The organism is Streptomyces sp. NPDC048623 (genome assembly GCF_040650755.1).
Taxonomy (GTDB): domain Bacteria; phylum Actinomycetota; class Actinomycetes; order Streptomycetales; family Streptomycetaceae; genus Streptomyces.
Window position 1 is genome coordinate 1 of sequence record NZ_JBEZHV010000030.1, and the last position, 90894, is coordinate 90894.

Below are 90894 nucleotides of genomic sequence, written 5' to 3' on the forward strand. Positions count from 1 at the left end.
ACAACCCCCGCGCTCGTCTTCTTTTTTCTGTTAGGCGGCCTCATCCCCCCCCCGCCCTACCCCCAGCCAGCCCCCCCCCCCCGCCCCCCGGGGCCCCCGGGCCTCTGCCGTTTCCACGTTTTCGTACTTGTGGTCGAGTCCCGCCGCCATTTATAGTCAGGGTGACTCTTAAATCTTGGGGGAGGCGGGATGAGTCTCGCGAACGTTCTGGAACCCTTGCAGCAGCCGCTGTTCACGCTGCTCGACACCCCGGTCAGCTGGACCGAGGTGCTCGGCTTCGGCAGCGGCGCGCTGTGCGTCTGGCTCGTCGCCCGCCAGCACGTCGCGAACTGGCCGATCGGCATCGCCAACAACCTCTTCTTCGTCCTGCTCTTCACCCAGAGCGGGCTCTACGCCGATGCCGGCCTCCAGTTCGTCTTCATCGCCCTCGCCGCGTACGGCTGGTGGACCTGGACCCACGGGGGTGGCCCGGGCTCCGACACCCTGCCGGTACGGCGCACCAGCCGCACCGAATGGGCCTGGCTGCTCGCGGCGGGGGTGGTGGGGACCCTCTCCCTCACCCTGCTCCTGGACCGGGTCACCGACTCGACCGTCCCGTTCTGGGACGCGCTGACCACGGCCCTGTCCCTGATGGCCACGTACGGGCAGTGCCGCAAGCGCCTGGAGTCCTGGTGGCTCTGGATCGCCGCGGATGTGGTCTACGTGCCGCTGTACGCGTACAAGGAGCTCTATCTGACCTCGCTGCTGTACGTCGGCTTCATGACCCTGTGTGTCATCGGGCTGCGCGGCTGGACCCGAGACCTGGCCGCCGGGCACCGCCCGCTGGAGGCCACGGCATGACCACCGACGGCGCGGCCACCCACGGCATGACCGCCGACCGCCGCTACGGCCACGGCCTGGTCCTCGGCAAGTTCTATCCGCCGCACGCCGGCCACCACCATCTCGTCCGCACCGCGCGCGAGCGCTGCGACCGTCTCACCGTCCTCGTCTGCGCCTCCTCCGTCGAGTCCGTGCCGCTCGCCGACCGGGTCGCCTGGATGCGCGAGGTCCACCCCGACGCGCTCGTCGTCGGCGCCGTCGACGACGTCCCCGTCGACCTGCACGACCCCGACGTGTGGGACGCCCACATGAAGATCTTCCGGGCCGCCGTGCCCGAACCCGTCGACGCCGTCTTCACCTCGGAGCCGTACGGCGAGGAGCTCGGCCGCCGCTTCGGCGCCGCGTCCGTCTGTGTCGACCCCGACCGCCGGACCCATCCCGTCTCCGGCACCGCCGTCCGCGCCGATCCGGCCGGCTGCTGGGACCACCTGGCCGCGCCCGTACGGGCCGCGCTCACCCGCCGTGTCGTCGTCCTCGGCGCCGAGTCCACCGGCACCACCACCATGGCGCGCGCCCTCGCCGACCACTACCGGCGGCGCGGCGGGGTCTGGGCCCGCACCCGCTGGGTGCCCGAGTACGGGCGCGAGTACAGCGAGCTCAAGCTGGCCGAACTCCGCGCCGAGCGCCCCGGCGCCACCTGGTCCGACGTCGCCTTCCACTCCGCCGACTTCCCCGTCATCGCGCTGCGCCAGGCGGAACTGGAGGAAGCCGCCGCCCGCGACGGCTCGCCCGTCCTCTTCTGCGACACCGACGCCTTCGCCACCACCATCTGGCACGAGCGCTACCTGGGCACCGCCAGCCCCGGCACCGGCGAGATAGCCGCCCGCGGCCGCCAGCACCTGTGGCTGCTCACCGACCACCGCGGGGTCGCCTTCGAGGACGACGGCCTGCGCGACGGCGAGCACCTGCGCCCCTGGATGACCGCGCGCTTCCTCGCCCAGCTCGCCCACACGGGCCGCCGCACCGTCGTCCTCACTGGCCCGCACGAGGAACGCCTCGCGACCGCCGTCGCCGCCGTCGACGCGCTGCTCGCCGAGGGCTGGCACTTCACCGACCCCCTGCCGGAGCGCCGATGACGACCGCGCACGAGGGCGCTCCCGGAGGTCTCGGCGACCCCGGTGACGCCGGCCGCCCAGGCCACCCGGGCGGCGTGGCGGGCTACGACAAGTACGCCTTCGAGCCGTTCGCCCTCACCGCCGACCTCGCCGTCCTCACCGTCCGCGAGGGCCGGCTGCACGTCCTGCTCGTCGAACGCGGCCAGGACCCCTACGCGGGCGCCTGGGCGCTGCCCGGCGGCTTCGTCCTGCCCGACGAGTCCGCCGAACAGGCCGCGCGCCGCGAACTCGCCGAGGAGACCGGCCTGTCCGGCGACACCGCCGCCCGGCTCCACCTCGAACAGCTCCGCACGTACAGCGACCCGGACCGCGACCCCCGGATGCGGGTGGTCTCCGTCGCGTACACCGCGCTCGTGCCCGACCTGCCCGAGCCGCGCGGCGGCGGCGACGCGGCCCAGGCCCGCTGGCTGCCGTACGACACCGCGCGCGGCCTCGCCTTCGACCACGACCGGATCCTCGCCGACGCCCGCGAACGGGTCGGCGCCAAGCTCGAATACACGTGTCTCGCCACCGCCTTCTGCCCGCCCGAGTTCACCCTCGGCGAGCTGCGGCAGGTGTACGAGACGGTCTGGGGCGTCGCGCTCGACCGCCCCAACTTCCGGCGCAAGGTCCTCGCCACCCCCGGCTTCGTCCGGCCGGTGGAGGGCCCTCCGCGCCTCACCGGCGGCCGAGGGAAACCGGCTGCTCTGTATCGGGCGGGCGAGGCGACGGCCTTGCACCCGCCGCTGCTGCGACCTGAAAGAGGACGGACGGAATGACGACGACGCGGGGGACGAAGAAGGCGGCGACGGGGGCGCTGGTGGGGCTGGCGCTGGGCGATGCGCTCGGTTTTCCCACCGAGTTCAACGACGTCCCGCAGATCCTCGGGAAGTTCGGCCCCTGGCGGGGCATGGAGCTGCCGGTGAAGCACGGCGTCGCGTACATCACGGACGACACCCAGATGACCCTCGCCTTCGCGCGCGGCATCCGTACCGCGATGGAGCGGGGGCCTCTCGCTCCGCTGCGGCTGCTGAGGCCGCTGCGGGAGGAGTACGTCGACTGGTACCACTCGCCGGAGAACAACCGGGCCCCTGGCCGCACCTGCATGGTGGCCTGTCACCTCCTGGACAGCGACCGGCTCTGGCAGGACGCCAGCCAGATCGGCTCCAAGGGCTGCGGCGCCAACATGCGGGTCGTACCCATCGGGCTCGTGCCCGGCCTCACCGACGAGGAGCGGTCCGGCGCCGCCCAGCTCCAGGCCGCGCTCACGCACGGGCACCCCACCGGGCTCGCCGCCTCCGACCTCACCGCCCGCGCGGTGCGGCTGCTCGCCGAGGGCACGGACCCGACCGGACTCGTCGGGCAGCTCCGCTCGTACGCGTACGAGAACCGCTCCCGTTACGACGAGCACTGGCTGGGCGACCTGTGGACCCGTTCCCAGGACCCCGGCCCCGTGCACTTCATCCGGCGCGGCTGGGACGAGTGCCTGGCCGTCCTGGAACGCCTCGACGCCGTCCAGCGGACCGCCGACCCCGAGATCGACCCCTGCGAGTACACCGGCGACGGCTGGATCGCCGAGGAGGCCCTCGCCACCGCCCTCCTCTCCTTCCTCCTCTTCCCCGACGAGCCGCTGACCGCCCTCCGCCGCGCCGCCTGCACCCGCGGCGACTCCGACTCGATCGCGGCCCTCGCCGGCGCCTTCGCGGGCGCGCACCTGGGCGCGGACGCGTGGCCGGCGGAGTGGGTGCGGGCGGTGGAGCACCGGGACGAGCTGCTGGCGTTCGGCGCGGCCTGGGACGCGTGAGCCATGACGACGACCTCTGCCCCTGACATCGACCTGACCGCCGTCGTCGCCGAGCAGCCGGACCCGCTGCTGTTCGCCACCGTCTCCGGCGCCCACCTCTACGGCTTCCCGTCCCGCGACTCCGACGTGGACCTGCGCGGTGTGCACCTGCTGCCCGCCGCAGCCCTGCTCGGGCTGCGGGAGCCGGAGGAGACCCGGACCCGCATGTGGGACCGCGACGGGACCGAGATGGACCTCGTGACCCACGACCTGCGGAAGTTCGTGCGCCTCATGCTGCGGCGCAACGGCTACGTGCTCGAACAGCTCACCTCGCCGCTGGTCGTCCACACGACGGACGCGCACGCCGAGCTCCGCTCCCTCGTCCCGGACGTGCTCACCTCACACCACGCGCACCACTACCGGGGATTCGCGGGCACCCAGTGGCGCCTGTACGAGAAGACCGGCGAGTTGAAGCCGCTGCTCTACACCTACCGGGCCCTGCTCACCGGCATCCACCTCATGCGGACCGGCGAGCTCCAGGCCCACCTCCCCACCCTCGCCGCCGCCGTCCCCGAGGCACCCGCCCGCCTCGCCGCGCTCATCACCGCCAAGGCGACCGCCGAACACGGCGCCGCCGACGTCCCGGCCTCCGAGGTCCGAGCCGAGATGGAACGGCTGCACGCCGTACTGGACGCGGCGCAGGAGGAGTCAGGGCTGGCCGACGAGCCGGTCGCCTTCGCGGCGCTCGACGACTTCGTCGTACGGGTGCGGCAGGACCTCGCGCGGGGCTGATGCGCTCGAATGGGTTGCGGGGCACCCCGCTGTTCCCCGTTGTGGGCATAGGTTCCGCAGGGGGCGCGGGGGTCCCCCGGGGCGAAGCCCTGCTGCCGAGCGCTGCATTGAAAAGGCGTGGCCGGCGGGCAGTCGTGATGTGAAGATCGGTCCGCAACGCGATCCACATCCGCGTCCCGGAGGTCTGCATGGACGTCGCCTCGCTGCTGCCGTTGACCACGGCCCGGTTGTCGTTGCGTCTGTTCACTCCGGGCGATGCCGACGATCTGCATGCGTACCAGAGCCTGCCGAGTGTGGTGCGCTACTTGTACCGGCCGGCGTACACGCGTGAGCGCAGCGAGCAGGTTGCCGCCGAGCGCGCGGCGTGGACGGCCTGGCGCGCCGACGGGGACAAGCTGGCGCTCGCCGTCTGCCGACGCGATGAGCCCGGCGTCCTTGGCGAGGTGAGCCTCCTCCTGGCCGATGCCCGCGCCGCTCAGGCCGAGATCGGCTGGACTGTCGACCCAGGTCACCAGGGGCGCGGCTACGCGACCGAGGCGGCTGCAGCGCTCACCGGGTTCGCCTTCGACACGTTGGGCGTGCACCGGCTCTATGCACGGCTGGATGTGGAGAACACCGCGTCTGTGCGGGTCTGTGAGCGCCTCGGGATGCGCCGGGAGGCGCACCTGGTCGAGAACGACCTCGATGGGGATCGCTGGGGCAGCGAGTACATCTACGCGGCGCTGTCCGCGGATCTCGGCAGTCGATCAGGAGCTTGAGCCCCGACGCCCGCAGGTGCGGGACGCCGCGCGGGCCGGGTCAGGGCCGGTCGGCGAGCCCGTGGTTCGCCTCCCACAGAGCCGACGCGCGGCGCGCGCGGGTCAGGAAGTCCTCCACCCGGGCTCGGTCCGGGGCGGCCGGGAGGGGGCTGGTGGCGTGCGCGGTGTCGGCCTCGTCCTGGAGGCGGTTCATCCAGGACTCGACCTCCGCCCAGGACACCTCCCCGCGCTTGACCGCGAGCAGCCGCTCCCGCTCCCCGCTCACGTCGATCCGCAGCTCGCCGCTGCGCAGCAGGTCACGGCAGCTCGTGAGCAGCCGCAGCAGATGCATCGCGTGCTTCCAGCGCGGCGCGCCGTACTGCCGTACGTCCGCCTCCAGCTTGCGGCGCTGCCCGGCCGCGTAACGGACGAAGGTCTCGTGCGCGCGGCGGGACAGGAACGCGTCGCGCAGTTCGAGCAGTTCGCGGCCGGTGGCGTCGGCGTGCTCGACGAGCGGGGAGTGGAGGCACTCCAGGACGTTCGGGTTGTTGCGCAGCGCGAGCTCGCAGAAGCGTTCCAGCTCCCAGCTGAACTGTTCCTCCGCCGGGCCCTCCACATGCGCCGGCGGCTTGTCGAAGCGCCAGAACAGCGGCGTCGGGGCGAGATACACACCGCGCCGGTCGATGTCGCTGTCCTCGGTCGCCAGACCGAACGCGCGCGACCCCATGACACAGGAGTAGATCGTGTGGTCGCGCACCAGTTCCTCGGGACTCATGCGCGCAGGCTAAGCGAGGGTGATGGTCCCCGCCGACACATTAATCGTCTCCGCCGGGAGCGGACGCGGCGCCGGACCGTCCGCCACGGAGCCGTCCGCGATCCGGTACTTCGAGCCGTGGCAGGGGCAGTCGATCGTGCCGTTCTCGACCTTGGCGACGGTGCACCCCTGGTGCGTGCAGATCGCCGAGAAGGCCTTGAACTCGCCGGCGACGGGCTGGGTGACCACGACCTTCTCGTCCTTGAAGACCGTGCCGCCCCCGACCGGGATGTCGGCGGTCCGGGCCAGTGCCTTCGGGGCCGCCGTGCTCGCCCCCGTACCGCCCGAGTCGCCCGTACCGCCGGAGTCCCCCGCACCGCCCGAGTCGTCCGAGCCGCAGCCGGAGACCAGCACCGCGGCGGCGGAGCCCGCGCCGGTGGCGCGCAGGACGGTACGGCGGCGGGGCATGGCGTCAGGAGTCATGCCGCCCAGCTTGGCCGGGGAGCGCGCCGGGCGGTCCGCAACGCGCCTACGCCCAGGGCGTCAGTTCCCTCGCCCGGCCGTCCGCGTCCCGCCGCACCTCCAGGACCGCCGTGACCGCGGCCCGCTCGATCGGCCCGTACACATGCGGGAAGAGCAGGTCCTCGGAGCCCTCCCAGCGCACCTCCCCGCCGAGCCGGGACTCGTCGATCACGAGCACCAGCAGCGGACCGGGCACGTCCCGGTAGTGGCCGTCGGCGATCGCGAGGGCGGCCTGCTCGTCCGGCGAGCAGTGCACGAAGCCCTCGGCGGCGAGGGACGGCGGGGCGTAGGGGAGACCGGGGGCGGCGGACCATTCGTCCAGGGGTACGACGTGCAGCAGCATGCCGACAGTTGTACTCCGTGCACCGCTCACCCCGGGTGGCGATACAGGTCGGTACGGGTGACATTGACCGTGTTCCGCACCAGATTTTGCACCGGAAGAAAGGCATGGTCATGGCGGGAAACGATCTCGGCAGTCTGCTCGGCGGCCTCCTCGGCGGAGGCGGCGGTCGGCAAGGGGCCGGCGGCGCCGGCGGCAACATCCTCGGCGCCCTGCTCGGCGCACTCATGAGCAAGGGCGGCGGAGGCACCAATCCGCTGGGCGGGCTGCTCGACGGCCTCACCGAGGCCGGTCTCGCCGACCAGGCACAGTCCTGGATCGGCACCGGCGACAACCAGCCCGTCAGCGGCGCCCAGATCGCCGAGGCCCTCCCCGACGAGACCCTGCAGAAGGTCGCCGCCGAGGCCGGCGTGAGCCCGGACCAGGCCGCCGACGAGATCGCCCGGTCCCTGCCGCAGGTCGTCGACAGACTGTCCCCGCAGGGACAGATCCCCAGCGGCTCCCTGGAGGACCTCATCCGTCAGCAGAACCTCTGACGCCGTCTCGGAGGGCGGGCGCCGCCGCGTTCGCTCCGGCCCGCTGACTAGGCTGGCGGGAGCACTGACGCAGGTGGCAGCAGGCGATGGAGGAGTGGCGAGGTGGCGGTACGAGCGGTCCGCGGCGCGGTCCAGCTGGAGCGGGACGAGGCCGGGCACATGCACGAGCAGGTCGAGGAGCTGCTCACCGCCGTGCTCGAACGCAACGGACTGACCGCCGACGACCTCATCAGCATCTGGTTCACGGCCACGCCCGATCTCCACAGCGACTTCCCGGCCGCGGCCGCCCGCCGCATCGGGATCGTGGACGTTCCGCTGATCTGCGCCCAGGAGCTCGACATCGAGGGTGCGATGCCGAGGGTCGTACGGCTCCTCGCGCACGTCGAGTCGGAACTGCCCAAGTCCCGGATCGCGCACGTCTACCTCGGTGCCGCGGCCGCCCTGCGCAAGGACATCGCCCAGTGAGAACCGCGCTCGTCATCGGAACCGGCCTGATCGGCACCTCGGCCGCCCTCGCGCTCGCCGGGCGCGGGGTCACCGTGCATCTGCGCGACCACGACCCGGCCCGGGCCCGTACCGCCGCCGCGCTCGGCGCGGGCACCGACGAGACGCCCGAGGGGCCGGTGGACCTCGTGATCGTCGCCGTACCGCCCGCGCATGTCGCCGGCACCCTCGCCGCGGCCATGCGGGACGGGCTCGGGCGCGGCTACCTCGACGTGGCCAGCGTCAAGGGCGGGCCCAAGCGCGAGCTCCAGGACCTGGGCCTCGACCTCACCGCGTACATCGGCACCCACCCCATGTCCGGCAAGGAGCGCTCCGGCCCGCTCGCCGCCACCGCCGACCTCTTCGAGGGCCGGCCCTGGGTGCTCACCCCGACCCGCGACACCGACACCGAGGTGCTCAACCTCGCCCTGGAGCTGGTCGCGCTGTGCCGGGCCGTGCCCGTCGTCATGGACGCCGACGCCCACGACCGCGCCGTCGCGCTCGTCTCGCACACCCCGCAGCTCGTCTCGTCGATGGTCGCGGCCCGCCTGGAGCGCGCGGACGAGACGGCGGTACGGCTCTGCGGGCAGGGCATCCGCGACGTCACCCGGATCGCCGCCTCCGACCCGCGCATGTGGGTCGAGATCCTCTCCGCCAACCCCGGGCCGGTCGCCGACGTCCTCGCGGGCGTGGCCGCCGACCTGGACGAGACGGTACGGGCGCTGCGCTCGCTCGAGTCCGAGGACGACGCCAAGCGCCGGGCCGGTGCCTCCGGCGTCGAGGACGTCCTGCGCCGCGGCAACGCCGGCCGCGCCCGCGTCCCCGGCAAGCACGGCGCCGCCCCCGCCACGTACGAGATCGTCGCCGTCCTCATCAGCGACCAGCCCGGCGAGCTGGCCCGCATCTTCGCCGACGCGGGCCGCGCGGGCGTCAACATCGAGGACGTCCGCATCGAGCACGCGACCGGCCAGCAGGCGGGCCTGGTCCAGCTGATGGTGGAGCCCGCCTCGGCCCCCCTGCTGAGCGAGGCCCTGCGGGAGCGTGGCTGGGCCCTGCGCACGGGCTGACGGGCGGGCCGGCGGGTGGGCTGACGCACGGGAGGCGCCCGGTACGCCGGGCCTCCCGCGGCACGCTGGGCCGAACGGGTGCGGGGACTCGGTAACCTTGTGGAGTCCCCCGTACATCCGCCGGGGGCTCCCGCTCACCCAGGAAGGCGTTCCCCACCGTGGAAACCGTGATCGTCGCCATCGACGGCCCCTCCGGCACGGGCAAGTCGAGCACCTCGAAGGCGGTGGCCGCCAAGCTGGGGCTGAGCTACCTCGACACCGGGGCCCAGTACCGGGCCATCACCTGGTGGATGATCAGCAACGGCGTCGACGTGAACGACGCCGACGCGGTCGCCAACGCCGCCGCCAAGCCCGTCATCGTCTCCGGCACCGACCCGGCCCGCCCCACCATCACCGTGGACGGCGTCGACGCCGCCGGGCCCATCCGTACCGAGGAGGTCACCTCCAAGGTCAGCGCCGTCAGCGCCGTCCCCGAGGTGCGCGCCCTGATCACGGAGCTCCAGCGGAGCATCGCCCGCAACGCCGAGCAGGGCATCGTCGTCGAGGGCCGGGACATCGGCACCACCGTCCTGCCCGACGCCGACCTCAAGATCTTCCTCACCGCCTCCCCCGAGGCCCGCGCCGCCCGCCGCTCCGGCGAGCTCAAGGGCGCCGACGTGGCCGCCACCCGGCAGGCCCTGATCAAGCGGGACGCGGCGGACTCCAGCCGTAAGACCTCCCCGCTCGCCAAGGCCGGCGACGCCGTCGAGGTCGACACCACCGAGCTCACCCTCGACCAGGTCATCGAGTGCGTCGTCACCCTCGTGGAGGAGAAGCGGACGGGCGCCAAGTGACCCAGCCCACCGAGCGGGGTGCCGCCGTCGGCCGGCGCATCGGCATCAGCCTGATGTACGGCTTCTGGAAGCCGCGCGTACTCGGCGCCTGGCGGGTCCCGGCCTCCGGCCCCGTCATCCTCGCCGTCAACCACGCGCACAACCTCGACGGCCCCATGCTCATGGGCACCGCCCCGCGCCCCGTCCACTTCCTCATCAAGAAGGAAGCGTTCGTCGGACCGCTGGGCAGCTTCCTGGAAGGCATCGGGCAGCTCAAGGTGGACCGCGACTCCACCGACCGCAACGCGATCGGCAACGCCCTCGCGGTCCTGGAGCACGGCGGCGTCCTCGGGATCTTCCCCGAGGGCACCCGCGGCGAGGGCGACTTCGCCTCGCTCCGGGCCGGCCTCGCGTACTTCGCGGTGCGCAGCGGCGCGCCGATCGTCCCGGTCGCCGTCCTGGGAAGCACGGACACGCCCGGACGGTTGGTCAAGGCGCTGCCGCGCCTGCGCAGCCGCGTCGACGTCGTCTTCGGCGACCCGTTCGAGGCGGGCGACGGCAGCGGCCGGCGCACCCGCAAGGCGCTGGACGAGGCGACCTTCCGTATCCAGGAACGGCTCACCGACCACCTGAAAAACGCCAGGCGCCTCACCGGGCGCTGAGCCACACTCTCAGTAGTGGGCCCCGCGGCTCAGGCCTGCGGGAACCCACCGACCACGAATGATCAAGGAACGGACTTCATGAACGACCAGCACGACCACGGGGCACTTGGCGACGCCGAGTACGCGGAGTTCATGGAGCTCGCCGCGGAAGAGGGATTCGACGCCGAGGACGTCGAGGGCGCGATCGAGGAGGCCGGGCACGGCCCGCTGCCCGTTCTCGCCGTCGTCGGCCGCCCCAATGTCGGCAAGTCGACCCTGGTGAACCGGATCATCGGCCGCCGCGAGGCCGTCGTCGAGGACCGCCCGGGCGTCACCCGCGACCGCGTCACCTACGAGGCCGAGTGGGCCGGCCGCCGCTTCAAGATCGTCGACACCGGCGGCTGGGAGCAGGACGTCCTCGGCATCGACGCCTCCGTCGCCGCCCAGGCCGAGTTCGCCATCGAGGCCGCCGACGCCTGCCTGTTCGTCGTGGACGCCACGGTCGGCGCCACCGACACCGACGAGGCCGTCGTCCGGCTGCTCCGCCGCGCGGGCAAGCCGGTCGTCCTCGCCGCCAACAAGGTCGACGGCCAGTCCGGCGAGGCCGACGCCGCCATGCTGTGGTCCCTGGGCCTCGGCGAGCCGTTCCCCGTCTCCTCGCTGCACGGCCGCGGCACCGGCGACCTCCTCGACGAGGTCCTCAAGGCCCTGCCCGAGGCCCCCGAGCAGCGTTTCGGCAGCCCGGTCGGAGGCCCGCGCCGCATCGCGCTCATCGGGCGTCCGAACGTCGGCAAGTCCTCCCTCCTCAACAAGGTCGCCGGCGAGGAGCGGGTCGTCGTCAACGAGCTGGCCGGCACCACCCGTGACCCGGTCGACGAGCTCATCGAGCTCGGCGGCGTGACCTGGAAGTTCGTCGACACCGCCGGCATCCGCAAGAAGGTGCACCTCCAGGAGGGCGCGGACTACTACGCCTCCCTGCGCACCGCCGCCGCCGTCGAGAAGGCGGAGGTGGCCGTCATCCTCATCGACACCACCGACCACATCTCGGTCCAGGACCAGCGCATCATCACGATGGCGGTCGAGTCCGGCCGCGCCATCGTCATCGCCTACAACAAGTGGGACGAGCTGGACGAGGAGCGCCGCTACTACCTGGAGCGCGAGATCGAGACCGAGATGCAGCAGGTCTCCTGGGCGCCCCGGGTCAACGTCTCCGCGAAGACCGGCCGCCACATGGAGAAGCTGGTCCCGGCCATCGAGACCGCGCTCGCCGGCTGGGAGACCCGTGTCCCCACCGGGCGCCTGAACGCCTTCCTCGGCGAGCTGGTCGCGGCCCACCCGCACCCGATCCGCGGCGGCAAGCAGCCCCGCATCCTTTTCGGCACGCAGGCCGGCACCAAGCCGCCGCGCTTCGTGCTCTTCGCCTCGGGCTTCCTGGAGGCGGGCTACCGGCGCTTCGTCGAGCGCCGGCTGCGCGAGGAGTTCGGCTTCGAGGGCACGCCGATCCACATCTCGGTGCGGGTGCGCGAGAAGCGCGGCAAGAAGAAGTAGGACCCGTACGGATACGGCCGGGGGCCGGGGCGACGATCGCCCCGGCCCCCGGCCGTATCGCTGTGCTCCGCCTGTTACGGACCCGTCCGCCGACCCGGCGGCAGCGCGTACGCGGACCAGCCGCCGGCCTGAGGGCCCTGTCGGGCGTACTGGCCGCTCTGGCCCGGCAGCCGGTGCGTACCGAGTGTGCCCAGCATGCCGAGCGGGCCGAAGCCCCGGAAGGCCAGCTCCTCCTCGCCGCTGCGGTCGCCCGGCAGCGTACGGAACGACCGGCGGTACTCGGCGTACAGGGCGTCGTAGATCGGAGTCGCCGAGAAGCCCACCGAGCCCGCCGCACCGTCCTGCGCCGGGCGCATCGACGGGATCGGACTCGGGACCGGGCTCGGCATCGAGCCGGTCATCGGGCTCGGGACCGGGCTCGGGTACTGCTGGCGGAAAGGGTCGTATGCGTGCACGTATGTGCCAACGACCCCGCCGTCCGTGAGATGCGGTCGGCGCGCCTCGGAAAGCGGCGCCCGGGGGCGCGGCACGGTCGGTGCCCCCGGAGCGCGGCCCGCCCCGGCCGGATCCACCGGCTCTATGGCGGGCCGCGGCTCCTCGGTCACGTGCCGGCCAGCGGCATCGAGGCGGCCACCAGACGCCCGTTCGCCGCGGCCTTCTCCAGGGCGTCGCGCAGCAGGTCCTCGCGCGGTTGCTGCCCGATCGAACCGACCGGCGCGGCGAACACGAGCACCGTGTGCGACTTGTTCGCCGCGGCCCGCCAGCCCTCGGTGACCTGGAGCGGCTGGTGTGCCTGCCACCACGCCGCCTGGCCGACGCCGCCGACGCCCGGCTGGAGCACCGAGTGCAGCTGGCCCATGGCCACCAGGACCGACCAGCCCGGCAGCGGGGCCGGCTTCTGGTTGACGTCGGCGACCGGCTGGAAGCCCTGCTCGACCAGGAGCGTCAGGAACTCGTCGGTCAGCCCGTCCGAACCGGGCCGGGCGACCGGAGCGGTCGGCTCCACCACGAGGGCCGGGTGCAGCTCGCCCTCGATGAGCACCAGACCGCTGGTGACCCCGAGCACCGCCTGCTCGGGGTGGGCGGCGGCGAGCGAGTCGGCGGCGTCGGCCGCCGTGATGGAGGCGACGGCGCCCTGCAGCTGCTCCTCGGCGACCCGGACGACCTGGGACGGGATGCAGCTGGCGTGGGCGAAGGCGAGGACCGCGGTCTCCTCGCCGACGAACAGCACGGTGCTGGTGCGCTCCTGGTCCGAGTCGCCCGGGGTCCGGCAGGAGGTGCAGTCGTAGCTGCCCGGGGCGTTCTCGCCGGCCAGCAGCCGGTCGGCTTCTTCGTCGCCGATCTCGGCGCGTACGTCCTCGCTGACGTCGAGCATGCGCGGCACGGGGGGCTCCCTGGACTCTTCGCGTGCGACGCCGGGCGGTTCCCGGTCGTCTCATGCCGAGTTCAACGGGTCAGACTCGCCGGGGGTCACGCGCGGAGAGCCGACAACTTGTTTGAGTTGGGGGAGGGGTGGGGTGGCGCGGAGTGGCGCTCCGGCCCCGACGCCAGGCGCGCGGCAGGCCCACGGCAGGCGGCATGGCAGGCGGCGCGTGGCGTGCCGCCGACCGGGTGGCATGTGAACGGTGTTCCGCGCGGCACGGGCCGGGCGTTCGAAACGGCTGCCTAGCCTGCCCCGATGTCGAAGATCCGATATTGGACGGCCGGCGCCGTACTGGCGGCCGCCGCGCTGCTGTCCCCGGTGTCCCCAGTGGTCCCGGCGGCCCCGGCGCAGGCGGCCCAGGCGTCCGCCGCCACGCCCGGCGCCCCCACGCCCGTCGAGGCGTGCGTCAAGGACCAGTGGCCGTGGGGCTGTGTCGCCCAGTGCGAGAGCAGCGGGGACTGGCACGCCAACACCGGCAACGGCTTCTACGGCGGGCTGCAGTTCTGGCAGCCCACCTGGGACGAGTTCGGCGGCCGCCGCTACGCCCGGCGCGCCGACCTCGCGACCCGCGCGCAGCAGATCACGGTCGCCGAGGCCGTGCTGCGGGTGCAGGGCTGGGGCGCGTGGCCGGTCTGCTCGAAGCGGTACGGGCTGAGCGGCCGCGCCCATGTCGTACAGCGTGGTGACACCCTCAGCTCGATCGCCCGCCGCTTCGGCGTCAAGGGCGGCTGGCAGGCGCTGTACGCGGCGAACCGCGCGGTGATCGGGGCGGACCCGAACCGGCTGATGGTGGGCGCGATGCTGCGCCTCCCCTGAGCGCACGATCATGTGATCTCCCGGGCGTCGGCGAGGGAGCCGCGGCGCAGCTCGTACGCGAGGGAGCCCGGCGGCAGACCGGCCGGGACGCGCTGCTCGGCGAGCACGACCGCCGAGCGGCGGGGCGGCGCGGCGAGGGCGGCGAGGAGCCCGTACGTACGGGAGGCCACGGCCGCCGAAAGGCCGAGGGACGGCTCGTCGACGAGGACGACCCGGGCGGTCGAGCAGACCGCGCGGGTCAGCGCGAGCATGCGGCGCTCGCCGCCGGACAGCGTCGCGGCGCGGTGGCCGAGCAGCGGCGCCAGCTCCGGGTACGCGGCGAGCGCCTCGCCCCGGCGGCCGGGCGCGGCCAGGTCCAGGTTCTCGGCGACCGTGAGCGTCGCGTACACCGCCCGCAGATCCGGTACGAAGCAGAGCCCGCGGCGCGCCCGCGCGTGCGCCGGCACCCGCGTGACGTCCGCGCCCCGCCACACCACCAGCCCGCCGCTCAGCGGCACGGTCCCGGCGAGCGCGCGCAGGGCGGTGCTGCGGCCGGAGCCGTTGCGGCCGAGGAGCACGGTGACGGTGCCGGCGGGCAGCGCGAGGTCGAGGCCGTGGAGGGCTTCGAGCGGCCCGTAGCGGACCCGGGCGGCGCGCAGGCCGATCTCGACGCTCATGGGTCGCCTCCGGAGACGATGCGGCCGGCTTCCATGGTGTGGACGGTACGGGCGATGCCGGCGACGAGGTCCGGGTCGTGCTCGACCACCAGGACGGCGAGGCCGTCGGCGGCGAGCGCGGCGAGGATCCGGGCGAGTGCCTCCGCCTCCTTCGTGTCGAGACCGGCGGCGGGCTCGTCCAGGAGCAGCGTGTGCGGCCGCCCCGCGAGCGCCCGGGCCAGTTCGACCCGCCGCAGCGTCCCGGTGGGCAGCCCGGCCGCGGCCCGGTGCCGTACCGCCCCGGCGAGCCCCGTCAGCCGCAGCGCCTGCTCGGCCCCCGGCCCCCCTACCCGGACGTTCTCCTCTACGGACAGCGACGGAAACACGGCGAGCTGCTGGAACGTCCGCCCGACCCCGAGCCGCTGCCGCACATGCGCCGCCTTCCGCGTGACGTCGACCCCGTCCAGGAGCACCCGCCCCGCCGTGGGCCTCGCGGCCCCCGCCAGACAGTCGAACAACGTGCTCTTCCCGGCCCCGTTGGCCCCCACGACGGCGGTGACGCAGCCGCCGCGCACGACGAGATCGATCCCGTCCAGCGCGACGGTCCCCCCGGGATGAACGAGCCGGACGTGCTGCGCGACGAGCCGCGCGGGCGGGGCCTCTTGGCCTCCGGCCATGGTGCCCTTGGGTGGCGTGCCGCCGTCGGCGGCCGCGGGCCGTTGGGCGGTGCGCGCAGGCGTCGCCGGGCCGGGCGGCGTCGGCGAGAGGTGGCCGGTCGGCCCACCCGCCGCCGCGGGCCGCCGCCCCGGCCTCGACGGCAGGCCGCCGGCCGGCTCCGCCGTTGGCGCGGTCGCGGGGCGCGGAGTGGGTGGGTGCGTCGTGGCGTCCGCAGGCAGGACCGGGGCTGGGCTGACAGGGCCCGATGGCGCACCGCGACCGGGTGTTGGGGTGGGTGGTGGGGTGTCCGCCGGTTCCGCCCTCGGCGTGGGCCGTTCGGCCCCCGGCTTCGGCCCGCCGCCGGGCGTCGGGGACTCGGCCGGGAGGTCCGGGGTCGGGTCGGTGTCGGGGTGGGTCGGCGGCGTCTGCTGTTCCGGTGGTGCTGTGGGCGCCGGGGTGGCCCGTGTCGTCGGCGACGCGTCAGCGGGCGTGGACCGGCGAGGGGTGTGGGCGGCGGAGGCGGTGCTGCCGCCGGTCGCCGGGTGGGGCGGAGCCCCAGTGGCCAGGGCCGTCGACCCGTCGGCGCCGACCGGCGGCGCCTGGCCCGCCGGTTCGGCAGGCTCCACCGGCGGTGGCCGCGACCAGCTCCCGGCTGTGCCCGGGGTGCCCCGCACGGCCGCCGGTCCCGGCCCCCGGCCCCCGGCCGTACCGGGGGCGGCCCGCACGTCCGGTCCCCGCCCCGGCGCCGTCCGTCCCGGCCGTGCGAGCCGGCGCGCCCCCGGACCTCGCCCAGGTCCAGGCGCGGCCCCGCGAGAAGCCGGGGCGCCCGGGCCGCGCAGCAGCCAGGGCAGCAGGGGCGGCACCCGGCCCGTCAGGGCTGCGAGGAGGCCGATCAGGGCGACCGCCACACCCGCGTGGGTGCCCGCGTCGAGGGAGACCAAGAGGGTGGCGGCGGCCAGGGGGGTGAGGAGGGTGTCGGCGCCGAGGGTGAGGACGGCGGCGAACCAGAGGAGGCCGCGGACCGGGTCGAAGGCGTCGGGGTCGAAGGCGCGGACGGACATGGACAGGAGGGCGCCGCCGAGGGCGGCGAGGGCGGCGCCGAGGGTGAAGGCGAGGAGTTTGAGGGCGGCGACCGGGACGCCGGCGGCCTCCGCGCCGGGCTCGTGGTCGCGGAGGGCCGCCAGGGCGCGGCCGGTGCGGCCGCGGCGGAGGGCGGCGACCAGGAGGAGGCACGCGGCGAGGACGAGCAGCTCCAGGGCGTAATAGGCGCGGTCGTCGGAGAAGCCGGCCGGGCGGTCGACGGTGACGCCCGCCGTGGCGTACGGCTGGGCGAAGACGAAGCGGCTCACCGCCACCCCGACGGCGAGCGTCGCCAGGGCGAGCGCAAGGCCGTGGCGGCGGATCGCGGGCCAGCCGGTCAGCAGCCCGAGCGGCGCCACGCACAGCACGGCCGCACCGAGCGCGACCGGCACCGGCAGGCCCGCCGCCGAGAGCAGGGCCGTGAACAGGGCGCCGAGCCCCGCGTACGCCGCCTGCCCGAGGGCGATCTGGCCGCCCCGCCCGGCGACCACGACCAGCGAAAGCAGGATCACCGCGAGCGCCGGCACCTGCACCGCCGTCGACAGGTCCTCGCCCGCGAAGCCCAGCGGCAGCAGGAGCAGCACCGCGGTCACCAGCCACACCGGTACGGGCACGCGTGGCGCGGCCCGCGGCGGCGGCAGCGCGTCCGTGTCGCCGACCCCCGGCAGGACCAGCGCGGCGACGAGCAGCGCCACCACGAACAGGTTCGCCCCGACCGCCTGGAGCAGTTCGCCCGCCCAGCCGGCCGGGTGCAGCCGGGTGAGCTGCGCCTGCGCCACGCCGAGCGCCAGCGCGGTCAGCACCGCCACCGGCAGGCTCCGCATCCGCGCCACCACCGCGACCGCGATGACCTCGACGACCAGGAGCGGCATCCCGTACGGGTCGAGGCGCACGTACGGCGCGAGCAGCACGCCCGTGAGCCCGGCCGTGAACGAGCCGAAGGCCCAGCCCACCGCCGACACCCGGTCCGCGGGGATGCCGGAGAGGACGGCGAGCGGACGGTTGTCGACCACGGCCCGCAGCTCCCGCCCGAACCGGGTCCACCGGGTCACCGCCCCCACCATGCAGGCAAGCGCCACGGCCGCCGCGAGCTGCGCCCACGGGTCGTCGCCGAGCAGCACCGGCGCGTCGTCCCGCGCGCCGCCGCCCCACACCAGCGCCGCCGCGCCGACGAGCAGCACGAACACACCGATCGACGCCACCAGCGTCTGCGCCGGCCCCGCGCCGGCGAGCGCCAGCGGGCGGAACACCAGCCGGTCGAGGACCAGGCCGATGCCGGGCGCCACCACGAGCAGCGTCACGAGCGCCCCGGCCGGCAGCGGCCAGCCCCACTCCACCACCAGCTGGCGCAGCACGTACGCGCAGACCATCGCGATCGCGCCGTGCGCCAGGTTGAGCACGCCGGTGGCCCGGTAGGTGACGATCAGGCCGATGCCGGTGAGCGCCGCCGCGCTGCCGACCGCGAGGCCGGCGAGGACGAGGTCGTACGTCAGCGAGGCCACGGCTCACACACCGGGCAGGGGTCGAGGTCCGCGTCCCCCACCGGGACCGCCTCGGGGCGGCCCGCCACCAGCGGGCAGTCCGGACGGTGGGCCAGGGTCCCGCCGGGGACCCGCAGCGGCGGGTCCTCGGACGAGGGCGCCGCCACGGGCGCATCCCCGGCCCCTTCCGGCTCCGCCTCCGCCATCGGGCTCTCCTCCGCGGCCGGCGGGCCGAGCAGCACCGCCCCCACGACAAGCACCGCGCCGGCCACGATCAGCGCCGCCCCCGGTACCGTGCAGGACGCCAGGTAGGGCAGCTGGCGTTCGGCGAAGCGCTCGCCGGAGATCCCGTACCAGCCGACGACGCACAGCACCGCCCCGCCGGTGGCCGCCACGAGCCCGCCCCACAGCAGCAGCCGCGCAGCGGACGTCGGGCGTGCCGCGGACGTCGGGCGCCGGATCGACGCCACGGGAGCCTCCCTCCTCGCAGACCACTTCACCCTTTATGTTCTCTTTAATTCTCTTCCTTGCGCTATGCCCGGGATCGGCCCACCCTGGAATCGACAGGTGGTGAGCCAGATGGTTATCAAGCGACGCGCGGCCGCCTTCGCCGCCGCGGCGGTCCTCGTCCTCACGCCGGTCGCCGCCTGCTCGGACGACGGCGGCTCCGGCTCCCAGCAGGTCACCCCGACCACCTCGCCCGCGATGACGGACCAGCCGCTGGACCCGTCGGCCGCCAAGGCGGAGATCACCAAGAACTGGACCGCCTTCTTCGACCCGAAGACGCCGACCGCCGAGCGGATCAAGCTCCTGGAGAACGGTGAGCAGATGGCTCCGGTCCTCGCCGCCTTCGCCGGCGACAAGACCGCCGGCCAGACCTCCGTCAAGGTCAAGAGCATCGACTTCACCTCGCCCACCGGCGCGAACGTCACCTACGACCTGCTCGTTGCCGGCAACACCGCGCTGCCGGACGCCAAGGGCACCTCCGTCCTCCAGAACGACACCTGGAAGGTCTCCGTGCAGACGCTCTGCGGCCTCGTCCAGGCCAGCGGTGCGACCGTCCCGGGCTGCTGAGAAGGCCCTGGCGCTGCTCGTCGCCGGGCTCACCGGGCTCGCCGCGCTCACCGCGGCGGGCTGCGGCAGCCGGCTCCCCGAGCGCGCCTTCGAGACGCGGCCCACCGCCAACCCCTCCGGCGGTGAGCCGCTCCGCGTCGGCATCATCACCAGCGCCACCAGCCCGGTCGGCGGCGACACCTTCACCGGCCCGCGCGACGGCGCCCTCGCCTACTTCGCCGCCCTGAACGCCCGCGGCGGCCTCGACGGGCGCCGGATCGAGGTGCTCACCTGCGACGACGGCGGCAGCGGCGTCGGCAACAACGCGTGCGTGCACCGGCTCGTCGACGAGCGCAAGGTCTTCGCCCTGGTCGCCACCACCGCCCTCGACTACGCGGGCGCGCCACGGGTCTCCGCGGCCGGCGTCCCCGACATCGGCGGCCAGCCGCTCACCCCCGCGTACGACACCTACCCCCACCTCTACGGGATCTACGGCAGCTCCGCCCCGCGCACCGGCAAGGCGCCGGGCTGGAACGGCGTCCTGTACGGCGGGACCGAGGTCTACCGCTGGTTCAGGTCCCATCTCGGCGCCCGCACCGCCGCCGTCGTCTCCTACAACCAGGCCGCCTCCGCCGGGTACGCCCGTCTGATCGCCGACGGGCTGCGCGCCGAGGGGTACCGGGTGGTCGACGAGCAGGTCGACTTCGTGCTGCCCAACTTCCGTGCCGTGGCGGCCGATCTGCGCGCGCAGAAGGTCGACGTCGTCTTCGACGCGATGGACACCCACGGCAACGCGAGGCTCTGCGAGGCGATGCAGGCCTCGGGCGTACGGGTCGCGGCCAAGGTGACGAACGTGCAGAACTGGTCCTCGACGGTGCCGCGCGACTACGCCGGTTCGCCCGCCTGCCGGGCCGCGCTCTATGTGACCGGCTCCAGCCGCAACTACGACGACCAGGACTTCCCGGCGGTCCGCGAGTTCCGCGACGCCATGCGGCAGCGGGGGCAACGGACGCTCTCCCAGTGGCAGTTGGAGGGCTGGGCGGCGGCCATGTGGTTCACCGACGCGGCCAGGTCCTGCCTCGGCGAGCCCGGCGGGCCGACCAGGGCCTGCGTCGAGAGGTACGTCAACCGGGCGGAGCCGTACACCGCCCGGGGGCTGCTCCTGCCCGTCCGCTTCGAACATCTCGCCGAGCCGCCGAAGTTCCACGACAACTGTCTGTCCGTGGCCCGTTGGCACGACGGCAGCGGCTGGATCGCGCAGGGGGACATGAACAAGAACTGCGCCAGCGTCCCCCAGTTGGGGTACCGCCCGTGAACAGCTGTGCGCCTGGCAGTACAGTCACCCCGACCATCCACCACCTGACCAGGGGGGATCCGGCGGCACGATGCGCATCTCTTTCCTGCTCCACAACGGCTACCACATCGGCGGCACGATCAGGACGACCTTCACGCTCGCCGCGGAGCTGGCGGACCGTCACGAGGTGGAGATCGTCTCGGTGTTCCGCCACCGCGACGAACCCATCCTCGGGGTCCCGGACGGGGTGACGCTGCGTCATCTCGTCGACATCCGGAAGAACAGCCCGGGGTACGACGGGGAGCATCCCGACTTCCACCGCCCCGCCCGGGTCTTCCCGCGCGGCGACGGGCGCTGGAAGCAGTACAGCGCGCTCACCGACGCCCGGATCGGCGCGCATCTCGCCTCCGTCGAGGCGGACGTGGTGATCGCCACCCGCCCGGGGCTCAACGTCCAGCTCGCCCGGCAGGCCCCGCGCGGCCCCGTCCTCGTCGGCCAGGAGCATCTGACCCTGGACGGGCACGGCTTCCGGCTGCGGCGCGACATCCGGCACGCGTACGCGCTCCTGGACGCCGTCACCACGGTCACCGAGGCCGACGCCCGCGCCTATCGCGCGCTCGCGCTGCCCGGCGTACGGATCGACGCCGTGCCCAACAGCGTGCCCGCGCCCGCCGTGCCGCCCGCCGATCCCGCCGCGAAGGTCGTCGTCGCGGCCGGCCGGCTCACCGCGGTCAAGCGCTACGACCTGCTGATCGACGCCTTCGCGGACGTGGCCGCCGCCCGGCCCGACTGGAAGCTGCGGATCTACGGCACCGGCGACGCCGTCGACGACCTGAAGAAGACCCTGGCCCGGCAGATCGAGCGGCTCGGGCTCGGCGGGCACGTCTTCCTCATGGGCACCGCCCACCCCATGGAGCCGGAGTGGGCCAAGGGCTCGCTCGCCGCGGTCACCTCGCGGCGCGAGTCCTTCGGGATGACCATCGTCGAGGCGATGCGCTGCGGACTGCCGGTGGTCTCCACCGACTGCCCGCACGGCCCCGGCGAGATCATCGAGGACGGGGTGGACGGACGGCTCGTCCCGGTCGACGACACCGCGGCGGTGGCCGCCGCGCTGCTCGCCCTGATCAACGACGACGAAGGCCGCGCCCGCGCGGCGAAGGCGGCCCTCGTCGCGTCCGAGCGCTTCGACCCGGCCCGTACCGCCGTGAGGCACGAGTCGATCTGGTCCGACCTGGCCGCGTCCGGCACCGCCGGACGCCCGCGCACCCACGGCGCCCTGCGGGCCGGCGTGCACCGCGGGGTGGGCGCGGCGATCGACGCGGTGTACACGGCGAAGGCGAAGGCGGGAACCCTGGTCCGCCGCTTCCGCTGAGCGGGCCCGGCCGGTACGCCCCGGGCGCGGGCGCTCAGGGGCCTTCCGGCCCGGGCCCTCGGCGGCCGGCCGGGCGGCGCTCCGGCGGCGGACTCGTGATCCGCATCCGCTCGTAGACGGCGAACTCGGGGTGGTGCAGGTCGAAGGCGGGCGACTCGGAGCGGATCCGGGGCACCGACGTGAAGTTGTGCCGGGGCGGTGGGCAGGAGGTCGCCCACTCCAGGGACCGCCCATACCCCCAGGGGTCGTCCACCTCGACCTTCTCGCCGTACCGCCAGGTGTGCCACACGTTGTAGAGGAAGGGGAGGGTGGAGAGGCCGAGCAGGAAGGCGCCGATCGTCGACACCGTGTTGAGCGCGGTGAAGCCGTCGGCGGCCAGATAGTCGGCGTACCGTCGCGGCATGCCCTCCGCGCCCAGCCAGTGCTGGACCAGGAAGGTGGTGTGGAAGCCCACGAAGAGGGTCCAGAAGTGCACCCTGCCGAGCCGCTCGTCGAGCATCCGCCCGGTGATCTTGGGCCACCAGAAATAGAAGCCGGCGAAGGTCGCGAAGGCGACCGTGCCGAAGACCGTGTAGTGGAAGTGCGCCACCACGAAGTACGAGTCGGTCACCTGGAAGTCCAGTGGCGGCGAGGCCAGGATCACCCCGGTCAGACCGCCGAACAGGAACGTCACCAGGAAGCCGGTGGACCACAGCATCGGCGTCTCGAAGGACAGCGAGCCGCGCAGCATGGTGCCGGTCCAGTTGAAGAACTTCACCCCGGTCGGCACGGCGATGAGGAAGGAGAGGAGCGAGAAGAAGGGCAGCAGCACCGCGCCGGTCACGAACATGTGGTGCGCCCACACCACGATGGACAGACCGGTGATGGCCATGGTGGCGCCGACCAGGGTCACATAGCCGAAGACCGGCTTGCGCGCGAAGACCGGGATGATCTCGCTGACGATGCCGAAGAACGGCAGGGCGATGATGTAGACCTCGGGGTGCCCGAAGAACCAGAACAGGTGCTGCCACAGCAGCGCCCCGCCGTGCTGCGGCTGGAAGACCACCGAGCCGAGCCGCCGGTCGGACTCCAGGACGAGCAGCGTCGCCGCGAGCACCGGAAAGGCCATCAGGACCAGGATCGTGGTGAAGAGGATGTTCCAGGTGAAGATCGGCATCCGGAACATCGTCATGCCCGGGGCCCGCATCCCGATGATCGTCGCCAGGAAGTTCACCGAGGCGAGGATGGTGCCGAAGCCGGAGAAGGCGAGCCCGACGATCCACAGGTCGACGCCCATGCCCGGCGCCCGCAGCAGGCTGTTGAGCGGCGCGTACGCGGTCCAGCCGAAGGCGGGGGGACCGTCCGGGGTGAGGAAGGAGCCGACCACCAGCAGGCCGCCGAAGAGGAACAGCCAGTACGAGAACATGTTGAGCCGCGGGAAGGCGACGTCGGGGGCGCCGATCTGGAGCGGCACCAGCTCGTTCGCGAAACCGGCGAAGGTGGGTGTCGCGAAGAGCAGCAGCATGATCGTGCCGTGCAGCGTGAAGGCCTGGTTGTACCCCAGGTTCGACAGCACCTGGAGTCCCGGCCTGGCCAGCTCGGCGCGCATCAGCATCGCGAGCACCCCGGCGATCAGGAAGAAGACGAACGAGGTCGCCAGATAGAGGTGGCCGATCTTCTTGTGGTCGGTGGTGGTGACCCAGTCGATCAGCACCCGGCCATGCCGCTGCCGCGGCGCTTCGGCGGCCGCGGTCTCGGTCTCGGTACCCATCCCCGGATGATGACCCGGTCCGGGCGGGCAGCGGGGGAGGCGGCCCGGCGGGTCGTCAGGTCGGCGGACGGCGTGGACGGGATGCGGGGAAATCGTGAATGCCGGGGGCACAGCGGCTCGGAGGGCCCCGGCCGCGGCCCGGCCCGACCGCGGCCGAATTACCGGTCGGGGCAAGCGGGTACGGAATTCGGGAAGCGCTTTCCGGATGTCGGCGGGGGAGTTGGGCGAGAGCGGTGGAACAGGCCGTGAATTACCCGCGAAACGGCCGGAAACCGCTGTTGCCGCACGGCTCGTTTACATCGAACTCATGTCGAGAACCTGTGACACAAGTGTGACCGGCAGGGTACTAACGTGAGCTGTATGACACCCGAACGCGCACGCGATCACGCCGCCGAAACGTATCTGGGGCTTGCCGAGGAGGCCGCCGAACGGCTGGCCAGGAGCCGGGGCTGGCGCGTCGTCCGCGCCCTTCCGCCGGGCTCGATCATCACCATGGAGTACCTGGAGGGGCGCATCAACTTCGAGGTCACGGACGGCGTCGTGACGCGCGTCTGGCTCGGCTGAGCAGCACGGCCGGGAGCGGTCCGGCGGGGCGGGCTCGGGGGCGGGCTCCGGGGGCGGGCTCCGGGGGTATGCGGGAGGGCCCCGGCCGGTCATCGGCCGGGGCCCTCCCGCGTACGTACGGTGCTTCCGGCGGCTCAGCCGCCCGTCACGGGCCGCGAGTGCGGCGGCCGGCGGCTGCCGGCCGGACCGACCGGGCTGCGCTCCGCCCGTACCGCGTGATGCGTGCCGTGGGCCGCGTGGGTCCGGGGCGCCGCCAGCGGCTGCCCGGCCCGCGCCGTACCGCTCCGGGCGGCCGGACCGCGGCCGGAGCCGGCGCCGACGGCCTCGCGGACCGGCTCCTCCGCCCCGGCCGGGCGCTGCGGGAACAGGCCCGGCAGCGGGCCTCCGCTCGCCACCGGCAGCGACGGCACCAGGCGCCGGCGGGACCGCAGCTGCTCGCGCAGCCGGTCGCGCACGCCCAGGATCCAGGCCTCCGCCACCGCGAGCACCGGCTCGCACCAGGGCAGCGCGAGCAGGACCACCAGGCCGGCGGCCCAGCCGAGCAGCACATCGCTCAGCCAGTGCGTCCCCAGATACACCGTGGTGAGGCCGACGCCGAGCGCGACCACCGCCGACAGCGCGGACAGATAGCGGCGGGCCCTCGGCGTGGTCGCCAGATAGGCCAGGATGCCCCAGGTCACGACCGCGTTCGCGGTGTGCCCGGACGGGAATATGTCGCCGCCCGCGAACAGCTCGGCGGAGCCGACCTGCGTCGCGTAGTGGGGGCCGAGCCGGCCGAGTCCGAGTTTGACCGCGCCGACGGTCGCGTTGAGGAGCAGCAGCGCGGCGCCGAGGCACAGCAGCGGTCGCAGCGTGTGCTGGCGCCAGGAGCGCCAGCCCAGCCACGCCGCCACCATGACGGCCGTCGGACCGCGCTGGCCGAGGACGACGTAGTAGTCGAGGAAGGCGTGCAGCCTCTGCCACTGCTGGTAGGGGCGGAAGAGCATGATCTTCCAGTCGAGGGTGACCAGCCAGGTCGACAGTAGTACGGCGACGACGATGGCCAGATAGAACGCCAGCGTCCCGCCGAAGAGGGCGAGACGCGTGCGGGTCATCCGCGGGACCTCTATCTTCGGCGGTTCCGGCTCCCGGTCCAGCCGGGCAAAGATGTCGGTACGCACCCAATCGACGTTACAGGGAGTGAGTAGCGACCTTGGTCGTTCCCGTGCCTTCGTGATGACGATGTGATGTGGAGTCGCTCTCGTCCGGGCGTTTGTTCGTGTCACCCGTCGGAAAATCCGATGACCTCCCTCACTTTTTCCGGACCGGTGTTTCCGTAAGCCTGTCCGAGGGCACGGCGGAATTCCCCGAACGCCCCCGAGTGCCGAATTACCCCCGGAAACCGCCCGTCCGCCGGCCCTTCTCCGGCCGGCGCGCGGTCCGTCCGGAGTGGCGTACGCCACACCCCCGCGGTCGCCGGGGTGAGAGCTGCACCACGTGATCGGGCCTTGAACTCGCGTACGCTGGCGATTCACTCGCCCGTCGATGCCGGGCCGTCCCGGGACCGCTCCCCGGCCGGTGCCCGCCGAGCGCGAGGGCTTCACTGGGAGGTACGTACATGGCGCGGACGAACACGGCCGGAGCACGTCTCCGCACCGCCGGCGGTGGTGCCAACCGCTGGGTCGTCCTCGTCGTCCTCTGCGTCAGCCTGCTGCTCGTCGCGCTCGACTCGACCGTGCTGCACGTCGCCGTCCCCTCCCTCACCGAGGACCTGCGCCCCAGCTCCACCGCGCTGCTGTGGATCGTCGACGCCTATCCGCTGATCTGCGCCTCGCTGCTCATCCTCTTCGGCACCCTGGGCGACCGGGTCGGCCGCAGACGGGTGCTGCTGCTCGGTTACGCGCTGTTCGGCCTCGCCTCCGCGGTCGCCGCGCTCGCCACCGTGCCCGAGGTGCTGATCGGCGCCCGCGCGCTGCTCGGCGTCGGCGGCGCGATGATCATGCCCGCGACGCTCTCGCTGCTCCGCGCCGTCTTCCCCGACCGGCGCGAGCGGGCCACCGCCATCGGCATCTGGACGGCCACCGCCGCGATCGGCGCCGCCACCGGACCGGTGCTCGGCGGCTTCCTCGTCGAGCACTACTGGTGGGGCTCGGTCTTCCTGATCAACATTCCGCTGATGGTGCTGATGCTGCCGCTCGGCCGGCTGCTGCTGCCCGAGTCGAAGGGCGACGCCGACGGGCCCTGGGACGTGCTCGGCGCGCTGATGGCCGCGGCCGGTGTGCTCGGCGTCGTCCTCGGCGTGAAGCGGCTCGGCGCAGGCGACCCGCCGCTCGCCCTCGGCACCCTCGGCCCGCTGCTGCTCGGCGCCGCACTGCTCGTCCTCTTCGTACGGCGTCAGAAGCGGCGCCCGTACCCGCTGATAGACATCCGGCTGTTCGCCCGCCCGGCCTTCACCACCTCGGTGGGCTGCGTGGTGCTCGCGATGCTGGCCCTGGTCGGTCTCCAGCTGATCGCCGTCCAGTACCTCCAGCTGGTCCTCGGCCTCAGCCCTGTCGAGACCGGCCTGCGGCTGCTGCCGCTGACCTTCGCCGCGATGGCGGCCGGCGCCACCGGCTCGTACACCCTGCGCCGGCTCGGCCCGCGCCGGATGGTCAGCTGGGGCTTCCTGCTGACCGCCGCCGCGGTGCTGCTGCTCGTCCTCATGGGCCAGCACGACCGGCCGCTGCTGCTCACCATCGGCTTCGTGCTGCTCGGCTTCGGCCTGCAGACCACGCTCTTCTCGGCGTACGAGTCGATGCTCAGCGAGGCCCCGCCGGAGAGCGCGGGCGGGGCCGCGGCGATCGGCGAGACCTCGTACCAGCTCGGCGCCGGCATGGGCACCGCGCTGCTCGGCAGCGTGATGAACGCGGCGTACGCACCCGGGCTCAGCGGGCTGCCGGGGGTGCCGGCGAACGCGGCGAAGGCCGCCACCAACTCGCTCGGCGAGGCCTACCAGGTCGCCGCCCGGCTCGGCGGCACGGCCGGCGAGGCCCTGCACCGCGCGGCCCGGCACGCCTTCGTGAACGGACTGCACGTGACGCTGTTCGTGAGCGCGGGGCTGCTGCTCGTCGGCGCGCTGATGGCGCTGCGCCTGCCGCGGGTGATGGAGTGCCCGCCGGTGGACCCGAAGCTCGCGGACGCGGTGGACAGGGCGGACACCCTGGACGGCGGGGGGCCGGCCCGGGCGTTGCCGGGACCTGCCGGTGAGCCGCGGACGGGGGGCGGGGCCGCGGATGCCGTACGGGTCCCCGCGACGCGGGGCCGGGCCGAACCGGCCGGCTCGGGAACGCCGGGCCACTGACGGTCGGAGTCGCTGACGGACCGAGTCGCTGACGGTCGGAACGGGCCGGGGGCCGGACCGGACCGAACCGGCTCAGGACTGGTTCGGGACTTCGGACTTCGGGACTGCTTCAGGACTGGTTGAAGAACCCGGTCTGCGAGCGGCCGCCGGTGACGATCTCCGTGTCGGCCGGGGTCAGCAGGAAGACCCGGGTCGCCACGCGCTCGATCGAGCCGCGCAGGCCGAAGGCCAGACCGGCGGCGAAGTCGACCACGCGCTTGGCGTCGTTCGGCTCCATCGCGGTCAGGTTCACGATCACCGGGACGCCGTCCCGGAACAGCTCGCCGATGCCCCGGGCGTCCCGGAACCCGTCGGGTGAGACGGTCGCGATCCGACGGCCGTGGTCCTGCGCCGTGTCGGACGCCACCCGCACCCGCGGGTCCGTCACCCAGGCGTCGTTGCCCTCGGCACCGTCGGCGTACTCGTCGTCGTAGTAACGCTCGTCGTTGTCCTCGACGAGTCCCAGCCAGGCACTGGCCTTGCGCACCGATCCCATGGACGCCTCCTTTCGCGCGGTCAGTGGTTCCGCAATCCCTATCGTCGTCCATGATGCGGATCGCGCGCCAAGTGGATAGTCGGCGCGCAGGGGATTCGTGACGGTACTGGTGCAGAACGTGAGGGTCGAAATCTGGCGATTCGTCAGGGATCTTGCGGTATGCGGGGGCTGACAGGGGGTCGGACGGGGGCGTGCAACTTAAAATATGAAAGTCGGGCCAGAAGGGTGACGACCGGGGCGTACGGGTGAACGCGCCGGCTGGGTACGATGCCCGACGCAGTCGCGCGGAGCCCACGCGCCGGTCCACGGGGGAGTGTCTTGTTCGGAATCGTCAGACCCTGCGCGCATCGTCTCACCGAACATCTGAAGACCGAGTGGATGGCCCATCTCTGCGGCCTCTGCCTGGCACTTCGCGCCGACCACGGGCAGTTCGCCCGGGTCGTCACCAACTACGACGGTCTGATCGTCTCGGTTCTGACGGAGGCTCAGACCGGCCGGACCGAGACCGGCCGGCGCACCGCGGGTCCCTGCCCGCTGCGCGCCATGCGGACCGCGCCCGTCGCGCGCGGCGAGGGCGCGCGGCTCGCCGCCGCCGTCTCCCTGGTGCTCGCCTCCGCGAAGATCCGCGACCATGTCGCCGACCGGGACGGGCTGCTCGCCCGCCGGCCGGTCGCCGCCGCGGCCCGCCGGGTCGCCCGCTCCTGGGACCGGGCCGGCGCCCGCACCGGCCGGGAACTCGGCTTCGACACCGCCGTCCTGGTCGACGCCGTCGACCGGCAGACCGGCCTGGAGGCCCTGGCCGGTCCCGGCACCTCGCTGCTCACCGTCACCGAGCCGACCGAGACCGCGACCGCGGCCGCCTTCGCGCACACCGCGGTCCTCGCCGGCCGCCCCGGCAACGCGGAACCGCTCGCCGAGGCCGGCAGGCTCTTCGGCCGGCTCGCCCATCTCCTGGACGCCGTCGAGGACCAGACCGCCGACGACGCGAGCGGCGCCTGGAACCCGCTCACCGCGACCGGCACCTCCCGCGAGGAGGCCCGCCGGCTCGCCGACGACGCCCTGCACGGCATACGCCTCGCCCTGAAGGACGCCGAGTTCACCGACGGGCATCTGGCCCATGTGCTGCTCGCGCACGAGCTGCGGGTCTCCGTCGACCGGGCCTTCGCCACCACGGGGGCCGGCTGCGCGACGCATGGCGCGACGCACAGTGCTCAGGGCGGGGGGCAGCCGCCGCATGTGCCCGTGCCCGGCAACCCGTACGCCGACCCCGCTTCGGGTCCCTGGCACCCCGGCCCCGGCGGGCCCGGCGGCGGCCCGCTGCCGCCGGAGCCGCCGAACCGCCGCGGCACGCTGGCCGGCTGCGCCGTCTGGCTCGGCCTGGCCTGCACCTGCCAGATGTGCTGCGGCACCTACGAGGACCCGTGGAGCCGTCAGCGTCGCGAGGCGCTGTGCAACGACCCCGGCAGCTGCTGCGACTGCTGTGACTGCTGCAGCAACTGCTCGGACGGCTGCGGCTGCTGCGGTGACGGGTGCTGCTGCGACGGATGCGACTGCGGCTGCGACTGCTGAGGGGGCGCGTGCCTTCCTCGGCCCGCCCCTCCGGGCTGTGGAATGGTGACTGACCATGAGCACGGATGCATCACAGGACTGGCAGCACTGGCACGAACAGCGCACGGCCGCCGTCGCCTCGTCGTACGGACCGCTCTCGCTGACTGGCACCTACTGGCTCTCGGACTTTCCCGAGGGGCGAATTCCGGCCGTTCCGGGGGAGTGGCGGGCGGACGGCGACGAGGTCGTCCTCACCGCGGGCGCCGAGGACGCGATCACGGTCGACGGGGCGCCGCTGATCGGCACGGTCCGGCTGACCGCCGACCACGCCCCGATCCACGAGTCCCGGGCCGAGTCCGACGGGCGGCGCCTGGTGGTGCTACGCCGCGAGGGCGAATGGGCGGTACGGGACTTCGACCCGGAGTCGGCGGCGCGGCGCGCCTTCCGGGGCATCGAGGCCACGCCGTACGACGAGAAATGGGTACGGCCGGGGGTCTTCCGCCCGTACGCCGAGGCCCGCAGCGTCCGGGTGGAGAACGCGGACGGCCGGGAACGCGGCCTCGGGCTCGCCGGCGAGCTGGTCTTCGACCTCGACGGCACCGACCACAGCCTCCAGGTCGCGGTCGAGGCCGACGGCACGCTGTGGGCGGTCTTCGCCGACGCCACCAGCGGCAAGGACAGCTACCGCTTCCGCTTCCTCCGCCCGCCCGCCCCGGCGGCGGACGGCTCGGTGACGGTGGACTTCAACCGCACCCTGCTGCCACCGTGCGCGTTCGCGCCGCACTTCATCTGCCCCTTCCCGCCCCCGGGCAACACGCTCGCCACGGAGATCGCGGCGGGCGAGCGGCGGGTAGCGGGGAGCTGACGCCGGGTCGGGGGTCCGATCCGCCCGCGATCCCGCAGGGGGCGGTGGGCCGGGCGGCCGGACGCACCGCCCGCCGCTTGCCGCCTGCGGCTCGGCAGCTCCGTGCGTCGCCGGTCGGCCGCGACTCGGTCCCGGCGCGTCGCCGGTCACCTGCAGCCCGCCGCCCGGCGGCCGGGCGCCGACGGGTGGCGCGGGCCGCACCCCGCCCGCCGCCCCGCCACCCCGCGCCGCCCACGCGCGTAGACCGGGCGCGCGGGCGGTCTTGTGCGTTCCGGATCGGTGGGTCAGTATCGCTCGCGGTGCATGTCAGGAACACGTCACCTGACGGTGCCTCATGGACCCGCCACCCACGGGTCCCTCCGCTCGTGACCCGAAGGAGAACAGTGAGGACCACGCGCATCCGGCTGCTCGCCGTCGTCGCCGCCGCAACGGCGGCCACCGCCCTCGGCCTTCCCGGCGCCCAGGCCGCCCCCACGCCCGGACCCGCGAGCGCCCAGGCGCTCGCCCGTGCCGACGCCGCCGTTCTGAAGGCGGACGTCGGCGGCACCGCCTGGTACGTCGACAAGGCCGCAGGCCGGGTCGTCGTCACCGCCGACTCCACGGTCTCCGAGGCGCAGATCGCCAAGATCAAGCACCAGGCCGGGGCCGACGCCACCGCGCTGCGCGTCGAGAGAACCTCCGGCGTGTTCAAGCCCCTGCTCGCCGCCGGCGACGCCATCTACGGCAACGGCTACCGCTGTTCCCTCGGCTTCAACGTCCGCAGCGGCAGCACCTACTACTTCCTCACCGCCGGTCACTGCGGCAACGTCGTGAACACCTGGTACGCCAACTCGGCCCAGTCCACGCTGATCGGTCCGACCACCGGCTCCAGCTTCCCCGGCAACGACTACGCCCTGGTGCGCTACGACAACACCTCGCTGAGCCACACCGGCGGCTTCACCGCGGCCGACGCGTACGTGGGCGAGTCCGTCAAGCGCTCCGGCTCCACCACGGGCACCCGCAGCGGCACCGTCACCGGCCTCGACGCCACCGTCCACTACTCCGGCGGCGGCACCGTGCGGGGCATGATCCAGACCAATGTCTGCGCCGAGCCCGGCGACTCGGGCGGTGCCCTCTACGACGGCACCAAGGCGCTCGGCATCACCTCCGGCGGCAGCGGCAACTGCTCGACCGGCGGCACCACGTTCTTCCAGCCGGTGCCCGAGGCGCTCGCCAAGTACAAGGTCAGCCTGTACTGAGCCACCCGGCCCCGTACCGAGCCACCTGGCCCTGTATCGAGCAACTCCCTTGCCCGGCTGGTTGGTTGAAAGTCGCACGGCCGAAAGCCGCCCTTGCGGCCGAAATCCGTGCGGCTTGAGACTCCCCCACAGCGCAGGCCCCCCAAGGCCGCGCCTCACGGGCCCGTCACCCCACGGCGGACCCCCGATATTCCCCTCTGGAGGAATGAGAAGTGAGGACCACGCGCACCACCCCCACGAGAACGGTCCGGATGCTCGCCATCGCGACCGGTCTGGTCGCCGCGGCGGCGATCGCCGTCCCCACCGCCAGCGCCGACTCCGCCGCGTCGGCCGGCACCTTCAGCGCCACCCAGCTGTCCGCCGCCGGTGACGCCGTCCTGGCCGCCGACGTCGCCGGCACCGCCTGGCGCACCGACGCCGCCACCGGGAAGGTGGTCGTCACCGTCGACTCCACCGTGTCCCAGGCGGAGATCGCCAAGATCAAGCGCCAGGCCGGTGACAACGCCGGCGCCCTGCGCATCGAGCGCACCGCCGGGAAGTTCAACAAGCTGATCTCCGGCGGCGACGCCATCTACGCGAGCAGCTGGCGCTGCTCGCTCGGCTTCAATGTCAAGGACAGCGCCGGCAACTACTACTTCCTGACCGCCGGTCACTGCACCGACGGCGCCGGCACCTGGTGGTCCAACTCCTCCCACAGCACCGTCCTCGGCAGCACGGCGGGGTCGAGCTTCCCGACCAACGACTACGGGATCGTGCGCTACACCAACACCTCGATCACCAAGTCCGGCACGGTCGGCAGCGTCGACATCACCAGCGCCGCCAACGCCACCGTCGGCATGTCCGTCACCCGCCGCGGCTCCACCACCGGCATCCACAGCGGTACGGTCACCGGCCTCAACGCCACGGTGAACTACGGCGGCGGCGACATCGTCTACGGCATGATCCAGACCAACGTCTGCGCCGAGCCCGGCGACTCCGGCGGCCCGCTCTACTCCGGCAGCCGCGCCATCGGCCTCACCTCCGGCGGCAGCGGCAACTGCACCTCGGGCGGCACCACGTTCTTCCAGCCCGTGACGGAGGCGCTGAGCGCGTACGGCGTGAACGTCTACTGATCCCGTAGCCGTCCATCCCGTAGCCTCCGCAGGTCTTACGGCCCTCCGGCCACCGCTTCCGCGGTGACCGGAGGGCCGGTCGTTTCCAGGACCTTCGCCCCTCGTCCTCAGGTCTTTCCCCGGCGCCGCCCCACCACCCCCGGGTGTCGAATGGAAGTGCGAGACAACGGGGAAGGGATCCGGAAGGAGACGCCGTCATGGACGCGGCACGGATGGTGGACGGACTCGTCGAACGGGCGCTCACGGCGCTCGCGGAGTTCGGGACGTTCGACCAGGAACAGGTCGACCACGTCGTGAAGAAGGCCTCGCTCGCCGCCCTCGCGGCGCACGGGGAACTCGCGCGCCTTGCCGTCGAGGAGACCGGCCGCGGCCTCTTCGAGGACAAGGCGGTCAAGAACCTCTTCGCCTGCGAGCACGTCACCCACTCGATGGCCGGGCTGCGGACGGCCGGTGTGATCCGCCGCGACGAGCTGAACGGCATCACCGAGATCGCCGAACCCGTCGGCGTCGTCTGCGCGATGACCCCCGTCACCAACCCCACCTCGACCACCGTCTTCAAGGCGCTGATCGCCCTGAAGACCCGTAACCCCATCGTCTTCGCCTTCCACCCCTCCGCCCAGCGCTGTTCCGCCGAGGCCGCCCGGATCGTGCGCGACGCCGCCGTCGCGGCCGGCGCGCCCGCCGACTGCGTGCAGTGGATCGAGGAGCCGTCGATGGCGGCCACCGGGCTCCTCATGCGCCACGAGGGCGTCTCCACCATCCTCGCCACCGGCGGCAACGCGATGGTCCGCGCCGCCTATTCGTGCGGCAAGCCCGCCCTCGGCGTCGGCGCCGGAAACGTCCCCGCCTATGTCGCCAAGGACGCCAGGCTGCGCCGCGCGATCCACGACATCACCCTCTCCAAGGCCTTCGACCACGGCATGATCTGCGCCTCCGAGCAGGCCGTGATCCTCGACACGGAGGTGTACGAGGAGGGCATCGCCGAGTTCCGGCGGCTCGGCGCCCATGTCGTCACCGCCGCCGAGAAGACCAAGCTGGAGGAGTACCTCTTCGGCGCCACCGCCCACGGCGCGGACTGCGCCGGCGCGAAGCTCAACGCGGACGTCGTCGGCAGGTCCCCGGTGTGGATCGCGGAACAGGCCGGCTTCGAGGTCCCCGAGGGCACCTCGGTGCTGATCGCCGAGTGCGCCGAGGTCGGCGAGAACGAGCCGCTCACCCGAGAGAAGCTCTCCCCGGTGCTCGCCGCCCTCAGGGCGGGATCCACCGAGGAGGGCCTCGAACTGGCCGCACGGATGGTCGAGTTCCACGGTCTGGGGCACAGCGCCGCCATCCACACCGAGGACGAGGCGCTCGCCGAGGAGTTCGGCCGGCGGGTCCGGGCGATCCGGGTCATCGTCAACGCCCCGTCCACCTTCGGCGGCATCGGCGACGTCTACAACGCCTTCCTGCCCTCGCTGACCCTCGGCTGCGGCTCGTACGGACACAACTCCGTCAGCGACAACGTCTCCGCGGTCAACCTGATCAACATCAAGCGGATCGGACGGCGCAACACCAACATGCAGTGGTACAAGATCCCGCCGAAGATCTACTTCGAGCGCCACGCCATCCGCTACCTCGGCGACATGGAGGGCCTGAAGCGGGTCACGATCGTCACCGACAAGACCATGGGCGCCCTCGGCTTCGTACGGAAGATCACCGACATCCTGGGCGGGCGCCCCGAGCCGGTCGCGATCCAGATCATCGACAACGTCGAGCCCAACCCGGAGCTCGCCACCGTCCGGGCCGGTGCCGCCGCCATGCGGGACTTCGGGCCGGACACCATCGTGGCCCTCGGCGGCGGCTCGCCGATGGACGCGGCGAAGATCATGTGGCTGATGTACGAGCGGCCCGAGGTCGAGTTCGCGGACACCAAGGAGAAGTTCTTCGACATCCGCAAGCGCGCCTACGCCTTCCCCAAGCTCGGCGAGAAGGCGAGGCTGGTCGCGATCCCGACGACCTCCGGCACCGGCAGCGAGGTCACCCCCTTCGCCGTCATCTCCGACCCGGCGGCCGCCCAGAAGTACCCGCTCGCCGACTACGCGCTCACCCCGGACGTCGCCATCGTCGACCCGCTGCTGCCGCTGCACCTGCCGCCGACGGTCACCGCCGACTCCGGCTTCGACGCCCTGACCCACGCCACCGAGGCGTATGTCTCCGCCTACGCCAACGACTTCACCGACGGCCAGTGCCTCCAGGCCATCCGGCTGATCTTCGAGAACCTGGAGACCTGTGTGACGGAGGGCGCGAAGGCGCCCGAGGCCCGCGAGCGGATGCACAACGCGTCCACCATCGCCGGCATGGCCTTCGCCAACGCCTTCCTCGGCCTGGTGCACGCCATGGCCCACACCCTCGGCAACACCTTCCACGTCGCCCACGGACGCACCAACGCCCTGCTCCTGCCGCATGTGATCCGGCACAACGGCACCGTCACCCACAAGGCCGTGCCGTGGCCCAAGGCCGAGGTCTACCGGGCCCCCGAGCGCTACCAGGAGATCGCCCGGATGCTCGGCCTGCCGGCCGCGACCCCGGCCGAGGGCGTGGAGTCCTACGCCCGGGCGGTGGAGGAGCTGCGCGACCGGTGCGGCATCCCCGCCTCCTTCCGGGCGGCGGGCGTCGACGAGGAGGCCTTCCTGGCCGCCCTGCCGCAGCAGGCGATGAACGCGTACGCCGACCAGTGCGCGCCCGCCAACCCGCGGATGCCGATGATCGACGAGATGAAGGAGCTGATGACCCGGGCGTACTACGGGAAGTAGGCCGTCCCGGACGGTTCCGGACATACAACGAGGCCCCCACCGCCGGTGGGGGCCTCGCCGTACGTCCGGTGCGGAGTCACGCCTCCGCCTCCGGCTGTCGCTTCAGCGAGGACATCACCAGGGTGACCGCCGTGCCCACGACCGCCCAGGCGGACAGGACCAGCATCGCCCCGGTCATGTCGTTGCCCTTGAAGTACGCGATCGAGCGCGCCGCCCAGGTGCCCGCGCCCGGTGGCAGGGCCGGGCCGATCGCCTTCCAGAACGGCGGCAGCATCGGCAGCGGGAAGGCGCCGCCCGCGCTGGGATTGCCCGCGACGACGATCAGCAGGATCGCCAGGCCGATGCCGACGATCCCGAAGACGGACTGGAGGGCGAGGGTGGCGGCGCCGACCGCGAAGACCACCAGGGTGCCCAGGCCCCACAGCGCGGCCACGCTGCCGGGCAGCGCGCCGAGGATCGGGCCGACGATGATCGCGCCGCCGAGGCCGCCGAGGGCCGCGTAGAGCGCGAGCGTCCCGAGCCGGATGACCGCCCGGTGCGGGTTGGCGGGCCGGGCGCCCGTGCTGATGGCCAGGATCGCGGCGCAGATGTAGCCGCCGACGCACCAGCCGACCACCAGGTAGAAGGCGGACAGCCCGTCGAAGTCCTGCGGGGAGGCCGGGGCCACGTCGACGGTCCGGATGGTGCGCCGGTTGGCCGCCTCCACCTGGGTGAACATCTTCTCCAGGGCGGCGGAGAGCACCGTGCCGCCGCCGGAGGCGACGAGCAGGGTGTCGGTGCGGCCCCGCGGGTCGACGATCAGGGCCCCGTCGATGTCCCGGTTCATGATCTGGTCCCGGGCCGCGTCCGCGTCCGCGACCGTCCGCGGGTCGAGCGGGTCGCCGGGCAGCTGCTCCAGGCGTCCCATGAGGACGGTGGAGACCTGCTGCGGGGCGACCACGCCGAAGGGCACGTCCGTCGGCTTGGGGTTGTGCAGGGCCCCGACGTACGAGGCGATGAACAGGAGCTGGAGGGCGAAGACGCCGACGACCAGCAGGGCTGCTCGGGGAGTGACGGCGCTCTTCAGTTCGTCGACGAGGCTCATGCCCCCACGCTCGGGTGACACCGGTGTTTCCGCAGGTGGGACGGGCCCGAACGGATGACGGGCAGGGAGTGCGGAGAGGTCGGGCAGGTACGGGGAGAACGCCGAACCCGATTATCGCACGCGCGTTCGAAAATGGGTTAGGGTGAGAGTGAGGGGGTGGGAACGTACGTACGATTTTGCTGCGGGAGGTGAGGCGGCGCATGCCGGGGTTCACGCATCTGCACACCGCGTCGGGCTTCTCCCTGCGCTACGGCGCCTCGCACCCCGCCCGCCTCGCCGGGCGCGCCGCCGAGCGCGGCATGGACGCCCTCGCCCTGACCGACCGCGACACCGTCGCGGGCGTGGTCCGCTTCGCCAAGGCCTGCGAGCAGGAGGGGATCCGTCCGCTCTTCGGCGTGGACCTCGGGTACGAGCCCTTCCTGGCCCCGGTCGCGCATGACGCCCCCCGGGCCGGGGCCCGGCCCGCGGGCCGGACCGGGTTCGCGAGCGCCGGAGCGGTCGGTGGCGGGGCCGCGGTCGGCGGCGGGGTCAGTTCCGCGCGGCGGGTGCCCGTGCGCGGCGGTGCCTTCGTCGACGAGTCCGCGCCCCGCGCCGTCTTCCTCGCCCGCTCCCGGACCGGCTGGGCCGAGCTCTGCGCGCTCGTCACCGCCGCCCACGCCCGCGCGGGGGAGGGACAGCCCGTGCTGCCCCGGTCCGCGCACCACGGCGACGGGCTCTTCGTCCTGCTCGGCCCCGGCTCCGACGTCGGCCGCGCCCTCGCCGCGGGCCGCCCCGACCGGGCCGAACGGCTCCTCGCGCCCTGGCGCGAGCGGTACGGCGACGCCCTGTGCCTGGAGGTCGTGCACCACGGGCGCACCGGCACCGGGCCCGGCTCGCTGCGGCACGCCGCCCGCACCGTCGGCTTCGCCGCCGAGCAGGGCGTGCGGCCCGTGCTCGGCAACGAGGTGCGGTACGCCGACCCCGGCCAGGGCCCGGTCGCCGACGTGCTCGACGCCGCCCGCCGCCTCGTGCCCGTCGACCCCCGCGCCGGACTCGACAGCGGCGAGGCCTGGCTCAAGGACGCGGACGCCATGCTGGGCGCCGCCGAGCGGGTCGTGGAGGCCGCCGGCTTCCGTCGGGACGCCGCCCACCGGCTCCTGGAGCGCACCGAGAGCGTCGCCGCGGCCTGCCGGGTCGACCCCGAGGACGACCTCGGCATGGGCTCGGCGCACTTCCCGGAGCCGTACCTGGTCGGCGCCGCCCACCGCACCGCCCAGCGGGTGCTCGCCTCCCGGGCCGCCGCCGGCATGGTCCGCAAGGGCTACGACCGGCGCCCCGGCCGGCACGCCTACTGGGACCGGATGCACCGCGAGCTCGACGTCATCGCCCACCACGGCTTCGCCACCTACTTCCTGACGGTCGCGCAGGTCGTCGAGGACGTACGGGGCATGGGCATCCGGGTGGCCGCCCGCGGCTCCGGCGCCGGCTCCCTCGTCAACCACCTCCTCGGCATCGCCCACGCCGACCCCGTCGAGCACGGCCTGCTGATGGAGCGCTTCCTGTCCAAGCGCCGCACCGCGCTGCCCGACATCGACATCGACGTGGAGTCCGCCCGCCGCCTGGAGGTCTACCGGGCCATCCTCGACCGCTTCGGCGCCGAGCGGGTCGCCGCCGTCGCCATGCCCGAGACCTACCGGGTCCGCCACGCGGTACGGGACGTGGGCGCCGCCCTGTCCATGGACCCGGCCGAGATCGACCGGATCGCCAAGGCCTTCCCGCACATCCGTGCCCGGGACGCCCGCGCCGCCCTCGACGAACTGCCCGAACTGCGCGGCCTCAAAGGGGAGCTGGAGCGGACGGCGGGACACGAGCGCTTCTGGGAACTGGTCGAGGCGCTCGACGCGCTGCCCCGCGGGATCGCCATGCACCCGTGCGGGGTGCTCCTCTCCGACGCCTCGCTGCTTGCCCGTACCCCCGTCGTCCCCACCGCCGGAGAGATCCCCGCGGGACCCGGAGGCGCGGGACCCTCGCCCATGCCCATGGCGCAGTTCGACAAGGAGGACGTGGAGGACCTCGGGCTGCTCAAGCTCGACGTCCTCGGGGTGCGGATGCAGTCCGCGATGGCGCACGCCGTCGCCGAGGTCGAGCGTGCCACCGGCACCCGGCCGGACGTCGACGCCATCCCGCCGGGCGACCCCGACACGTACCGGCTCATCCGCTCCACCGAGACCCTCGGCTGCTTCCAGATCGAGTCCCCGGGCCAGCGCGACCTGGTCGGCCGGCTCCAGCCCGAGAACTTCCACGACCTCGTCGTCGACATCTCGCTCTTCCGGCCCGGACCGGTCGCCGCCGACATGGTCCGCCCGTTCATCGAGGCCCGGCACGGCCGCGCCCCGGTCCGCTACCCGCACCCCGACCTGGCGGACGCGCTGAAGGAGACCTACGGCGTCGTCGTCTTCCACGAACAGATCATCAAGATCGTGAGCATCATGACCGGCTGCGGCCGCGACGAGGCCGACCAGGTGCGCCGCGGGCTCTCCCATCCCGAGTCGCAGGGCCGCATCAAGGCCTGGTTCGCCGAACGGGCGCGGCGGCAGGGGTACGAGGACGAGGTCGTCGCCCGCACCTGGGAGATCGTCGAGGCCTTCGGCTCGTACGGCTTCTGCAAGGCGCACGCGGTGGCCTTCGCCGTACCGACCTACCAGTCGGCCTGGCTCAAGGCGCACCACCCGGCCGCCTTCTACGCCGGGCTGCTCACCCACGACCCCGGCATGTACCCGAAGCGGCTGCTGCTCGCGGACGCCCGGCGGCGCGGGGTGCCCGTGCTGCCGCTGGACGTGAACCGGTCGGCGGCCGCCCACCGTATCGAACTGGTGTCCGGTAAAGCGGATATGGCTCCGGTGTGGGGGCTCCGGCTCGGCCTCGCCGACGTCCACGGCATCAGCGAGGCCGAGAGCGGCCGGATCGAGGCCGGACAGCCCTACGCCTCCCTGCTCGACTTCTGGGAACGGGCCCGCCCGCGCAAGCCGGTCGCCGAACGGCTCGCCCAGGTCGGCGCGCTCGACGCCTTCGGCGCCAACCGCCGCGACCTGCTGCTGCATCTGACCGAACTCCACCGCGTCCAGCGCGGCGCCGCCTCCTACGGCGGGCAGCTCCCGCTCGCCCGGGGCCGCAGGACCGCCCCCGTCGGCCTGCCCGACCTCGACGAGACCGAACGGCTCAGCGCCGAACTCGGCATCCTCGGCATGGACGCCTCCCGCCATCTCATGGGCGACCACCAGGCCTTCCTGCGCGAACTCGGTGTGGTCTCCGCGCAGCGGCTGCGCTCCGCCCGGCACGGCCAGACCGTCCTGGTCGCCGGCGCCAAGGCGGCCACCCAGACCCCGCCCATCCGCTCCGGCAAGCGGGTCATCTTCACCACCCTCGACGACGGCACCGGACTGGTCGACCTCGCCTTCTTCGACGACTCGCACGAGCGCTGCGCCCACACCGTCTTCCACTCCTGGCTGCTGCTCGTCCGGGGCGTGGTGCAGCGGCGCGGTCCGCGCAGCCTCAGCGTGGTCGGCGCCGCCGCGTGGAACCTGGCCGAGCTGGCCGAACTGCGGGCGAGCGGGGGCCTGGAGGCGGTGGGGGAGCGGCTCTCGGAAGAGCCCGTTCCGGTGGCGGGCGAGGCCGACACCGGCCGCCGGATCACGATGTCCACCGGTTACGCGATGAACCCCTGGGCCGACCTCCGGCCGGCCGGGGAAGGCGCCGCGACGCCGTCGCGGAAGCTGTGGCACAGCAGTCCGGGGAGCGCGGGATGATCCTCTGCGTACGGTTCCGGCTTGAGCCGGCGGGGGAGGTGATGCTTCCCCGGCTGCTCGACCTGCTCGGGGAGTTCACCCCGCTCGTCGAGGCCGCCCCGCCCGACGGGGCGCTCGCCGACGTGCGCGGCGCGCTGCGCTACTTCGGCTGGAGCGCGGCCCGACTCGGCTCGGTGATCCGGGTGAGAGCACTCGCCCTGTACGGCGTCGACTGCGTCATCGGCGCGGGACCCAACCCGATGCTGGCCCGGATGGCGGCCCGCGAGGCCCGGCACGGCGTCACCCTGGTCGTCGAGGACCCGGCGGCCTTCCTGCGGGACCGGCCGGTGGCCGCCCTCGACGGAGTGGGCCGCGCCACCGCCCGTACCCTCTGCGGCTACGGGCTCGACTCCGCCGGCCGGGTCGCCGACGCGCCGCTCGCCGTGCTCCAGCGGCTGATCGGCGCGAAGGCCGGCCGCGAGGTGTGGGAACGGGCCCGCGGCGTCGACCGCACCCCGGTCGTCCCCGGCGAGATCTCACGCTCCATGGCCGCCGAACGCTCCTTCCCGTACGACGAGTTGGACCCCGGCGAGCACCGCAGGGCACTGCTCTCGCTCACCGAGGAACTGGGCGCCCGGATGCGCACCGAGCAGCAGGTGTGCCGCTCCCTGACGGTCACCGTCCGCTACGCCGACCGCACCACGTCGACCCGCACCCGCACCCTGCGCGAACCCACCGCCCACTCGGCGGACCTCAGCGCGCTCGCGTACGCGATCCACGCCTCGTTCGGCCTCCAGCGCGCCCGCGTCCGGGCCGTCGCCCTGCGCGCCGAGGGCCTGTCCCCGGCCGAGTCCGCCGCCCACCAGCTCACCTTCGACCCGGCCGACGACAAGGCCCGCCGCATCGAGGCGGTCGCGGACCGGGCCCGCGCGAAGTACGGCCCGAGGGCGGTGCTGCCGGGGTCGCTCGCGGCATGAGCCCGCGTCAGTACGACCGTGTCAGCACGAGGGTGTAGGCGACACGGGACTTTTTACCGACGCGTAACTTCCCACCACGGCTACCCGTCCGTAACTTGGCGGAAAGCGCACATCCCCACTTGTGGTCCGGACCGCAGGGCGTAGCACCCCCCATTCCCCTTGAGCCGCAAGGAGATCGCCCGATGCTGCCCTGGAAGCCGTCCCGGAGACCGTCCTGGAAGCACATCGCAAGAGCGCTGTCCGTCCTGCTCCTCACCGCCGCCGCCATCCTCGTCCCCGGCGCCACCGCTCAGGCCGACGCCCCCAGCCGGGGCTGGAACGACTTCACCTGCAAGCCGTCCGCCGCCCACCCCCGCCCCGTCGTCCTGGTGCACGGCACCTTCGGCAACTCCATCGACAACTGGCTGGGACTCGCCCCCTATCTGGTCGACCGGGGCTACTGCGTCTTCTCGCTCGACTACGGGCAGCTGCCCGGCGTGCCGCTGTTCTTCGGCCTCGGCCCCATCGACCAGTCCGCCGGCCAGCTCGACGCGTACGTCGACCGGGTCCTCGCCGCCACCAGCGCCGCCGAGGCCGACCTCGTCGGGCACTCGCAGGGCGGCATGATGCCGCGCTACTACCTCAAGTTCCTCGGCGGCGCCGACAAGGTGAACGCCCTCGTCGGCATCGCCCCGGACAACCACGGCACCACCCTCGGCGGGCTCACCCAGCTCCTGCCGTACTTCCCCGGCGCCCAGGACCTGCTGACCACCGCGACCCCGGGCCTCGCCGACCAGATCGCCGGCTCGGCGTTCATGACCAAGCTCAACGCGGGCGGCGACACCGTGCCCGGCGTGCGGTACACGGTGATCGCCACCAAGTACGACGAGGTCGTCACCCCGTACCAGTCGGGCTGGCTGTCCGGCCCGAACGTCAGCAACGTGCTGCTCCAGGACCGGTGCGCGCTCGACCTGTCCGAGCACGTGGCCATCGGCACGGTGGACCGGATCGTCTTCCACGAGGTGAACAACGCCCTCGACCCGGCCCACGCGACCGCGACGACCTGCGCCTCGGTCTTCTCGTAGCCGCGCACTCTCACCCGGGGACCGGCGGGCGCCGCCCGCCGGTCCCCCGCAACTCGCCCCCAAAGGGGTGAGTTTCGGACATCTGGCAACGCGATCCGGTATCCCTGGCGGGCAGCCTCACCACCCCGAAGGGACCCCCCACCCATGCGCCTCCGCCTCACCGCCCTCACCGCGCTCGCCGCCGGCGCCCTCCTCGCCCTCGGCGCCGCGACCGCCACCGCCACCGCCGCCGGCCCGGCCCACGCCGCGCCCGTCGACGCCCTCGCCGTCGACGCGTACGGCACGGCCGCCGAGGACGGCACCGTCACCCTGACCGGCAGCTACCGCTGCGCCGACGACAGCGCGGGCCCGGTCTTCGTCAGCTCCACGCTGGTCCAGGCGAACCGTTCCACCGGCATCGGCGGCACCCGCGCCGTCTGCGACGGCCTGGTGCACCGATGGACCAACAGCGCCGTGGTGAAGGACCCCGGCTACCGGACCGGTTCGGCGCACGTGGAGGCCACGCTGATGCAGCTCACCGCCACCGGCCCGCTCGGCCTGCCGATGCCCGCCTTCCTGGCGCAGACCGGCCAGGACGTCACCCTGCGCTGAGCCCCGGCGGGACATCGCCCTCCAGCAGTCCGCGCAGCCCGTCGCGCCCCAGGGCGGCCAGTTCGTCCAGGGCGCGTACGGCCCGGCCGGCCGCCTCCGGGTCGGACGCGGCCAGGCCGCTCGCCGCGAACTCGTCCTCGTCGAGCCGCAGCACCTCGCGCCCGTCGCCCGACACCCACAGATCGAGGTCCAGGTCCTCGACGACCACGGAGGCCCCGTCCGCGGCCACCACGGCGGGCCGGGTCACATCGCAGTACCAGCCCTTGAGCGTGCCGTCGCCCGCCCGGACCTCCTTCACCGCGTACCACCTGTCCCGCCAGTAGTGCTCGGTGAAGACGTCGCCCGGCTCGAAGCGCACGAAGCCGAAGTCCCGTACGCCCGGCGCGGCCCAGGGCGCGCGCACGGTCAGCCGGACCCCGTCGTCGGCGAGCAGCACCGCCGGATACCGGATCTTGGTCCGGCCCCCCTTCACCAGGGCGATCTCAACCTCGGCCGAGCCGGCGGACATGACGGGTCTCCTTCGCGCAGATCTCGTAGCCGAACCATCGGTTGACGGCCAGCATGGGGGCGTTCCCGGTGTCGTTGCCGGTGAAGGCCTCGGTGCAGCCGGCCGCCCGGGCGCGGTGCAGCGCCGCGTTCTTCACCAGCTTGGCGAGGCCCCGGCCGCGGTGGTCCGGCGCGGTGCCGGTCATGCCGGAGCCGTAGCGCCCGGTGCCGTCGGTGAGGGCCGCGCTGAACGCGACCGGCCGCCCGTCGGCCACGGCGACCGTGGTCAGCGCGTGGTTCTGCAGCGGGTGCTCCCAGGTGGTGGCCAGCCAGTGCGCGTAGTCGTCGAGTTCGGCGGGCACGTCGCCCGGCTCGTCGGCCGTGGTGAGCGCGTCGAGCTCGAACAGCGGGCGCGGATCGGCGGCGTAGTCGGCCGCCGTGCGCAGCTCCACCCCCGGCGGCGCCTCCTGGAGCGGCGGCAGCTCGGCCGTCGTCAGGTTGAGCCGCAGGAAGAAGGCGGAGCGGCTCCCGGCGTAGCCGTGCCGCTCGGCGAAGGCGCGGTTCACCGGCTCGTCGAGCACCCAGCTGTAGAGGGTGGTCGCCCCGGCCCGCGCGAGATGCTCCTCGGCGGCGCGCAGCAGCAGCGTCCCGGCGCCGAGCCGGCGGTGCTCGGGGTGGACGTAGACGTTGACGTCGCCGACGCCGGGCTCGGGCGACTCGTGGGCCAGCGACACCTGCGCGGTGCCCACGACCTGTCCGTCGACCTCGGCGATCAGCGGCCGGGCGTGCGCGTCGGGATGGGCGTGCGCCCAGTCGTGGGCGACCTGCCGACCGGTCGCGAGCAGGAAGGGCAGCGCGGCGCGCCGGACCCGGGCGAAGGCCTCGGCGTCCTCGGGGACCGAGGGCCGTACATCGCGGACGATCACAGTCATGTCACCGCACGCTATGCGGCGTGCGGTTCCGGCCGCCTCCCATTTTCCGGCGGGCGGGGTGCAGAATCAGGCGGGTGACGCTTCGAATCAGCGTGGACACCCGTGCCACCACCGCTCCGTACGAACAACTGCGCGCCCAGATCTCGGAGAGCGCCCGCTCGGGCGAACTGCCCGTCGGTTACAAGCTCCCGACGGTGCGCGGTCTCGCGGAGGACCTGGGCCTCGCGGCGAACACGGTCGCCAAGGCGTACAAGGCGCTTGAGGCGGACGGTGTGATCGAGACCCGCGGCCGCAACGGCACCTTCGTGGCCGCCGCCTCGGACGCGGCCTCCAGACTCGCCGCCACGGCCGCCGCGGCCTATGCGACGGAGGCCCACCGTCTTGGCCTCAGCCACGAGGCGGCGGGTGCGGCGGTGCGGGACGCGCTGCGGGCCGCGTACGACGAGTAGACGTCCTACAGGCGTCCTACAGGTACAGGCCCGCGTTCGCCGTCCGCGGCTCCGGCAGGCCCGGCGCGTTCGTGCCGCGCCGCAGTGCGAACAGCTCGGCCAGGGTGGCGCCGTCGCGCCCGACGCCGTCCTCGCGGCCGAGCCAGCGCACCGCCTCGGACCGGGTGAGCGGGCCGACCTCGACCCGGGCGAGGCAGCGGCCCGGCCGCACCACGGCGGGGTGGAGGCGCTCCAGGTCCTCGTTGGTGGTGACGGCGACGAGGACGTTGCGCCCCTGGCCGAGCAGTCCGTCGGTGAGGTTGAGCAGCCGGGAGAGGGCCTGCCCCGCGGTGTGCTTGGCCTCGCCGCGGATCAGCTCGTCGCAGTCCTCCAGGAGCAGCAGCCGCCAGCGGCCCTTGGCGGTGCCCTCGTCCTCGCCGATGGCGATGTCCATGAGATAGCCGACGTCGCTGAACAGGCGCTCGGGGTCGAGCACGCAGTCGACCTGGCACCAGTCGCGCCAGGACCGGGCGAGGGTGCGCAGCGCGGAGGTCTTGCCGGTGCCGGGCGGGCCGTGCAGGAGCAGCAGCCGGCCCGCGATGTCCTCGGGCCTGACGGCCATCAGCCGGTCCATCGACTCGGCGACCGGCGCGGTGTAGTTGGGGCGGATCTCCTCCCAGGTCCCGGCGTCGATCTGCCGGGTGGTGCGGTGCGGGCCGCGCCGGGGCGACACGTACCAGAAGCCCATCGGGACGTTCTCCGGCTGCGGCTCCGGCTCGTCCTTCGCGCCGTCCGTGGCCTCCTTGAGCACCCGTTCGGCGAGCTCGGGGTCGGTCGCGGTGACCGTGACGTCCGCGCCGCGGCTCCAGCGGGAGACGAGCACGGTCCAGCCCTCGCCCTCGGCGAGCACGGCGCTGCGGTCGTCGTCCTTGGCGGCCCGCACCACCCGTGCGCCGGCGGGCAGCAGGGTCGCGGCCGGCTTCACGCGGTCCAGGCTGGTGCTGTGCGAGTGGGGCTGCTCCCCGGTGGTGAAGCGGCCGAGGAACAGCGCGTCGATGACATCGATCGGTGAGTCGTCGTCATCGACGTGCAGCCGGAGGGGAAGTGCCCGTTCGGGCGGGGCGGGCGGTGCGGACGGGGAGGACGGGGACGGCGCAGACATGGCGCCCATGATCCGGCAACCGGGCATTCCGTGCACGGGGTTTTGAACAGGACGAACGGCAGGGTGAACGGCAGGGCGGACGACGGGACGAAGGGCGGGACGAACGGCCGGGTGGGTCCACTCCGTCAGTTGGCTTGATCTGATGGGTTTCTGGAGTGTTTCCGAGGGGTTTCAACGCGCGTTCATCACCAGTTTTGACATGAACACTTCCGGTCGGCCGGATCCGCTGCTACTACCTGGTAACGCAGAGATCCTGCTACAGGGAGGTTCCATGAAACTGTCCCGTTTTACGGCCTTCTCGTCCTCGCTGCTCCTCGGCGCCGTCCTCGCCCTCACCGGGGCCGGGGTCGCACAGGCCGCCGAGACCGCCGCGGTGGACTACGTGGCCCTGGGCGACTCGTACTCCTCCGGTGTCGGAGCCGGGAGTTACGACAGCGCCAGCGGCGACTGCAAGCGCTCGACCAAGGCCTATCCGGTCCTCTGGAAGAACGCCAACGCGCCGTCGTCCTTCGCTTTCACGGCCTGCTCGGGCGCCCGAACGGGTGATGTCACGGCGAATCAGCTCGGACCGCTCAACACCGGTACCGACCTGGTCTCGATCACGATCGGCGGCAACGACGCCGGTTTCGCCGACGTCATGACCACCTGTGTCCTGCAGTCCGAGGCGACCTGTATCAACCGAGTGAATCAAGCCAAGAGCTACGTCGACACGACCCTGCCGGGCAAGCTCGACTCGGTCTACAACGCCATCAGGAACAAGGCGCCCAACGCCCGCGTGGTGGTGCTCGGGTACCCGCGCTTCTACCAGCTCAACGGCACCTGCATCGCCGGCCTGAGCGAGAACGAGCGCCGTGCCATCAACGACGCCTCCGACTACCTCAACGCCGCCACCGCGAAGCGCGCCGCGAACCACGGCTTCCCCTTCGCCAGCGTCGTCCCCGCCTTCACCGGACACGAGATCTGCTCCGGCTCGGCCTGGCTCCACAGCGTCAACTGGCTGAACATCGGCGAGTCGTACCACCCGACCGCCGCCGGCCAGTCGGGCGGCTACCTGCCGACCTTCAACGGCGCTGCGTAACCGTACCCGTACCCGCACCAGCAGCCGTATCCCCGCCCGGCGTACCGCCGGGACCGGGAGCACCGCCCGGGGAGGCGGTCCCGCCCGAAGGCGTCGCCGTGCCCGTCGACGCCGACGGCGAGGCCGTCTCCTCACAGCTCACCGTGAACGCCACCCAGTTCGACTGCCGTGCGACCGGCTCCCGCACCTCCAGCCGGATCCGGTCGCTCACCTGCGCCCCCGCCGGATAGTCCGCCTGCGTCCGGTCCAGCTGCCGCTCCGTCGGCCCGCCCTCGGGGAAGTCCAGGGTCCGCCAGGCCGCGTCCTGCTTCTCGCCGCTCTCCGTCGCCCAGCGGTACGACACGGTCGCCGGCGTCCGGTCCACCGTCACCACCCCCGTGAACGCGGGCGCCGCGTCCGCCGCCGGCGGACACGCCCCCGTATACGCGTCGCGCACCGCCCGTACGCTCACGATCACGGACACCGGGGGAGTGGTCGTCGCGCTCGGCGAGGTGGTGCTCGGCTCCGCCGACGTCGAGGGCGAGGCCGTGGCCGGCTCCGTCGTCGCGCTCGTGGTCACCGTCGGCACCGGAGGCGTCCCGTCCGTGCCCGTGTCCGAGTCGCGCAGCACCGCGTACGTGAGGCCGCCCGCCACCAGGAGCAGCGCGGCGATCCCGGCCACCAGGCCCCACCGCCGGCGCGGCCCCGGCTCCGGTTCGGGCTCCGGTTCCGGCCCCACCGGCATCGGGGTGGTCGGCCCGGTCCCGCCCGGACCACCCGCTCCGCCCGTTCCGCCCGGGCCCTCCTGGACTCCGGCCGGGAACGGCGCGTACGCCCCCGCCGGCGGCGGCTCCGTGCGCGGCGCGCCGCCCGCGCCGACGATCCGCAGCTGGTCCTCCGCCGCCTCGGCGGAGAGCCGCCGCGCAGGGTCCTTGCGCAGCAGCCCCTCGATCACCGGCGCCAGCGGGCCCGCGTGCACGGGCGGCGCGGGCTCCTCGTCCACCACCGTGCGCAGGGTGTCGAGCGGCGTCTCGCGGCGGAACGGCGACACACCCTCCACCGCCGCGTAGAGCAGCACACCGAGCGACCACATGTCGGCCGCGGTCCCCGGTGTGCGCCCCAGCGCCCGCTCGGGCGCGAGGTACTCGGGCGAGCCGATCAGCTCGCCGGTCATGGTCAGCGGCGAGACGCCCTCCACGGCGGCGATCCCGAAGTCGGTGAGCACCACCCGCCCGTCGTTGGCGAGCAGCACGTTCGCCGGCTTCACGTCCCGGTGCAGCACCCCCGCCGCGTGCGCCGCCCGCAGCGCCGCGCACACCTCGGCGCCCACATGCGCCGCCCGGCGCGGCGGCAGCGGCCCCTCGGCCTCCAGGGTCTCGGCGAGCGTCAGCCCGCGGACCAGCTCCATCACGATCCACGGACGGTCGTCGTCGAGCGCCACGTCATAGACGGTGACGACATTGCGGTGGGTGATCCGCGCGGCGGACCGGGCCTCGCGCTCCAGACGCGCGAACAGCCGCTCGCGGTCCTCGGCCGGCAGACCGGCCGGGGCGCGCACCTCCTTGACCGCCACCTCGCGCCCCAGGACCTCGTCCCGGGCGCGCCAGACGGTGCCCATCCCGCCCTCGCCGAGCACGTCGAGCAGCCGGTAACGACCCGCGATGACCGTCATCACTCCACGGTAGCGGAGGGCCGGGGGATTTGGTGGCGGAGATCACACGGGGTTGACGGGCTGCAGGTGGGGGCCGGGCGTGCAGGATGGTTCGTGACGGTTCGACAGGTGTTCGATCCCAGTCCAACTCGCCCTGGAACCAGACGGATTCGGACAGTGATCGTCAACCCCCGTACATGAGCGGTGAATCCTGCGGCCGGAATACACGGGTGTCGTAGCGGGGCGATAGGGTTAACCTGCCCGGGCCGGGTGCCCTCGTACGGGTGGGGAGTGACATGGAACAGATAGCAATGCGCAGCAGGCCGCGTGTGCCTGCCATCACCTGCGGGAGCAGCGCGACGAGTTCGCGCCTCGACCGCCATCTCGCGGTGCTCGGCGGTCCCGCCATACCGCAGCGTGAGGCGGCCGAGGCGACGCTGCTCATGCGGGAGCTGACGACACGTACGCGTGAGGTGCCGGTGCAGGGCCACCGCAGCCGCAGCGCGCGGGTCTCGCTCTTCGCCCCGCTGCGCCGACTGCGCCGCTCGCTCTTCGGCAACCACCACTGACCGCCCGCCACCACTGACAGGCCGGCCGGGCCGGGCTCCCGCGTACCCCGACGCATCGCTCCCGCCCGCACCCGCTCGGCCCACGGCCCGACTCCGACCCGTCGCCGGACGTGTCCCCGCCCGTCCGGCGCCTCTCCCTACCCGCCCGCTGACCGCTGAACGCCGACTGTTGTCCGTACGGCCGTCCCGGCTCGGCCGCCCGGTCGCTCAGCCGCGCGTGTAGCGCCTGACCGCCGCCGGTGCGCACAGCGCGATCAGGGCCAGCGACCAGATCAGCGCTCCGGCCACGGGGTGCGTCACCGGCCAGGCCGCGCCGTCGTGCGCGGGTACCGGTGTGTTGCCGGACAACTCACGGACCGCGGTCGTCACCGCCGAGATCGGGTTCCACTCCGCGATCGTGCGCAGCCAGCCCGGCATGCCCTCGGTCGGTAGATACGCGTTGGAGAGCAGCGGCAGCATGAAGGTCGCGCTGCCCAGCTGGCCGGCCGCCTCCTCGCTCTTCGAGGCGAGGCCGAGCAGGATGCCCACCCAGGTGGCCGCGAACCGGAAGAGCAGCAGCAGCCCGAGCGCGCCGAGCGCCGCGCCGGCCGTGCCCTCGATCCGCCAGCCCATCGCGAGCCCGACGAGCAGCAGCGGCACCGTGCCCACCGCGGTGGTGACCAGATCGGCGAGGGCCTGCCCCAACGGCACCGCCGCCCGGCTCACCGGCAGGGTGCGCAGCCGGTCCGTCACGCCCCGGTGGGTGTCCTGGGCGGCCTGGAACATGCCGGTCATCACGCCGTTCGCGGCCGTCGCCACCAACATCCCCGGCACCAGGAACGCCCGGTAGTCGGCGCCCGGCATGGCGAGCGCGCTGCCGAACACGTAACCGAAGAAGAGCAGGAAGACGATCGGCATGGTCTGTGTCATGACCGTGATCGCCGGGGCGTGCCGGATGCGCAGCAGATGGCGGCCGAGCATCGCGCTGCCGTCGTGGACGAGGGCGCTGGTGCTCATGCGGCGAACTCCTTGCGGTCGGTGAGGCGCAGGAACACCTCGTCGAGGGTGGGCGGGCGCAGTGAGGCGTCGAGGAGGGGGATGCCGGCCGCGTCGATCTCCCGGACGAGCCGGGGGAGGGTCAGGGTGGGGTCGGTGGTGACCACGCCGACCGTGCGGCGCTCGGCGTCGAGGTCCGGCAGCGAGCCGGTGAGCCGGTCGAGCACGGCCGCGGCGGCTTCGAGCGGGGCCGGTTCGGCGACCACGACCTCGGCGTGACTGCCGATCAGCGCCTTGAGTCCGGCCGGGCTGCCGCGGTGGGCGGCCCGGCCGCCGTCGACCAGGACGACCTCGTCGGCGAGCCGATCGGCCTCCTCCAGGTACTGGGTGGTGAGCAGCACGGTGGTGCCCTGGGCCGCCAACTCCCGTACGGCGTCCCAGATCCCGTTGCGGCTGTGCGGGTCGAGACCGGTGGTCGGCTCGTCGAGGAAGAGCACCTTCGGCGGCACGATCAGGCTCGCGGCCAGGTCGAGCCGGCGGCGCATGCCGCCGGAGTAGGTGCGGGCCGGCCGGCCGGCGGCTGCCGTGAGGCCGAAGCGCTCCAGGAGTTCGTCGGCGCGCGAGCGCGGGGCGCGCAGGAGACGGGCGAAGAGCCGCAGGTTCTCGGCGCCGGTGAGGTCGCCGTCGACGGAGGCGTACTGCCCGGTGACCGCGATCCGCTTCCGCACCCCGGCCGGGTCGCGGACCACGTCGCACCCGGCCACCCGGGCGCTGCCGCCGTCCGGCCGCACCAGCGTGGTGAGCACCCGGACCGCCGTGGTCTTCCCGGCCCCGTTCGGCCCGAGCACCCCGCAGACGGTGCCCTCGGGGACGGCGAGGTCGAGCCCGCGCAGGGCGTGGACCTCGCCGAACCGCTTCCGCAGACCCTCACTAAGTACAGCGTACGTAGTTGTTGTCATGGAGGGACCGTAGCGCATTACGTACGGTGTACGTAACCGGGTGGCGCGGTGCGGGCGGGCACGGGCAGCGCGCGGTGGCGGCGTCGTCGCGGTCGTTACGATGGGGCGACGAGGTGATGAGCGATGGCGGGCCGAGCGGCCGAACCCGAAGTGATCTGGGCGCGCCCCGAGCGCACCGGCCGCGGCCCCCGACCGGCCCACAGCCGGGGCGACGTCGTCGCCGCCGCCGTCCGGATCGCCGACGCCGAGGGCATCGACGCCGTCTCCATGCGCCGCATCGCCGCCGACCTGGGCTGCGGCACCATGTCGCTCTACAACTACGTGCCGCGCAAGGAAGACCTCTACGAGCTGATGGTCGACGCGGCGAGCGCCGAGTACGAGCTCCCCGAGACCCCCAGTGGCGACTGGCGCGCCGACATGACCGGACTCGCCCGGCAGACCCGCGCCATCATGGAACGGCATCCCTGGCTCGCCCGGGTGATGACCACCGCGTACGGATTCAGCCCCAACGCCCTGCGCTACCTGGAGTGGTGTCTCGGCGCCCTGGTCCCCCTCGACGTGGACCCCGGTCTGAAGATGCAGCTCATCGCCATGATCAACGGCACGGTCATGGCCACCGTCCGCAACGAGCAGGCCATCGCCGAACGGGCCCGTGGCCTGCCCTGGTCGGAGGCGGAGGAACAGGCCGTGCGCGGCGCCTATCTGATGCGGCAGGTCATGACCGGCGCGTATCCGCACCTCGCCGCGCTGCTCGCGGCGTCCCCGGGCCCCGCCGACCCCGACGAGATCTTCGAGCAGACGATCGCCCGCCTGCTCGACTCCTTCACGCCGAGAGAAGCGTGATCAGGGGGTGTTCTCGGCCGGTCAGAGGAGCATGAACTGCCCCTCCGGCCCCTCCTCCTGATGGTCGAGCACGGACGCGGGGCGGCGGGCCCGCCCGGGTACGGGCAGGACGCCCGCCTCCCGCAGGGTGCCCGCGCCGAGTCCGGCGGCACCGGCGCGCGCCACCAGCTCCGTTCGCTCCTCCTCACGCCCCGCGAGCAGAGCGAGGACCGTGATCAGCTCAAGCAGCTCGGAGGTCCACTCCTGCGGCCAGGCCGCCGGGCCGATCGCCTCCAGCGTGCCCGGCTCGGCGGCCGCGGTCCGGTGCGCGAACCACTGCTCCAGCATGCGCACGCCGCCGACCTCGTACGCCCAGGCGGCGGCCGGCACCGGCGAGATCCTGCCGTCGTCCAGGCTCAGCACCTCGTCCACCGGGTCGTACGCGAGGGCCGTGGGCCGGGCGGGGATCGCGGCCCGTACGTACGGCCTGCGGCCCCCGGGCAGCCGCGGCCGGGCCCCGCCGCGCGCCCCGCGCAACTGCACCTCGGTCAGCTCCCGGCCCAGCGCCACACCCGCCGCCCACACCCCCGGCTCCGCCGGCAGCGGCACCCGGCACCCGGCGGGGGAGGGCCGCGCCACCGCGACCGCCCACGCCGCCAGGTCCGCCGCGGCCACCTCGTGCCCGTACCGCGTGCTCAGCAGTCCGAGCAGCCCCGGCGCCAGATTCGGCTCCTGCCCGCCCGGGCGCCGGAACAGCGGCCGGATCCGTCCCGGCCGCCCCGCCGGGGACCGCCCGTCGGGCAGCGCCGCCGTCACCAGAAGCGCGGGACCGGCCGCGCCCGGCACGTACCCCTGCTCGACGACGAACAGCTGGTGCGCGTCCGCCACCCGCCACAACTCCGGCCGCGCGGCGTCGATCAGTCGGTGATCCGGCAGCAACCACTGCTCGTCGAACGGCCCGTGCGCGAGCCGCACCGGCTCCGGACACGGCCCCGCCTCCCGCGCCAGCCGCCCGGTCCCCGTCCGCTGGCCCGGCAGCGCCGCCACCGAACTCCCCGTCGTCCGCGCCCTGCTCCCCCGGAACAGCCCCTCCCGCTCGGCCCCTTCCGCCGCCACGAGGCGTGCCCACCGCTCGCGCAGCGTCCGGGCATCCGGCGCGACGATCCACGAGCGCCCGAGCCGCAGCGGCGCCACGGACCAGGGCATGAGGTCGTCGAGCAGGGGCGCGTCACCGGTCAGCGGCAGGTCCTCCGTCACGCCCCGCATGCTAACGAGGGCGGGGAGTGGGCATCCAGGGCGCGGGGCCACAGGGCACGGCTCGCGGCCCGCGGCCGCCCGGGCCCGGTGACCGGCCCGGCGGGTCAGGGGTTCACTGCGCCTCGACCGTCACCGTGAACGAGAACCGGTCCCCCCGGTAGCGGATCCGGGCCACGTCCACGACCCGCCCGTCCTCGTCGTACGTCACACCCGTGTAGTGGAGGATCGGGGAGAGCAGCGGCACCCGCAGCAACTGCGCCGTCTCCGGGTCGGCGAGCCGCGCCTCCACCGTGTCGGTGATCCGGCTGATCCGGACCCCGACCACGTCACGGAGCACCTTCGTCATCGGCCAGCGCTCCAGATCGGCCGGGTCGATGCCCGCCGCGAGCTCCGGCAGCACCGCGTTCTCCGCCCAGTTGGTGGGCTCTCCGCTCTCCCCGTCGGCGCGCAGCCGCCGGAAGACCGCGACCTCCGCGGCCCCCGGGAAGTACTCGGCGAGCTCGCCGGGCACCGGCTCGGTGCCGTGGCCCAGCACGGTGGTCCGCTCGCCGGACTGCTGGGCCACGATCGCGTCGATCGAGCCGAGCAGCCGGCGCGGAGTGGACCGCCGGGCGCCCGGCTCGATGAAGGTGCCGCGCCGCCGGTGCCTGCTGATCAGGCCCTCCTGCTCCAGTTCCTTGAGGGCCTGGCGCATGGTCAGCACGCTCACGCCGTAATGCGCGGCGAGCTGCTCCTCGGTGGGCAGCCGCAGCGAGGCGTCGGGGGTGCGGCCCAGTATGGAGGCGCGCAACGACTGCGAGACCTGGTACCAGAGCGGAAGCTTCCGGTTCAGGACCAGCGAGTCGGGAGCGAAGGCGGTCACGGTCTACTCCGTACGACGACTACGGGACACCCGGCCGGATGTTACGGGTGTTCCCGGTGTTCCGGGTGTTTCACGGCCGGAAGTGGCGCTCAAGACCCTGCCATACGTCGTCGTAGCCGCGCTGCAGGTGGTCCGCCTCAGCGGCCTGCGCGGTCGCCGTGACCGGCCAACGGGTCTCGAACATGAAGGCCAGACCGTCGTCGATCTTCTGCGGCTTCAGCTCCGCGGCGCTCGCCTTGTCGAAGATCTCCCGGTCCGGGCCGTGCGCCGACATCATGTTGTGCAGCGAACCGCCGCCCGGCACGAAACCCTCCGCCTTCGCGTCGTACGCGCCCTCGATCAGGCCCATGTACTCGCTCATCACGTTGCGGTGGAAGTACGGCGGCCGGAACGTGTCCTCGCCCACCAGCCAGCGCGGCGCGAAGACCACGAAGTCGCAACCCGCGAGACCCGGGGTGTCGGACGGCGAGGTCAGCACCGTGAAGATCGAGGGGTCGGGGTGGTCGTACGAGATCGTCCCGATGACATTGAAACGGCGCAGGTCGTAGACGTACGGGGTGTGGTTGCCGTGCCAGGCGACCACGTCGAGCGGGGAGTGGGCGTAGGTCGCGGACCACAGGTTGCCGCAGTACTTGTTGACCACCTCCACCGGGCCCTCGACATCCTCGTACGCGGCGACGGGCGCCCGGAAGTCACGGGCGTTGGCCAGGCCGTTCGCACCGATCGGGCCCAGGTCGGGCAGCTGGAACGGGGCGCCGTAGTTCTCGCAGACGTAACCGCGGGCCGTCGCGTCGAGCAGCTCGACGCGGAAGCGGACACCGCGCGGGATCAGCGCGACCTCGCCGGGGCCCGCCGCCAGGTTGCCGAGCTCGGTGCGCAGCAGCAGCCCGCCGTGCTCGGGGACGATGAGCAGCTCGCCGTCGGCGTCGCTGAACACCCGCTCCATGGGCGCGTTCGCGTGGTAGAGGTGCACCGCGATGCCGGCCCGCTGCGTCGCGTCGCCGTTGCCGCCGAGGGTCCACAGACCGGCCAGCCAGTCGGTGCCGGCCGGCGGCTCCGGCAGCGGGTTCCAGCGCAGCCGGTTGGGGTCGGGCACGGTCTCGGTGAAAGGCGCGCTGCGCAGCGCGCCGTTGTCGATCCGGGTGAACGGCGGGTGCGTGGCCGAGGGGCGGATCCGGTACAGCCACGAGCGCCGGTTGTGCGCCCGCGGCTCCGTGAACGCGCTGCCGCTCAGCTGCTCCGCGTACAGGCCGAGCGGTGCCCGCTGCGGCGAGTTCCGCCCGTCCGGCAGGGCGCCGGGGACGGCCTCGGAGCTGTGCTCGTTGCCGAACCCCGTGCTGTAGGTCAGCGCTTCGGCCGTCTTTCTGGCCTGTTCCGCGCGGGTCTCCGCGTTCATCGCGTGCTCCTGTCCTGACGCTCACAACAATCCTATGCATGACCGTAGGATTCCGCTCCCGGTCACGTCAACGGGGTGTTTCGCCGCGCCTTTCGCCGCTGGGGGCCGGGCGGCTTGGACGTGGTGCGCGCACGGGGGGTTCCAGGGAGGAACCCGTCGCGGCGGGAACGGCATGATGGTCCCCGTGCCCCAGCCCACCCCGAAGCCGTCCGGCGCCGAGCCGTCCGTCCCCGCGCAGGCCGCCCCGAAGCCGCCCGGCTCCGGCTCAGGCCCCGGACCCGCCCTGCGCCGTACGCCCGTCCAGCAGCGCAGCGCCGAGCGCCTCGCCCGGATCCTCGACGCCTGCGCCGAACTCCTCGACGAGACCGGCTACGAGCAGCTGAGCACCCGGGCCGTCGCCACCCGCGCGGGCGTGCCCATCGGCTCCGTCTACCGCTTCTTCGGCAACAAGCGGGCCATGGCCGCCGCCCTCGCCCACCGCAACCTCGACAGCTACGCCGACCGCATCACCGCCGGACTCGCCGCGCTCCCGGCCGTGGACGGGCCCGCCGTCATCGACACCGTCCTTGACGCGTACATCGCGATGAAGCGGACCGTCCCGGGCTTCGGCCTGGTCGACTTCGGGATCCCCGCCGGTGCGCCCGGCGAGCCCGGCGCCGACGAGGACCCCAACCACCTGGTCGCCGACCGCATCTGCGGTCTGCTCGCCGCCCCCCTCGGCCGCCCCGCCGACGCGGTCCTGCTGCGCAAGGTCCTGGTCGGCGTCGAGGCCACCGACGCCCTGCTCCGGCTCGCCTTCCGCGCCGACCCGGCCGGAGACCCCGCGCTCATCGCCGAGACCCGCGCGCTCCTGCACGCCTACCTGGCGCCCTCGCTGGGCTGACCGCGGCACCGGCCGGTCGGTGCCGGTCGGTGCTGGTCGCCGTCAAGGTCTGTCGGACCTCCCTACCGGTCGGTATGCTCGCGCGCAGCCGTCCTCGCCGCCGCTGCCCGCCCGCCCAGGGAGACCGCCATGACCGCCCTGTCCACCGCCCTGCGCATCTGCCCCCTGTGCGAAGCGACCTGCGGGCTGACCCTCACGATCGACGGCGGCCGGGTCACCGGCGCGCGCGGCGACCGCGACGACGTCTTCAGCCGCGGCTTCGTCTGCCCCAAGGGCGCCGCGTTCCCCGAGGTCGACGCCGACCCCGACCGGCTCACCCGCCCGCTGGTCCGCGAGAACGGCGCCCTGCGCGAGGCGGACTGGGACGAGGCATTCGACCTGATCGCCGCCCGCCTCCGCCCGCTGATCGAGGAGCACGGCCCGGACGCCGTCGCCCTCGTCCTCGGCAACCCCAACGTCCACACCGTCGCCGGCGCCCTCTACCCGCCGCTCCTCATCGGCGCCCTGCGCAGCCGCAACCTCTTCACCGCCTCCACGCTCGACCAGATGCCCAAGCACGTCGCCGCCGGACTGCTCTTCGGCGACGCCTTCGCCATCCCCGTGCCCGACCTCGACCGCACCGACCACCTCCTGATGCTCGGCGCGAACCCCCTCGACTCCAACGGCAGTCTCTGCACCGCCCCCGACTTCCCCGGCCGCCTCAAGGCCCTGCGCCGGCGCGGCGGCACCCTCACCGTCGTCGACCCGCGGCGCACCCGCACCGCGCGCCTCGCCGACCGGCACCTCGCCATCCGCCCCGGCACCGACGCCCTCTTCCTCGCCGCCCTCGCCCACACCCTCTTCGCCGAGGGGCTGGTGGACCTCGGCCCGCTCGCCGCGCACGTCGAGGGAGTCGAGGAAGTGAAGGACGCGGTACGGGACTTCGGCCCCGAGGTCGTCGCCACCGCCTGCGACCTGGACGCGGACACCATCCGTGCCACCGCTCGCGAACTCGCCGCCGCCCCGACCGCCGCCGTGTACGGCCGGATGGGTGCCTCCACCGTCGCGTACGGCACCCTCGGCAACTGGCTCGTCGACGTCCTCAACGTCCTCACCGGCAACCTCGACCGCCCCGGCGGCGCCCTCTTCCCGCTCTCCGCGACCGCCCCCGCGCCCCGCCCGGCCGGCCCCGGCAAGGGCTTCGCCCTCGGCCGCTGGACCAGCCGGGTCTCCGGCCACCCCGAGGCCAAGGGAGAACTGCCCCTCGCCGCGCTCGCCGAGGAGATCGACACACCGGGGGAGGGGCGGGTCCGGGCGGTCGTCACCGTCGCCGCCAACCCGGTCCTCTCCGCCCCCGACGGCCGGCGCCTCGACGCCGCCCTGGGCTCCCTCGACTTCATGGTGTCCGTCGACCCGTACCTCAACGAGACCACCCGGCACGCCGACGTCGTGCTGCCCCCGCCGCCGCCCTCGCGGAGCGCGCACTTCGACTTCGCCTTCAACGGCTTCGCCGTCCGCAACCAGGCGCGCTACTCGCCGCCCGCCCTCCCGCTCCAGGAAGGCCGGATGGACGAGTGCGAGATCCACGCCCGGCTGATCCTCGCCGTCTCCGGCATGCACGGCGCCCCGCCGTCCGCCGTCGACGACCTCGCGATCGACACCACCCTGGCCAAGGCCGTGACGCAGGAACACTCGCCGCTGTACGGGGCCGACCCGAAGGAGCAGGCGCGGCTGCTCACGGGCGGCACCGGCGCCGAACGGCGGCTCGACCTGATGCTCCGGCTCGGCCCGTACGACCTGGTCCTCGACGACCTCCGCCAGGCCCCGCACGGCATCGACCTCGGTCCGCTGAGGCCCCGGCTGCCCGGACTCCTCAAGACCCGCAGCGGACGCGTCGAGCTGCTGCCCGCGCCGATCGCCGCCGATCTGCCCCGGCTGCGCGCCGCGCTGGAGGCCGTACCGGAGCCGGACTCCGTCCGGCTCGTCGGACGGCGCCACCTGCGCTCCAACAACAGCTGGCTGCACAACATTCCGTCCCTCACCGGCGGTTCGAACCGCTGCACCCTCCAGGTGCACCCGGACGACGCCGAGCGGCTCGGACTCACCGCCGGCGCGCCCGCCCGGATCAAGGGGGCGGGCGGCGAGCTGACGGCCGAGGTGGAGGTCACCGAGGCGGTCCGTCCGGGTGTGGTGAGCCTGCCGCACGGCTGGGGCCACGACCGCCCCGGCACCCGGCTCGGCGTGGCCGCCGGGCATCCCGGCGTCAACGTCAACCAGCTGCTCGACGGCTCCCTGCTCGACCCGCTGTCGGGCACCGCCGTCCTCAACGGTTTCCCCGTCGAGGTGGGCCCCGCTGTGGCGCCCTCCTAGCACCTGGCCTGTGACCTGGGGTTTTGCTCGTATTGCTCACACGTCAACGTCTTGTTAACGCCGGAAGGCCGCACCTACCGTCATCCGCACCGCCGCTCTGGCGGGAGTTCAAGGGTGAACGTGAGGTGTCCCTCCCATGCTGACCGTCCTCGGCTTCGCCATGATCGCGACCTTCCTGGTGCTGATCATGCTGAAGAAGATGTCGCCGATCGCGGCGCTCGTGCTCATTCCCGCGTTGTTCTGTGTCGCCGTCGGACAGGGGGCCCAGCTGGGCGACTACGTCATCGAAGGCGTCGGCAAACTGGCGCCCACGGCCGCGATGCTGATGTTCGCGATCGTCTACTTCGGCGTCATGATCGACGTCGGCCTGTTCGACCCGATCGTCCGCGGCATCCTGCGCTTCTGCAAGGCCGATCCCGTGCGCGTGGTGGTCGGTACGGCGGTGCTCGCCGCGATCGTCTCGCTGGACGGCGACGGCTCGACCACCTTCATGATCACGGTCTCGGCGATGTACCCGCTCTACAAGCGGCTCGGCATGAGCCTGGTCGTCATGACCGGTGTCGCCGCCACCGCCAACGGCGTCATGAACACGCTTCCCTGGGGCGGCCCGACCGCCCGCGCCGCCACCGCGCTCAAGCTGGACGCCGGCGACATCTTCGTCCCGATGATCCCGGCGCTCGGCGTCGGACTGCTCGGCGTCTTCGTCCTCGCGTACGTCCTCGGGCGCCGTGAGCGCAAGCGCATCGGCTACCTCCGTATGGACGAGGTCCTGGTCCGGGACTCCGAGACGGTCCTGGTCGCGGCCGGCGGCGGCAGCGCCGACGACGGCGTCACGGTGGGTACGAAGACGGGCGCGGAGACGGGTGCGAAGGCCGGTTCCGGTGCCGGTACGGGCGAGGACGCCCCGGCCGAGGGCGGCTTCCGCGGGCTCGACCCGAAGCGCCCGACGCTGCGGCCCGGGCTGTACTGGTTCAACGCCGGGCTGACCGTCGCCCTGCTGGCCGCGATGATCATGGAGCTGCTGCCGATCCCGGTGCTCTTCCTGCTCGGTGCCGCGCTCGCGCTCACGGTCAACTTCCCGCACATGGGCGACCAGAAGGCCCGTATCGCCGCCCACGCCGACAACGTCCTCAACGTCACCGGCATGGTCTTCGCCGCCGCCGTGTTCACCGGAGTGCTCACCGGTACGGGCATGGTCAAGCACATGGCGGACTGGCTGGTCGGCGCCATCCCCGAGGGCATGGGCCCGCACATGGCCCTGGTCACCGGCGTGCTGAGCATCCCGCTCACCTACTTCATGTCCAACGACGGCTTCTACTTCGGCGTGGTGCCGGTGCTCGCCGAGGCGGGCGCGGCGCACGGTGTGTCCCCGCTGGAGATCGCCCGCGCCTCCCTGGTCGGCCAGGCGCTGCACATGTCCAGCCCGCTGGTCCCGGCCGTGTACGTGCTGGTCGGCATGGCGAAGGTGGAGTTCGGTGACCACACGCGCTTCACGGTGAAGTGGGCCGCGCTGACCTCGCTGGTGGTGCTCGCCGCGGGCATCCTCTTCGGGATCATCTAGGCCGATGCGGTCCGGCGGGGGGCCGGACGGGTGGAAGTCGGAGGGTGGCACGGCACGGTGCCACCCTCCGTGGTGTGTTGGTGACCAATAGTCAGATTATCGCAGCAGCCATTCGACGTGCTCACGACTGGAGGAGTTCCACCATGGCGACACCCCCCACCCGCACCCTGCTCCGCGCGACGCTCGCCTCCCTGGCGCTCGGCGCCGTGACCCTCGCGGGTGCCCCGCAGGCCTTCGCCGCGCCGGGCGACAACGGCGACGTCAAGGTCCACCGCCAGGGCACCCCCGACACCAGCCGGGCCAACGAGCCCCTGGTCGGTTGCATCTTCCGCTTCGCCGCCTTCGACTTCGACGGTCTGCAGAGCATCCAGTGGAGCATCCACGCGCAGCCGGGCCTGCCAGGCAACCAGGATCCCTCGTTGAAGAACGGCAGCATCGCCGTCGACAGCAACGGTGACGGGCACACGGACGACATCACCGGCCTGCCGAGCGGCATGTACAAGGTCGAGTGGACCTGGGTGGGCCAGAACGGCGCCGCCAAGTCGAAGGTCTTCCGCGTCGACTGCCCGAACGGTGGCGGCAACGGTGGACCCGGGGGCGGGGGCAACGGCGGACCCGGCGGTGGCGGCAACGGCCACGGCCACAAGCCGCACGGCCCGGTCGGCGCGGGCGGCGGCGGTGCGGCCGACGGCATCACCACCGCTGACGACAGCTCGGGCTTCGGTGTCGCATCGGCCGTGGCGGCCGGACTCGCCGGCACCGCGGGCCTGATCCTCATCCGCCGTTCCCGCCGCCGCACCGATGGCGCCGCGTAGGTCCGTCACCCCGCGTGCGGCGGCCCCCGCCGGCCGGGCCCCGGCCCCGTCCCCGTACGAGCGGGGCCCTGGCCGGTCCCGCCCGGCCGGGGGCGCCCGGCGCGGGCGCACCACCCGCCGGCAGCGCAGGCTCCTCCGCCTCGCCCGTACGGTCGCCGTCACGCTGACCCTGGTCGCCGGCGCCGTCTGGTGGGCCGGTGACGACGAGCCGGCCGGGCCCGCTCTCGCCGCCGGAACCGCCGCGCACGGCGCCCCGGCGGCGGTGGGCAAGGCGGCGGCCGACGGAGCGAACGGAGCGAACGGAGCCGAGGGGGCATCAGGGGCGGCCGGGGGGGCCGGGCACAAGGGCGCGGCCAAGGCGGCGGCCGGCGCCGCGGTTCCGAAGCCCCAGCCGCCGCCGGCGCCCCTGGCCCGCTCCCGCCCCACCACCCTCGCCGTCCCCGCGATCACCATCGAGGCGCCCGTCGTCGGCCTCGGCCTCGAACCCACCGGGAGCCTCGCCACCCCGCCCGTCGACAACCCCCGGGTCGTCGGCTGGTACGCCAACGGCGTCACCCCGGGCGAACGCGGCACCGCCGTCGTCGTCGGCCACCGCGACACCCGCACCGGCCCGGCGATCTTCCTCAATCTCAACTCGCTCGACCCCGGCAACACCGTCCGGATCGCGCGCGCCGACGGCCGGGTCGCCGTCTTCACGGTCGACCGGGTGCGGACGTACGCCAAGTCGGCCTTCCCGGACGAGGAGGTGTACGGCGCGGCCAAGCGTCCCGAACTGCGCCTGATCACCTGTGGCGGTGCCTTCGACCACAAACAGGGCTACGCGTCCAACATCGTGGTCTTCGCCCATCTCACGGGCATCGACCGCCAGATCTGACCCGCAGACGGGCACGGTCCCGGCGACCGCCCCGCCTCCTCCGCCTCCGTCCCCCGCCCCCGGCCCCTTCCGTCCCGCCGCCCCCGCCGCTCCCGGCCGCCCGCCGGGGGCGGCGGAGGCGTGTGTGGCGAGAAGCCAGGGCGCTCCGGCGGGCCGGGCAAGGCGGAACCCGCCAGTTCGGGGGTGTACGGGCTGTGCGGGCGGGCCGTGGACAGGGCGGGCGGCGGGGCGCGACGATCGGTGCGTACCGGAGGGAAGGGGCCTGGCGCCCGAAAACTAACAGCGCTAGTTTGGGGTACCGGCGCACGGCCGGGACGGACCCGAGGGGGCCGCCCGGACCACCCGCAGCGCCCGGCCGCAAGGCCACGCACCGCCCGGCGCACCGCCGCCCGTTCGCACGGGACCGGCCGGCCGGCGGCCGCGCACCCGTGCCCGACATGCGAGGAGAGACAGCGGATGAAGGCCCACGACGCGATGTACATCGGCGGGGAGTGGCGTCCCGCCGCCTCCACGGAGACCATCCCCGTGACCGACCCGGCGACCGAGCAGGTCGTCGCCCACGTCCCGGCCGGCACCGCCGAGGACATCGACGCCGCCGTGCGCGCCGCCCGCGCCGCCCTCCCCGGCTGGGCCGCCACCCCGCCCGCCGAGCGGGCCGCCCGGCTCGCCGCGCTGCGCGACGAGCTCGCCGCCCGCGCCGAGGAGATCGCCGCCACCGTCACCACCGAGCTCGGTGCCCCGCCGCAGCTCGCCGCCGCCGTGCACACCGGGCTGCCGATCGCCGTCGCCGGCTCCTACGCCGAACTCGCCGCCACCCACCCCTTCGAGGAGAAGGTCGGCAACTCCACCGTCTACTCCGAGCCGGTCGGCGTGGTCGCCGCGATCACGCCCTGGAACTATCCGCTGCACCAGATCGTCGCCAAGGTCGCCCCGGCCCTCGCCGCCGGCTGCGCGATCGTCCTCAAGCCGGCCGAGGACACCCCGCTCACCGCCCAGCTGTTCGCCGAGGCCGTGCACGCGGCGGGGATCCCGGCCGGAGTGTTCAACCTGGTCACCGGCCTGGGTACGGTCGCCGGGCAGGCCCTCGCCGAGCACCCCGGCGTGGACCTGGTCTCCTTCACCGGCTCCACCGCGGTCGGCCGGCGGATCGGCGCGCTCGCCGGCGGCGCCGTGAAGCGGGTCGCCCTCGAACTCGGCGGCAAGTCCGCCAACGTGATCCTGCCGAGCGCCGACCTCGGCAAGGCCGTCGCCGTCGGCATCGCCAACGTCATGTCCAACTCCGGCCAGACATGCAGCGCCTGGACCCGGATGCTCGTCCACACCGAGCAGTACGACGAGGCGGTCGCCCTCGCCGCCGCGGCCGTCGCCAAGTACGTGCCCGGCGAGCGGGTCGGCCCGCTGGTGAACGCCAGGCAGCGCGACCGGGTGCGCGGTTACATCGAGCAGGGCCTCGCCGAGGGCGCCCGGCTCGTCGCCGGCGGCCCCGAGGCCCCGTACGAGACCGGCTACTACGTCGCCCCGACCGTCTTCGCCGATGTCACCCCGGACATGACCATCGCCCAGGAGGAGATCTTCGGCCCGGTCGTCTCGATCATCCGCTACGAGGACGAGGCGGACGCCCTCGCCATCGCCAACGGCACCGTCTACGGGCTCGCCGGCGCCGTCTGGGGCGAGGAGAGCGAGGCGGTCGCCTTCGCCCGCCGCATGGAGACCGGCCAGGTCGACATCAACGGTGGCCGCTTCAACCCGCTCGCCCCCTTCGGCGGCTGGAAGCAGTCCGGCGTGGGCCGCGAACTCGGCGCGCACGGCCTCGCCGAGTACCTCCAGACCAAGTCCCTGCAGTTCTAGGCCCCCCAAGCCCCCAAGCCCCCCAGCCGCCCCACGTACCGGGAAACCGAGGAGACACCAGCGTGATCCGCGCCGCCGTCCTGCCCGCCGTCGGCTCCGCCCTGGAGATCACCGGCATCGAACTGCCCGAGCCCGGCCCCGGCCAGGTCCGGGTCCGGCTCGCCGCCGCCGGGGTGTGCCACTCCGACCTGTCGCTGTCCAACGGCACCATGACGGTGCCCGTCCCGGCCGTCCTCGGCCACGAGGGCGCCGGCACCGTCGTCTCCGTCGGCGAGGGCGTCACCCATGTCGCCCCCGGCGACGGCGTCGTGCTCAACTGGGCGCCGTCCTGCGGCGAATGCCACCCCTGCTCGCTCGGCGAGGTGTGGCTCTGCGTCAACGCGCTCAACGGCACCGCGAACGTGTACGCCCGCACCGAGGACGGCACCGAGCTCCACCCCGGGCTCAATGTCGCCGCCTTCGCCGAGGAGACCGTCGTCGCGGGCAACTGCGTGCTGCCCGCGCCCGACGGCGTGCCGCTCACCGACGCCGCGCTGCTCGGCTGCGCCGTCCTCACCGGCTGGGGCGCGATCCACCACTCCGCCCGGGTCCGGGCCGGCGAGACCGTCGCCGTCTTCGGCGTCGGGGGCGTCGGCCTCGCCACCCTCCAGGCCGCCCGGATCGCCGGCGCCTCGACGATCGTCGCCGTCGACGTGTCACCCGAGAAGGAGGAGCTGGCCCGCGCCGCCGGCGCCACCGAGTACGTCGTCGCCTCCGACACCACCGCCAAGGACATCCGCCGGCTCACCGGCGGCCACGGCGCCGACGTGGCCGTCGAGTGCGTCGGGCGCGCCGCCACCATCCGCACCGCCTGGGAGTCCACCCGGCGCGGCGGCCGCACCACGGTCGTCGGCATCGGCGGCAGGGACCAGAAGGTCACCTTCAACGCCCTGGAGATCTTCCACTGGGGCCGCACCCTGGCCGGCTGCGTCTACGGCAACTCCAACCCCGCCGAGGACCTGCCCGTGCTCGCCGGGCACATCCGGGCCGGCCGCCTCGACCTGAGCACCCTGGTCACCGAACGGATCACCCTGGACGGCATCCCCGGCGCCTTCGACAACATGCTCGCGGGCAAGGGCGGCCGCGCCCTCGTCGTGTTCTAGTCCTGTACGGGTGCGGGCGCGGGCTGTTCGACGGCCCGCGCCCGTACCCGCGGGCGGGACCGGGACACCGCCACGCCCGCCAGGCACAGCGCGCCGCCGCCGAGCGTGAGCAGCCCCGGCAGCTCGCCGAGGAACACCCAGGCCATCAGCACCACCAGGGCCGGCACGGCGTAGGTCGTCGCGCCCATCCGGCCCGCCGTCGTGCGCGCAAGGGCGTAGGCCCAGGTGGTGAAGGCGAGGGCGGTCGGGAACACCCCCAGGTAGACCATGTTGAGGGTCGCCGGGAGCGGCGCCCGGCCCGCCTCCTCGACCAGCTGCCCCGCGAACGGCAGACAGGCCACCGCGCCCACCAGACACCCGAAGGTCGTCACCTGGAGCGCGCTGCCGTACGCGAGGGCCGGCTTCTGGGACACCACCCCGCCCGCGTACGCCACCGCCGCCAGCAGGCACAGCACCACGCCGAGCACCGACGCGTGCCCGCCGCCCGAACCGGCGGACATCGACAGACCCACCGCCACCGCGCCCGCGAAGGACACCGCCATGCCCGCGAGCAGCCGCGGCGGCAGCGCCTCGCCGAGCACCTTCGAACCGAGCAGCGCGATCAGGATCGGGCCGATGTTCACGACCATCGCCGCCGTGCCCGCGTCGACCTCCTGCTCGCCCCAGTTGAGCACCACCATGTACGCCCCGAACCACAGCAGCCCCGACACCGCGATCCCGCGCCAGGCCGCCCGCGGCGGCAGCCCCTCCCGCCGGACGAGCAGCACGGTGCCCAGGACCAGCGCGCCGGCGAGCAGCCGGCCGAGGGCCAGGGCGCCGGGGGAGTAGGCGGCCCCCGCGCTGCGGATGGAGACGAAGGCGGAGGCCCACAGGACGACGGTGACGCCGGCGGCGGCGAGCGCGAGCCGCGAGGTGCGGCCGGGCGTGGTGGGTGAGTTCGGCATGGGAGGACCGTAGGCCGCGGACCCTTCGGCGCTCACCGCAATATCTCGCGGACCGGGACGCCCGGCCCCTGGCGGACGCCCGGCCTCCCGGCGTTCGGCCTCCCGATGCGCGGACCCCGGCGCCCGGGCCTCCGGCGTGCGGCCCCCCGGGCCCCCGGGACCCCCGGACCTCCGGACCTCCGGACCTCCGGACCTCCGGACCTCCGGACCTCCGGGCCCCCGGGACCCCCGGACCTCCGGGCCCCCGGGCCCTGGACCCCCGGGCCTCACCGCAGCTCCGCCGCTTCGATGCCGAGCGCCGTGTGCAGCGCCCGCTCCCCGGCCGCGGTCACCTTCACCGCCCGCTCCGACCCGATCCGTACGCACCAGCCCGCGTCCAGCGCGTGCCGGCACAGCGCCGCGCCCGCGAGCCCCGCCAGATGCGGCTTGCGCTCGGTCCAGTCGAGACAGCCGCGGGCGACCGGCCGCCGGCCCCGGGCCGGTACGAGGGAGAGGCCCAGGTCCGCGAACCAGGCCAGGCCGGCGTCGGTGAGCGCGAACCCGGTGTCCTGGCGCAGCAGCCCCCGTGCCGTCATCGCCTCCGTGATCGCGATCCCCAGCCGCCCGGCCAGATGGTCGTAGCAGGTGCGCCCGCGCGCCATCGCCTGCCCGGCGCTCACCGCCCGCAGCCCGCGCGGCGCGGCGGGCACGGCCGGTTCGGCACGGGCCGCCAGGTCCTCGACGAGGTGCGCGATCCCCGGATCGGCGAGCCGCACATAACGGTGCCGCCCCTGCCGCTCCTCCGCGAGCACCCCGCCCGCGACCAGCTTCCCGAGATGCTCACTGGCCGTGGACGGCGCCACGCGCGCGTGCCGGGCCAGCTCCCCGGCGGTCCAGGCCCGCCCGTCGAGCAGGGCGAGCAGAATGGCGGCGCGGGTCTCGTCGGCGAAGAGGGCGGCCAGGGCGGCGAGGTGGTGGGGGGCCATGCGCCCAGGATCCCGCACTCACTCTTCGGCGCCGGCCGAACCGTCCCGGACGCGCCACCGGCGAGGGAGCGGCTGGGTGGTCAGGTCCCACAGCGCCGTCACGACCGACGGCGCACTACGAGCTGCGGCCCGAGCTCCCTTTCGCGCCCGGTCCCGCGCTCCGCTCCGTCCCCCATGATTCCCGTACCCCCGCCTCGTACTGCATCGCCAGCCCGTCGAGCAGCGCCCGCAGCCCCGTCTCGAACGCCGCCTCGTCGACCTGTTCGCGCCGCTCCGCCAGCAGATGGGCCTGGCCGAGGTGCGGGTAGTCGGCCGGGTCGTAGGCGGTCTCGTCGTCGACGAAGCCGCGGGCGAAGGAACCCAGGGCCGAGCCGGTGATGAAGTAGCGCATCAGGGCGCCGATGCGGGTGGCCTGGGCGGGCGGCCAGCCGGCCCGCACCATCGCGCCGAAGACCGCGTCCGCGACCTTGAGGCCGGCCGGGCGGCGGCCCGGGCCCTGGGCGAGCAGCGGGACCAGGTTCGGGTGGTCGGCCAGGGCGGCGCGATAGGAGACCGCCCAGTCGTGCAGGGCCGTGCGCCAGTCGCGGAGGTCGTCCGCCGCGAACATCGACAGATCGATCTTCGCGCTGACCGCGTCCGCGACGGCGTCCAGGATCTCGTCCTTGGTGCGGAAGTGGTTGTAGAGCGAGGGGCCGCTGACGCCGAGTTCCGCCGCGAGCCGCCGGGTGGACAGGGCGGCCAGGCCCTCGGCGTCCACCAGTGTGCCCGCCGTCGCGACGATGCGGTCTCGGCTGAGCAGGGGCTTGCGCGGTCGGGCCATGGCGCACATAGTAGGCGGGGCCAAGAAAACTAGCAGTGGTAATTAAACGGAGCGGGACGGGGCGGCGCCATGAATCTGGAGCTCAGTGAGGAGCAGGAGGCCGTACGGCGGCTCGCCGAGGACTTCGTCGCCCGCGAGGTCGCCCCGCACGTCGTCGCCTGGGACCGCGCCGAGGCCGTCGACCGGGCGATCGTGAAGAAGCTCGGCGCCGTCGGCTTCCTCGGCCTGACCATCCCCGAGGAGTACGGCGGCTCCGGCGGCGACCACCTCTCCTACTGCCTGGTCACCGAGGAGCTGGGCCGCGGCGACTCCTCCGTCCGCGGCATCGTCTCCGTCTCGCTCGGCCTGGTCGCCAAGACCCTCGCCTCCTGGGGCGACGAGGAGCAGAAGCGCGCCTGGCTGCCCCGGCTCGCCTCCGGCGAGGCCGTCGGCTGCTTCGGTCTCACCGAGCCCGGCACCGGCTCCGACGCCGGGAACCTCGCCACCCGGGCGGTCCGTGACGGCGACACGTACGTCATCGACGGCACCAAGATGTTCATCACCAACGGCACCTGGGCGGACGTCGTGCTGCTCTTCGCCCGCACCGGCGGCCCCGGCCACCGCGGCGTCTCCGCCTTCCTCGTCCCCGCCGACACCCCCGGCCTCACCCGCCGCGCCATCCACGGCAAGCTCGGCCTGCGCGGCCAGGCCACCGCCGAACTGGTCCTGGAGGGCGTCCGCGTCCCGGCGAGCGCACTGCTCGGCCCCGAGGGCAAGGGCTTCTCCGTCGCCATGTCCGCCCTCGCCAAGGGCCGGATGTCGGTCGCCGCCGGCTGTGTCGGCATCGCCCAGGCCGCCCTCGACGCGGCCGTGCGCTACGCGGGGGAGCGCGAGCAGTTCGGCAAGCCCATCGCCTCGTACCAGCTCGTCCAGGAACTCATCAGCGACATCGCCGTGGACGTCGACGCCGCCCGGCTGCTGACCTGGCGGGTCGCGGATCTCGTCGACCGCGGCCGGGACTTCGCCACCGCCGCCTCGAAGGCCAAGCTGTACGCCTCCGAGGCCGCCGTCCGCTCGGCGAACAACGCCCTCCAGGTCTTCGGCGGCTACGGCTACATCGACGAGTACCCGGTCGGCAAGCTGCTGCGCGACGCCCGCGTGATGACCCTCTACGAGGGCACCAGCCAGATCCAGAAGCTCATCATCGGGCGGGCGCTGACGGGCGTGTCGGCGTTCTGAGCCGCCGATCGCTAAGCGCTTGCTCAGCTTCGTTGTATGGTGGGCGTCCCTGACGGCCCGAGGAGGAGTACGCGATGAGCGTGGCTGAGGAGACGCCCGGCGGCGAGGACGTGCCGTGGGGCGAGGTCACGCCCGAGGCCGCCCGGCGGCTGCTGGTCGCGGCCGTGGAGGCGTTCGCCGAGCGCGGCTACCACGCCACCACGACCCGGGACATCGCGGGCCGGGCCGGCATGAGCCCGGCCGCGCTCTACATCCACTACAAGACCAAGGAAGAGCTGCTCCACCGGATCAGCCGGATCGGCCACGACAGGGCCCTGGAGATCCTCACGGCCGCCGCCGACGGCCCCGGCACCGCCGCCGAGCGGCTCGCCGACGCCGTACGGTCCTTCGTCCGCTGGCACGCCGAGCGGCACACCACCGCCCGGGTCGTGCAGTACGAGCTCGACGCCCTCGGCCCCGAGCACCGCACCGAGATCGTGGCGCTGCGCCGCGAGTCGGAGGCCACCGTGCGGCGGATCATCAACGAGGGCGTGGCCGCCGGGGAGTTCGACGTCCCCGACGTGGCCGGTACCGCGGTCGCGATCCTGTCGCTCTGCATCGACGTCTCGCGCTGGTTCAACACCCAGGGCCGGCACACGGCCGACGAGGTCGGCGCGCTCTACGCCGGCCTCGTGCTCCGGATGGTCGGCGCCCAGGCGCCGGCGGGTCAGAAGTAGTAGCGGGAGACCGACTCCGCGACGCAGACCGGCTTGTCGCCGCCCTCGCGCTCCACGGTCACCTTCGCCGTCACCTGCACACCGCCGCCCGCCTCGGTCACCTCGGTCAGCACCGCCGTGGCGCGCAGCCGCGAGCCCACCGGCACCGGGGCGGGGAAACGCACCTTCTCGGTGCCGTAGTTGAGGCCCATCTTCATGCCCTCGACCCGCATGATCTGCGGCACCAGGAGCGGCAGCAGCGAGAGCGTCAGATAGCCGTGCGCGATCGTGCGCCCGAACGGGCCGGAGGCCGCGCGCTCCGGGTCGACGTGGATCCACTGGTGGTCACCGGTCGCATCGGCGAACTGGTCGATCCGCTTCTGCTCGATCTCCAGCCAGTCGCTGTGTCCCAGCTGCTCGCCGACGGCGGCGCGCAGTTCCTCGGCGGAGGTGAAGATCCTCGGCTCGGCCATGTTCCGCTCCCTCTCAGACAACGTATCTAAGCGACTGCTTAGCATGTTGTGGGGGAGAGCACGCACTTGTCAACGGACCGTCCGTGCGAACGCCCTCAATCCGGCGAACGGGGGCCCGCCACCCCCGTGGGCGGGCCCCCGCTCGGTCTGTGTGGCCGTCTTACCGTGAGGCCGGTCGGCCGGTCGGCCGGCGTCACTCGTACTCGGTGCCGCCCTTGCGGGTCAGATACGCCGGGCTGACCGCCTTGGCGATCGCCCGGCCGCCGACCACCGGGCTGTACCGCTCGGTCACCGGGCGGATCACGACCCCCTCGCGCAGATGCAGCTCACGCCCCGAGACCGTCTCCCGGCCGCTCGCGAGCGCGAGGACGGTGTCCAGGTCGTACGGGCCGGTGTAGAGCCGCGGTACGAGCGGGAGCTCGCCCGGCTCCAGGACCTCGGCCGGGTCCAGCCAGCGCACCTGCCCGTCGATCTCGGCCGCCAGGTCGAACAGCGCGTACCCGACCCCGTCGGCGGCGCGGGCGTCCGCCCCGTACGGCAGGTCCTGCACCCCCGCCCCGTACACCTCGCCGAACAGTCCGACGCGGCTCGCCCCGAGGCGCGCGGCGAGCCGGGCCGCGACGGCGGTCAGGCCGTGGCCGTGGACGGCGCGCCAGTAGAGATTGCGCGGGTCCTCCGTGAGCGCCAGGCCCTTCGCTCCGAAGCCCTTGGAGGAGACCAGGGTGCGGTCCTCCGCGGCGAGATAGGTGACCAGGCAGGCCGTGCCGTGCAGCTTCTCGGTGAGGGCCACCGGCTCGCCCGGCGCGAAGATGTCCGGAAAGCGGTGCAGGTTCTCGATGTCCACCCACGGCAGCAGATCCGGAGCCGCCTCCACGTCTCCGCTCATCGTCGGCGGGACCGGCGGCGTCCACTTGACGATCCCGAGCAGCTCCGCGAAGTCCGTGCCGTCCTCCGCGGCCTGCTTCAGATCCAGTCCGCCGAGCGCCGCCGGCCGGCAGACGATCCCCTGCGACAGCTCGCCGCGCAGCCGTACCGCCTTCACCCGGTCCGAGGCCTTACCCGCCAGCCGCCCGGTCAGCCCCAGCTCCTCCACCAACGGCGCGGGCAGCACCGCCTGTTCGGGGATGTACACCGCCACGTCACCGGTCCGGTAGTGGCCCTTCGCGACGACCGCCCGGTAGAGGCCGACCTGCGCGAGTTCGAGCGCGTCGGCGTTCGGGTGCGGATGGACGGTCAGGGTCTCGGCGGTGACGCGCAGGGTGGACATCTCAGAACTCCGGTCGGTCGGGGAGATCGGCTCGTGTGGTCATCGCCGCACACTCTGCCGGGTCGAAATTCCCCTGGGCGACCGGGTTTTCCGCTGGTAGCCTCCGCCCCGTCCCGCCCCGTCCCGGTGCGTCAGGCCACCGAGGCCAGCCGGCCCGCGCCCGCGCCACGGGTCCGGGCGAGGGCCCGGGGCGTCAGGACCGCCCGCGGTATCAGCACTCCGCAGTCCTCGCACACCGGCCCGAAACCCGGTCCACCGGCCGCTGCACCGGCCGGCTCGCCGCGCCACTCGATGCGCGGCCCCGCGCACACCGGGCAGTGCTCGCCGGGACCCCGCCGCAGCGCGGCCACCAGCCGGCCCACCACCTCGGGCAGCGGCTCGGAGGGGTGGTGCGCCGGGTCGTCGCAGCGGGCCACCCCGTTGCCGCCCCAGATCCGGCGGTGCCACTCGTCGAGTCCGCCCGGCCGGCGCAGTCCGCCGTGCTTCTCGCGCCGCCGGCGCTCGGCGAACTCCCGCTCGTACGCGAGCCACACCGCCCGCGCCGCCTCCAGCTCGTCGAGCGCGGCCACCAGCCGGCCCGGATCGGCCTCCCGGTCCTCGGGACCGAAGCCGTGCCGGTGGCACAGATGGTCCCAGGTCGCCCGGTGACCGTAGGGCGCGAACCGCTCCAGGCACTTGCGCAGCGAATACCGTCGCAAGGCCGTGTCGCACCCTGGGTCGCGTACCTGTCTCGCGAGACTCCGGAACCCGGCCATCGTCTCCACCTCCGTCGCTAGCACTCCGGCGATATGAGAGGGACGAACGGGAGACGCTTCCTGTTCCATCGAAGACCGGAGCGTGGCGGTCGGACGGCGCCCGGATGGCCGGAAACGGTGCCGAGAAACGCACCGGGACCGCCCCGGAGGCGGGTCGGGAACCGCGCGGCGCGAGCCGGGCCGGGGCGAACCGGGCGCGAGTCAGGCCGGGGCCGCGAACCGGGCGCGAGCCGGGGCGGGGGCCGCGAACCGGGCGCGAGCCGGGGCCGGGCCTGGCGGGCGGAAGCCGGGCCACGGAAACACGCCCGGGGCTCGGACCGCGACCGGGCCGGGACGGATACCGGAACCGGCCCGCGCCCGGGCCAGTGCCCGCGCCCGGGCCGGCGCCCGCGTCCGATCCCGCGTCCGCGTCCGGGCCGGCGCCCGCGTCCGCGTCCGGGCCGGCGCCCGCGTCCGGGCCCGCGTCCGGGCCAGTGCCCGGGGCCCGGAACTCCGCCCCGACGCGCCCGCGGGCCCCGCCCCGTTCAGCCGAAGCGGCTCGCCCGGGCCAGCGCCCGGGGCAGTGCCCGGGCCAGCGCCCGGGCCAGCGCCCGTGCCCACGCCTGTGCCCGGGCCAGTGCCCGTGCCCGCGCCCGGGCCAGCGCCCGCGCCCACGCCCGTGCCCGGGGCCCGGAACCCCGCCCCGAAGCGCCCGCGGCCGCGCCCCGCCCCGCTCAGCCGAAGCGGCCCGCTCCGGCCACCACCCGGGCCAGTTCGGTGTGGCAGATGTCGCTGTGCCCGGACACCACCTGCGCCGCGTCCACGCTCACGCACCCCGCCGCCGGCAGCCCTTCGCTCAGCGCCGCCGCCAGGGTGCGGGCGGCCGTGCCCGGGACGGCCTGGACACCGTCGTAACCGATCGCCCACCAGCGCCGCTCGTCGCCGAACACCGACTCGTCGTCCCGGGCGAGCCGGGAGGCCAGCGGGTAGAAGACGCCCAGCGCCGTGTCGTGGCGCGAGTGGCAGGCCACCAGCGGGCCGTCGATCCGGGCCTGGAGGCCGTTCAGGGAACCGCCGTGGCCCTGGTCGTGCGGCAGCCGGGCCGCGAAGGCGTAGTGGGAGAGGGCGCCCTGGAGCAGCGTCACCGACTTCACGTTCCGCGCGGCGCCTGGCAGCCCGCGCAGGGCGTAGGAGACCACGCGCGCGCCGAAGCTGTGGCCGATCAGATGCACCCGCAGCCCCGGCGCCGCCCGGTCGAGCTCGCCGAGCAGCGGCCCGAGACCGCGCTCGCCGACCACGCCCGCCCGGCGCTTCATCGTGTAGTACGTGGCCTGCCGCAGCGCCTCCTTGGCGCCCTTCCACAGCCGCGCCGCCGGGTTCCCGCCGAACAACGCCTCGGCGCCCTCGGCACCCTCGACGCTCTCCCGGGCGTCGGCGAACATCCCGTACACCGTCGCCGGATCGGCGACCAGGAACTCCGGCACCGACGCCGCGGCGCCGACCGCCGCCGGGCTCTCCGTGTCGATCCCGGTCAGCTCCCGCAGCAGCCCGGCGAACTCGGCGAGCGCCGCCTCGCCGGGCGGCTGCTCGTCGAGCAGCTCGGCGATCCGGTCCACCGCCGCCGCCCGCTCGGGGAGGACGGCCCGCAGCGCCGGGTAGTCCGGCACCCGTTCGTCGGAGAACATGATCGAGGGCCACACCAGGCCCGCGTACCCGAGCTTGGCGCCGGGGCCGGTCACCCCGGGGAACGGCTCGAAGAAGCGGTCGAAGAGGCCGGTCGCCGTGGACGGCGAGTTGTTCCAGCCGTGCGTGAAGAGGACCAGGTCCGTGCAGCCCTGCCGGGCCAGGGCCGCGAGCCCGCCCGCCTGGCCGGCCGGCCCGTCACCGTCCTTGTCGAGCACCACCTCGCGGTACGGCTCGACACTCGTCACCGTCATGGGCCCGTCCCTCCGCGTCGAGGAGCGCCGTCGTCCGTCGCCTGGGCGTTCCGGGGCATTCTTCCCGCGCGGAGGGACGGGCAGTCGTCAGGCGCGCGGGCGGAACGCCGACACCACCGGAAAATGCACCGGTGTGCCGTACGGCGTCGTACCGGGCGGCGAGCCGGCTCCCCGGTCCCTCAGCGGTCCCTCAGCGGTCCCCGCGTGGTCCCTCAGTGGTACATCAGGTACTCCCGCCGCATCTCCCGGAACGCCGCCAGGTCCGCCTCCCACGCGCCCACCACCTCCTCCGTGGACGCCCCCGCGTCGATCATCGTGCGCACCCGCGCCGAACCCGTCAGCTTGTCGATCCAGTTGTCCGGCCGCCAGGCGAAGCCGCTCCACACCTGCCGCGCCGTCACGAGCAGCGCGATGCCCGTCCGTACCGGGTCGAAGGCCTCGCGGTCGTGGACCAGCAGCTGCACGCCGCCGACCGTCCTGCCCTGGAACTTGGAGAAGGTGGGCGCGAAGTACGCCTCGCGGAAGCGCACGCCCGGCAGGGCGAGGGCGTTCGCCGCGTCCGCCCACCGCCCGTCGACGCCCTCCGCGCCGAGCAGTTCGAAGGGGCGCGTGGTGCCGCGGCCCTCGGAGAGGTTGGTGCCCTCGAAGAGGCAGGTGCCGGAGTAGACGAGGGCCGTGTCGGGCGTCGGCATGTTGGGGCTCGGCGGCACCCACGGCAGCCCGGTCGCGTCGAAGAAGTCGGCGCGCCGCCAGCCGCTCACCGCGACCGTCTCCAGGGGCACCGGTTTCGCCAGGAACTCCGCGTTGAACAGGCGCGCCAGCTCGGCCACCGTCATCCCGTGCGCCTGCGCGATCGGCTCCCGGCCGACGAAGGTCGCGAACGCCCGGTCCAGGACGGGACCGAGCGCGGCCCGCCCGGTCACCGGGTTCGGCCGGTCCAGGACCACGAAGCGCTTGCCCGCGAGCGCGGCGGCGCCCATGCAGTCGTACAGGGTCCAGATGTACGTGTAGAAGCGGGCGCCGGCGTCCTGGATGTCGAAGACGACGGTGTCGACGCCGGAGGCGGTGAAGACGTCGGCGAGCGGCTGACCGCTCTTCAGATACGTGTCGTAGACCGGCAGTCCGGTCGCCGGGTCGTCGTAGCGGCCCTCCGAGCCGCCGGCCTGGGCGGTGCCGCGGAAGCCGTGCTCGGGGCCGAAGACGGCGACCAGGCCGACGCGCTCGTCGGCGTGCATGACGTCCACGATGTGCCGGGCGTCGGCGGTGATGCCGGTCGGATTGGTGACGATGCCGACGCGCTGTCCGGCGAGCGGCGCGTAGGCGTCCGCGACGAGCCGGTCGAAGCCGGTGCGCACCTGGCGGCCCTGGCGGCCCCGGCCGTTCGCCTGGCCGTTCCCCTGGCCGTTCGCCTCGCCGGGCGGCGTGTCGGCGGCCGCCGGGCGGGCCCCGGCCCCCACCGCACCCGCGGCCACCACGGCGCCGCTCGCGGCCAGCAGCCCGCGCCTGGACGGTCCGGACAGGTTCGTACGGCTCATGAGGATTCCTCCCTGATCGCCTTCCCTGACATGGCCCCGCACGCTAGCGCCGGACCGGCCCGCGCGGAACGAGGCGTACCGTCCCGCCTCGGTCCGGTCTCTTCCCCCATCCATACCGACCGGTTAGTCTGCCCGCACAGCCGAACGGAGAGGTGGGCCGGATGAGTACGGTGCGGGGCGCGGGAGTGGTCGTCACGGGTGCGGCGGGCGGCATCGGTGCCGCACTGGCCCGGCGGTTCGCGGCCGAGGGCGCCCGGGTCGTCGTCAACGACCTCGACCCGGACCGCACCAAGGCGGCCGCCGAGGAGATCGGCGCGCTCGCCGTGCCCGGCGACGCCTCCGCCGTCGTCGAGGAGGCCCGCGCCGCCCTCGGCGGCCGGATCGACGTGTGGTGCGCCAACGCGGGACTCGCCTCGCCCGGCGACGCCTTCGCCGCCGAGGACGTCTGGGCCGCCGCCTGGGACGTCAACGTCATGGCCCATGTCCGCGCCGCCCGCGCCCTGCTGCCCGACTGGCTGGAGCGCGGCAGCGGCCGCTTCGTCTCCACCGTCTCCGCCGCCGGACTGCTCACCATGGTCGGCGCCGCTCCCTACAGCGTTTCCAAGCACGGCGCGTACGCCTTCGCCGAATGGCTCTCGCTCACCTACCGCCACCGCGGCCTCAAGGTCCACGCGATCTGCCCGCAGGGCGTGCGTACGGACATGCTGACCGCGGCGGGCTCGGCCGGCGAACTCGTGCTCGCCCCCACCGCCATCGAGCCCGAGGACGTCGCCGACGCGCTCTTCCAGGCCATGGCCGAGGACCGCTTCCTGGTCCTGCCGCATCCCGAGGTCGGCGCCTACTACCAGGCCCGGGCCGGCGACCCCGAGCGCTGGCTCGGCACCATGAACCACATCCAGCAGAAGTGGGAGGGAGCGGGCGCATGACCGCACAGACCACCGCCGGCGACGGTTCGGCCGCCGACCGTTCGGCCGCCGAGGGCTCGATCGCCGAAAGTTCCATCTACGCCGCCAGGCCCTGGCTCGGCCGGCTCACCGAGGCCCAGCGGGCCCCGATCGACCCGCCGCCCACCGTGCTGCACGCATTCCGGGCCGCAGTCGCCCGCACCCCCGGCCACCCGGCGCTCGTCTACTTCGACGCCACCCTCTCGTACGCCGAGGCCGACGCCCTCTCCGACTCCGTGGCCGGCCACCTCGCCGCCCGCGGCGTCGGGCGCGGCGACCGGGTCGCGGTCATGCTGCAGAACAGCCCGCACTTCGTGCTCGCCCTGCTCGGCGCCTGGAAGGCCGGCGCCGCCGTCGTACCGCTCAACCCCATGTACAAGGCGGCCGAGGTCGGCCACGCCCTGCGCGACTCCGGCGCCCGCGCCGTCGTCTGCTCCGACCGCGCCTGGGCCGGCCATGTCCGCGCCACCGCCGCCGAGGCCGGGGTCACGGTCGCCCTCACCGCCGACGAGCGGCAGCTGCAGACCCGCGACGACCCTCGGGTCCTCGGCTTCGACCCCGTGCCCACGGCGCCCGTACCCACGCAGCCCGTGCCCACGGCGCCCGTACCCACGCAGCCCGTGCCCACAGAGCCCGTGCCCGCCCACGCCGACGACCTGCTCGCCGTGGCCCGCGCCGGGCACCCGGCGCCGGAGGGCCGCGAGCCCGGCACCGACGACATCGCCCTGATCAGCTACACCTCCGGCACCAGCGGCACCCCCAAGGGCGCCCTCAATCTGCACCGGGGCATCGTCCACAACGCCGAACGCCAGCGCACCGGCCACCCGGTCCCGCCCGGCGCCGGCTACTTCGTCCTCGCCCCGCTCTTCCACATCACCGGCCTGGTCTGCCAGCTCGGCGCCTGCTTCGCCAACGGCGGCACCCTCGTCCTCTCGTACCGCTTCGAGGCCGGGGTCGTCCTCGACGCCTTCCTGGAGCACCGCCCGGCCTACACGGTCGGCCCCTCCACCGCCTTCATGGCGCTCGCCGCCCACCCGGCCGCCACCCCCGACCACTTCTCGTCCTTCCTGGTCATCTCCTCCGGCGGCGCGCCCGTGCCGCCCGCCCTGGTCGAGAAGTTCCGGGCCGGCTTCGGCCCCTATCTGCGCAACGGCTACGGCCTCACCGAGTGCACTGCGCCCTGCGCCTCCGTACCGCCGGAGCACGAGGCGCCCGTCGACCCGGCCTCCGGCACCCTCTCGGTCGGCGTGCCGGGCCCCGACACCATCGTCCGCATCGTCGACGAGACCGGCGCCGACGTGCCCTTCGGCACCCACGGCGAGATCGCCGTCCGCGGCCCCCAGGTCGTCCCCGGCTACTGGCGGCTGCCCGAGGCCACCGCCGCCGCCTTCCCCGACGGCGAGCTGCGCACCGGCGACATCGGGTTCATGGACGCGGACGGCTGGCTCTATGTCGTCGACCGCAAGAAGGACATGATCAACGCCTCCGGCTTCAAGGTCTGGCCGCGTGAGGTCGAGGACGTCCTCTACACCCACCCGGCGGTGCGCGAGGCGGCCGTCGTCGGGGTCCCCGACGCCTACCGCGGCGAGACCGTGAAGGCGTACGTGAGCCTGCGCCCGGGCGCCGTCGCGGAGCCCGCCGAACTGTCCGCGTACTGCGCGGAGCGGCTCGCCGCGTACAAATACCCGCGCGAGGTCGAGATCCTGCCGGAGCTGCCCAAGACGACAAGTGGGAAGATCCTCAGGCGGGACCTGCGGTCCCCGAAGTGAGCAAGTGAGCACGTGAGCAAGTGAGCGGACGCATGGACGAAAGGCGGCGCAGCATGGCCAGGACGACGGAGGGGAACGGGGTGCCCGTCCCCCAGAGGCTCCTCGCCGCCGCCACCCGGCTCTTCGCCGAGCAGGGCTACGACCGGACCTCCGTGCAGGAGATCGTGGAGGCGGCGGGTGTCACCAAGGGCGCCCTCTACCACTACTTCGGCTCCAAGGAGGACCTGCTCCAGGAGGTGTACTCCCGGGTCCTGCGGCTCCAGCAGGAGCGGCTCGACGCCTTCGCGGGCGCGGACGCCCCGGTGGAGCAGCGGCTGCGGGACGCCGCCGCGGACGTCGTCGTCACCACCATCGACAACCTGGACGACGCCTCGATCTTCTTCCGCTCGATGCACCATCTGAGCCCGGAGAAGAACAAGCAGGTGCGGACCGAGCGGCGGCACTACCACGAGCGCTTCCGCGCCCTGATCGAGGAGGGGCAGCGGGCCGGGGTGTTCTCCACCGCGACCCCCGCCGACCTGGTGGTGGACTACCACTTCGGCTCGGTCCACCACCTGTCGACCTGGTACCGCCCGGACGGGCCGCTGACCCCGCAGCAGGTCGCCGACCACCTGGCCGACCTCCTGCTGCGGGCCCTGCGCCCGTAAGGACGCAGGGCCCGTCCGGCCCTACAGGTAGCGCTTGATCTCGCGGCGGGCGAGCGAGCGCTGGTGCACCTCGTCCGGGCCGTCGGCGAGCTTGAGGGTGCGGGCCGCGGCCCACAGCTCGGCGAGCGGGAAGTCCTGCGAGACGCCACCGGCGCCGTGCAGCTGGACCGCCTTGTCGATGATGTCGACGACCGTCCGCGGGGTGGCGATCTTGATCGCCTGGATCTCGGTGTGCGCGCCCCGGTTGCCGACGGTGTCCATCAGCCAGGCCGTCTTCAGGACCAGCAGCCGCAGCTGCTCGATGCTCACCCGGGCGTCGGCGATCCAGCCCTGCACCACGCCCTGCTGGGCGAGGGGCTTGCCGAAGGCGGTACGGGACACGGCACGCCGGCACATCAGCTCCACCGCCCGCTCGGCCATGCCGATCAGCCGCATGCAGTGGTGGATGCGGCCCGGGCCGAGCCGGGCCTGGGCGATGGCGAAGCCGCTGCCCTCCTCGCCGATCAGGTTCGCGGCCGGGACCCGGACCCCGTCGAAGACCACCTCGGCGTGACCGCCGTGGTAGTGGTCCTCGTAGCCGTACACCCGCATGGCGCGGCGCACCTCGACCCCGGGGGTGTCGCGGGGGACCAGGATCATCGACTGCTGGCGGCGGATGTCCGGGCCGTCGGGGTCGGTCTTGCCCATCACGATGAAGATCTGGCAGTGGGGGTCCATCGCCCCGGAGATGTACCACTTGCGCCCGTCGATGACGTACGAGTCGCCGTCCCGCCGGATCCGGGTCTCGATGTTGGTGGCGTCGGAGGAGGCCACCTCGGGCTCCGTCATGGCGAAGGCCGAGCGGATGTCGCCGGAGAGCAGCGGCTCCAGCCACTGCTTCTTCTGCGCCTCGTCGCCGAACTGGGCGAGCACCTCCATGTTCCCGGTGTCGGGGGCCGAGCAGTTGAGGGCCGTGGGGGCGAGCTGGGGGCTGCGGCCGGTGATCTCGGCGAGCGGCGCGTACTGGAGGTTGGTGAGCCCGGCGCCGTACTCCTCGTCGGGCAGGAAGAGGTTCCACAGGCCCTGGCTCTTGGCCTCGGCCTTGAGTTCCTCGACGATCGCGGGGGTGTCCCACGGGGAGGCGAGCCGGGCCCGCTGCTCCTCGGCCACGGCCTCGGCCGGGTAGACGTGCTCGTCCATGAAGGCGAGCAGTTTCGCCCGCAGTTCCTCGGTGCGGGCGTCGAACGCGAAGTCCATGGCGGATCAGCCTTCCTGAAGGGTGGTGAGGCCGTGCTCGATGAAGACGGGGACGAGTTCGCCGATCCGGTCGAAGCCGGCGCCGACGGTCTGTCCGAGGGTGTAGCGGTAGTGGATGCCCTCCAGGATCACGGCGAGCTTGAACCAGGCGAAGGCCGTGTACCAGGAGAGGGCGCCGACGTCGCGGCCGGAGCGGGCGGCGTAGCGCTCGACCAGCTCGGCGACGGTGGGGTGGCCGGCGGCGCTCGCCGTGGTGGAGACGGGCGAGTCCGGCACGTCGAGGGGCGTGCTGTACATCGCGAGCAGGCCGAGGTCGGTGAGCGGGTCGCCGAGGGTGGACATCTCCCAGTCCAGGACCGCCTTGATCCGGTCGTCCGCCCCGATCAGGACGTTGTCGAGCCGGTAGTCGCCGTGGACCACGGTCGGTGCGGGGGACTGGGGAAGCCCGCGGCCGAGGGCCGCGTGCAGCTCGTCGATGCCGGCCAGTTCGCGGCCCCGCGAGGCGTCCAGCTGCTTGCCCCAGCGGCGCAGCTGCCGGTCCAGGAAGCCCTCGGGGCGCCCGAAGTCCGCGAGCCCGACCGCGGCGGGGTCGACGGCGTGCAGATCGACCAGGGTGTCGACGAGCCCGAGGACGGCGGCGCGGGTGCGCTCCGGGCCGAGCGGGGCGAGTTCGGCGGCCGAGCGGTACGGGGTGCCCGCCACGAACTCCATGACGTAGAACGGCGCGCCGAGCACCGACTCGTCCTCGCACAGCAGCACCACTTCGGGCACCGGCACGGCGGTGGGGTGCAGGGCGCTGATCACCCGGTGCTCGCGCTTCATGTCGTGCGCGGTGGCCAGCACATGGCCGAGCGGCGGACGGCGTACGACCCACTGGGCGCTGCCGTCGGTCACGACGTACGTGAGGTTCGAGCGCCCGCCCTCGATCAGCCGGCCCGTGAGGGGGCCGGCCACGAGGCCGGGCCGCTCGCGGTCGAGGAAGCGGCGCAGCGCCTCGGGGTCGAGACCGGGTGGGGAAGTGGGACTCATGCGGGCGTACCTCCGGATTCGGCGTCGTCGCTCATGATGACCGACCAGTCGGTATGTCGTCCAGAGTGATCCGCGTCAACCCCGGAAACCTGCCGCACGCCTCTGGTGTGCCGTGCGAGGCCGTGAATATGGTTCACATATGAATCCGGCGCTGTGCATCGATCACGTCCGCCTGACCCCCGTCCTCATCAAGGACCCGCCGCTGCTCAACACCCAGGGCGTCCACCAGCCGTACACCCCGCGCCTCGTGGTGGAGGTGGTCACCGCGGGCGGGGTCACCGGACTCGGCGAGACCTACGGTGACACGAGGTACCTGGACCTGGCGCGCCCGCTGGCCGAGGCCCTGCCCGGCCGCTCGGTCACGGATGTGAACGGACTGTTCGCGCTGGCCGCCGAGGTGTGCGGCGCGGCGGCCGAGAAGGACACGGACGGGCGGGTCGACGCCGGCGGACTGCGCGGCGTCCAGACCGCCGGCAAACTGCGCCTCTCCGTCGTCTCCGCCGTCGAGACCGCCTGCCTCGACGCCCTCGGCAAGAGCCTCGGACTGCCCGTCCACGCCCTGCTCGGCGGCCGGATCCGCGCCGAGGTCGAGTACAGCGCGTACCTCTTCTACAAGTGGGGTGCCCACCCCGGCGCCGGGCCCGACCCGGCCGACCCCTGGGGCGAGGCGCTCGACCCGGCCGGCCTCGTCGAGCAGGCCCGCCGCTTCGAGCAGCTCCACGGCTTCGGCTCCTTCAAGCTCAAGGGCGGGGTCTTCGCACCGGACCGGGAGATCGCCGCGATCCGCGCGCTCGCCGCGGCCTTCCCCGGCCGCCCGCTGCGCCTCGACCCCAACGGCGCCTGGTCCGTGCCCACCTCGCTCGCCGTCGCCCGCGAGCTCGGCGACGTCCTCGAATACCTGGAGGACCCGGCCACCGGCACCGCCGCGATGGCCGAGGTCGCCGCCGGCACGGACGTGCCGCTCGCCACCAACATGTGCGTGACCACCGTCGAGGAGGTACCCGAGGCCCTCGCGCGCGGGGCGATACGCATCCTGCTCTGCGACCACCACTACTGGGGCGGGCTGCACCGCACCCGCGAAGTCGCCGCGCTCTGCCGCACGTACGGCATCGGGCTCTCCATGCACTCCAACACCCACCTGGGCATCAGTCTCGCCGCCATGACCCAGGTCGCCGCGACCCTCCCGGCGCTCCACCACGCGTGCGACACCCACTACCCGTGGCAGTCCGAGGACGTCGTCACCACCGCCCCCGTCTTCCGCTCGGGCCGGCTCGCCGTCACCGACACCCCGGGCCTCGGCGTGGAGCTCGACCGGGACCGGCTCGCCGACCTCCACCGCCGCTGGGCGGAGGACGACGGCCGGTACCGCGACCGCGACGACGCGGCGGCGATGCGGGCGGCGGACCCGGAGTGGCGCCCGGCCCGCTGGTGACGCCGCCGTACGAGGCCGGGTTACGCGTGGCAGGCGACCGGCATGCCGCCGTTCATCGCGGCCATGTCGCCGAACACCGCGGCCGGGTCGAGCGGATGCCCGTCGGGCAGCCCGTCCAGCTCCGCGTACGCCCGGTGTAGATTGGCGACGAGCCGGTAGTTCTCCTGCCAGGCCGCGAACTCGCCGAGCTCCGCCGCCCGCGCCGTCTCCAGCGGCGGGTCCCCCTTCGCGTACCCCTCGGCCGCCAGCTCCTGCACCCAGCGCAGATAGCGCTCGGTCGCCTCGTACGCGGAGGGGTCGGTGACCCGCCCGTGCCCGGGCACCACCGTGGCCGCGCCGAGCGAGCGCAGCACCTCCAGGGCGCGCAGCGAACCGGCGAGCGAACCCATCGGCAGGAACGGCGTGCCGCCGTTGAACACCAGGTCACCGGTGAACACCACGCCCTGCGCGGGGAGATGGACGACCGAGTCGCCGGTGGTGTGCGCCGGGCCCGGGTGGATCACCCGTACCTCGGTCTCGCCGACGTACAGCGTCAGCTCGTCCGTGTACGTGAGCTCCGGCGGCAGGATCTCCACCGCGCCGAAGTCGGTCTGCGGCCACAGCAGATGGAGCTGGTGCCCGGCGGCCAGCTGCTCGGCCCGGCAGTTGGCGTGCCCGACGATCCGGGCCTCGGGGCGGAACACCCCGTTGCCGTAGGTGTGATCGCCGTGGTGGTGGGTGGAGACGATGGTGCGCGGCAGTGCGAGCCCCGCGTCGAGCACGGCCGCGCGCAGCAGCCGGGCCCGGCGCTCGGTGGCGGCGGTGTCGACGAGCAGCGTCTCGCCGCCGCCGGGATCGCCGACGAACCCGGCGTTGTTCAGGCACCAGCCCCCGTCGGGCTGGACGAAGGCGTGGACGTGCGGCGCGAGAGCGACCACGTAAGGATCGGTGGCAGACAAAGGGAATCCCCCGGATGAGAGCCCGAATCGGACAGGGGAAGAGTGCCATTCGGCGGGGATCCGGGGGAAGTTGGGGTCCCGGTCAGTGGTCGTCCCAGTGGTTCCCGTGCGCCGCGTGCCGGTGCCCGTCGTGCAGGTAGTCGACGTGGTCGCCGTGCACCACGCCCTGGTGCCCGCAGTCCGGCCCGTGGATGTGGGCGGGGTGGGTGTGCGGGACGTGCGAGGTGGGCTCGCACTCGTCCCAGTGCCCGGCGTGCTCGCGGTGCAGATGCCCGTCGTGGGCGTAGTCGACATGGTCACGGTGCGGGACGGCGGTGTGGCCGCACGAGGGGCCGTGGGAGTGCGCGTGGGTGGTGGGGTGCTCATGATGGGGAAGGCTCATGACTCCGCCTCCGCGAGAGGTCGAATCCCCCACCTCCTCAGGGTAGGCCCTGATCCGCCGCACAGGCCCTGGTCCCGGGCGCTGCGTGAAGCCCCGGGTCAGAGCACCATGGCGACCGCGAACCCTGCGAAGGCCACCGTGCACACCACCGCGAGCAGCGCGCCCCGGTGCGAGAGCACGCGCGGCCGGGCCGCGCCGAGCGACTGGATCCGGCGGTGCGCGACCGCCAGGAAGCCGACCCACACCAGGGCCGAGAGGCCCGCCGCCACCACACCGGTGGCCGTCACCTCGTCGCGGATCGCCTGCTTGCCCGCGAGGATCGCCACCACGGTGGCCGAGAGCGTGGTGCGCCGCCAGGCGAGGCGCGTCCGCTCGGGCTGCAGCCCCGGGTCCCGGTCCGCGGCGGGCCTCGCGGATCCGGTCCCCGCTCCGGTCACCGCCCGGCCCAGCCGAACAGCACGACCACCACCATCGCGAGCGCGACCACCGCCACCAACAGGCTCAGCACCGTCGGGAACCGGGAGACCGGCAGGTCCTCGCCGCGTCGCATCGCCCGCTCGCAGCGCACCCAGTGGTTCACGGCCCGCAGCGCGCACAGCACACCCGCCGCGAGCAACGAGAGCGCGAGTCCGACCCGGACGCCCCAGCGCAGGTCCGGCAGGAACTGGTCCACGGCGAAACCGCCGCCGATGAGCGCCAGTGCGGTCCGGAGCCAGGCGAGGAAGGTCCGCTCGTTGGCCAGGGAGAAGCGGTAGTCGGGGGTCTCGCCCTCCTCCCGGAGGCGCCGCGGCGCGAACCACAGCCGCAGACTCTGTACGAAGTCGCTCACCAGGGCACTCTAACGGCCCCGCTGCGCGAGGAGCCGCTGGTGGGCCGCGAGGCCGTCCGGCACCCACTCCCACTCGCCGAGCCGCGCGGTCAGCTCCTCGTCGGTGAGGAAGGCGTGCCAGGCCACCTCCTCGGCCTGAGGCCGCACCGGCAGGTCGCAGCGCACCTCGTAGACCGCCGACCACCACTTGCCGGCCACGCCCCCGGAGTCGTACAGGAACGTGAATACGGGCACGGGCTGCGCGAGCCCGGACACGCCCAGCTCCTCCTCGGCCTCGCGCAGCGCGGCGGCGTCGTACGACTCGCCGGCGCCGACGACCCCGCCGACGAACATGTCGTACAGGGAGGGGAAGACCAGCTTGGTGGGGGTCCTGCGGTGGACGAAGATCCGCCCCTGGGCGTCCCGCACCTGGATGAAGGCGCAGCGGTGGATCAGCCCCCGCGCGTACACCTCGCCGCGCGGTGCCTGCCCGATCACCCGGTCCTGCTCGTCGACGACGTCGAGTACCTCGTCCTCAGCGCTCATGCGCCCATCAAAGCACCGTCGCCGAAAGATCCGGACGGGAACGAAACCTCTGCCAGACGTTGACTGGATACATCGGTGTATCCAAGATGCGGTGCATGCCTCATGAGCCGTACGACGCCGATGTGATCGTCATCGGGGCCGGCCTCGCCGGTCTCGCCGCCACCGCCGAACTGGCCGCCGCCGGCCGCTCGGTCCTGCTGATCGACCAGGAACCCGAGCAGTCGATCGGCGGCCAGGCGCACTGGTCCTTCGGCGGCCTCTTCCTCGTGGACTCGCCCGAGCAGCGCCGGATGCGGATCCGCGACAGCCACGAGCTGGCCCTCCAGGACTGGATGGGCACGGCCGGATTCGACCGGCCCGAGGAGGACGCCTGGGCGCGGCGCTGGGCCGAGGCGTACGTGGACTTCGCCGCCGGCGAGAAGCGCGCCTGGCTGCACGGGCTCGGCGTGCGCTTCTTCCCGGTGGTCGGCTGGGCCGAGCGCGGCGGCTACGACGCGAACGGGCACGGCAACTCGGTGCCCCGCTTCCACATCACCTGGGGCACCGGGCCCGGCCTGGTCGCCCCCTTCGAGCGCCTGGTCCGCGAGGGCGTCGCCCGCGGCCTGGTCCGCTTCCGCTTCCGGCACCGGGTGACCGGCCTGGCCCGCACGGCGGGCGCCGTCGACACCGTCACCGGCGAGGTCCTCGCCCCCTCCGGTGCCCCGCGCGGCACCGCCAGCAGCCGCGAGGTCGCCGGGGAGTTCTCGTACCGCGCCCAGGCGGTGATCGTCACCACCGGCGGCATCGGCGGCAACCACGACCTGGTGCGCAAGCAGTGGCCCGAGCGGCTCGGCACCCCGCCCGCCAGGATGCTCTCGGGCGTCCCCGCGCACGTCGACGGCCTGATGCTCGGCATCGCGGAGGACGCCGGCGCCCACCACGTCAACCGCGACCGGATGTGGCACTACACCGAGGGCGTCGAGAACTGGAACCCCATCTGGGCCAAGCACGGCATCCGCATCCTTCCCGGCCCGTCCTCGATCTGGCTGGACGCGACCGGCAGACGGCTGCCCGTGCCGCTCTTCCCCGGCTTCGACACCCTCGGCACCCTCGAACACATCATGCGCACCGGCCACGACCACACCTGGTTCGTGCTCGACCAGAAGATCATCGGCAAGGAGTTCGCGCTCTCCGGCTCCGAGCAGAACCCCGACCTCACCGGCAAGTCGGTCCGCGACGTCATCGGCCGCGCCCGCGCCGACGTCCCCGGCCCGGTCAGGGCCTTCATGGACAAGGGCGCCGACTTCGTCGTCGAGCGCGACCTCGGCGCCCTCGTGCGCGGCATGAACCGGATCACCGGCGAGGACCTGATCGACGAGGCCGCGCTGCGCCACGAGATCACCGCCCGCGACCGGGAGATCGCCAACCCCTTCACCAAGGACCTCCAGGTCATGGCGATCCGCGGGGCCCGCCGCTATCTGGGCGACAAGCTGATCCGTACGGCCGCGCCGCACCGCATCCTCGACCCCAAGGCCGGCCCGCTGATCGCCGTACGTCTCAACATCCTGACCCGCAAGTCCCTCGGCGGCCTCCAGACCGACCTCTCCTCGCGGGTCCTCACGGCGAGCGGCGAGCCGCTGCCCGGTGTGTACGCGGCGGGCGAGGCGGCCGGCTTCGGCGGCGGGGGCGTGCACGGCTACCGGTCCCTGGAGGGGACCTTCCTCGGCGGCTGCCTGTTCTCGGGCCGGGCGGCGGGCCGGGCGGCGGCCGAGGCGGTCGGCTGACGGGGGCGGTGGTCCGGCGGGGCGGGGAACAAAGGAACGCGGGCCGGTCGTGGGGGGAACGACCGGCCCGCGTGACTGAGGGGGTGCGGGCTACAACACCAGGGACAGCAGCAGCACGAACCCGATGCCGACCACCGAGATGATCGTCTCCATCACCGACCAGGTCTTGATCGTCTGGCCGACGTTCATCCCGAAGTACTCCTTCACCAGCCAGAAACCGGCGTCGTTGACGTGGCTGAAGAAGAGCGAACCGGCGCCGATCGCGAGGACGAGCAGCGAGACCTCACCGGTCGACATGCCCTCGGCGAGCGGGGCCACCAGGCCGGCCGCCGAGATCGTCGCCACCGTCGCCGAGCCGGTCGCGAGCCGGATCGCGACCGCGATCAGCCAGGCGAGCAGCAGGGCCGGGACGGACCAGTCCTTGGAGAAGTCCAGGATCATCTGGCCGACGCCGAGGTCGATCAGGGTCTGCTTGAAGCCGCCGCCGGCGCCGACGATCAGCAGGATGCCCGCGATCGGGGCGAGCGACTTGTCGACGGTGGACGACAGGCGCTCCTTGGTGAAGCCGGCCGCGCGGCCCAGCGTGAACATGGCGACTATGACGGCCGCGAGCAGGGCGATCAGCGGCGAGCCGATGACGTCGGTGACCTTCTGCACGCCGTTCTCGGGGTCGTCGATCACGATGTCGACGAGCGCCTTGACCAGCATCAGGACGACGGGCAGCAGGATGGTCGCGACGGTGATGCCGAAGCCGGGGCGCTTCTCCAGGTCGTCGGAGTTACGGGCCGGGATCATCCGGTCCGGGGCCTGGATGTCCACCCAGCGGGCGGCGTACTTCGAGAAGACCGGACCGGCGATGATCACGGTCGGGATCGCGACGAGCAGGCCGAGGGCCAGGGTGACGCCCAGGTTGGCGCCGACCGCGTCGATCGCGACCAGCGGGCCGGGGTGCGGCGGGATCAGGCCGTGCATCACGGACAGACCGGCGAGGGCCGGGATGCCGATCCGCATCAGCGAGTAGTTGCCGCGCTTGGCGACCATCAGCACCACCGGGATCAGCAGCACGATGCCGACCTCGAAGAACAGCGGCAGTCCGATCACGGAGGCGATCAGGACCATCGCCCACGGCATGGCCCGGCCGCTCGCCTTCGCGAGGATCGTGTCGACGATCTGGTCCGCGCCGCCGGAGTCGGCGAGCAGCTTGCCGAGGATCGCGCCGAGGGCGATCAGCACGCCGACACCGGCCACGGTGCTGCCGAGTCCGGTGGTGAAGGACTTGATGGTGTCCGCGAGCGGGGCACCCGCGAACGCGCCGAGCGCCAGCGACCCGATGGTCAGGGCCAGGAAGGCGTGCAGCTTGAACTTGGTGATGAGCACGACGATGACGGCGATGCCGGCGAGTACGGCGATACCGAGCTGGGCGTTGCCCGCCGAGGTGATCGGTTCGACGGCATCCGCTGCCAGGATCTCGACGCTGAGACTGGTCACGGTGGGTCCCTTGGGGGTCAGGGGGGGGCAGGGGGACGGTCGGGCCCGGCGCGGCGGGGGGCCGCGCGGGTCCGGGGCCTTGAGGGTCCGGGGCCTTCAGGAGCCGTGGGGGAGGCCCGGGGCCGTACGGGACAGGGCCGTAGGGGACGGGGGTCCGTCAGGTGGCGGACGGGGGTCCGTCAGGCGGAGGTGGGGCAGGTGGTGAGCCGGTGCAGCGCGGCGACGGCCCGGGCGGTGATCTCCTCGGGGGTGCCCGAGACGTCGACGGCGACGCCGGCCTCGTCCTCACCCAGCGGCTGCAGGGTGGCGAACTGGGAGTCGAGGAGCGCGGTCGGCATGAAGTGGCCCTTGCGGGCCGCCATCCGCCGCTCGATCAGCTCCCGGTCCCCGGTCAGATGCAGGAAGACCACGCCCGGGGCGGCCGCACGCAGCCGGTCCCGGTAGACCCGCTTGAGCGCGGAACTGGACACCACCCCGCCGAGCCCGGCCCGGCCGTGCGCCCACTCACCGATCGCGTCGAGCCAGGGCTCGCGGTCCCGGTCGTCGAGCGGGATTCCGGCCGACATCTTGGCCACGTTGGCCGCCGGGTGGAAGTCGTCGCCCTCCGCGTAGGGGAGGCCGAGCGCCTCGGCGACCAGCGGACCGATGGTCGTCTTGCCGGTCCCGGCGACGCCCATCACGACGACGACCGGGGGGCGGCCGGTGACCGGCGGACGGCCGGTCGCCGCCGCGGTGTGGGGGGTGGTGCTCATGGGTGGTGCCTCGCTGTCTTCTTCGACATCGATCCGTCGCGCTCATGAAACCCATTGAGTACGACGTATTCAAGAGTCTGTGACATAAAAGTCGTACTTTTTGTTCCCGGCGTGGTTCGCGGGTGGCGCCGCGAGCGGTCCGCGGGTGCTCCTAGGTGTGATCATCGGGCCCGGCACGCATAGGCTCACCTGTTTCCTTTGGGATCTTCAGTGATGTGCTGTTTGTCTGTCGGATGCCGTGTACGCATGGGGGCGTCGGTGTCGTTCGTGGGTTCGCGGGCCGAATGTGTGACCTTTCCGTGGTGCTGTCGTTGATCGGGTGACGGCACCAGGGGCCTGGGGAGGGGGTGCGGGTGGGCCGGAAGCTGCCGCTGGGTGACGGGGAGACGGCCCGTACCGCCTGCGCTCGTCTCCTGCTCCGGTCGGGCGTGGACGAGAAGACCGGTGTTGTCCTCACCGCCGCCGCTTTGGCGGAACGGGTGGGCTGGTGCGCCGATCTGGTGGCGGGCATGGCCGGGGCGTTGCTGTCCGGGCACTGGAACTCTGCCGACGTCGATGCGCTCGCCTCCGGGGTGGACGCGGGCGGGAAGAGACTGCCGTCGAATGCGTGGATGGCTTTGCGTCGCCTGGGCTGGGCCGTCACCCCGGCCGAGGGTGTGCGGGTGAACGACCGGATCGTGCGCATGGCCCAGGAGCAGGCGGGCCGTGCACTGCGGTCGGTGAAGTGGCGTGCCGATCTGGTGGCCGGGGTGCTGGCCGCCTGGCCCGCCGACCCGGACAAGCGCACCCCCGAGGAGTGGGACACGACGCGGGAGGCGATTCCCGGCGGGGAGCATCTGCCGTCGAGCGTGATCCGTTCCCGTACCCGGCAGATCGTCTCCTTCAGGCGTGAGCACGGGTGCCTTCCGGCGGACGCGTTTGAGCTGGAACCGTCGCCGCGTACGGCGCGGATGCTGCTGCTCGCCGCGTGCGACGGCCAGCAGGCCACCATCGAACGATCCGCGACCGAGCCGACAAGGGCTCTGCTGCGGTTGCAGTTGCCCGCGCGTCCAGACCCGCATAAGTATGCGGACTGGACCTGGGTGGCCTGCCCGATCACGCTCCCGCCGACCGTTCCGGCGAACGCGGTGCTCCACCTGCCCATCCTCCGTATCGCGGGTGGAAGTGTCCGGGCCGACCTGGCCTTCACGCATCCCGTCCCGAAGCTGAAGCGCGGCGGTCACACGGTGGCTCTGGGGGTGGACTGGGGTCTGAACACGCTTCTGTCCGCCGGTGCCGCCCGGCACCACGGCGACGGGCGGATCACCGCCCTCGGTTCGGGCGCACAGTTCCGGGCTGCCGGTGTGCTGGCCAAGCAGTACCGACTCCGCCGCATCTCCGAGCACCTCAACGCGAAGACCGACCACTACACCCGCCTCGCCGCCCCCGCCCTGGACAGCAAGCACGCGGTGCTGGCGGAGGAGATCCGGCGGGTGTCGGAGCGGCGCTCGAACCTCAACGACGCCCTCGCCTGGAGTGCGGCCCGCTGGGCCGTGGACCAGG

Annotated in this window: 83 protein-coding genes and 1 pseudogene; 46 read left to right on the forward strand and 38 right to left on the reverse strand. The window is 73.6% G+C overall.

Annotated elements, in window-relative coordinates:
* The first annotated feature begins 189 nt into the window (after positions 1–189).
* The 6 genes from pnuC (at position 190) to AB0C73_RS31520 (ending at position 5306) form a co-directional block, all read left to right on the forward strand.
* Positions 190–840: a nicotinamide riboside transporter PnuC gene (gene pnuC / locus AB0C73_RS31495; RefSeq protein WP_362536790.1), complete on the forward strand. Its 651-nt coding sequence runs from the start codon at positions 190–192 to the stop codon at positions 838–840.
* Positions 837–1955, forward strand: coding sequence for an AAA family ATPase (locus AB0C73_RS31500; RefSeq protein ID WP_362536791.1), 1119 nt, complete (start codon positions 837–839; stop codon positions 1953–1955). The genes pnuC and AB0C73_RS31500 overlap by 4 nt, the downstream gene beginning before the upstream one ends.
* Positions 1952–2752 (forward strand): NUDIX domain-containing protein, encoded by an 801-nt coding sequence (locus AB0C73_RS31505; RefSeq protein ID WP_362536792.1) that lies wholly within the window; start codon positions 1952–1954, stop codon positions 2750–2752. The genes AB0C73_RS31500 and AB0C73_RS31505 overlap by 4 nt, the downstream gene beginning before the upstream one ends.
* Positions 2749–3777 carry an ADP-ribosylglycohydrolase family protein gene (locus AB0C73_RS31510; protein WP_362536793.1) on the forward strand — a complete coding sequence of 343 codons (1029 nt, stop codon included), beginning with the start codon at positions 2749–2751 and terminating at the stop codon, positions 3775–3777. Before AB0C73_RS31505 ends, AB0C73_RS31510 begins: the two co-directional genes overlap by 4 nt.
* Positions 3778–3780: 3 nt before the next feature.
* Complete coding sequence (locus AB0C73_RS31515; RefSeq protein WP_362536794.1) at positions 3781–4548, forward strand: nucleotidyltransferase domain-containing protein; 768 nt, start codon at positions 3781–3783, stop codon at positions 4546–4548.
* Between the two features lie 188 nt (positions 4549–4736).
* Positions 4737–5306: a GNAT family N-acetyltransferase gene (locus tag AB0C73_RS31520; protein ID WP_362536795.1), complete on the forward strand. Its 570-nt coding sequence runs from the start codon at positions 4737–4739 to the stop codon at positions 5304–5306.
* Positions 5307–5346: 40 nt separating this feature from the next.
* Here AB0C73_RS31520 and AB0C73_RS31525 read toward each other — a convergent pair whose 3' ends face one another.
* The 3 genes from AB0C73_RS31525 to AB0C73_RS31535 are packed head-to-tail and all read right to left on the reverse strand — an operon-like array spanning position 5347 to position 6904.
* Entirely contained in the window at positions 5347–6060 is a 714-nt protein-coding gene (locus AB0C73_RS31525; protein WP_362536796.1) for a nucleotidyltransferase domain-containing protein, read from the reverse strand.
* A 9-nt stretch (positions 6061–6069) separates the two neighbouring features.
* On the reverse strand, positions 6070–6522 hold the full coding sequence (locus AB0C73_RS31530) for a Rieske (2Fe-2S) protein (RefSeq protein WP_362536797.1): 453 nt from the start codon (positions 6520–6522) through the stop codon (positions 6070–6072).
* Positions 6523–6568: 46 nt separating this feature from the next.
* Positions 6569–6904 (reverse strand): DUF952 domain-containing protein, encoded by a 336-nt coding sequence (locus AB0C73_RS31535; protein WP_362536798.1) that lies wholly within the window; start codon positions 6902–6904, stop codon positions 6569–6571.
* A gap of 110 nt (positions 6905–7014) precedes the next feature.
* Between AB0C73_RS31535 and AB0C73_RS31540 the strand changes: the two genes are divergently transcribed.
* The 6 genes from AB0C73_RS31540 (at position 7015) to der (ending at position 11988) form a co-directional block, all read left to right on the forward strand.
* Positions 7015–7437, forward strand: coding sequence for a YidB family protein (locus tag AB0C73_RS31540; protein ID WP_362536799.1), 423 nt, complete (start codon positions 7015–7017; stop codon positions 7435–7437).
* A gap of 102 nt (positions 7438–7539) precedes the next feature.
* Positions 7540–7902 (forward strand): chorismate mutase, encoded by a 363-nt coding sequence (aroH, locus tag AB0C73_RS31545; protein WP_362536800.1) that lies wholly within the window; start codon positions 7540–7542, stop codon positions 7900–7902.
* The gene (locus AB0C73_RS31550) at positions 7899–8987 is read left to right on the forward strand and encodes a prephenate dehydrogenase (RefSeq protein WP_362536801.1); all 1089 of its coding nucleotides are present in this window, start codon (positions 7899–7901) and stop codon (positions 8985–8987) included. The genes aroH and AB0C73_RS31550 overlap by 4 nt, the downstream gene beginning before the upstream one ends.
* Before the next feature lie 158 nt (positions 8988–9145).
* Complete coding sequence (gene cmk, locus AB0C73_RS31555) at positions 9146–9820, forward strand: (d)CMP kinase (RefSeq protein ID WP_362536802.1); 675 nt, start codon at positions 9146–9148, stop codon at positions 9818–9820.
* Complete coding sequence (locus AB0C73_RS31560; RefSeq protein WP_362536803.1) at positions 9817–10461, forward strand: lysophospholipid acyltransferase family protein; 645 nt, start codon at positions 9817–9819, stop codon at positions 10459–10461. The genes cmk and AB0C73_RS31560 overlap by 4 nt, the downstream gene beginning before the upstream one ends.
* Positions 10462–10539: 78 nt before the next feature.
* Entirely contained in the window at positions 10540–11988 is a 1449-nt protein-coding gene (gene der, locus AB0C73_RS31565; protein WP_362536804.1) for a ribosome biogenesis GTPase Der, read from the forward strand.
* A gap of 206 nt (positions 11989–12194) precedes the next feature.
* Here the strand turns inward: der and AB0C73_RS31570 are convergent.
* Both AB0C73_RS31570 and AB0C73_RS31575 read right to left on the reverse strand, forming a co-directional pair.
* Positions 12195–12389: pseudogene (locus tag AB0C73_RS31570) on the reverse strand (hypothetical protein); the annotation flags it as partial.
* 200 nt (positions 12390–12589) lie between these two features.
* Positions 12590–13372 (reverse strand): hypothetical protein, encoded by a 783-nt coding sequence (locus AB0C73_RS31575; RefSeq protein WP_362536805.1) that lies wholly within the window; start codon positions 13370–13372, stop codon positions 12590–12592.
* 294 nt (positions 13373–13666) lie between these two features.
* Here AB0C73_RS31575 and AB0C73_RS31580 point away from each other — a divergent pair, with 294 nt between their 5' ends.
* On the forward strand, positions 13667–14227 hold the full coding sequence (locus AB0C73_RS31580) for a transglycosylase family protein (protein ID WP_362536806.1): 561 nt from the start codon (positions 13667–13669) through the stop codon (positions 14225–14227).
* An 8-nt stretch (positions 14228–14235) separates the two neighbouring features.
* Here AB0C73_RS31580 and AB0C73_RS31585 read toward each other — a convergent pair whose 3' ends face one another.
* Genes AB0C73_RS31585 through AB0C73_RS31595 form a run of 3 tightly spaced genes read right to left on the reverse strand, consistent with a single transcriptional unit; the run spans position 14236 to position 18550 of the window.
* Positions 14236–14883, reverse strand: a complete 648-nt coding sequence (locus AB0C73_RS31585; RefSeq protein WP_362536807.1) for an ATP-binding cassette domain-containing protein — start codon at positions 14881–14883, stop codon at positions 14236–14238.
* Positions 14880–18101 (reverse strand): ATP-binding cassette domain-containing protein, encoded by a 3222-nt coding sequence (locus tag AB0C73_RS31590; RefSeq protein WP_362536808.1) that lies wholly within the window; start codon positions 18099–18101, stop codon positions 14880–14882. Before AB0C73_RS31590 ends, AB0C73_RS31585 begins: the two co-directional genes overlap by 4 nt.
* The gene (locus AB0C73_RS31595; RefSeq protein WP_362536809.1) at positions 18089–18550 is read right to left on the reverse strand and encodes a hypothetical protein; all 462 of its coding nucleotides are present in this window, start codon (positions 18548–18550) and stop codon (positions 18089–18091) included. Before AB0C73_RS31595 ends, AB0C73_RS31590 begins: the two co-directional genes overlap by 13 nt.
* A gap of 109 nt (positions 18551–18659) precedes the next feature.
* Between AB0C73_RS31595 and AB0C73_RS31600 the strand changes: the two genes are divergently transcribed.
* The 3 genes from AB0C73_RS31600 to AB0C73_RS31610 all read left to right on the forward strand — a co-directional run bounded on the left by AB0C73_RS31600 (position 18660) and on the right by AB0C73_RS31610 (position 21799).
* The gene (locus tag AB0C73_RS31600; RefSeq protein ID WP_362536810.1) at positions 18660–19154 is read left to right on the forward strand and encodes a hypothetical protein; all 495 of its coding nucleotides are present in this window, start codon (positions 18660–18662) and stop codon (positions 19152–19154) included.
* Positions 19155–19161: 7 nt separating this feature from the next.
* Positions 19162–20448: an ABC transporter substrate-binding protein gene (locus AB0C73_RS31605; RefSeq protein WP_362536870.1), complete on the forward strand. Its 1287-nt coding sequence runs from the start codon at positions 19162–19164 to the stop codon at positions 20446–20448.
* Between the two features lie 70 nt (positions 20449–20518).
* Entirely contained in the window at positions 20519–21799 is a 1281-nt protein-coding gene (locus AB0C73_RS31610) for a glycosyltransferase (RefSeq protein WP_362536811.1), read from the forward strand.
* A 34-nt stretch (positions 21800–21833) separates the two neighbouring features.
* Here AB0C73_RS31610 and ctaD read toward each other — a convergent pair whose 3' ends face one another.
* The gene (ctaD, locus tag AB0C73_RS31615) at positions 21834–23549 is read right to left on the reverse strand and encodes a cytochrome c oxidase subunit I (protein ID WP_362536812.1); all 1716 of its coding nucleotides are present in this window, start codon (positions 23547–23549) and stop codon (positions 21834–21836) included.
* A 360-nt stretch (positions 23550–23909) separates the two neighbouring features.
* On the opposite strand from ctaD, the gene AB0C73_RS31620 reads away from it, so the two are divergent.
* Positions 23910–24113 carry an I78 family peptidase inhibitor gene (locus tag AB0C73_RS31620; RefSeq protein WP_362536813.1) on the forward strand — a complete coding sequence of 68 codons (204 nt, stop codon included), beginning with the start codon at positions 23910–23912 and terminating at the stop codon, positions 24111–24113.
* 134 nt (positions 24114–24247) lie between these two features.
* On the opposite strand, the gene AB0C73_RS31625 is transcribed toward AB0C73_RS31620, so the two are convergent.
* Complete coding sequence (locus tag AB0C73_RS31625; protein ID WP_362536814.1) at positions 24248–25273, reverse strand: phosphatase PAP2 family protein; 1026 nt, start codon at positions 25271–25273, stop codon at positions 24248–24250.
* A gap of 437 nt (positions 25274–25710) precedes the next feature.
* On the opposite strand from AB0C73_RS31625, the gene AB0C73_RS31630 reads away from it, so the two are divergent.
* Positions 25711–27432 (forward strand): MFS transporter, encoded by a 1722-nt coding sequence (locus AB0C73_RS31630; protein WP_362536815.1) that lies wholly within the window; start codon positions 25711–25713, stop codon positions 27430–27432.
* Between the two features lie 109 nt (positions 27433–27541).
* Here the strand turns inward: AB0C73_RS31630 and sepF are convergent, their stop codons facing one another.
* On the reverse strand, positions 27542–27967 hold the full coding sequence (sepF, locus tag AB0C73_RS31635; RefSeq protein WP_362536816.1) for a cell division protein SepF: 426 nt from the start codon (positions 27965–27967) through the stop codon (positions 27542–27544).
* A 318-nt stretch (positions 27968–28285) separates the two neighbouring features.
* On the opposite strand from sepF, the gene AB0C73_RS31640 reads away from it, so the two are divergent.
* The 5 genes from AB0C73_RS31640 (at position 28286) to adhE (ending at position 35522) form a co-directional block, all read left to right on the forward strand.
* Complete coding sequence (locus tag AB0C73_RS31640; RefSeq protein WP_362536817.1) at positions 28286–29536, forward strand: DUF5685 family protein; 1251 nt, start codon at positions 28286–28288, stop codon at positions 29534–29536.
* A 55-nt stretch (positions 29537–29591) separates the two neighbouring features.
* Positions 29592–30380: a DUF1684 domain-containing protein gene (locus AB0C73_RS31645; RefSeq protein ID WP_362536818.1), complete on the forward strand. Its 789-nt coding sequence runs from the start codon at positions 29592–29594 to the stop codon at positions 30378–30380.
* Positions 30381–30763: 383 nt separating this feature from the next.
* On the forward strand, positions 30764–31618 hold the full coding sequence (locus tag AB0C73_RS31650) for a S1 family peptidase (RefSeq protein WP_362536819.1): 855 nt from the start codon (positions 30764–30766) through the stop codon (positions 31616–31618).
* Between the two features lie 212 nt (positions 31619–31830).
* Positions 31831–32730 (forward strand): S1 family peptidase, encoded by a 900-nt coding sequence (locus AB0C73_RS31655; protein WP_362536820.1) that lies wholly within the window; start codon positions 31831–31833, stop codon positions 32728–32730.
* 197 nt (positions 32731–32927) lie between these two features.
* Positions 32928–35522 (forward strand): bifunctional acetaldehyde-CoA/alcohol dehydrogenase, encoded by a 2595-nt coding sequence (gene adhE, locus AB0C73_RS31660; protein WP_362536821.1) that lies wholly within the window; start codon positions 32928–32930, stop codon positions 35520–35522.
* Between the two features lie 76 nt (positions 35523–35598).
* Here the strand turns inward: adhE and AB0C73_RS31665 are convergent, their stop codons facing one another.
* A complete protein-coding gene (locus tag AB0C73_RS31665; protein WP_362536822.1) occupies positions 35599–36606 on the reverse strand; it encodes a DUF3533 domain-containing protein in 1008 nt (335 codons plus the stop codon).
* 200 nt (positions 36607–36806) lie between these two features.
* Between AB0C73_RS31665 and AB0C73_RS31670 the strand changes: the two genes are divergently transcribed.
* From AB0C73_RS31670 to AB0C73_RS31685, 4 genes are all read left to right on the forward strand, one after another.
* Positions 36807–40391: a DNA polymerase III subunit alpha gene (locus AB0C73_RS31670; RefSeq protein ID WP_362536823.1), complete on the forward strand. Its 3585-nt coding sequence runs from the start codon at positions 36807–36809 to the stop codon at positions 40389–40391.
* On the forward strand, positions 40388–41347 hold the full coding sequence (locus AB0C73_RS31675) for a hypothetical protein (protein ID WP_362536824.1): 960 nt from the start codon (positions 40388–40390) through the stop codon (positions 41345–41347). The genes AB0C73_RS31670 and AB0C73_RS31675 overlap by 4 nt, the downstream gene beginning before the upstream one ends.
* Before the next feature lie 182 nt (positions 41348–41529).
* The gene (locus AB0C73_RS31680; RefSeq protein ID WP_362536825.1) at positions 41530–42411 is read left to right on the forward strand and encodes an alpha/beta fold hydrolase; all 882 of its coding nucleotides are present in this window, start codon (positions 41530–41532) and stop codon (positions 42409–42411) included.
* Between the two features lie 144 nt (positions 42412–42555).
* The gene (locus tag AB0C73_RS31685; protein ID WP_362536826.1) at positions 42556–43002 is read left to right on the forward strand and encodes a DUF6299 family protein; all 447 of its coding nucleotides are present in this window, start codon (positions 42556–42558) and stop codon (positions 43000–43002) included.
* Here AB0C73_RS31685 and AB0C73_RS31690 read toward each other — a convergent pair.
* The gene (locus AB0C73_RS31690; protein WP_362536827.1) at positions 42989–43510 is read right to left on the reverse strand and encodes a DUF402 domain-containing protein; all 522 of its coding nucleotides are present in this window, start codon (positions 43508–43510) and stop codon (positions 42989–42991) included. The genes AB0C73_RS31685 and AB0C73_RS31690 overlap by 14 nt on opposite strands.
* A complete protein-coding gene (locus AB0C73_RS31695) occupies positions 43485–44420 on the reverse strand; it encodes a GNAT family N-acetyltransferase (RefSeq protein WP_362536828.1) in 936 nt (311 codons plus the stop codon). Before AB0C73_RS31695 ends, AB0C73_RS31690 begins: the two co-directional genes overlap by 26 nt.
* Positions 44421–44494: 74 nt before the next feature.
* On the opposite strand from AB0C73_RS31695, the gene AB0C73_RS31700 reads away from it, so the two are divergent.
* A complete protein-coding gene (locus AB0C73_RS31700; protein WP_362536829.1) occupies positions 44495–44869 on the forward strand; it encodes a GntR family transcriptional regulator in 375 nt (124 codons plus the stop codon).
* Positions 44870–44885: 16 nt separating this feature from the next.
* On the opposite strand, the gene AB0C73_RS31705 is transcribed toward AB0C73_RS31700, so the two are convergent.
* Entirely contained in the window at positions 44886–46010 is a 1125-nt protein-coding gene (locus AB0C73_RS31705) for a DUF5925 domain-containing protein (protein ID WP_362536830.1), read from the reverse strand.
* 271 nt (positions 46011–46281) lie between these two features.
* Here AB0C73_RS31705 and AB0C73_RS31710 point away from each other — a divergent pair, with 271 nt between their 5' ends.
* Positions 46282–47088, forward strand: coding sequence for an SGNH/GDSL hydrolase family protein (locus tag AB0C73_RS31710; RefSeq protein WP_362536831.1), 807 nt, complete (start codon positions 46282–46284; stop codon positions 47086–47088).
* Here AB0C73_RS31710 and AB0C73_RS31715 read toward each other — a convergent pair.
* The gene (locus AB0C73_RS31715; protein ID WP_362536832.1) at positions 47072–48739 is read right to left on the reverse strand and encodes a serine/threonine-protein kinase; all 1668 of its coding nucleotides are present in this window, start codon (positions 48737–48739) and stop codon (positions 47072–47074) included. The genes AB0C73_RS31710 and AB0C73_RS31715 overlap by 17 nt on opposite strands.
* A gap of 275 nt (positions 48740–49014) precedes the next feature.
* Between AB0C73_RS31715 and AB0C73_RS31720 the strand changes: the two genes are divergently transcribed.
* Positions 49015–49287, forward strand: a complete 273-nt coding sequence (locus AB0C73_RS31720; protein WP_362536833.1) for a hypothetical protein — start codon at positions 49015–49017, stop codon at positions 49285–49287.
* Positions 49288–49494: 207 nt separating this feature from the next.
* On the opposite strand, the gene AB0C73_RS31725 is transcribed toward AB0C73_RS31720, so the two are convergent.
* Complete coding sequence (locus AB0C73_RS31725) at positions 49495–50283, reverse strand: ABC transporter permease (protein ID WP_362536834.1); 789 nt, start codon at positions 50281–50283, stop codon at positions 49495–49497.
* Positions 50280–51239 (reverse strand): ATP-binding cassette domain-containing protein, encoded by a 960-nt coding sequence (locus AB0C73_RS31730; protein WP_362536835.1) that lies wholly within the window; start codon positions 51237–51239, stop codon positions 50280–50282. The genes AB0C73_RS31725 and AB0C73_RS31730 overlap by 4 nt, the downstream gene beginning before the upstream one ends.
* Positions 51240–51344: 105 nt before the next feature.
* On the opposite strand from AB0C73_RS31730, the gene AB0C73_RS31735 reads away from it, so the two are divergent.
* Positions 51345–52064 carry a TetR/AcrR family transcriptional regulator gene (locus AB0C73_RS31735; RefSeq protein WP_362536836.1) on the forward strand — a complete coding sequence of 240 codons (720 nt, stop codon included), beginning with the start codon at positions 51345–51347 and terminating at the stop codon, positions 52062–52064.
* A gap of 21 nt (positions 52065–52085) precedes the next feature.
* Here AB0C73_RS31735 and AB0C73_RS31740 read toward each other — a convergent pair whose 3' ends face one another.
* The 3 genes from AB0C73_RS31740 to hmgA form a co-directional block, all read right to left on the reverse strand.
* Complete coding sequence (locus AB0C73_RS31740; RefSeq protein WP_362536837.1) at positions 52086–53309, reverse strand: type ISP restriction/modification enzyme; 1224 nt, start codon at positions 53307–53309, stop codon at positions 52086–52088.
* A 103-nt stretch (positions 53310–53412) separates the two neighbouring features.
* Positions 53413–54162: a GntR family transcriptional regulator gene (locus AB0C73_RS31745; RefSeq protein ID WP_362536838.1), complete on the reverse strand. Its 750-nt coding sequence runs from the start codon at positions 54160–54162 to the stop codon at positions 53413–53415.
* 70 nt (positions 54163–54232) lie between these two features.
* Entirely contained in the window at positions 54233–55558 is a 1326-nt protein-coding gene (hmgA, locus tag AB0C73_RS31750) for a homogentisate 1,2-dioxygenase (RefSeq protein ID WP_362536839.1), read from the reverse strand.
* Between the two features lie 283 nt (positions 55559–55841).
* Between hmgA and AB0C73_RS31755 the strand changes: the two genes are divergently transcribed.
* The 7 genes from AB0C73_RS31755 (at position 55842) to AB0C73_RS31785 (ending at position 65030) form a co-directional block, all read left to right on the forward strand.
* A complete protein-coding gene (locus AB0C73_RS31755; RefSeq protein WP_362536871.1) occupies positions 55842–56441 on the forward strand; it encodes a TetR/AcrR family transcriptional regulator in 600 nt (199 codons plus the stop codon).
* 129 nt (positions 56442–56570) lie between these two features.
* Complete coding sequence (locus tag AB0C73_RS31760; protein ID WP_362536840.1) at positions 56571–58790, forward strand: molybdopterin oxidoreductase family protein; 2220 nt, start codon at positions 56571–56573, stop codon at positions 58788–58790.
* A gap of 136 nt (positions 58791–58926) precedes the next feature.
* On the forward strand, positions 58927–60351 hold the full coding sequence (locus tag AB0C73_RS31765) for a citrate:proton symporter (protein ID WP_362536841.1): 1425 nt from the start codon (positions 58927–58929) through the stop codon (positions 60349–60351).
* A gap of 143 nt (positions 60352–60494) precedes the next feature.
* On the forward strand, positions 60495–61166 hold the full coding sequence (locus AB0C73_RS31770; RefSeq protein WP_362536842.1) for a hypothetical protein: 672 nt from the start codon (positions 60495–60497) through the stop codon (positions 61164–61166).
* Entirely contained in the window at positions 61153–62040 is an 888-nt protein-coding gene (locus tag AB0C73_RS31775; RefSeq protein WP_362536843.1) for a class F sortase, read from the forward strand. Before AB0C73_RS31770 ends, AB0C73_RS31775 begins: the two co-directional genes overlap by 14 nt.
* 456 nt (positions 62041–62496) lie before the next feature.
* Positions 62497–63888, forward strand: coding sequence for an aldehyde dehydrogenase family protein (locus AB0C73_RS31780; RefSeq protein ID WP_362536844.1), 1392 nt, complete (start codon positions 62497–62499; stop codon positions 63886–63888).
* A 62-nt stretch (positions 63889–63950) separates the two neighbouring features.
* On the forward strand, positions 63951–65030 hold the full coding sequence (locus tag AB0C73_RS31785) for a Zn-dependent alcohol dehydrogenase (protein WP_362536845.1): 1080 nt from the start codon (positions 63951–63953) through the stop codon (positions 65028–65030).
* Here AB0C73_RS31785 and AB0C73_RS31790 read toward each other — a convergent pair.
* The 3 genes from AB0C73_RS31790 to AB0C73_RS31800 all read right to left on the reverse strand — a co-directional run bounded on the left by AB0C73_RS31790 (position 65027) and on the right by AB0C73_RS31800 (position 67759).
* Complete coding sequence (locus tag AB0C73_RS31790) at positions 65027–65974, reverse strand: DMT family transporter (protein ID WP_362536846.1); 948 nt, start codon at positions 65972–65974, stop codon at positions 65027–65029. The two genes, AB0C73_RS31785 and AB0C73_RS31790, sit on opposite strands and share 4 nt — an antisense overlap.
* A gap of 266 nt (positions 65975–66240) precedes the next feature.
* Positions 66241–66939 carry a winged helix-turn-helix domain-containing protein gene (locus tag AB0C73_RS31795; protein ID WP_362536847.1) on the reverse strand — a complete coding sequence of 233 codons (699 nt, stop codon included), beginning with the start codon at positions 66937–66939 and terminating at the stop codon, positions 66241–66243.
* Between the two features lie 115 nt (positions 66940–67054).
* Positions 67055–67759 carry a TetR/AcrR family transcriptional regulator gene (locus AB0C73_RS31800; RefSeq protein ID WP_362536848.1) on the reverse strand — a complete coding sequence of 235 codons (705 nt, stop codon included), beginning with the start codon at positions 67757–67759 and terminating at the stop codon, positions 67055–67057.
* Between the two features lie 69 nt (positions 67760–67828).
* On the opposite strand from AB0C73_RS31800, the gene AB0C73_RS31805 reads away from it, so the two are divergent.
* Both AB0C73_RS31805 and AB0C73_RS31810 read left to right on the forward strand, forming a co-directional pair.
* Positions 67829–68977 (forward strand): acyl-CoA dehydrogenase family protein, encoded by a 1149-nt coding sequence (locus AB0C73_RS31805; protein WP_362536849.1) that lies wholly within the window; start codon positions 67829–67831, stop codon positions 68975–68977.
* Positions 68978–69051: 74 nt separating this feature from the next.
* Entirely contained in the window at positions 69052–69693 is a 642-nt protein-coding gene (locus AB0C73_RS31810; RefSeq protein ID WP_362536850.1) for a TetR/AcrR family transcriptional regulator, read from the forward strand.
* Here AB0C73_RS31810 and AB0C73_RS31815 read toward each other — a convergent pair.
* The 5 genes from AB0C73_RS31815 to AB0C73_RS31835 form a co-directional block, all read right to left on the reverse strand.
* Positions 69684–70145 carry a MaoC family dehydratase gene (locus tag AB0C73_RS31815; protein WP_362536851.1) on the reverse strand — a complete coding sequence of 154 codons (462 nt, stop codon included), beginning with the start codon at positions 70143–70145 and terminating at the stop codon, positions 69684–69686. The two genes, AB0C73_RS31810 and AB0C73_RS31815, sit on opposite strands and share 10 nt — an antisense overlap.
* Positions 70146–70338: 193 nt before the next feature.
* A complete protein-coding gene (locus AB0C73_RS31820; protein WP_362536852.1) occupies positions 70339–71412 on the reverse strand; it encodes an RNA ligase (ATP) in 1074 nt (357 codons plus the stop codon).
* 131 nt (positions 71413–71543) lie between these two features.
* Entirely contained in the window at positions 71544–72167 is a 624-nt protein-coding gene (locus AB0C73_RS31825; RefSeq protein ID WP_362536853.1) for a hypothetical protein, read from the reverse strand.
* Between the two features lie 713 nt (positions 72168–72880).
* A complete protein-coding gene (locus AB0C73_RS31830) occupies positions 72881–74083 on the reverse strand; it encodes a serine-threonine protein kinase (protein ID WP_362536854.1) in 1203 nt (400 codons plus the stop codon).
* 212 nt (positions 74084–74295) lie between these two features.
* A complete protein-coding gene (locus tag AB0C73_RS31835) occupies positions 74296–75618 on the reverse strand; it encodes a DUF1343 domain-containing protein (protein ID WP_362536855.1) in 1323 nt (440 codons plus the stop codon).
* 161 nt (positions 75619–75779) lie between these two features.
* On the opposite strand from AB0C73_RS31835, the gene AB0C73_RS31840 reads away from it, so the two are divergent.
* Genes AB0C73_RS31840 through AB0C73_RS31850 form a run of 3 tightly spaced genes read left to right on the forward strand, consistent with a single transcriptional unit; the run spans position 75780 to position 78978 of the window.
* Positions 75780–76544 carry an SDR family oxidoreductase gene (locus AB0C73_RS31840; protein ID WP_362536856.1) on the forward strand — a complete coding sequence of 255 codons (765 nt, stop codon included), beginning with the start codon at positions 75780–75782 and terminating at the stop codon, positions 76542–76544.
* Positions 76541–78331: an AMP-binding protein gene (locus tag AB0C73_RS31845; RefSeq protein ID WP_362536857.1), complete on the forward strand. Its 1791-nt coding sequence runs from the start codon at positions 76541–76543 to the stop codon at positions 78329–78331. Before AB0C73_RS31840 ends, AB0C73_RS31845 begins: the two co-directional genes overlap by 4 nt.
* A gap of 53 nt (positions 78332–78384) precedes the next feature.
* Entirely contained in the window at positions 78385–78978 is a 594-nt protein-coding gene (locus tag AB0C73_RS31850) for a TetR/AcrR family transcriptional regulator (RefSeq protein WP_362536858.1), read from the forward strand.
* Between the two features lie 21 nt (positions 78979–78999).
* Here the strand turns inward: AB0C73_RS31850 and AB0C73_RS31855 are convergent, their stop codons facing one another.
* Positions 79000–80214, reverse strand: coding sequence for an acyl-CoA dehydrogenase family protein (locus AB0C73_RS31855; RefSeq protein WP_362536859.1), 1215 nt, complete (start codon positions 80212–80214; stop codon positions 79000–79002).
* A 6-nt stretch (positions 80215–80220) separates the two neighbouring features.
* The gene (locus AB0C73_RS31860) at positions 80221–81243 is read right to left on the reverse strand and encodes a phosphotransferase family protein (RefSeq protein WP_362536860.1); all 1023 of its coding nucleotides are present in this window, start codon (positions 81241–81243) and stop codon (positions 80221–80223) included.
* Positions 81244–81382: 139 nt separating this feature from the next.
* Between AB0C73_RS31860 and AB0C73_RS31865 the strand changes: the two genes are divergently transcribed.
* On the forward strand, positions 81383–82675 hold the full coding sequence (locus tag AB0C73_RS31865; RefSeq protein ID WP_362536861.1) for an enolase C-terminal domain-like protein: 1293 nt from the start codon (positions 81383–81385) through the stop codon (positions 82673–82675).
* 20 nt (positions 82676–82695) lie between these two features.
* On the opposite strand, the gene AB0C73_RS31870 is transcribed toward AB0C73_RS31865, so the two are convergent.
* From AB0C73_RS31870 to AB0C73_RS31890, 5 genes are all read right to left on the reverse strand, one after another.
* Positions 82696–83613: an MBL fold metallo-hydrolase gene (locus tag AB0C73_RS31870; RefSeq protein ID WP_362536862.1), complete on the reverse strand. Its 918-nt coding sequence runs from the start codon at positions 83611–83613 to the stop codon at positions 82696–82698.
* 82 nt (positions 83614–83695) lie between these two features.
* On the reverse strand, positions 83696–83995 hold the full coding sequence (locus AB0C73_RS31875; RefSeq protein WP_362536863.1) for a hypothetical protein: 300 nt from the start codon (positions 83993–83995) through the stop codon (positions 83696–83698).
* A gap of 98 nt (positions 83996–84093) precedes the next feature.
* Positions 84094–84432: a DUF202 domain-containing protein gene (locus AB0C73_RS31880; protein WP_362536864.1), complete on the reverse strand. Its 339-nt coding sequence runs from the start codon at positions 84430–84432 to the stop codon at positions 84094–84096.
* Positions 84429–84824 carry a DUF202 domain-containing protein gene (locus tag AB0C73_RS31885; protein WP_362536865.1) on the reverse strand — a complete coding sequence of 132 codons (396 nt, stop codon included), beginning with the start codon at positions 84822–84824 and terminating at the stop codon, positions 84429–84431. The genes AB0C73_RS31880 and AB0C73_RS31885 overlap by 4 nt, the downstream gene beginning before the upstream one ends.
* 9 nt (positions 84825–84833) lie before the next feature.
* The gene (locus tag AB0C73_RS31890) at positions 84834–85349 is read right to left on the reverse strand and encodes an NUDIX domain-containing protein (RefSeq protein WP_362536866.1); all 516 of its coding nucleotides are present in this window, start codon (positions 85347–85349) and stop codon (positions 84834–84836) included.
* Between the two features lie 95 nt (positions 85350–85444).
* Between AB0C73_RS31890 and AB0C73_RS31895 the strand changes: the two genes are divergently transcribed.
* Positions 85445–87112, forward strand: a complete 1668-nt coding sequence (locus AB0C73_RS31895) for an FAD-binding dehydrogenase (RefSeq protein WP_362536867.1) — start codon at positions 85445–85447, stop codon at positions 87110–87112.
* A 90-nt stretch (positions 87113–87202) separates the two neighbouring features.
* On the opposite strand, the gene AB0C73_RS31900 is transcribed toward AB0C73_RS31895, so the two are convergent.
* On the reverse strand, positions 87203–88600 hold the full coding sequence (locus AB0C73_RS31900) for a gluconate:H+ symporter (protein WP_362536868.1): 1398 nt from the start codon (positions 88598–88600) through the stop codon (positions 87203–87205).
* A 179-nt stretch (positions 88601–88779) separates the two neighbouring features.
* The gene (locus AB0C73_RS31905; RefSeq protein ID WP_362536872.1) at positions 88780–89277 is read right to left on the reverse strand and encodes a gluconokinase; all 498 of its coding nucleotides are present in this window, start codon (positions 89275–89277) and stop codon (positions 88780–88782) included.
* A gap of 428 nt (positions 89278–89705) precedes the next feature.
* On the opposite strand from AB0C73_RS31905, the gene AB0C73_RS31910 reads away from it, so the two are divergent.
* Positions 89706–90894, forward strand: a 1189-nt coding sequence (locus tag AB0C73_RS31910) for a transposase (protein ID WP_362536869.1), incomplete at its 3' end; no start/stop codon positions are given.

Excerpts from the sequence above, each read along its gene's own strand:
- AB0C73_RS31670 (WP_362536823.1), top strand. The coding sequence starts at position 36,807 with ATGCCGGGGTTCACGCATCTGCACACCGCGTCGGGCTTCTCCCTGCGC.
- AB0C73_RS31610 (WP_362536811.1), top strand. The coding sequence starts at position 20,519 with ATGCGCATCTCTTTCCTGCTCCACAACGGCTACCACATCGGCGGCACG.
- AB0C73_RS31680 (WP_362536825.1), top strand. The coding sequence starts at position 41,530 with ATGCTGCCCTGGAAGCCGTCCCGGAGACCGTCCTGGAAGCACATCGCA.
- AB0C73_RS31835 (WP_362536855.1), bottom strand. The coding sequence starts at position 75,618 with ATGAGCCGTACGAACCTGTCCGGACCGTCCAGGCGCGGGCTGCTGGCC.
- AB0C73_RS31695 (WP_362536828.1), bottom strand. The coding sequence starts at position 44,420 with ATGACTGTGATCGTCCGCGATGTACGGCCCTCGGTCCCCGAGGACGCC.
- AB0C73_RS31690 (WP_362536827.1), bottom strand. The coding sequence starts at position 43,510 with ATGTCCGCCGGCTCGGCCGAGGTTGAGATCGCCCTGGTGAAGGGGGGC.
- AB0C73_RS31760 (WP_362536840.1), top strand. The coding sequence starts at position 56,571 with ATGACCGCCCTGTCCACCGCCCTGCGCATCTGCCCCCTGTGCGAAGCG.
- AB0C73_RS31735 (WP_362536836.1), top strand. The coding sequence starts at position 51,345 with ATGGCGGGCCGAGCGGCCGAACCCGAAGTGATCTGGGCGCGCCCCGAG.
- AB0C73_RS31865 (WP_362536861.1), top strand. The coding sequence starts at position 81,383 with ATGAATCCGGCGCTGTGCATCGATCACGTCCGCCTGACCCCCGTCCTC.
- AB0C73_RS31845 (WP_362536857.1), top strand. The coding sequence starts at position 76,541 with ATGACCGCACAGACCACCGCCGGCGACGGTTCGGCCGCCGACCGTTCG.
- AB0C73_RS31875 (WP_362536863.1), bottom strand. The coding sequence starts at position 83,995 with ATGAGCCTTCCCCATCATGAGCACCCCACCACCCACGCGCACTCCCAC.
- AB0C73_RS31850 (WP_362536858.1), top strand. The coding sequence starts at position 78,385 with ATGGCCAGGACGACGGAGGGGAACGGGGTGCCCGTCCCCCAGAGGCTC.
- AB0C73_RS31630 (WP_362536815.1), top strand. The coding sequence starts at position 25,711 with ATGGCGCGGACGAACACGGCCGGAGCACGTCTCCGCACCGCCGGCGGT.
- AB0C73_RS31525 (WP_362536796.1), bottom strand. The coding sequence starts at position 6,060 with ATGAGTCCCGAGGAACTGGTGCGCGACCACACGATCTACTCCTGTGTC.
- AB0C73_RS31585 (WP_362536807.1), bottom strand. The coding sequence starts at position 14,883 with ATGAGCGTCGAGATCGGCCTGCGCGCCGCCCGGGTCCGCTACGGGCCG.
- AB0C73_RS31685 (WP_362536826.1), top strand. The coding sequence starts at position 42,556 with ATGCGCCTCCGCCTCACCGCCCTCACCGCGCTCGCCGCCGGCGCCCTC.
- AB0C73_RS31800 (WP_362536848.1), bottom strand. The coding sequence starts at position 67,759 with ATGGCCCGACCGCGCAAGCCCCTGCTCAGCCGAGACCGCATCGTCGCG.
- AB0C73_RS31730 (WP_362536835.1), bottom strand. The coding sequence starts at position 51,239 with ATGCGCTACGGTCCCTCCATGACAACAACTACGTACGCTGTACTTAGT.
- AB0C73_RS31715 (WP_362536832.1), bottom strand. The coding sequence starts at position 48,739 with ATGACGGTCATCGCGGGTCGTTACCGGCTGCTCGACGTGCTCGGCGAG.
- AB0C73_RS31645 (WP_362536818.1), top strand. The coding sequence starts at position 29,592 with ATGAGCACGGATGCATCACAGGACTGGCAGCACTGGCACGAACAGCGC.
- AB0C73_RS31780 (WP_362536844.1), top strand. The coding sequence starts at position 62,497 with ATGAAGGCCCACGACGCGATGTACATCGGCGGGGAGTGGCGTCCCGCC.
- AB0C73_RS31540 (WP_362536799.1), top strand. The coding sequence starts at position 7,015 with ATGGCGGGAAACGATCTCGGCAGTCTGCTCGGCGGCCTCCTCGGCGGA.
- AB0C73_RS31725 (WP_362536834.1), bottom strand. The coding sequence starts at position 50,283 with ATGAGCACCAGCGCCCTCGTCCACGACGGCAGCGCGATGCTCGGCCGC.
- AB0C73_RS31740 (WP_362536837.1), bottom strand. The coding sequence starts at position 53,309 with ATGCGGGGCGTGACGGAGGACCTGCCGCTGACCGGTGACGCGCCCCTG.
- AB0C73_RS31775 (WP_362536843.1), top strand. The coding sequence starts at position 61,153 with ATGGCGCCGCGTAGGTCCGTCACCCCGCGTGCGGCGGCCCCCGCCGGC.
- AB0C73_RS31580 (WP_362536806.1), top strand. The coding sequence starts at position 13,667 with ATGTCGAAGATCCGATATTGGACGGCCGGCGCCGTACTGGCGGCCGCC.
- AB0C73_RS31805 (WP_362536849.1), top strand. The coding sequence starts at position 67,829 with ATGAATCTGGAGCTCAGTGAGGAGCAGGAGGCCGTACGGCGGCTCGCC.
- AB0C73_RS31675 (WP_362536824.1), top strand. The coding sequence starts at position 40,388 with ATGATCCTCTGCGTACGGTTCCGGCTTGAGCCGGCGGGGGAGGTGATG.
- AB0C73_RS31895 (WP_362536867.1), top strand. The coding sequence starts at position 85,445 with ATGCCTCATGAGCCGTACGACGCCGATGTGATCGTCATCGGGGCCGGC.
- adhE (WP_362536821.1), top strand. The coding sequence starts at position 32,928 with ATGGACGCGGCACGGATGGTGGACGGACTCGTCGAACGGGCGCTCACG.
- AB0C73_RS31810 (WP_362536850.1), top strand. The coding sequence starts at position 69,052 with ATGAGCGTGGCTGAGGAGACGCCCGGCGGCGAGGACGTGCCGTGGGGC.
- AB0C73_RS31530 (WP_362536797.1), bottom strand. The coding sequence starts at position 6,522 with ATGACTCCTGACGCCATGCCCCGCCGCCGTACCGTCCTGCGCGCCACC.
- ctaD (WP_362536812.1), bottom strand. The coding sequence starts at position 23,549 with ATGGGTACCGAGACCGAGACCGCGGCCGCCGAAGCGCCGCGGCAGCGG.
- AB0C73_RS31790 (WP_362536846.1), bottom strand. The coding sequence starts at position 65,974 with ATGCCGAACTCACCCACCACGCCCGGCCGCACCTCGCGGCTCGCGCTC.
- AB0C73_RS31620 (WP_362536813.1), top strand. The coding sequence starts at position 23,910 with ATGACACCCGAACGCGCACGCGATCACGCCGCCGAAACGTATCTGGGG.
- AB0C73_RS31855 (WP_362536859.1), bottom strand. The coding sequence starts at position 80,214 with ATGGACTTCGCGTTCGACGCCCGCACCGAGGAACTGCGGGCGAAACTG.
- sepF (WP_362536816.1), bottom strand. The coding sequence starts at position 27,967 with ATGGGATCGGTGCGCAAGGCCAGTGCCTGGCTGGGACTCGTCGAGGAC.
- AB0C73_RS31795 (WP_362536847.1), bottom strand. The coding sequence starts at position 66,939 with ATGGCCCCCCACCACCTCGCCGCCCTGGCCGCCCTCTTCGCCGACGAG.
- AB0C73_RS31820 (WP_362536852.1), bottom strand. The coding sequence starts at position 71,412 with ATGTCCACCCTGCGCGTCACCGCCGAGACCCTGACCGTCCATCCGCAC.
- AB0C73_RS31535 (WP_362536798.1), bottom strand. The coding sequence starts at position 6,904 with ATGCTGCTGCACGTCGTACCCCTGGACGAATGGTCCGCCGCCCCCGGT.
- AB0C73_RS31515 (WP_362536794.1), top strand. The coding sequence starts at position 3,781 with ATGACGACGACCTCTGCCCCTGACATCGACCTGACCGCCGTCGTCGCC.
- AB0C73_RS31815 (WP_362536851.1), bottom strand. The coding sequence starts at position 70,145 with ATGGCCGAGCCGAGGATCTTCACCTCCGCCGAGGAACTGCGCGCCGCC.
- AB0C73_RS31720 (WP_362536833.1), top strand. The coding sequence starts at position 49,015 with ATGGAACAGATAGCAATGCGCAGCAGGCCGCGTGTGCCTGCCATCACC.
- pnuC (WP_362536790.1), top strand. The coding sequence starts at position 190 with ATGAGTCTCGCGAACGTTCTGGAACCCTTGCAGCAGCCGCTGTTCACG.
- AB0C73_RS31890 (WP_362536866.1), bottom strand. The coding sequence starts at position 85,349 with ATGAGCGCTGAGGACGAGGTACTCGACGTCGTCGACGAGCAGGACCGG.
- AB0C73_RS31505 (WP_362536792.1), top strand. The coding sequence starts at position 1,952 with ATGACGACCGCGCACGAGGGCGCTCCCGGAGGTCTCGGCGACCCCGGT.
- AB0C73_RS31905 (WP_362536872.1), bottom strand. The coding sequence starts at position 89,277 with ATGGGCGTCGCCGGGACCGGCAAGACGACCATCGGTCCGCTGGTCGCC.
- AB0C73_RS31500 (WP_362536791.1), top strand. The coding sequence starts at position 837 with ATGACCACCGACGGCGCGGCCACCCACGGCATGACCGCCGACCGCCGC.
- der (WP_362536804.1), top strand. The coding sequence starts at position 10,540 with ATGAACGACCAGCACGACCACGGGGCACTTGGCGACGCCGAGTACGCG.
- AB0C73_RS31600 (WP_362536810.1), top strand. The coding sequence starts at position 18,660 with ATGGTTATCAAGCGACGCGCGGCCGCCTTCGCCGCCGCGGCGGTCCTC.
- hmgA (WP_362536839.1), bottom strand. The coding sequence starts at position 55,558 with ATGAACGCGGAGACCCGCGCGGAACAGGCCAGAAAGACGGCCGAAGCG.
- AB0C73_RS31825 (WP_362536853.1), bottom strand. The coding sequence starts at position 72,167 with ATGGCCGGGTTCCGGAGTCTCGCGAGACAGGTACGCGACCCAGGGTGC.
- AB0C73_RS31665 (WP_362536822.1), bottom strand. The coding sequence starts at position 36,606 with ATGAGCCTCGTCGACGAACTGAAGAGCGCCGTCACTCCCCGAGCAGCC.
- AB0C73_RS31710 (WP_362536831.1), top strand. The coding sequence starts at position 46,282 with ATGAAACTGTCCCGTTTTACGGCCTTCTCGTCCTCGCTGCTCCTCGGC.
- AB0C73_RS31705 (WP_362536830.1), bottom strand. The coding sequence starts at position 46,010 with ATGTCTGCGCCGTCCCCGTCCTCCCCGTCCGCACCGCCCGCCCCGCCC.
- AB0C73_RS31510 (WP_362536793.1), top strand. The coding sequence starts at position 2,749 with ATGACGACGACGCGGGGGACGAAGAAGGCGGCGACGGGGGCGCTGGTG.
- AB0C73_RS31860 (WP_362536860.1), bottom strand. The coding sequence starts at position 81,243 with ATGAGTCCCACTTCCCCACCCGGTCTCGACCCCGAGGCGCTGCGCCGC.
- AB0C73_RS31770 (WP_362536842.1), top strand. The coding sequence starts at position 60,495 with ATGGCGACACCCCCCACCCGCACCCTGCTCCGCGCGACGCTCGCCTCC.
- AB0C73_RS31765 (WP_362536841.1), top strand. The coding sequence starts at position 58,927 with ATGCTGACCGTCCTCGGCTTCGCCATGATCGCGACCTTCCTGGTGCTG.
- AB0C73_RS31830 (WP_362536854.1), bottom strand. The coding sequence starts at position 74,083 with ATGACGGTGACGAGTGTCGAGCCGTACCGCGAGGTGGTGCTCGACAAG.
- AB0C73_RS31840 (WP_362536856.1), top strand. The coding sequence starts at position 75,780 with ATGAGTACGGTGCGGGGCGCGGGAGTGGTCGTCACGGGTGCGGCGGGC.
- AB0C73_RS31520 (WP_362536795.1), top strand. The coding sequence starts at position 4,737 with ATGGACGTCGCCTCGCTGCTGCCGTTGACCACGGCCCGGTTGTCGTTG.